This window comes from Lysinibacillus sp. NPDC096382 (assembly GCF_044762845.1).
GTDB lineage: Bacteria > Bacillota > Bacilli > Bacillales_A > Planococcaceae > Lysinibacillus.
Genome location: NZ_JBIWFC010000002.1, coordinates 362,420 through 477,762 on the forward strand (window position 1 = coordinate 362,420; position 115,343 = coordinate 477,762).

General features: G+C 35.2%; 116 protein-coding genes, 5 pseudogenes and 2 riboswitches (1 of these 123 cut by a window edge). Of the genes and pseudogenes, 34 read left to right on the top strand and 87 right to left on the bottom strand.

The window, feature by feature from the left end; translation table 11 throughout:
* Positions 1 to 90 precede the first annotated feature (90 nt).
* Positions 91 to 357, bottom strand: a complete 267-nt coding sequence (locus ACIQZA_RS05550; protein ID WP_400933325.1) for a hypothetical protein — start codon at positions 355 to 357, stop codon at positions 91 to 93.
* Between the two features lie 863 nt (positions 358 to 1,220).
* On the opposite strand from ACIQZA_RS05550, the gene ACIQZA_RS05555 reads away from it, so the two are divergent.
* Together ACIQZA_RS05555 and ACIQZA_RS05560 are read left to right on the top strand one after the other, a co-directional pair.
* Positions 1,221 to 1,871 carry a 5-bromo-4-chloroindolyl phosphate hydrolysis family protein gene (locus ACIQZA_RS05555; RefSeq protein ID WP_400933327.1) on the top strand — a complete coding sequence of 217 codons (651 nt, stop codon included), beginning with the start codon at positions 1,221 to 1,223 and terminating at the stop codon, positions 1,869 to 1,871.
* Positions 1,868 to 2,935, top strand: coding sequence for a toxic anion resistance protein (locus ACIQZA_RS05560; RefSeq protein WP_400933329.1), 1,068 nt, complete (start codon positions 1,868 to 1,870; stop codon positions 2,933 to 2,935). Before ACIQZA_RS05555 ends, ACIQZA_RS05560 begins: the two co-directional genes overlap by 4 nt.
* A gap of 57 nt (positions 2,936 to 2,992) precedes the next feature.
* Here the strand turns inward: ACIQZA_RS05560 and ACIQZA_RS05565 are convergent, their stop codons facing one another.
* The 9 genes from ACIQZA_RS05565 to ACIQZA_RS05605 all read right to left on the bottom strand — a co-directional run bounded on the left by ACIQZA_RS05565 (position 2,993) and on the right by ACIQZA_RS05605 (position 15,281).
* Positions 2,993 to 3,190 (bottom strand): DUF6501 family protein, encoded by a 198-nt coding sequence (locus ACIQZA_RS05565; protein WP_402880368.1) that lies wholly within the window; start codon positions 3,188 to 3,190, stop codon positions 2,993 to 2,995.
* Positions 3,191 to 3,498: 308 nt separating this feature from the next.
* Complete coding sequence (locus tag ACIQZA_RS05570) at positions 3,499 to 4,230, bottom strand: amino acid ABC transporter ATP-binding protein (RefSeq protein WP_400933332.1); 732 nt, start codon at positions 4,228 to 4,230, stop codon at positions 3,499 to 3,501.
* Positions 4,231 to 4,242: 12 nt separating this feature from the next.
* On the bottom strand, positions 4,243 to 4,968 hold the full coding sequence (locus ACIQZA_RS05575) for an amino acid ABC transporter permease (protein ID WP_402880367.1): 726 nt from the start codon (positions 4,966 to 4,968) through the stop codon (positions 4,243 to 4,245).
* A 178-nt stretch (positions 4,969 to 5,146) separates the two neighbouring features.
* Positions 5,147 to 6,013, bottom strand: a complete 867-nt coding sequence (locus ACIQZA_RS05580) for a transporter substrate-binding domain-containing protein (RefSeq protein WP_402880365.1) — start codon at positions 6,011 to 6,013, stop codon at positions 5,147 to 5,149.
* Positions 6,014 to 6,129: 116 nt separating this feature from the next.
* A riboswitch (Lysine riboswitch) is annotated at positions 6,130 to 6,316 on the bottom strand.
* A gap of 316 nt (positions 6,317 to 6,632) precedes the next feature.
* A complete protein-coding gene (gene odhB / locus ACIQZA_RS05585) occupies positions 6,633 to 7,868 on the bottom strand; it encodes a 2-oxoglutarate dehydrogenase complex dihydrolipoyllysine-residue succinyltransferase (protein ID WP_402880364.1) in 1,236 nt (411 codons plus the stop codon).
* A gap of 93 nt (positions 7,869 to 7,961) precedes the next feature.
* Positions 7,962 to 10,790: a 2-oxoglutarate dehydrogenase E1 component gene (locus ACIQZA_RS05590; RefSeq protein ID WP_400933340.1), complete on the bottom strand. Its 2,829-nt coding sequence runs from the start codon at positions 10,788 to 10,790 to the stop codon at positions 7,962 to 7,964.
* Positions 10,791 to 11,020: 230 nt separating this feature from the next.
* On the bottom strand, positions 11,021 to 12,406 hold the full coding sequence (locus ACIQZA_RS05595) for a sensor histidine kinase (protein WP_142508037.1): 1,386 nt from the start codon (positions 12,404 to 12,406) through the stop codon (positions 11,021 to 11,023).
* A complete protein-coding gene (locus tag ACIQZA_RS05600) occupies positions 12,403 to 13,077 on the bottom strand; it encodes a response regulator transcription factor (RefSeq protein ID WP_402880361.1) in 675 nt (224 codons plus the stop codon). Before ACIQZA_RS05600 ends, ACIQZA_RS05595 begins: the two co-directional genes overlap by 4 nt.
* 176 nt (positions 13,078 to 13,253) lie before the next feature.
* A complete protein-coding gene (locus tag ACIQZA_RS05605; RefSeq protein ID WP_402880359.1) occupies positions 13,254 to 15,281 on the bottom strand; it encodes a diguanylate cyclase domain-containing protein in 2,028 nt (675 codons plus the stop codon).
* 553 nt (positions 15,282 to 15,834) lie between these two features.
* Here ACIQZA_RS05605 and ACIQZA_RS05610 point away from each other — a divergent pair.
* The gene (locus ACIQZA_RS05610; protein ID WP_142508034.1) at positions 15,835 to 16,383 is read left to right on the top strand and encodes a GNAT family N-acetyltransferase; all 549 of its coding nucleotides are present in this window, start codon (positions 15,835 to 15,837) and stop codon (positions 16,381 to 16,383) included.
* A gap of 136 nt (positions 16,384 to 16,519) precedes the next feature.
* Here the strand turns inward: ACIQZA_RS05610 and ACIQZA_RS05615 are convergent, their stop codons facing one another.
* Positions 16,520 to 17,596 (bottom strand): undecaprenyldiphospho-muramoylpentapeptide beta-N-acetylglucosaminyltransferase, encoded by a 1,077-nt coding sequence (locus ACIQZA_RS05615; RefSeq protein WP_400933349.1) that lies wholly within the window; start codon positions 17,594 to 17,596, stop codon positions 16,520 to 16,522.
* 522 nt (positions 17,597 to 18,118) lie between these two features.
* Here ACIQZA_RS05615 and ACIQZA_RS05620 point away from each other — a divergent pair.
* Positions 18,119 to 18,754, top strand: coding sequence for a cyclase family protein (locus tag ACIQZA_RS05620; RefSeq protein WP_402880357.1), 636 nt, complete (start codon positions 18,119 to 18,121; stop codon positions 18,752 to 18,754).
* A gap of 269 nt (positions 18,755 to 19,023) precedes the next feature.
* On the opposite strand, the gene ACIQZA_RS05625 is transcribed toward ACIQZA_RS05620, so the two are convergent.
* The 12 genes from ACIQZA_RS05625 to fabZ all read right to left on the bottom strand — a co-directional run bounded on the left by ACIQZA_RS05625 (position 19,024) and on the right by fabZ (position 31,520).
* The gene (locus ACIQZA_RS05625; RefSeq protein WP_402880355.1) at positions 19,024 to 19,596 is read right to left on the bottom strand and encodes an NPCBM/NEW2 domain-containing protein; all 573 of its coding nucleotides are present in this window, start codon (positions 19,594 to 19,596) and stop codon (positions 19,024 to 19,026) included.
* Between the two features lie 841 nt (positions 19,597 to 20,437).
* Positions 20,438 to 21,133: a CAP domain-containing protein gene (locus ACIQZA_RS05630; RefSeq protein WP_402880353.1), complete on the bottom strand. Its 696-nt coding sequence runs from the start codon at positions 21,131 to 21,133 to the stop codon at positions 20,438 to 20,440.
* Between the two features lie 371 nt (positions 21,134 to 21,504).
* Complete coding sequence (locus tag ACIQZA_RS05635; protein ID WP_402880352.1) at positions 21,505 to 22,407, bottom strand: CobW family GTP-binding protein; 903 nt, start codon at positions 22,405 to 22,407, stop codon at positions 21,505 to 21,507.
* A gap of 74 nt (positions 22,408 to 22,481) precedes the next feature.
* Entirely contained in the window at positions 22,482 to 23,987 is a 1,506-nt protein-coding gene (locus ACIQZA_RS05640) for a lmo1851 family serine protease (RefSeq protein ID WP_402880351.1), read from the bottom strand.
* A gap of 354 nt (positions 23,988 to 24,341) precedes the next feature.
* The gene (locus tag ACIQZA_RS05645; protein WP_402880350.1) at positions 24,342 to 25,076 is read right to left on the bottom strand and encodes a peptidoglycan recognition protein family protein; all 735 of its coding nucleotides are present in this window, start codon (positions 25,074 to 25,076) and stop codon (positions 24,342 to 24,344) included.
* Positions 25,077 to 25,286: 210 nt separating this feature from the next.
* Positions 25,287 to 26,051 (bottom strand): GNAT family N-acetyltransferase, encoded by a 765-nt coding sequence (locus ACIQZA_RS05650; RefSeq protein WP_402880348.1) that lies wholly within the window; start codon positions 26,049 to 26,051, stop codon positions 25,287 to 25,289.
* 427 nt (positions 26,052 to 26,478) lie between these two features.
* The gene (locus tag ACIQZA_RS05655; protein WP_402880347.1) at positions 26,479 to 27,219 is read right to left on the bottom strand and encodes a polysaccharide deacetylase family protein; all 741 of its coding nucleotides are present in this window, start codon (positions 27,217 to 27,219) and stop codon (positions 26,479 to 26,481) included.
* A 172-nt stretch (positions 27,220 to 27,391) separates the two neighbouring features.
* Complete coding sequence (locus ACIQZA_RS05660) at positions 27,392 to 27,580, bottom strand: hypothetical protein (protein ID WP_402880345.1); 189 nt, start codon at positions 27,578 to 27,580, stop codon at positions 27,392 to 27,394.
* 311 nt (positions 27,581 to 27,891) lie between these two features.
* A complete protein-coding gene (locus ACIQZA_RS05665; RefSeq protein ID WP_255505047.1) occupies positions 27,892 to 28,365 on the bottom strand; it encodes a hydroxymyristoyl-ACP dehydratase in 474 nt (157 codons plus the stop codon).
* Positions 28,366 to 28,556: 191 nt separating this feature from the next.
* Entirely contained in the window at positions 28,557 to 29,480 is a 924-nt protein-coding gene (locus ACIQZA_RS05670; RefSeq protein ID WP_400933373.1) for a D-alanyl-D-alanine carboxypeptidase family protein, read from the bottom strand.
* 334 nt (positions 29,481 to 29,814) lie between these two features.
* Positions 29,815 to 30,570, bottom strand: a complete 756-nt coding sequence (locus tag ACIQZA_RS05675) for a glycosyltransferase (protein ID WP_400933375.1) — start codon at positions 30,568 to 30,570, stop codon at positions 29,815 to 29,817.
* 524 nt (positions 30,571 to 31,094) lie between these two features.
* Complete coding sequence (gene fabZ / locus ACIQZA_RS05680; RefSeq protein ID WP_402880343.1) at positions 31,095 to 31,520, bottom strand: 3-hydroxyacyl-ACP dehydratase FabZ; 426 nt, start codon at positions 31,518 to 31,520, stop codon at positions 31,095 to 31,097.
* A gap of 420 nt (positions 31,521 to 31,940) precedes the next feature.
* Between fabZ and ACIQZA_RS05685 the strand changes: the two genes are divergently transcribed.
* Positions 31,941 to 32,561 carry a LysE family translocator gene (locus tag ACIQZA_RS05685; protein ID WP_400933378.1) on the top strand — a complete coding sequence of 207 codons (621 nt, stop codon included), beginning with the start codon at positions 31,941 to 31,943 and terminating at the stop codon, positions 32,559 to 32,561.
* A 44-nt stretch (positions 32,562 to 32,605) separates the two neighbouring features.
* Here ACIQZA_RS05685 and ACIQZA_RS05690 read toward each other — a convergent pair whose 3' ends face one another.
* From ACIQZA_RS05690 to ACIQZA_RS05700, 3 genes are all read right to left on the bottom strand, one after another.
* Positions 32,606 to 33,148, bottom strand: a complete 543-nt coding sequence (locus tag ACIQZA_RS05690) for a GNAT family N-acetyltransferase (protein WP_400933380.1) — start codon at positions 33,146 to 33,148, stop codon at positions 32,606 to 32,608.
* A 411-nt stretch (positions 33,149 to 33,559) separates the two neighbouring features.
* Positions 33,560 to 33,799 carry a GrpB family protein gene (locus ACIQZA_RS05695; RefSeq protein WP_402880342.1) on the bottom strand — a complete coding sequence of 80 codons (240 nt, stop codon included), beginning with the start codon at positions 33,797 to 33,799 and terminating at the stop codon, positions 33,560 to 33,562.
* Positions 33,800 to 34,155: 356 nt separating this feature from the next.
* The gene (locus ACIQZA_RS05700; RefSeq protein ID WP_400933384.1) at positions 34,156 to 34,329 is read right to left on the bottom strand and encodes a hypothetical protein; all 174 of its coding nucleotides are present in this window, start codon (positions 34,327 to 34,329) and stop codon (positions 34,156 to 34,158) included.
* Between the two features lie 175 nt (positions 34,330 to 34,504).
* On the opposite strand from ACIQZA_RS05700, the gene ACIQZA_RS05705 reads away from it, so the two are divergent.
* The gene (locus ACIQZA_RS05705) at positions 34,505 to 34,966 is read left to right on the top strand and encodes a GNAT family N-acetyltransferase (RefSeq protein WP_400933386.1); all 462 of its coding nucleotides are present in this window, start codon (positions 34,505 to 34,507) and stop codon (positions 34,964 to 34,966) included.
* A gap of 283 nt (positions 34,967 to 35,249) precedes the next feature.
* Here ACIQZA_RS05705 and ACIQZA_RS05710 read toward each other — a convergent pair whose 3' ends face one another.
* From ACIQZA_RS05710 to ACIQZA_RS05720, 3 genes are all read right to left on the bottom strand, one after another.
* The gene (locus ACIQZA_RS05710) at positions 35,250 to 35,597 is read right to left on the bottom strand and encodes a YkgJ family cysteine cluster protein (protein WP_402880340.1); all 348 of its coding nucleotides are present in this window, start codon (positions 35,595 to 35,597) and stop codon (positions 35,250 to 35,252) included.
* A gap of 596 nt (positions 35,598 to 36,193) precedes the next feature.
* Positions 36,194 to 36,388 carry a hypothetical protein gene (locus ACIQZA_RS05715; RefSeq protein WP_402880338.1) on the bottom strand — a complete coding sequence of 65 codons (195 nt, stop codon included), beginning with the start codon at positions 36,386 to 36,388 and terminating at the stop codon, positions 36,194 to 36,196.
* Between the two features lie 89 nt (positions 36,389 to 36,477).
* Positions 36,478 to 36,888, bottom strand: coding sequence for a hypothetical protein (locus ACIQZA_RS05720; RefSeq protein WP_402880337.1), 411 nt, complete (start codon positions 36,886 to 36,888; stop codon positions 36,478 to 36,480).
* Between the two features lie 605 nt (positions 36,889 to 37,493).
* Here ACIQZA_RS05720 and ACIQZA_RS05725 point away from each other — a divergent pair.
* The gene (locus ACIQZA_RS05725; protein WP_402880336.1) at positions 37,494 to 37,673 is read left to right on the top strand and encodes a hypothetical protein; all 180 of its coding nucleotides are present in this window, start codon (positions 37,494 to 37,496) and stop codon (positions 37,671 to 37,673) included.
* A gap of 124 nt (positions 37,674 to 37,797) precedes the next feature.
* Here the strand turns inward: ACIQZA_RS05725 and ACIQZA_RS05730 are convergent, their stop codons facing one another.
* From ACIQZA_RS05730 to ACIQZA_RS05740, 3 genes are all read right to left on the bottom strand, one after another.
* Positions 37,798 to 38,271 carry an NUDIX hydrolase gene (locus ACIQZA_RS05730; RefSeq protein ID WP_402880334.1) on the bottom strand — a complete coding sequence of 158 codons (474 nt, stop codon included), beginning with the start codon at positions 38,269 to 38,271 and terminating at the stop codon, positions 37,798 to 37,800.
* A 191-nt stretch (positions 38,272 to 38,462) separates the two neighbouring features.
* The gene (locus ACIQZA_RS05735; RefSeq protein WP_402880332.1) at positions 38,463 to 41,561 is read right to left on the bottom strand and encodes a hybrid sensor histidine kinase/response regulator; all 3,099 of its coding nucleotides are present in this window, start codon (positions 41,559 to 41,561) and stop codon (positions 38,463 to 38,465) included.
* Positions 41,562 to 41,877: 316 nt separating this feature from the next.
* Complete coding sequence (locus ACIQZA_RS05740; RefSeq protein ID WP_400933398.1) at positions 41,878 to 42,288, bottom strand: NUDIX domain-containing protein; 411 nt, start codon at positions 42,286 to 42,288, stop codon at positions 41,878 to 41,880.
* Between the two features lie 167 nt (positions 42,289 to 42,455).
* On the opposite strand from ACIQZA_RS05740, the gene ACIQZA_RS05745 reads away from it, so the two are divergent.
* Positions 42,456 to 42,560, top strand: coding sequence for a YjcZ family sporulation protein (locus ACIQZA_RS05745; RefSeq protein ID WP_142508007.1), 105 nt, complete (start codon positions 42,456 to 42,458; stop codon positions 42,558 to 42,560).
* 367 nt (positions 42,561 to 42,927) lie between these two features.
* Here ACIQZA_RS05745 and ACIQZA_RS05750 read toward each other — a convergent pair whose 3' ends face one another.
* The 7 genes and pseudogenes from ACIQZA_RS05750 to ACIQZA_RS05780 form a co-directional block, all read right to left on the bottom strand.
* The gene (locus ACIQZA_RS05750; protein WP_402880330.1) at positions 42,928 to 43,488 is read right to left on the bottom strand and encodes a GNAT family N-acetyltransferase; all 561 of its coding nucleotides are present in this window, start codon (positions 43,486 to 43,488) and stop codon (positions 42,928 to 42,930) included.
* A gap of 1,082 nt (positions 43,489 to 44,570) precedes the next feature.
* Positions 44,571 to 45,122 carry a hypothetical protein gene (locus tag ACIQZA_RS05755; protein WP_402880326.1) on the bottom strand — a complete coding sequence of 184 codons (552 nt, stop codon included), beginning with the start codon at positions 45,120 to 45,122 and terminating at the stop codon, positions 44,571 to 44,573.
* Positions 45,123 to 45,156: 34 nt separating this feature from the next.
* Positions 45,157 to 45,633, bottom strand: a complete 477-nt coding sequence (locus ACIQZA_RS05760) for a GNAT family N-acetyltransferase (protein WP_255505042.1) — start codon at positions 45,631 to 45,633, stop codon at positions 45,157 to 45,159.
* 340 nt (positions 45,634 to 45,973) lie between these two features.
* Positions 45,974 to 46,585, bottom strand: coding sequence for a class I SAM-dependent methyltransferase (locus ACIQZA_RS05765; protein WP_400933403.1), 612 nt, complete (start codon positions 46,583 to 46,585; stop codon positions 45,974 to 45,976).
* Positions 46,586 to 46,717: 132 nt separating this feature from the next.
* A pseudogene (locus ACIQZA_RS05770) lies at positions 46,718 to 47,241 on the bottom strand (3-oxoacyl-[acyl-carrier-protein] synthase III C-terminal domain-containing protein); the annotation flags it as partial.
* Positions 47,242 to 47,335: 94 nt separating this feature from the next.
* The gene (gdh, locus tag ACIQZA_RS05775; protein ID WP_132357967.1) at positions 47,336 to 48,121 is read right to left on the bottom strand and encodes a glucose 1-dehydrogenase; all 786 of its coding nucleotides are present in this window, start codon (positions 48,119 to 48,121) and stop codon (positions 47,336 to 47,338) included.
* A 15-nt stretch (positions 48,122 to 48,136) separates the two neighbouring features.
* Positions 48,137 to 48,994: a RhaT/GlcU family sugar-proton symporter gene (locus ACIQZA_RS05780; protein WP_400933407.1), complete on the bottom strand. Its 858-nt coding sequence runs from the start codon at positions 48,992 to 48,994 to the stop codon at positions 48,137 to 48,139.
* Positions 48,995 to 49,481: 487 nt separating this feature from the next.
* Here ACIQZA_RS05780 and ACIQZA_RS05785 point away from each other — a divergent pair, with 487 nt between their 5' ends.
* The gene (locus tag ACIQZA_RS05785; RefSeq protein ID WP_323657558.1) at positions 49,482 to 49,628 is read left to right on the top strand and encodes a YjcZ family sporulation protein; all 147 of its coding nucleotides are present in this window, start codon (positions 49,482 to 49,484) and stop codon (positions 49,626 to 49,628) included.
* Positions 49,629 to 50,024: 396 nt separating this feature from the next.
* On the opposite strand, the gene ACIQZA_RS05790 is transcribed toward ACIQZA_RS05785, so the two are convergent.
* Positions 50,025 to 50,246, bottom strand: coding sequence for a hypothetical protein (locus tag ACIQZA_RS05790; protein WP_400933409.1), 222 nt, complete (start codon positions 50,244 to 50,246; stop codon positions 50,025 to 50,027).
* A gap of 475 nt (positions 50,247 to 50,721) precedes the next feature.
* Between ACIQZA_RS05790 and ACIQZA_RS05795 the strand changes: the two genes are divergently transcribed.
* From ACIQZA_RS05795 to ACIQZA_RS05805, 3 genes and pseudogenes are all read left to right on the top strand, one after another.
* A complete protein-coding gene (locus ACIQZA_RS05795) occupies positions 50,722 to 50,913 on the top strand; it encodes a hypothetical protein (RefSeq protein WP_323657560.1) in 192 nt (63 codons plus the stop codon).
* 44 nt (positions 50,914 to 50,957) lie between these two features.
* Positions 50,958 to 51,069: pseudogene (locus ACIQZA_RS05800) on the top strand (IS1595 family transposase); the annotation flags it as partial.
* A gap of 160 nt (positions 51,070 to 51,229) precedes the next feature.
* On the top strand, positions 51,230 to 51,940 hold the full coding sequence (locus ACIQZA_RS05805; RefSeq protein ID WP_400933413.1) for an alpha/beta hydrolase: 711 nt from the start codon (positions 51,230 to 51,232) through the stop codon (positions 51,938 to 51,940).
* Positions 51,941 to 52,349: 409 nt separating this feature from the next.
* On the opposite strand, the gene ACIQZA_RS05810 is transcribed toward ACIQZA_RS05805, so the two are convergent.
* The 4 genes from ACIQZA_RS05810 to ACIQZA_RS05825 form a co-directional block, all read right to left on the bottom strand.
* On the bottom strand, positions 52,350 to 53,237 hold the full coding sequence (locus ACIQZA_RS05810; protein ID WP_400933415.1) for a DMT family transporter: 888 nt from the start codon (positions 53,235 to 53,237) through the stop codon (positions 52,350 to 52,352).
* A gap of 331 nt (positions 53,238 to 53,568) precedes the next feature.
* A complete protein-coding gene (gene tet / locus ACIQZA_RS05815; RefSeq protein ID WP_400933417.1) occupies positions 53,569 to 54,921 on the bottom strand; it encodes a Tet(L)/Tet(K)/Tet(45) family tetracycline efflux MFS transporter in 1,353 nt (450 codons plus the stop codon).
* 32 nt (positions 54,922 to 54,953) lie between these two features.
* Positions 54,954 to 55,016 (bottom strand): tetracycline resistance efflux system leader peptide, encoded by a 63-nt coding sequence (locus ACIQZA_RS05820; RefSeq protein WP_366151260.1) that lies wholly within the window; start codon positions 55,014 to 55,016, stop codon positions 54,954 to 54,956.
* Positions 55,017 to 55,247: 231 nt separating this feature from the next.
* Positions 55,248 to 55,496 (bottom strand): hypothetical protein, encoded by a 249-nt coding sequence (locus ACIQZA_RS05825; protein ID WP_402880322.1) that lies wholly within the window; start codon positions 55,494 to 55,496, stop codon positions 55,248 to 55,250.
* 564 nt (positions 55,497 to 56,060) lie between these two features.
* On the opposite strand from ACIQZA_RS05825, the gene ACIQZA_RS05830 reads away from it, so the two are divergent.
* On the top strand, positions 56,061 to 56,510 hold the full coding sequence (locus ACIQZA_RS05830; RefSeq protein WP_400933421.1) for an NUDIX hydrolase: 450 nt from the start codon (positions 56,061 to 56,063) through the stop codon (positions 56,508 to 56,510).
* Positions 56,511 to 56,777: 267 nt separating this feature from the next.
* Here ACIQZA_RS05830 and ACIQZA_RS05835 read toward each other — a convergent pair whose 3' ends face one another.
* The 4 genes from ACIQZA_RS05835 to ACIQZA_RS05850 form a co-directional block, all read right to left on the bottom strand.
* On the bottom strand, positions 56,778 to 56,951 hold the full coding sequence (locus ACIQZA_RS05835) for a M3 family metallopeptidase (protein WP_400933423.1): 174 nt from the start codon (positions 56,949 to 56,951) through the stop codon (positions 56,778 to 56,780).
* Between the two features lie 161 nt (positions 56,952 to 57,112).
* Positions 57,113 to 57,256 (bottom strand): hypothetical protein, encoded by a 144-nt coding sequence (locus ACIQZA_RS05840; protein ID WP_185903418.1) that lies wholly within the window; start codon positions 57,254 to 57,256, stop codon positions 57,113 to 57,115.
* A gap of 630 nt (positions 57,257 to 57,886) precedes the next feature.
* Positions 57,887 to 58,594: a purine-nucleoside phosphorylase gene (gene deoD / locus ACIQZA_RS05845; protein ID WP_142507991.1), complete on the bottom strand. Its 708-nt coding sequence runs from the start codon at positions 58,592 to 58,594 to the stop codon at positions 57,887 to 57,889.
* A gap of 113 nt (positions 58,595 to 58,707) precedes the next feature.
* Positions 58,708 to 58,926 carry a YozE family protein gene (locus ACIQZA_RS05850; RefSeq protein WP_142507990.1) on the bottom strand — a complete coding sequence of 73 codons (219 nt, stop codon included), beginning with the start codon at positions 58,924 to 58,926 and terminating at the stop codon, positions 58,708 to 58,710.
* A 260-nt stretch (positions 58,927 to 59,186) separates the two neighbouring features.
* Here ACIQZA_RS05850 and ACIQZA_RS05855 point away from each other — a divergent pair, with 260 nt between their 5' ends.
* Complete coding sequence (locus ACIQZA_RS05855; RefSeq protein ID WP_402880320.1) at positions 59,187 to 61,025, top strand: methyl-accepting chemotaxis protein; 1,839 nt, start codon at positions 59,187 to 59,189, stop codon at positions 61,023 to 61,025.
* Positions 61,026 to 61,157: 132 nt separating this feature from the next.
* Positions 61,158 to 61,904 (top strand): annotated as a pseudogene (locus tag ACIQZA_RS05860) (formylglycine-generating enzyme family protein).
* A gap of 99 nt (positions 61,905 to 62,003) precedes the next feature.
* Here the strand turns inward: ACIQZA_RS05860 and msrB are convergent.
* The 5 genes from msrB to ACIQZA_RS05885 form a co-directional block, all read right to left on the bottom strand.
* Positions 62,004 to 62,432, bottom strand: a complete 429-nt coding sequence (gene msrB / locus ACIQZA_RS05865) for a peptide-methionine (R)-S-oxide reductase MsrB (RefSeq protein ID WP_402880318.1) — start codon at positions 62,430 to 62,432, stop codon at positions 62,004 to 62,006.
* A complete protein-coding gene (gene msrA, locus ACIQZA_RS05870; RefSeq protein ID WP_402880317.1) occupies positions 62,425 to 62,958 on the bottom strand; it encodes a peptide-methionine (S)-S-oxide reductase MsrA in 534 nt (177 codons plus the stop codon). Before msrA ends, msrB begins: the two co-directional genes overlap by 8 nt.
* A 12-nt stretch (positions 62,959 to 62,970) precedes the next feature.
* Complete coding sequence (locus ACIQZA_RS05875) at positions 62,971 to 63,546, bottom strand: YpmS family protein (RefSeq protein ID WP_400933434.1); 576 nt, start codon at positions 63,544 to 63,546, stop codon at positions 62,971 to 62,973.
* Positions 63,547 to 63,550: 4 nt separating this feature from the next.
* Positions 63,551 to 64,483 carry a GDSL-type esterase/lipase family protein gene (locus tag ACIQZA_RS05880; RefSeq protein ID WP_255505038.1) on the bottom strand — a complete coding sequence of 311 codons (933 nt, stop codon included), beginning with the start codon at positions 64,481 to 64,483 and terminating at the stop codon, positions 63,551 to 63,553.
* Positions 64,484 to 64,664: 181 nt separating this feature from the next.
* On the bottom strand, positions 64,665 to 65,507 hold the full coding sequence (locus ACIQZA_RS05885) for a DegV family protein (protein WP_402880315.1): 843 nt from the start codon (positions 65,505 to 65,507) through the stop codon (positions 64,665 to 64,667).
* Positions 65,508 to 65,781: 274 nt separating this feature from the next.
* Here ACIQZA_RS05885 and trhA point away from each other — a divergent pair, with 274 nt between their 5' ends.
* Positions 65,782 to 66,417, top strand: a complete 636-nt coding sequence (gene trhA, locus ACIQZA_RS05890; RefSeq protein ID WP_400933439.1) for a PAQR family membrane homeostasis protein TrhA — start codon at positions 65,782 to 65,784, stop codon at positions 66,415 to 66,417.
* A 47-nt stretch (positions 66,418 to 66,464) separates the two neighbouring features.
* On the opposite strand, the gene ACIQZA_RS05895 is transcribed toward trhA, so the two are convergent.
* The 3 genes from ACIQZA_RS05895 to ACIQZA_RS05905 form a co-directional block, all read right to left on the bottom strand.
* On the bottom strand, positions 66,465 to 66,953 hold the full coding sequence (locus tag ACIQZA_RS05895; protein ID WP_402880313.1) for an HIT family protein: 489 nt from the start codon (positions 66,951 to 66,953) through the stop codon (positions 66,465 to 66,467).
* Between the two features lie 52 nt (positions 66,954 to 67,005).
* Complete coding sequence (locus tag ACIQZA_RS05900; protein WP_402880311.1) at positions 67,006 to 67,839, bottom strand: alpha/beta fold hydrolase; 834 nt, start codon at positions 67,837 to 67,839, stop codon at positions 67,006 to 67,008.
* 319 nt (positions 67,840 to 68,158) lie between these two features.
* Positions 68,159 to 68,638 (bottom strand): dihydrofolate reductase, encoded by a 480-nt coding sequence (locus tag ACIQZA_RS05905; protein ID WP_400933445.1) that lies wholly within the window; start codon positions 68,636 to 68,638, stop codon positions 68,159 to 68,161.
* A 172-nt stretch (positions 68,639 to 68,810) separates the two neighbouring features.
* On the opposite strand from ACIQZA_RS05905, the gene ACIQZA_RS05910 reads away from it, so the two are divergent.
* The 3 genes from ACIQZA_RS05910 to ACIQZA_RS05920 all read left to right on the top strand — a co-directional run bounded on the left by ACIQZA_RS05910 (position 68,811) and on the right by ACIQZA_RS05920 (position 71,803).
* Positions 68,811 to 69,728, top strand: a complete 918-nt coding sequence (locus ACIQZA_RS05910; RefSeq protein WP_402880309.1) for an alpha/beta hydrolase — start codon at positions 68,811 to 68,813, stop codon at positions 69,726 to 69,728.
* 62 nt (positions 69,729 to 69,790) lie between these two features.
* Positions 69,791 to 70,987, top strand: coding sequence for a class I SAM-dependent rRNA methyltransferase (locus ACIQZA_RS05915; protein WP_400933449.1), 1,197 nt, complete (start codon positions 69,791 to 69,793; stop codon positions 70,985 to 70,987).
* A 273-nt stretch (positions 70,988 to 71,260) separates the two neighbouring features.
* Entirely contained in the window at positions 71,261 to 71,803 is a 543-nt protein-coding gene (locus tag ACIQZA_RS05920) for a GNAT family N-acetyltransferase (RefSeq protein WP_402880306.1), read from the top strand.
* A 214-nt stretch (positions 71,804 to 72,017) separates the two neighbouring features.
* Here ACIQZA_RS05920 and ACIQZA_RS05925 read toward each other — a convergent pair whose 3' ends face one another.
* Complete coding sequence (locus ACIQZA_RS05925; RefSeq protein ID WP_402880305.1) at positions 72,018 to 74,006, bottom strand: S9 family peptidase; 1,989 nt, start codon at positions 74,004 to 74,006, stop codon at positions 72,018 to 72,020.
* A 298-nt stretch (positions 74,007 to 74,304) separates the two neighbouring features.
* Here ACIQZA_RS05925 and ACIQZA_RS05930 point away from each other — a divergent pair, with 298 nt between their 5' ends.
* Together ACIQZA_RS05930 and ACIQZA_RS05935 are read left to right on the top strand one after the other, a co-directional pair.
* Positions 74,305 to 74,727, top strand: a complete 423-nt coding sequence (locus ACIQZA_RS05930) for a hypothetical protein (protein WP_402880304.1) — start codon at positions 74,305 to 74,307, stop codon at positions 74,725 to 74,727.
* Between the two features lie 466 nt (positions 74,728 to 75,193).
* The gene (locus tag ACIQZA_RS05935; RefSeq protein ID WP_402880303.1) at positions 75,194 to 77,134 is read left to right on the top strand and encodes a GTP-binding protein; all 1,941 of its coding nucleotides are present in this window, start codon (positions 75,194 to 75,196) and stop codon (positions 77,132 to 77,134) included.
* A 188-nt stretch (positions 77,135 to 77,322) separates the two neighbouring features.
* Here ACIQZA_RS05935 and ACIQZA_RS05940 read toward each other — a convergent pair whose 3' ends face one another.
* The 10 genes and pseudogenes from ACIQZA_RS05940 to ACIQZA_RS05985 form a co-directional block, all read right to left on the bottom strand.
* Positions 77,323 to 78,087: a hypothetical protein gene (locus tag ACIQZA_RS05940; protein WP_402880301.1), complete on the bottom strand. Its 765-nt coding sequence runs from the start codon at positions 78,085 to 78,087 to the stop codon at positions 77,323 to 77,325.
* 246 nt (positions 78,088 to 78,333) lie between these two features.
* A riboswitch (cobalamin riboswitch) is annotated at positions 78,334 to 78,517 on the bottom strand.
* Between the two features lie 87 nt (positions 78,518 to 78,604).
* Positions 78,605 to 80,073, bottom strand: a pseudogene (locus ACIQZA_RS05945) (amidase family protein).
* 228 nt (positions 80,074 to 80,301) lie between these two features.
* Positions 80,302 to 81,552, bottom strand: coding sequence for a methyl-accepting chemotaxis protein (locus ACIQZA_RS05950; RefSeq protein ID WP_400933495.1), 1,251 nt, complete (start codon positions 81,550 to 81,552; stop codon positions 80,302 to 80,304).
* A 237-nt stretch (positions 81,553 to 81,789) separates the two neighbouring features.
* Positions 81,790 to 83,208, bottom strand: a complete 1,419-nt coding sequence (gene aspA, locus ACIQZA_RS05955; RefSeq protein ID WP_402880299.1) for an aspartate ammonia-lyase — start codon at positions 83,206 to 83,208, stop codon at positions 81,790 to 81,792.
* Positions 83,209 to 83,588: 380 nt separating this feature from the next.
* Entirely contained in the window at positions 83,589 to 84,218 is a 630-nt protein-coding gene (locus ACIQZA_RS05960; RefSeq protein WP_400933499.1) for an NAD(P)-dependent oxidoreductase, read from the bottom strand.
* A gap of 76 nt (positions 84,219 to 84,294) precedes the next feature.
* Entirely contained in the window at positions 84,295 to 84,705 is a 411-nt protein-coding gene (locus tag ACIQZA_RS05965; RefSeq protein ID WP_142507971.1) for an Rrf2 family transcriptional regulator, read from the bottom strand.
* A gap of 113 nt (positions 84,706 to 84,818) precedes the next feature.
* Complete coding sequence (locus ACIQZA_RS05970; RefSeq protein WP_402880296.1) at positions 84,819 to 85,025, bottom strand: thymidylate synthase; 207 nt, start codon at positions 85,023 to 85,025, stop codon at positions 84,819 to 84,821.
* A 45-nt stretch (positions 85,026 to 85,070) separates the two neighbouring features.
* Positions 85,071 to 85,271 carry a hypothetical protein gene (locus tag ACIQZA_RS05975; protein ID WP_142507969.1) on the bottom strand — a complete coding sequence of 67 codons (201 nt, stop codon included), beginning with the start codon at positions 85,269 to 85,271 and terminating at the stop codon, positions 85,071 to 85,073.
* Positions 85,272 to 85,898: 627 nt separating this feature from the next.
* Positions 85,899 to 86,876 (bottom strand): thymidylate synthase, encoded by a 978-nt coding sequence (locus ACIQZA_RS05980; RefSeq protein WP_323657365.1) that lies wholly within the window; start codon positions 86,874 to 86,876, stop codon positions 85,899 to 85,901.
* A 73-nt stretch (positions 86,877 to 86,949) separates the two neighbouring features.
* Complete coding sequence (locus ACIQZA_RS05985; RefSeq protein ID WP_400933505.1) at positions 86,950 to 87,870, bottom strand: hypothetical protein; 921 nt, start codon at positions 87,868 to 87,870, stop codon at positions 86,950 to 86,952.
* A 208-nt stretch (positions 87,871 to 88,078) separates the two neighbouring features.
* Here ACIQZA_RS05985 and ACIQZA_RS05990 point away from each other — a divergent pair, with 208 nt between their 5' ends.
* The 3 genes from ACIQZA_RS05990 to ACIQZA_RS06000 all read left to right on the top strand — a co-directional run bounded on the left by ACIQZA_RS05990 (position 88,079) and on the right by ACIQZA_RS06000 (position 91,309).
* Positions 88,079 to 90,271, top strand: coding sequence for a sensor histidine kinase (locus ACIQZA_RS05990; RefSeq protein WP_402880294.1), 2,193 nt, complete (start codon positions 88,079 to 88,081; stop codon positions 90,269 to 90,271).
* On the top strand, positions 90,264 to 90,890 hold the full coding sequence (locus ACIQZA_RS05995; protein WP_142507965.1) for a response regulator transcription factor: 627 nt from the start codon (positions 90,264 to 90,266) through the stop codon (positions 90,888 to 90,890). Before ACIQZA_RS05990 ends, ACIQZA_RS05995 begins: the two co-directional genes overlap by 8 nt.
* 218 nt (positions 90,891 to 91,108) lie before the next feature.
* Positions 91,109 to 91,309 carry a cold-shock protein gene (locus ACIQZA_RS06000; RefSeq protein ID WP_053592785.1) on the top strand — a complete coding sequence of 67 codons (201 nt, stop codon included), beginning with the start codon at positions 91,109 to 91,111 and terminating at the stop codon, positions 91,307 to 91,309.
* A 480-nt stretch (positions 91,310 to 91,789) separates the two neighbouring features.
* Here ACIQZA_RS06000 and ccsB read toward each other — a convergent pair whose 3' ends face one another.
* A complete protein-coding gene (ccsB, locus tag ACIQZA_RS06005; RefSeq protein WP_400933511.1) occupies positions 91,790 to 92,959 on the bottom strand; it encodes a c-type cytochrome biogenesis protein CcsB in 1,170 nt (389 codons plus the stop codon).
* A gap of 331 nt (positions 92,960 to 93,290) precedes the next feature.
* Between ccsB and ACIQZA_RS06010 the strand changes: the two genes are divergently transcribed.
* Entirely contained in the window at positions 93,291 to 94,028 is a 738-nt protein-coding gene (locus ACIQZA_RS06010) for a class I SAM-dependent methyltransferase (RefSeq protein ID WP_402880292.1), read from the top strand.
* Positions 94,029 to 94,082: 54 nt separating this feature from the next.
* On the opposite strand, the gene ACIQZA_RS06015 is transcribed toward ACIQZA_RS06010, so the two are convergent.
* Positions 94,083 to 94,502, bottom strand: coding sequence for a GNAT family N-acetyltransferase (locus ACIQZA_RS06015; RefSeq protein WP_400933515.1), 420 nt, complete (start codon positions 94,500 to 94,502; stop codon positions 94,083 to 94,085).
* A 78-nt stretch (positions 94,503 to 94,580) separates the two neighbouring features.
* Positions 94,581 to 95,075, bottom strand: a complete 495-nt coding sequence (locus tag ACIQZA_RS06020) for a GNAT family N-acetyltransferase (RefSeq protein ID WP_402880290.1) — start codon at positions 95,073 to 95,075, stop codon at positions 94,581 to 94,583.
* Positions 95,076 to 95,254: 179 nt separating this feature from the next.
* Here ACIQZA_RS06020 and ACIQZA_RS06025 point away from each other — a divergent pair, with 179 nt between their 5' ends.
* Complete coding sequence (locus ACIQZA_RS06025) at positions 95,255 to 95,560, top strand: hypothetical protein (RefSeq protein ID WP_400933519.1); 306 nt, start codon at positions 95,255 to 95,257, stop codon at positions 95,558 to 95,560.
* A gap of 500 nt (positions 95,561 to 96,060) precedes the next feature.
* Positions 96,061 to 96,615: a GNAT family N-acetyltransferase gene (locus ACIQZA_RS06030; protein ID WP_274067843.1), complete on the top strand. Its 555-nt coding sequence runs from the start codon at positions 96,061 to 96,063 to the stop codon at positions 96,613 to 96,615.
* A gap of 253 nt (positions 96,616 to 96,868) precedes the next feature.
* Here the strand turns inward: ACIQZA_RS06030 and ACIQZA_RS06035 are convergent, their stop codons facing one another.
* Together ACIQZA_RS06035 and ACIQZA_RS06040 are read right to left on the bottom strand one after the other, a co-directional pair.
* Positions 96,869 to 97,270 carry a histidine phosphatase family protein gene (locus ACIQZA_RS06035; RefSeq protein WP_402880287.1) on the bottom strand — a complete coding sequence of 134 codons (402 nt, stop codon included), beginning with the start codon at positions 97,268 to 97,270 and terminating at the stop codon, positions 96,869 to 96,871.
* Positions 97,271 to 97,281: 11 nt separating this feature from the next.
* Positions 97,282 to 97,911: a hypothetical protein gene (locus ACIQZA_RS06040; protein WP_400933522.1), complete on the bottom strand. Its 630-nt coding sequence runs from the start codon at positions 97,909 to 97,911 to the stop codon at positions 97,282 to 97,284.
* Positions 97,912 to 98,465: 554 nt separating this feature from the next.
* Between ACIQZA_RS06040 and ACIQZA_RS06045 the strand changes: the two genes are divergently transcribed.
* Positions 98,466 to 98,606, top strand: a complete 141-nt coding sequence (locus ACIQZA_RS06045) for an aspartyl-phosphate phosphatase Spo0E family protein (RefSeq protein ID WP_198516187.1) — start codon at positions 98,466 to 98,468, stop codon at positions 98,604 to 98,606.
* 132 nt (positions 98,607 to 98,738) lie between these two features.
* Entirely contained in the window at positions 98,739 to 99,203 is a 465-nt protein-coding gene (locus ACIQZA_RS06050; protein WP_400933524.1) for a hypothetical protein, read from the top strand.
* Positions 99,204 to 99,384: 181 nt separating this feature from the next.
* Here the strand turns inward: ACIQZA_RS06050 and ACIQZA_RS06055 are convergent, their stop codons facing one another.
* The 6 genes from ACIQZA_RS06055 to ACIQZA_RS06080 form a co-directional block, all read right to left on the bottom strand.
* Complete coding sequence (locus tag ACIQZA_RS06055; RefSeq protein WP_400933526.1) at positions 99,385 to 99,513, bottom strand: hypothetical protein; 129 nt, start codon at positions 99,511 to 99,513, stop codon at positions 99,385 to 99,387.
* A gap of 3 nt (positions 99,514 to 99,516) precedes the next feature.
* Positions 99,517 to 99,627 carry a His/Gly/Thr/Pro-type tRNA ligase C-terminal domain-containing protein gene (locus ACIQZA_RS06060; protein WP_402880285.1) on the bottom strand — a complete coding sequence of 37 codons (111 nt, stop codon included), beginning with the start codon at positions 99,625 to 99,627 and terminating at the stop codon, positions 99,517 to 99,519.
* Between the two features lie 253 nt (positions 99,628 to 99,880).
* Positions 99,881 to 100,240 (bottom strand): hypothetical protein, encoded by a 360-nt coding sequence (locus ACIQZA_RS06065; RefSeq protein WP_400933530.1) that lies wholly within the window; start codon positions 100,238 to 100,240, stop codon positions 99,881 to 99,883.
* Positions 100,241 to 100,361: 121 nt separating this feature from the next.
* Positions 100,362 to 101,147: a lipid II flippase Amj family protein gene (locus tag ACIQZA_RS06070; protein ID WP_400934044.1), complete on the bottom strand. Its 786-nt coding sequence runs from the start codon at positions 101,145 to 101,147 to the stop codon at positions 100,362 to 100,364.
* Between the two features lie 62 nt (positions 101,148 to 101,209).
* Positions 101,210 to 101,830, bottom strand: coding sequence for a hypothetical protein (locus tag ACIQZA_RS06075; RefSeq protein ID WP_402880284.1), 621 nt, complete (start codon positions 101,828 to 101,830; stop codon positions 101,210 to 101,212).
* A gap of 123 nt (positions 101,831 to 101,953) precedes the next feature.
* Complete coding sequence (locus ACIQZA_RS06080; protein WP_402880283.1) at positions 101,954 to 102,463, bottom strand: hypothetical protein; 510 nt, start codon at positions 102,461 to 102,463, stop codon at positions 101,954 to 101,956.
* Positions 102,464 to 102,790: 327 nt separating this feature from the next.
* Here ACIQZA_RS06080 and ACIQZA_RS06085 point away from each other — a divergent pair, with 327 nt between their 5' ends.
* The 3 genes from ACIQZA_RS06085 (at position 102,791) to ACIQZA_RS06095 (ending at position 105,141) form a co-directional block, all read left to right on the top strand.
* Complete coding sequence (locus tag ACIQZA_RS06085; RefSeq protein WP_400933536.1) at positions 102,791 to 103,138, top strand: hypothetical protein; 348 nt, start codon at positions 102,791 to 102,793, stop codon at positions 103,136 to 103,138.
* Positions 103,139 to 103,466: 328 nt separating this feature from the next.
* Entirely contained in the window at positions 103,467 to 103,955 is a 489-nt protein-coding gene (locus ACIQZA_RS06090; protein ID WP_400933538.1) for a MarR family transcriptional regulator, read from the top strand.
* The gene (locus ACIQZA_RS06095) at positions 103,945 to 105,141 is read left to right on the top strand and encodes an MFS transporter (protein ID WP_402880282.1); all 1,197 of its coding nucleotides are present in this window, start codon (positions 103,945 to 103,947) and stop codon (positions 105,139 to 105,141) included. Before ACIQZA_RS06090 ends, ACIQZA_RS06095 begins: the two co-directional genes overlap by 11 nt.
* A gap of 361 nt (positions 105,142 to 105,502) precedes the next feature.
* Here the strand turns inward: ACIQZA_RS06095 and ACIQZA_RS06100 are convergent, their stop codons facing one another.
* From ACIQZA_RS06100 to ACIQZA_RS06130, 7 genes and pseudogenes are all read right to left on the bottom strand, one after another.
* The gene (locus ACIQZA_RS06100; protein WP_142507949.1) at positions 105,503 to 105,967 is read right to left on the bottom strand and encodes a hypothetical protein; all 465 of its coding nucleotides are present in this window, start codon (positions 105,965 to 105,967) and stop codon (positions 105,503 to 105,505) included.
* Between the two features lie 130 nt (positions 105,968 to 106,097).
* The gene (locus tag ACIQZA_RS06105; RefSeq protein ID WP_402880280.1) at positions 106,098 to 106,580 is read right to left on the bottom strand and encodes a GNAT family N-acetyltransferase; all 483 of its coding nucleotides are present in this window, start codon (positions 106,578 to 106,580) and stop codon (positions 106,098 to 106,100) included.
* Positions 106,581 to 106,591: 11 nt separating this feature from the next.
* Entirely contained in the window at positions 106,592 to 106,939 is a 348-nt protein-coding gene (locus tag ACIQZA_RS06110) for a DUF3147 family protein (protein WP_142507947.1), read from the bottom strand.
* Entirely contained in the window at positions 106,939 to 107,337 is a 399-nt protein-coding gene (locus tag ACIQZA_RS06115) for a MarR family winged helix-turn-helix transcriptional regulator (protein WP_402880278.1), read from the bottom strand. Before ACIQZA_RS06115 ends, ACIQZA_RS06110 begins: the two co-directional genes overlap by 1 nt.
* A gap of 480 nt (positions 107,338 to 107,817) precedes the next feature.
* Positions 107,818 to 108,775: pseudogene (locus tag ACIQZA_RS06120) on the bottom strand (HD domain-containing protein).
* Positions 108,772 to 109,407, bottom strand: coding sequence for a class I SAM-dependent methyltransferase (locus tag ACIQZA_RS06125; RefSeq protein ID WP_400933548.1), 636 nt, complete (start codon positions 109,405 to 109,407; stop codon positions 108,772 to 108,774). The pseudogene ACIQZA_RS06120 and the gene ACIQZA_RS06125 overlap by 4 nt, the downstream one beginning before the upstream one ends.
* Before the next feature lie 65 nt (positions 109,408 to 109,472).
* Positions 109,473 to 111,266: a S9 family peptidase gene (locus ACIQZA_RS06130; protein WP_402880277.1), complete on the bottom strand. Its 1,794-nt coding sequence runs from the start codon at positions 111,264 to 111,266 to the stop codon at positions 109,473 to 109,475.
* 430 nt (positions 111,267 to 111,696) lie between these two features.
* On the opposite strand from ACIQZA_RS06130, the gene ACIQZA_RS06135 reads away from it, so the two are divergent.
* A complete protein-coding gene (locus tag ACIQZA_RS06135) occupies positions 111,697 to 112,347 on the top strand; it encodes a FusB/FusC family EF-G-binding protein (protein ID WP_402880275.1) in 651 nt (216 codons plus the stop codon).
* Positions 112,348 to 112,395: 48 nt separating this feature from the next.
* Here the strand turns inward: ACIQZA_RS06135 and ACIQZA_RS06140 are convergent, their stop codons facing one another.
* Together ACIQZA_RS06140 and ACIQZA_RS06145 are read right to left on the bottom strand one after the other, a co-directional pair.
* The gene (locus ACIQZA_RS06140; protein ID WP_402880273.1) at positions 112,396 to 113,667 is read right to left on the bottom strand and encodes an oligosaccharide repeat unit polymerase; all 1,272 of its coding nucleotides are present in this window, start codon (positions 113,665 to 113,667) and stop codon (positions 112,396 to 112,398) included.
* A 295-nt stretch (positions 113,668 to 113,962) separates the two neighbouring features.
* Positions 113,963 to 114,463 (bottom strand): hypothetical protein, encoded by a 501-nt coding sequence (locus ACIQZA_RS06145; protein ID WP_142511107.1) that lies wholly within the window; start codon positions 114,461 to 114,463, stop codon positions 113,963 to 113,965.
* Between the two features lie 694 nt (positions 114,464 to 115,157).
* Between ACIQZA_RS06145 and ACIQZA_RS06150 the strand changes: the two genes are divergently transcribed.
* Positions 115,158 to 115,343 carry the 5' end (the start) of a hypothetical protein gene (locus tag ACIQZA_RS06150; protein WP_402880271.1) on the top strand. Its footprint extends 192 nt past the window's final position, so the window shows 186 of its 378 coding nt (coding positions 1-186); its start codon is at positions 115,158 to 115,160; the stop codon falls past the right edge of the window.

Here is a 115,343-nt window from a genome sequence, read left to right on the forward strand (position 1 = left end):
CATAGAATATATGGAACCGAATGTCATCACAAGAAATATAAAGCACAATAAAAAGCCACAATAAATTAGATGTGACTTGATATCAATATTTTATTTTGTCGTTAATGTCTCAATGGTTTTACTGTTATTACAGATAAGACATTTAGCTTTAAATTTTATACTCGTTGAAAGTAATTGCAACTTACTTATGTCGCTACTCAATTTTTCTATTTCAACTAAACCTTCACTTTGCAAAAACCTAATTTCCAACTCAAGTTTTTTTAATGACTTTTGAATTAATTCTATATCTTCTTTGTATTTCTCTAACATGATTTTAGTATCAATGAGTTCAATCTTATTGTTTGTGTTTTTTTGCATATGGTAGACTCTCCCTTTTTACCTATGAAGTCATCTTTATGGCGCAATCTTTGTTACATGAGAAATTGAAAAACACCTAAGTACATGAAAAAATTTTAACAATTGGATTTAATTAACACTATTATAAAGTTGTTTAACATATTTAACAATGTTATTTTTCATTCAATTGAAAATCAATTATGGCTCAGCAAAATTGTTGCTGTCGCTTCGCTTTCGCACAGAAAACTTTTGTTGCTTTCGCTACAGAAAAACCATGCGTCCGGGTTCGGCTTTGTGCTTGTATAAGAAGCTCCTTTCCGATTTCCGTGAAGGTACTAGCCCAAAGGTAGGTGGGATGTTTCGACAGAACAATTAATGCATTTCCAGTCTAATGAATGACTTAAAATCGGCGTGTATCACTACTCGATATGTAAGCGTATTTTGAGAATAAAATCTCGAATACGCTTATTAATTTTATAAAATAATTTTAACGCCATGACGAGAATCAACAACAGACGAAAAAACAATACTAATGTTTAACCATTAAGAGAGAAAAAATTGACTAACAACATGTGAAGTAATTCGCGAATTACTATAATTTTGAATACAATATATATAATGAAATCGATTACTCCAAATAGGCCCTTTATTACCTACCCGAGTAATAGATGAAACAACAATGTCGGACATTTTGTTTGACTTCTTTTTCGTTTGTCCCCTTTTCTTCCTAATAAAGCAAAGGATTTTCTTGTTCTTAAGTAATATCATTGAGAAACTTTACAAATAGCAGTAAAATTTATGTAAGGATTATTATTTCATTGAAACTTTATGTCGATTATTTCGTATAAGAATATAGACATATTTAAATGCTAGGAGGAAGAAACATGCTCAGTGTCGGACAGTTTTTCTCTAGACATACCGCTAGCTTCTTAATTTCTCTCACAACTGTTTCTATCACAGCAATTGCGGCAAGTCCAGGATACTTCCTTGGTGGTATATTGTTTGCTGGAACATACGCGTCGAGTACTGCGTTATTGAAATATAGACAGAAAAAGAAATTCATGCAAATAGCAGGTATAACAAAAGAAGAATACAAACATATTGAATCACAACTTACAGCAGCCAATAAAAATATTCAAACATTAAGTCAAAACTACTTACGTGTACGTTCAGTTTCTGCATTTAAGCAATTACTTGAAATGACACGTATTTCAAAAAATATCGTGAAAGTAGTTAAAACAGATCCACGAAAATTTTATAATGTTGAAGAATTTTTTTATGCACATCTCCCTTCCGCTGTCGAATTAACGGATAAATATACGATGTTATCGAGACAGCCTGTGAAGGATAAGGAAATCCAAATTACATTATCGAAAACAAGAGAAACACTTACAGATTTAAATGATACGATTCAAATTGATTTAAAGGATGCGCTTTCCAACGATATTGACCATCTTCAAATGGAAATAGAATTTGCGAATCGTTCAAATATAAGACGAAAAGAACAATTGGAGTGGCGAGGCGATGATAAATGACAGCAAATGATCACGCATTTCAACTAAATACAATACAAGGTCTTTCCCCACTTGTGCAATCTTATTTAGAAACAACTCCAAATAATGAGGCGATGGCGACGTATGATACGCTATCGCCTCTTGCACAAAGTCGTGCACTTCTATACGCTAGTCAGCTTGACCTGACAAACTTCGAGTCAGTCCTGTCTTTAGGGCAAGATTCACAGCGATCGCTTTCCCAATTTGCTGATCGAATGCTTGCACAAGTCAAACAAAAAGATGTCACAAAAATTGGCCAAATGTTAGACTCATTAATGCAAACGTTAGACCGTGTGGACCCTAACGCATTAGAACCAAAAAAGCAGTCCTTTTTTAAAAAAATGTTTGGTAAAATTGAGCCTACTGTTAAGCAAACATTAACGGAGTTTGAACGTATAAGTATCCAGGTAGAACGAATTGGTGTTCAACTTGAACGTGCACAGCTTCAAATGATAAGAGATGTGGAAATGCTAGAAGGACTTTATGCACATAATAGAGGATTCTTCGAGGAGTTAGCGACCGCTATTGCAGCAGGACAAATGAAGAAGCAGCAAGCCATTGAAGTTGAGCTTCCTGAAAAAGTGACTAGTGTACAAGCAACGAAACAGCCACTAGCTATCCAACAACTTAATGATTTTGCCGCTCAAATTGAACGTCTAGATCAACGTATTTATGACTTACAAGTATCGCAGCAAGTTGCCTTACAAACTGCACCACAAATACGCATGATTCAGCAGTCTAATCAAACATTAGCGGAAAAAATTGAATTTTCCATCGTTACGCTCATTCCATTGTGGAAAAACCAGTTGGCCATGATGTTATCTATGCATATGGATCATCACTACGCTCAGCTAGAGGAAAGATTATCTCGTACAAATGATCGATTTACGAGCCCTTCCTTTGAACAGCAAGTATCGAAATTCAAAGAAACACAACATGAGCTGAAGACAGCTATTAAAGATGTCTTTGCCCTTCATACAGCTACAGAACAGGAAAAACAGCAATTACAGGATGTAGCTGAATTAAAAACCTTTAAGAAGGAATGATTCCCTTTTTCCAACAAAGAAGGGTGGCTCAGAAAAATCTGAACCACCCTTTGAATTTTATTCGAAATATTCTTTATAGTAGCCACCGATATTATCAGTGTTATCGATAATAAAAATGAATTCTTCTGTTTCATTTTTCACATCATATTGTTTCCCTACTGTTAATACGTTTGAAACTAAATATTTTGATGCATTAGTATGCTTACAAGTAACTGTGCGTACTGTCGGAGCATCTTTCCATTTTAAATGTAACATAATCTCTCTACCTCTCTTTACTAGCACGAAGCTAATGTCTACTGCTTATTTTATAATATTTTTGAACTTTTGTGGAGAAAAAAACCATAGAAGATCATATTTTCTTCAAAACTATCGTTATTTAACCATATCCATAATAAAAATTTTTACTTCGAGGTGTTACTATGAGCTTTGGTGGTGTACCGCAATGGTTTTTTATCCTAGCCGTTGCCTTTGCAATTTGCTTTATTTTATACGCAGAATGGAATTCTAGAAAATAAGTGAGCCCATTCATTTGGACTCACTTTTTTTGTTATTGTAACCAATCGTTATTTTAATGTTCGTTTTAAAAACTCTTTTGTCCGTTCATGTTGAGGGTTTACTAATACCTGTGATGGTGGTCCTTCCTCTACAATTACACCTTTATCCATAAATACGACGCGATCCGCTACTTCTTTGGCAAATTCCATTTCATGTGTAACAATTAACATCGTATTCCCAGCATCCGCTAGTTGACGCATTACCTTCAACACTTCACCGACCATCTCTGGATCCAGTGCTGATGTCGGTTCATCAAACAACATTACATCTGGGCTCATTGACAATGCTCGTGCAATCGCTACACGCTGTTTTTGACCGCCAGATAGTTGTCTTGGCTTCGCATTAACATATTGATCCATACCAACAATTTGCAAATATTTTAAAGCAACTTCCTCTGCTTCTACCTTTGAACGCTTTAATACTTTCATTTGACCAACTGTACAATTTTGTAGCACATTATGGTTGTTGAATAAGTTAAATTGCTGGAATACCATACCTAAATGTGTACGGTATTCTTGGATATTATGCTTTTCGTCTAAAATGTTTTCACCTTTGTAAATAATTTGACCACCACTTGGAGTTTCCAGTAAATTAATGCAGCGTAGTAGTGTTGATTTACCAGAACCGGAAGAACCGATTAAGCAGACAACCTCACCCTTTTCTACTTGGAAATTAACATCCTTTAACACTTGGTTACGTCCAAATGATTTACTTAAATGCTCTATTTTAATAACTGTCATCTGTTCGTCCCCCTATATTGCTTCTTTCTGTTCTTTTCGGTATGCATCTGGTCCATCTAGTCGTTTTTCAATATACAGTAATATTCTTGATGCTGTGAATGTCATAATGAAATAAAGGACGCAAGCTACAAAGAAGGATTCAAAATAGCGGAAGTTATTACCTGCAATCGATTTTGTTTGGAAGTATAATTCCGTAACCCCAATAACGTTTAATACGGCTGTATCTTTAATATTCATAATTAATTGATTACCTGTTGCAGGCAATATATTTCGTGCAACTTGTGGTAATACAACATGTAGCATAATTTGAAAATGGTTCATACCAATGGCCGATGCGGCCTCGTACTGCCCTTTATCAATGGATACAATACCACCACGTACAATTTCAGCCATATAAGCACCTGTGTTTAATGAAACAACTAAAATACCTGCCGTAATAAAGTGCATATCAATGCCGAATGCCATATCTAACCCGTAAAATACAACCATCGCTTGTACAATCATTGGTGTACCACGGAAAAATTCGACATAGCATGTTAGTATAAAATTAATGAGCTTTAAGCTATAGAACTTTACACCTTTTTTACGATCCTTTATGGTATGCATAATTCCGATGAAAAATCCGATAAGTGCACCAATAATTGTACTACTAATAGAAATAAGTAATGTATAATACGTACCTCGTAAAAACATTTGCCAGTTGTTCTCAACAATAGAAATAATCCATTCAAAACTCATGATGTTCCTCCTAACTACGTCGTGTTGCTTGTTCGTTACAGTATCGTGTCTTTTCTGGAGCCTTTGTTTCTTTTATTTTATGAAACATTTAGCAAAGACATTATTATTATTTTGAGAGATTCTTATTGTATAAATTGTAATATATGGCACGGACTAATAGATAGCCCGTGCCATCATGTTATTGGGCTGCTGGTTGTTGGTGAATGGCTTCTTCCATAATTTTTTGGCGATCAGCTTCAGAAATACCTTTTAAGACTTCATTTATTTTTTCAAGATCTGCATCGCCTTTACGTAAACCAACTGCAATGGATGTATTTGAAATATCTGTATCGAAGCCCTTTTCAAACTTCACATACGTGAACTTATCATTTGCAGCAGCAGCAGAAATACCTTCTGGACGTTCTGCTACATAGCCGTCAATTTTTCCAGCTTCTAATGCAACACGCATCGCCGGGAAATTATCCATTGCAGTTTGTTTTTTTACATCTTTGATTTGATCGATGACATTGTAGTTCGATGTATTTAATTGTGATGTAATTTTAGCACCAGAAAAATCTTGGATAGAAGTTGCTTTTTCATATTTACTGCCTTTTTTTATGACCATAACAAAATCAGATGTATAGTAGTTTTCAGTGAAATCAACTGTTTGCTTACGCTCTTTAGTAGGTGACATACCAGCAATGATTGCATCAATTTTATTGGATTGTAACGCTGGTACTAAGCCATCCCATTCCAATTTAACGATAACTAATTCTTTTCCTAAGCCCTCAGCGATTTTTTTCGCCATTTGCACATCATAACCACCGGCATATTCTGCATTATCCGCAATTTTCACTGCACCATTTGCATCATCCTGCTGTGTCCAGTTAAACGGAGCATAACCTGCTTCCATCCCAACACGAAATTGGCCACCGCCTTCTTCCGTATTCGTCTTGTTGCCGTCATTACTAGATGACGTCGTAGCCTTTTTGTCACCAGCACCACAAGCTGCTAGCAAAATTACAGTCATGACAGTCAACATTAATACTAACAATTGTCTTTTCATGTAACATTCCCCTTTTCTGTAAAAAAATAAGACAACTGTACCAAAAAAGACCTAAGTACTGAACTTAGGTCTTACTTTTTTTAACAGTTGCCCAAATCCTCACTATAATTCCATCATTTCGAGATAGCACAACCTAGTAAACCTGGAAAATAATTTACTAGGACAGTCCTGCACTTATTCACTGCAGACCCAGTATAAAAGTACGAGCTCCTTTTATACTTCGGCGATAGTTCCTTCTCCATTGCGTCTTCGCTTGCTTGAACTCAACAATGAACTAATAAATACCGCGCCTCTACCTCACAATAATTAAAAGTGAGGTTTGTATATTTAATTGATATTAAGATACTACTATAAAGTTAATAAGTTCGTCAAGATAATTTTATTACTTTTCTGACTAATTACAATATTAGGGTTTTTCATTCCTTTAAATGCCTTTTACTCCTTTGAAAAGGGTGAAAATCATTAAGACTGCCGCTTTGCCGAAAGAGTCTCCGTCGCTATCAATGCTATCCGTCACCTTGGTTCTTCTATCCGTCGATTCAGCTCTGCTATCCATCGCTTCCTCAAAAAAGAAAAAAACCCTGCAAACATTGTTCGCAGGGCTTTATAAACTCAGGAATTAAGAATTTAATAATAAATCTTCTGGGTTTTCAAGTAGTTCTTTAACAGTTTTAAGGAAGCCTACAGAATCTTTACCATCGATAATACGGTGGTCATAAGAAAGTGCTAAGTACATCATTGGGCGAATTTCTACTTCACCATTCACTTCAACTGGACGTTTTTTGATAGTATGCATACCAAGGATACCAGCTTGTGTACCATTCATGATAGGTGTAGACATTAATGAACCGAATACGCCTCCATTTGTAATTGTGAATGAGCCACCTTGAAGATCTGCTAAACCTAATTTCTTGTCGCGTGCTTTTTTCGCTAGGTCTGCAATTGAATCTTCAATTTCAGCAAAGTTTTTGCGGTCAGCGTCACGTACAACTGGTACTACTAAACCTTCTTCTGTTGATACAGCTACACCGATATCAAAGAAGTTGTTTAAGTGAATTTCATCACCAAAGATTTGTGCGTTAACATATGGGTATTTTTTAAGTGCTGCAACTACAGCTTTTGTGAAGAATGACATGAAACCAAGTTTAGAGCCAGTTGACTCGAAGAATTGGTCTTTTTTACGAGAACGTAAAGCCATAACGTTTGTCATATCTACTTCGTTGAATGTAGTTAACATTGCTGTAGATTGTTTTACTTCAAGTAAGCGTTTTGCAATTGTTTGGCGACGACGGCTCATTTTTTCAATTGTTACACGTGACTCATCTACAGCTGCAACTGCTTTAGGTGCTGCTGGAGCTGCTTGTGGTGCTGCTACTGGAGCTGTACCATGAGCTGCTACGTCTTGTACACGTACACGGCCTTGTGGATCTACTGGAGATACAGCAGCAAGGTCAATACCTTTTTCGCGAGCTAGTTTACGAGCTGCAGGAGATGCGATTACACGCTCACCAGTAGTTTCTTCTACAACTGGAGCTGCTGCAACAGGAGCAGGTGCCGCTTGTGGCGCTGTTGGAGCTGGAGCTGCTGCAACTAGTGCCGCTGGAGCAGGTGCTGCACCTTCGCCAGCTTCTACTACTGCGATGACTTGACCAACAAGTACCGTATCGCCTTCTTCAGCTAAAATTTGAGTTAAAACTCCCGCTTCTTCAGAAATGATTTCAGCGTTTACTTTGTCTGTTTCAAGTTCAACGATGAATTCACCTTTTTCAACGCGATCGCCCACTTTTTTTACCCATTGTGCGATACTACCTTCTGTAATCGATTCTGCTAATTCAGGGACTTTAATTTCAGCCACTTTCATTTCCTCCTTTAATTAACGTGCATTATGCACATAAAAGGGCTACTGCCTTAGCAAGTAGCCCGGCTCTCAAAAATTAATATGTTATTATTATTTAACCTTTACAGGCTCAGCAACTGCTTCTTCTACAAGTGCGGCTTGAGCTGCTTTATGAGAATCTGCATCACCTTCAGAAGTCGAGCTCATTGCAGGACGGCCTACATAACGTAGCTTTTTACCTTCTGAAAGGTCGTGTAATGTTTCTAACGCATAATTCCAAGAACCTTGGTTTTTAGGTTCTTCTTGTACCCAAACGATTTCTTTTACATTAGGATACTTAGCAATAATACCAGCAACTTGCTCTTTTGGGAATGGGTAAAGTTGTTCTACACGAGTAATGTGTAGGTGATCGAAGCCTTCACCGTCTTTAATACGGTCTGCAATGTCGATCATGACTTTACCTGAACCTAAAACAATGCGCTCTACAGCTTCTGGTTTTGAACCAAGGCCTGGTTGCTCAATTACTTCTTGGAATGAACCATTTGCTAATTGATCAGCATTCGCTGCAGCTAATGGGTGACGAAGTAAGTACTTAGGTGATACAACCACAAGTGGACGAACGCCTTCTGTACCTAATAATGCTGCTTGACGACGTAATAAGTGGTAGTAGTTACCTGCGTTTGAGCAGTTTGCTACGAACCAGTTATTTTCAGCTGACATTTGTAAGAAACGTTCCATACGGCTTGAAGAGTGTTCTGGACCTTGACCTTCATAACCATGTGGTAAAAGAATGACTAAACCAGATTTTTGACCCCATTTAGCACGTGCACCTGAAATAAAGTTATCGAACATAACTTGTGCCATGTTAGCGAAGTCACCAAATTGTGCTTCCCAAACTGATAGTACATGGTCATTTTCTATATTGTAACCATATTCAAAGCCCACTACCCCTGCTTCTGTCAGTGGAGAGTTGTGTACTGTAAATGATGCATTTGCACCTGAAATATGGTGAAGTGGCGTGAATAATTTACCATTGTTTTTGTCATGTAACACTAAGTGACGTTGAGAGAACGTACCACGTTGTGCATCTTGACCTGTAAAACGTACTGGTGTGCCATCTTGAATAATTGTTGCATAAGCTAGAGTTTCTGCATGACCCCAGTCAATTTTTGCAGAAGCAAATGCATCACGGCGTTTTTCTAAAATTTTACCAAGTTTTTTCTGTGGTTCAAAGTTATCTTCAAACACTAAAAGCTCTTCGTTAATTTTTCCTAGACGTTCCGCACCAACTGCTGTATCAATTTGTGGGAATTCTACTTTTAATTCTTCAGGCATTTCTATATGCTTGTGTTCATCTTTATCTGCCATTTCTTTCACATGATCATAAGCTGCTTGCATTTCTGCATAGATAGCTTGATCTAATGCTGCAACTTCATCAGCAGAAACTACACCCTCAGCTGCTAATTGAGCACCGTATATAGCACGAACTGGCTCATGATTAGAAACTAATTTATATGTTTCAGGGTTTGTTACAGTTGGATCATCAGTTTCATTGTGACCATGACGACGGTAACCGATTAGGTCAACGATGATATCTTTACCGAATTTTTGACGGTAGCTAGCTGCGAAACGACCTACTAGTGCTACAGACTCAGGGCTATCTGCATTCACATGCACAACTGGTACTTCGTAACCTTTTGCAGGGTCAGAAGAGTAAACAGATGAGCGAGAATCTTGTAGTTCAGTTGTAAATCCAATCATGTTGTTAGCAATGATGTGGACTGTACCACCAGTAGTGAACCCTTCAGTTTTTGCGAAGTTTAATACTTCTGTTACGATACCTTGACCTGGAAACGCAGCGTCACCGTGCACAAGAATACCTAATCCTTTTGTGCGGTTATGAACAGCTTGCCCTGGTTTAGAAGTGTCATCTTGTGCTGCACGAGCAGTACCTAAAACAACCGGATTTCCTACTTCTAAGTGAGATGGGTTGTAAGCAAGCTTAACATTAAGACCAGATTCACGCATATATGAAGCACCCATGTGGTACTTAACATCGCCAGTCCAACCTTTAGTAATTTCAAGGCGACCATTTTCTGGCATAAATAACTCATTTGATACGTGTGCAAAGTCAGAGAACATCATATCGTATGGTTTATTTAAAATGTGTGTTAATACATTTAAACGACCACGGTGAGCCATACCAATACGTACTTTTTCTACGTTATTTGCTTCAGCTGTTTTTAAAATTTCATCAAATAGAATAATTTGAGTATCTAAACCTTCACCAGAGAAACGCTTTTGACCTACAAACGTTTTATGAATAAACTTCTCGAAGTTTTCAACACGAGTTAAACGATCTAATAAAGCTTTTTTCTCATTAGAAGCTAATGCTTGTTTGAATGAACCTGTTTCAATTTGTGCTTGAATCCAATCACGTTCTTCTGTTGCTACTACGTGATTATATTCAAATGCTACTTTATCTGTATAAACAGATTTTAAGTAATCGATTGCATCTTTACCATTTTTCACGTTTGCTGGCACATCTTTGAAGAAGATAGCTGCAGGAATTTCAGCTAAATCTGCAGCGCTAAGGTTGAACGCGCTTTCTTCAATTTGAGCTGTTTGTAGTTCGCGGTTTTTCAAAGGGTAAATATCTGCCGCTAAATGACCGTTTGTACGGATCGCATCTGCTAATTTCACAGCTGCTAACACTTTCTTGTAATCGCCAGCAGGAGCTGCTGCTGTATTACTAGCTACAGCCACTTCACCTTCTACTACTACTACTGGTGCACCAAATTGTTGGAATAATAATACTAACTCCGGTTCTACTTCTTCAGGAGACTGTAAGAATAAGTCGTATTGCTCCATCACATATCCTAGGTTAGGACCAGAGAAAGCTGACCATGGAGAACTTACAGTTGTAACGTTGTTCGACATGAAAAATGACCTCCAAATTTTGCCTTTCGGCAGTTCCATTAATTAAATTACAATTAATTATATAATATTTTTCCGTTCTTTTAAAGGATGTTTGACATCTTATCCATTATTTAAAGAACGTTTTTTCCATCTCAATCTTACTACTCTTCACAAAAAATACAACTCTTTTTAGCAAATTAAGCAATTTTTCTCCCAAAGGATGAAATAATTAAATAAAGCATGTATTTTTCTCAATATTTCAGCGGGAATTTCAGCAAGAAAACGGTTCCAACATTTTTAATACTCTTGACTTCCACAGAACAATTGTATTTTTCAAGTAACATTTTTGTAATACTAAGCCCTAAGCCTGTACCGCCTATTTGACGATTTCTTGCCTCATCAACTCGATAAAAGCGATCGAAAATGTATGGAATGTTTTCTTCCGCTATACCAATGCCATTATCTTCTATCTTAACTGACACTTCCTGTTCTATGACAGATAGTGAAATTTGAATCTCAGGAATTTTTTCACAATAACGAATTGCATTTTCTATTATATTACGAACGATTTGGCTAAGTGCATTTTCTGTTATAAATAATCGTCCTATTTCTTCATCTTTCGACAGCAATATTCGAGCATCCGGATGAAGGAGTCTTGTGTCCTCTATAACCGCTTCTATAACAGCTACTGCATCAGCCTCACTTTGGATGTCCTTTTCTTCACGTCGTGCAAGTTCTAGTAATTCTTCGATCATTTTACGCATCCGTGCAATTTCAGTTAATGAAGTTTCAATAGATTCCTCTAAAATTTCTGGATCATCTTTCCCCCATCTTTTCAAAAGGGACAGATGTCCTTCAATTGCTTGGATAGGCGTCCGTAACTCATGAGAAGCATCTGCAACAAATTGTTGCTGCTTTGTAAATGATATTTGCAATTCATTCATCATCGCATTGTACATTTTCAATAAATCACCAATCTCATCATGAGACGTGTAAGTTAATTGAATTGGTTCATTAAATCCTTTATCCATAACGGTTTTCATGGATGAACGTAACTCTCGTAATGGTTTCATTAAATAATTGGCAAGATAATAGCCAATAGATGCTGATAACAATAATGCTCCTATGCCTGCTATTAGCATTGTCGTCAATAAATAATGCATCAAAGACTGGAACTTTGATAATGGATGAATCACCTGAATATATCCTTGAAAGAAACCAAGTTGAATTGGTTCATTAATGACTAAGACATCTTTTTTATCAATCGTCATATCAACAATTTCCCCCATTGAGGTTAGAGGTGCAGCCTGAGAGGTATTATTAATACGAAGAATCTGAACGCCATCTGAATTAAACATTCTAATCGTTTGATCACGATCAGCAATAGAATCTATAAGACCTTTATTTTGCTTAATTTCCTGAATAGTAAGATTCGGTCCCTGTGACTCTAAAAAATATACTAAATCATCGCTTGTTCGTTTGATTTTACTTGCTTCGTCATTTGATAACCATGTATGAAGTGAAATATATACGACAATACAAATAATTGTATAGCTAAAAAAAATAACAGCACTAGATGTTAGCATCCATTTTCTTTGTAATGACTGATTGACTAAATAACCTTTCCATTTTTTCATTCACGCATCACGTACCCAACCCCACGAACGGTTTCGATATAGGCATTCATATCACCCGGTAGTTTATTTCGCAAATGCCGAATATATACATCTACGACATTAGTCTCTATATCCGTATCATACCCCCAAACAGAGGTTAAAATTAGCTCTCGTGTACAAACTTTATTTTTATGCTCTAGCAATAATTTCAATAAATCATATTCTGTTTTCGTTAAATCAAGCTTTTTCTCTTGAACAAATACTTCATAGGCCGCTACATCCATTTCGATATCACGAAAATGTAATGAACCCCCAATTTTTTCATCAGGTGTCACCCGACGTATTATTGTACGAATTCTAGCTAATAGTTCTTCAATAGCGAATGGTTTTACTATGTAGTCATCTGCGCCAGCATCTAAGCCAGCTACACGATCCATTACAGCATCTCGGGCCGTTAACAATATAATAGGAACCTTTGACTGCGTGCGTATTCGACGACAAATTTCAATTCCATTTATTCCCGGAAGCATGACATCTAATAATAGTACATCAAAATTATCAGATGAAGCTAGCTCTAGTCCTTCACGTCCATCAAATGCGACGAATACATCGTAACCTTCATGCTTTAATTCTAGCTCCACGAAACGAGCAATATGCTTCTCATCTTCCACTAAGAGTAACTTTTTAGGCATTTCTTCACCTTCTATTCTAAAATAACTATGAGGGGTTTCCTCTTTAATACTGTTATAGCATAACATCAAACAAAAAGTCTGTACCACAAGTAACTACTTGTTTGTACAGACTTTTTTTAACTTCTTTCTGCAGCGAAAACGAAGCATCAGCAGCAATTATGCCGAGACATAAATGCTTAGGCGTCAGCAATATAGAGATTATTTTTTCCAATTTCCTTTGCTTTATATAAAGCTTGATCTGCTAATTCTAGCAATTCATTTAGTGTGTGACCGTGATCCGGATAATAAGCGATACCAATGGAAGCAGTTGGAGCAAAGTAATGACTTTCAATTGTCCAACCCTTTTTCAGTTCATTCCGAATGCGATTAATAATATCCATTATTTGTGTATGTCTCGTCTCATCATTCCGAGTTAAACCTGTTAGGACGACAACAAATTCATCGCCACCCATTCGTATAACTAAATCATGGTTACGTACAGCCGTAATTAAAACTTGGCCAAACATTCGGATAAAGTCATCCCCCGTGTCATGGCCGTACCGATCATTAACTCGCTTAAAGTCATCCCCATCGATATAAAGCATAGCTAAACACTCATTCCGTTCTTGCGCTTCTACCAATAGTTTCGGAGACTCCTTTTGTAAAAAACGACGATTTGGTAGTTGTGTTAACGTATCGTGATAAGCTAAATATAATAAATCATTCTCTCGTTCCTTACGATGCGTTATTTCACGGGATACCATCATAATTTGTGAAACTTTTTCGCGTTCAGGATCATGAACAACTGTTACGTTTCCTTCAGTCCAAACAGGCGTGCCGTCCTTCGCCCTCAACAGTAGCTCAAACTGCGTTTCCGTTTGGCCTGAATAATTATTTAAAAATGTTTGCCAAGACTTCTTACTTTGTTCATCAACAATGTTACTATAAAACTGACCTTGTAATTCTACATTTTCGTAGCCTAAGAAAATCTCATAGGAAGGCGAGGCATAAATAATGATGCCATCTTCGTTTGTAATGACGATCAAATCATTTGTATTTTCTGTAATAAGACGGAATGTGCGTTCAATATTTTTCAATTCCGTTAACATTCTTTTCTTGTCCGTAATATCATAGTTAATGGATAAATATTGTTCTGTCTCCCCGAATTCATTCTTTAATGGAACTATAGATGCTTCTACCCAAAAATCAGCATGGAATTTTGTACGGTAGCATAGCTCGCCTCGCCAAATATCCCCCGCTTTTAGCGTTGTTTTAATTAATTGTAATAAGTCTTCTGCATTGTAACGAGGCTCTATTAATTTATAAGGCTGACCTATTAGCTCTTCTGCCGTGAAGCCAGTCGCATTTAAAAACAAATCATTAATTTCTAGAATATTAGCATTACTATCCAAAACAGCAATGGAAGCTGCTGAATTTAGAGCAGCTTTAAAAACCTCTAAACCATGAGATTTTGAGCGTAACTCTGCTTTTTGTTCAGTGAATTGTGTGCAATCCTGCATGAGAAGAAAAATAGCAAATGAATTATCCCATTGCATAACCGGAGATAGTGAAACTAAATACATGCGCTCTTTTTTATCCAGTGTATGAAGCTTGATGAATTTTTCGCCAATATTTTCGCCCATAGCTGCTCTTTGTAAATAGCTCTGGATTTTCCCTACTTCATCTTTAGGAACAATTGGTAGATCGACGAATAATTGCTGTTTAACCGTTTCTGTATCTAATTCAAAGTCTTCCGTGAAGCTGGAGTTCACCTCATAGATAGACCCTTCAGCTGATAAGATGACCGTAGAAAAAGAAGCATGGTCAAACATTGAACGAAGAAATAAAAACTTATCTTCGATACTACGATCATAGAGAATTTCTTTTGTTATGGCTAAAACATAGTCTTCATTATTATGTTTAATCGGTCGAACAGATGTCTCATATTTACGAACTTCTGATTTATAAAAGGCATAATCCACATAATCAACTTGACTATGCTTTGCAATCGCTTGATTGTAGTTTTCTTGAATTATAGAAAAATTTTTCCGACTTGAGGTAAGGGTAGAAAGCATTTTCCCAATCGTCTCATGTGATAACAAAGCTCGAGCTGCTTTATTTAAGCGAATATATTGATAATCGTCTCCCACTTTTTTCATTAAAAAGACAAAATCTTTGCCAATAAACAATTCATTAAATAAATCTTCGCTTAAAAGATATTCCATGCTGTCACCCCTATAAGTCGTTAATATTAATATAAAATTTTTAAATAGCTTTTGTATATACAAAAAAATCAATACTACTATTATAACATAATTTAAAAGAATCACCTTTCTCGAATCGAAATAAATTTATCCTTTTAAGGTTATTTTTTGATATTTTACCTCTTTCGATGAAATAACGTAATTCTAAAGAAACACTTTTCAAGTATTTCTACTCTTAAAAATGATATTTTAGACTTAATGATCCCCGAAATTATATAAAACAATTTTTAACTATTTATGCAATTATTTATTTTTTCAGAATTTACCGACTAATAAACTTATTTTTTGTTTCAGCAAGGAAAATGATTGCATAAAGCAGTATGATTGTTATATTATATTAAAAAAACTAGCCTTTTTTCGGTATGGTCGAAAAATCAGTAAGACAGCGGGAGATTATGGATATCATAGTTTTAACGTCTAGTTCTTTGGGTTTTAATTCCAGTACGAATTTTAGTTTTCTTCTTTATGTTTTAAAGGAATTGTTTTAACTACCCTAGTAAAGGAGGCGTTTCGTATGCTTAAACATCGAGACCTACATGAATGTACTGAGCTCTATGAGCTGTTATCACACCCTTCTGTTCTCCCTTTTGTCCGTCAAAAAGCTACATCAGCTGATGAATATTGGTTTATGACAAAACAACTGATTGAAGAAGAAGCGAAGGGACTCGCTATTTCAAGGACAATTACTGATGATTGGGGTCAACCAATCGGCACCATTAGCATTCATGATGTCGAGGATGGTGCAGGCTTTTTAGGAACGTGGATTGGACTCCCTTATCAAGGGCAAGGTTATAACCAAAAGGCGAAAATGCTTTTTTTGAATGAACTTTTTTTTGACTATAACTTCCATACGGTATTTCTCCGTATTCGTGTTGAAAATATAAAATCACAGCGTGCAGCCTTAAAGCTACCCTATATTATGAGTGCGAATGAAAGTCACCCAACATTATTAACACAGGTTAATAGCGGTGAGGCGCAATTTAATTTATATAAAATTCCAAAAGACTTGTTCTATCTTACAACAGCCAATCAATTGGCAGAAGGCGAAGAACAAGCGATGTAATCTACTATGGATTTTCATAAAAAAAGCTATGTGTTCAGTCTTGATGACATGCACATAGCTTTTTTCTGTTTTTGCTAATATTAATTGCTGTATTGTGCTTAAGTACAAACTTTGCAATAGGCACTGACTACCAAATCTACTTTTTATAGTGTAAAATCAATTTCGCCATTTCTTCTGGCGTCTTCGGTCTTTGAGTTTTCTCCATTATTGCAACCATTTCTGCTTTACGCTCTGTTAACACATGAACCGATTTTTTAAAGGATTCCTTTGTTAACTCTTCCTCTTGCAATACTTCCGCGTAACCCTGTCTTTTAAATAAGTTGGCATTTAATATTTGGTCACCACGACTTTTTTGTGCAGATAATGGTACTAATAACATCGGTTTATGAAGTGCTAAAAATTCAAAAATCGAATTGGAGCCAGCACGTGAGACGATAAAGTTTGCCGCATGTAATAAATCCGGTAATTCTGTTGTCACATATTCAAACTGCTTGTAACCAGGCGTAGATTCTAATGATTTGTCGTAATTTCCTTTACCACATAAATGAATGATCTGAAACTGTTTTACAAGCTCCGGTATATTTTGACGGAGCGCGTCGTTCAAGACAACTGAGCCTAGACTCCCACCCATCACAAGAAGAACAGGTTTTAATGTTGTAAAGCCACATAATGATAACCCTTTTGCTCGATCTCCCATAAATAACTCTTGGCGAATAATGGAGCCTGTGCAAGTTGCCTTTTCTTTCGGTAAGTGCTGCAAGGTTTCTTCAAAAATCGTAAAAATGTGTGATGCAAATGGTAGCGCAATTTTATTGGCCAAGCCAGGTGTAACATCTGATTCATGAATGACTACAGGAACACCAGCAAGTTTTGCAGCCATGACAACGGGTACAGAAACAAAGCCACCCTTTGAAAAAATCACTTGGGGTTTCACTTTTTTGATAATACGAAAAGCCTGCATAATTCCAGCAAGCACTTTAAAAGGATCTGTAAAATTTTTCATCGAGAAATAACGACGCAATTTCCCACTTGAAATACCGTAAAACGGAACACTTGGAAACGCCTCGCCTATTAATTCTTTTTCAATGCCCTCGTCTGAGCCAATATAGTGGACATCATAACCTAGCTCTTGTAAAGACGGGAGTATCGCTTGATTGAGCGATACATGACCAGCTGTCCCTCCACCGGTTAAAATGATTGTTTGTTGTTTCACATTAATTCTCCTATTCCATCAATTAGGCATTAGCATAATTGCGTCCGGAATCGACTTTGTACTTAGGCCTGCAGATGTTGTTTGCGCAAAAGCGTGCTAACGCAGCGACAGCAACGGATTTTGTCTGTGCGAAGCGCAGCGACAGCAACAACAAGTTGCAGGTCAGTTAGCCGTTATCGCATGGATGCGATGTTTTTTAGGCTAACATCCTTTTTAACTACTTTCCGATCCCATGACATCCGCTTGTAGCCATACTACTTTTTGTATACAGTCTTTTATTTTACTATATGCGGACGAAAAGATATAGATGAAGCTTTTAATTTCTTTATGTAAACGTCTTTAGTGCCGAAAACGCAGCGACAGATATATTTCTTCCTTGTACCTCTTTGGATATAGGTATATAAAAACCGCTAAGCTGGAGATAACGAATCTGTGTTATCCGCTTAGCGGTTATTTAAACCTAACAAAGTGGCTTTTTTAAATGGTACAATTAATAAATCTTAATTACAGCGAGGTATAATAATGAAGATTATTGATTTAACTCACACATTAACTGAAAAAATAACAGTCTACCCAGGCACTGATCAACCATCAATAAAAATAATATGTAATCATGAATCTGACGGATTTAAAGAAACAGCTTTAACTTTGACTTCACATACTGGCACGCATATGGATGCGCCAAATCATATTTTTAAAGACGGTATTACATTAGATTTAATCTCAGTGGAACAATTTGTAGGTAAAGGTTTGGTCATCGATTGTAGTGATCTTACAGAAGGTCAAAAAATAACTTTAGACAGAATAAATAAAGTGAAGAAAAGAGCTGATCAAGCTGATTTTCTTTTATTTTATACTGGGTGGGATCAATACTGGGGAACAGATAAGTATTTTGGTGACTACCCTCACATGACAGAAGAGGTTGCTGAATACTTAATTCAAAGTAATAAAAAAGGTGTAGGACTCGATGTCATAAGCATCGACTCAATGACAAGTTTAACAAATCATAAGAAAGTGCTATTTAATTCTAATTTTGTCATCGTTGAAAATTTAACTAAGCTCGGTGAAATCGGCAATGAACTGTTCACGTTTTATGCCCTACCAATGAAATACGAAAATGCTGATGGTGCTCCTGTCAGAGCAATTGCAATATTATAAGAACATGCAATAACCAGGTGCTCAATCGAGCACCTGGTTATTAGTTTATTGCTTCGGGGACTTTTTCGAAATTAAATCCTTTAAAAGAGACAATTCATAATGATCCTGTACTTGTTTTTTCGAGATACTACTCTTTACAGTGCAATCTTGGCTCGACCCATATAATATCTCGGTCTACATGGGTAATAACCTGTTTAGCAATTTGACGAAATGCTGTTTTTTCTTCAAGTTTGAAACCAAACTCTACATTCGCAAGTGACTTGTATTTTTTATTTAAACAATTTCGCATCTGCCCAGTCGGCATGATCATTGTCAATATTATCATTTGCATTAAACGCAACTAACTCAAGTGTATTTTTTCCAGCAATATCTACTTCTACATGTTCAGCTGGTTCGTTTGATTTTTTTACCGGACTTATATACAAAATTTTACCATCGACAATTATCACAAAATTCACAGAACCATGACCTGGCGCTACTTGATCATCTATTCCTACATCAACTGTAAATTTAGTATACTGTCCATTCAAATTATACTTAATTGAACTATTTGAATGCGAGCCAATCCCTTTTTCATATTTCACACCTTTAATAGATAACTGTGTTTTATAAAACGATTGGTTTTTATTATAAGAAAAATAATCAGGTGTCATTTGCTCTATATCTCCTGTAACTGATACTGGCGTTAACTCATCACTTAAATACACAGAGACAGGTGCAGCTAACGTAGTTGTATTTCCGCTTACAAAAAATGTACAAATAGTAAGCATTAAAACCACAGCAAAACTTAATACATTAAATCGAAAACCTTTTGGATTAATAACGTGCTTTGTGTTTTTCATATCATATCCCCTTTCGATTTTGAAGTACAATCATATCTTTACATAAAGAACCAAAATTTTCAATACTTTTTTATAATTGTAAATATTGTTAAAAATTAGAATATAAAAATAAAAACGTAATCACTTTATTACATTGATCCACTGTCGCTAGAACGTTTGTTTTTAATCATCTCAGAATAAATGTTCGCGTTTTAGCAAAAAGAAAATAATAAGAAATTAAAAAAACGCAAGTACTCACATTTAATGAGCCCTGACTTTTGATTACACGGATAGTTATTTTCAAAAAAAGAAGAGTTCGTTGAAACTGATGATGTAATACTGTATTCCCTTCTTGAGGAACCCCTGTATTATTTATCCCCCATGTATTAAAGATAATTGGATCAGGTGGCAGCATTACAAGCACCTCATAAACAGGGTCAACTGATTGCCAAGCATTTTGCGAAGTTGCATGAATATAATGATGTGTTGCGGATGTCTAATCATAAGTATATCTTTGTTATATATTTTTAAGCCAAACATTATTAAAAACGTTGATAAAAAATGGTCAAGTAAATCGCTATGTATGAGGTGGAATATTAATTTCTGCTCCAGATTAACGTCTGGTTAATCCCACACTTTAATCACTGTAAATAAGAGGCATATGCCAATAGGTTCATTTGCCGAAGAGCCACTTTATTGATTATGCACATTCATTACACCACGGAAATTTTTTTACAACACAAAAGTAAAAAAATCTCTCTACCTACAAAACCTAAATTTCCGCTTATATTATGTTGTATAAAAAAGATGTCCACTAAGTCTTTTACGACTTAGTGGACCCTATTATTCAATAAAGCTATTATTATTTTTGGATAAATTGTTGTGTCCAGTAGTTACCTGACTTCACATAGCCAACACCAATATGCGTAAATTTCTCATTTAAAATATTCGCGCGGTGTCCTGGTGAATCCATCCAAGCTTGTACTACTTCTTGAGGTGTACGTTGACCTTGTGCAATATTTTCACCTGCACTCTTATACGTAATACCTAAAGCTTTCATACGATCAAATGGTGAACCGAATGTTGGGCTTGTATGTGAAAAATAGTTTTTAGATTGCATATCTTGTGATTTTTCACGAGCAGCTGCCATCAGTTGATCATCCGTTTTAAATGGTGCTAAACCAGCTTTTGTACGTTCAGCATTCGTTAATTTTACTACTTCTTGTTCAAAAGCATTCACATCTGAAGTAGTTGTTGATGGTTTAGATTGAGCTGGTGCAGTAGCTGTATTATCTTTTTGAGCTGTTTGTGTATTGTTATTTGTTGTTTGATTATTTTCTGGTACTTGTACTTCTTTTGTTGGTGCTTGTGTTTGTGTTTGTGGTTGTTTAACTACCCACTTATGATTTGACCACTGATTTGACCATTTATAAGAATAAACAACTTTATTACAGTCTGTAGTTGTGTTCCCCTCTGTAGTATTTTCTGCAGCGGAAGCCATTTGAATTGGAGCTGCTAATAAAAATGTTGCACAAATTGCAGTTAGTGTTTTTTTCATTTTTGCAATTCCTCCTTCTCTGCAAACAATCGTAAAGTACGAATTTAATAAATTTCTTACCAGCATTTGCTAACAACACCACCGGAGACATAAATTCGCATCAAACAGAGGGTTTTTGACAATAATTTTTAGCAAGTTCCACCAGCCTATGAAATACTTACGTTTCAAATAGGGTTGACACTTCTAAAAAACTATCAAATATTTTCAATATTCAAGTAGATACATATCCGAATTATAGTCTTAAACTATAGAAACATACTTCCTTTATTTTACTAATCCACAAAAATAATCTGCCATGATTACTACTTTAATAAGACAACTATTAGTAGTAATCAGCAGATTTTATATGTCTATATAGTGAAGCCTACTATTTAATTAATACCTATAACATTTAAGCTACTTACATCTTCACCAATAATAACGAGTTTTGCAGGCATTTTTACGTATTCTGGAAGCCATTGGACCATGCCATACGCATATTGAAACAGTAAAGGATTTTTTACACCTTCTATTGGCACATAGCCTTTCATTCGATACACGGTTTCAGGCAATGTGCGCACCCAATCTTCAAATTGCCCCTGTGTAAAGTCAACGTCATTAAATTCAACTAATCGTGAACCGAGATGCATTGATGCTATTGGGGCTTTCACAATGTCTTGTTTATCCACCTGAGCTGTTGCCTTTAAATCTTCTAATAAACGTAACGGCACTCGACCATTTGTAGTTTGCAAAATAAAGGCATGAGGATTAAAGCCTTGTAGCTCATAAACAACCTGTGCCTGCTCGGCCTCTGTTAATAAATCCGTTTTATTGGCCAGCAATAAATGTGCGTGACGGATTTGCTCCATAAATAAGGAGCGCACTTGCGGGGTTAATGTTTCTCGATTTAGCCACAGCTTCGAGTCAGCAACCGTAACAATTCCTTTGACATTTAACTGTTCCGCAAATAACGGTGAATAAACAGCGTCTAAAGCTTCTACAGGATGTGCAGCACCTGTTGTTTCTATAATTAAGACATCAAAGTCACTATCTAATAGAAGGGATTGAATTTGTGCCTCTGTTTTTTCAGCGCCAGAGCAGCAAATACAACCCTCTAGCATTTCCTTAAGCGGAATATCCTTTTCCACAGCCTGTGAGTCAAATGGGAGCTTTCCAAGCTCATTCATAATGACAGCAGGCTTTAAATTTTTTTCCTTTAGTTGTCGAATAACATCTGTTAGCATGGATGTTTTTCCGCTACCTAAAAAGCCACTAAATAAGTATACGTCCTTCACAATTATTACCTCCTATAAAAAAAACTGTCGCAAAAGGCCACTTGAGACGCCTGCTGCGACAGCTAGTTTGTAGTTTACTCAGTTTTTGCTGGTGTACCAGTAAGCAGTTCTTTTGCTTTTAACAATTGAGGATCATCTGCTTTTATTTTAGCACGTAATGCATCCATTAAAGCATACGTTGTATCGCCAGTTAAAACGCCAGTTTCTTCAAGACCACTTGCAGCTTGCAGTTTTTTCACTGCACGCTCTGTGTATTGATCAAAAATACCGCTTACTTTACCAGGCTCATATCCTAAAACTTCTAGCATCTCTTGTGCTGCTTTTACAGAGTTAGACTGCACATCCTTTTTCATTTCCATAGATGGATCTAAGTATGGTAATGATGCATAAGATGGGTATGACACTTTAACATCTGGAGCAATTCCTTTTTCGTGAATCCAGTTACCATTTGGTGTTAGCCATTTACCTGTTGTGAATTTTAGGTTAGAGCCATCTTTTAATGGTGTGACATTTTGCACTGTACCTTTACCAAACGATGTTTCTCCAACAATTTTAGCACCGACAGATTCTTTTAATGCCCCAGCTAATATTTCAGAAGCAGAAGCACTGCCGCTATCCACAAGGACTGTTACTGGGATATTATATTTTTTACCAGCAATAGCATTTGTAATTTTCGGCTCTTTATCTTTTTGTTGTACTTGGACAATCGGTTTACCTTCTGGAACAAATAAATTCGAAATTTCTATTGCAGCATCTAGGTAACCACCTGGATTTTGGCGTACATCTAAGACGATACCTTTCAAGCCTTTACCTTCGTAATCTGCAAGAATCTTCTCAAATTCTTTTGCTGTATTTTCACTAAATGACGTAATTTGAATATGGGCAATATCCCCTTCAAGCATTTCACCGTAAACCGTTTCAACCGGAATTTCATCACGGACAATTGTCATATTAAGAGGCTCAGCGTTTCCTTCCCTTTTCACGGTTAATTTTACTGGTGTTCCTTTTTCACCACGAATACGAGCTACCGCTTCAGATGCACTTAGCCCATGAATGCTTTTTCCATCTACAGTTAAGATAATATCTTTCGGTAATAGCCCCGCTTTTTCAGCAGGTGAATTTTTAATAGGTGACACAACTGTAATAGAACCGTTACGCTCTTGAATTTCCGCACCAATTCCTTGGAAACTAGAAGACAAACCAGACTTAAATTGATCTGCTTCGTCCTTCACCATAAAATCAGAATACGGATCACCTAAAGCGTCAAACATGCCATTAATAGCGCCATCGACCACTTTCGCATCGTCGATATCTTTGTAATAGTTGTTTTTAAGTAAATCATAGGCTTCGTACAATTTTGAAAATTCCGTACGCCCATTCGGTACTTTCACTTCCACTGCTTTCTTATCTCCAAATGTTAACGCAAATATCGTTAAGCCTGCAGTAATAAGGATTGTAAAGAACATCAGCATAATAAATTTAAACGGTTTCATTTGTATAAATTGTCCTGCTGGTTTCACTTCAGTAGGGGGTGTTTGTTCTGACTGCTGTTCTATACTATCTTTTTTCTGTTCATCCATCTTGATTGTCACCACTCTCATATACACTAACTTGTTGTCACACTATTACCATCTTAACAGGTTATAGAGAAGACGAAAAGAAAAAGACTGTCAAAATTTCACGACAAATCTTGTCCTACAACAATCTTCATAAAATCCAGCATTTCTTAATCACTATATTGTTAAGCACATTATTCTATGTAGATGTTATTGCTTTAGATTTTGTAAAAATAAAGGTGCCCTTAAAGCACTTCTAAAGGCACCTCTGTTATCTGCTAAGTTGAAGGTATATAATGGTACTGCTTTTCTATTTTACCCGTTTCCTCGAAGCAGTCAACTAAAATCCTCATAGAATATTAGAAATTACATATCCTCTTATGCATCTTTAATATACGTAACTTGCGCCAATTTAGCATTTTTTATTTTCATATCTGCATTTTTCACTGCATTGATTCCTGTAAAAGTTCCTGTTCTAATACGATAATTTGCAGCGTCCTGCTCAATGTAAACAAGCCAGCCGAATGTTTTTTTCATCACCTGTGCCGCGCTTTCTGCTGCTTTAAGAGTACTATACGTTCCCGTGAAAATTCGATATTTTTGCGTTTCTACTGGAGGTATTTGAGTATCTCCAGCTTTTTTTACCATGTCGATAAATTGTGACCAAGGTATTTTTCCAGCACGAATATTACGGGGGCAATTTTTCCCACTAAAATAATTGTGTTGAACAATATTTTGAATTGTTATATTTTCATCTTTTATAATTTTTGCGATTAGATTCACCGCATTGTCCACAGCTTTTAAATAATCTCCATCACTATTTACGCAAATTTCCACTTGAATTCCTTGGCTATTACCAACATACGTTCCCGTTCCCCAGCACTCCCAAAAATGTTCAAATGATTGTACAGCTTCTTTGTCATCTACTTGCCAATGCCAGCTAGCTTCCCTACTGTTACCATTTATCTGTAGACGAGCATGGGCGTCAGCATCAGCGCCAACGCTCGTATTGTCGGTTTCATGAACGACAATATACTTTTTTGCATTATTTTTACCATTTGTTATATTCATTGCTTGTGAAGTTGATACTAGTTTTTGGCGTATTGTTACCATAGGTTTCCCCCCCTTCTTTTTGTCATAATGTAAAAAGCGGGATGATTGAACTTTAATCATACTATCTTACCTTTTGTAGTTCGAAGATAGATAATAAGTTCACTCTATATTATGAACCTTTTGTAACTTCTACTATGTTTTTATAAGCATTAATAACCAATATTCGCACTCGAAATTTACTGATTATTTTGGGTGTGCGCTGAGCAGTTTTTAACTCAGTTCTTTTAATTTTTTTATAACAGAATGTACTGTTAGTCTATGAAAAGTAAGAAGCTGACCCTTATAAATGACAGAAAAAATACCGTACGGGGTTGGTGATAATTCCATCAACTTTTCTCTATCCTTAAGATCAACAAGCTTAACTTGTATATTCAATTTATTTGCACCAGCTATAATATTTTCTGTTGCAATTTCAACATATGGACATTGGAATGACCGTAAAATCGTTAAGTCGTTAAATTTTTTTAATCTGTCCTCCCAATCATTCGGAAAATAAGGTTGTTGGACTTCATTGCTCAATGGGTAGATCAGTAATTCAAAATCATATGGCGCCGTATCTATAAGTTGAAAATTGTTTTTCAAAAAAATCTCTTTACTTGGTGCCCATGACGTTTTTGAATTCGTAATAACAACAACTCCTTTTTTTGCTAGCTTTTTTGCATCTTCTATACATTTATTGATTAATCGAGTTCCATAACCTTTTCCAACTGTACTTACCCATAAACAATGAATCACTAAATAACCATCCGCATAAACCACTCTTGAGGAATTTTCTGCTTCTGTATATTCAATAAACCCAACTTGTTTTTTATTGTCCATCACTTGCACATATTTCAAGCCTTCCTCAAATCTATTGTTCAGCCATTTGTTCTTATTTATATATCCGCTTGATTTCTTCTTACTTCTAAGACAAAAACTCCCAGTTCCCTCTAAAAACTCATTATTACATTCAACTAATTCAACGTTACACAACAATACCAATCCCCCTATTCATTAGGGTAATTATACCTTTTTTGAATTATAAACATAACGTATGGTTGGTTTCCGTTCTGGCTGGGCGCTTTGTTGTTGCTGACGCTTCGCTTTCGCACAGAAAAGCATTTGTTGCTGCCGTTTCGCTTTCGCACAAAGCAAAGCTTCCTTGGGATCGATGAGCCGCTTCACCCGCATCGCTCGGTCCAGGGCCTCATCTGTGACGTTGATCCCCAAGGAGTCGTCCAGCCCACCCCAATCAACAAATCTTCATCGTATTTGTGCTATCTGTATATGGATAAGTCATTCCTAGAAAATGAAAAATCAGGCTATTTATATCTTTAGCCTGATTTCCCCACGGAAAAAAATTTATTATTATTTGAAATCCTTTACAGCCCATAAAAACAATGTAAAAGTACACATTTGAAACCTATTGGTTTTTGTCTTTTTTATTCTTCACTTCGAGTAATTCAGAAACTGTGACAAATTTATATCCTTGCCTTTCCAGTTCAGGAATTATTTTATCCATCGCTTGCACTGTTTGATGACGATTTCCGCCTCCATCATGAAAAAGAACGATATTTCCTTCTTTGACACCGTTTAGCACAGTGTTAACAATTCTATTAGTACCTGGACTTTTCCAATCTAAAGTATCTAAATGCCATGACCACATAACAACTTTATATCCTTCTTTAGCAATCGCTTGAATCATTGCATCTGAATACTGTCCTTCTACAGGGCGGAATAAAGTAGGCTTAAATCCTGTGATGTTCTGAATAACGTCATTCGTTTGATTTATTTCCTTTAGTAAATTCGGAACATTCGTCCTTAGAGGATGCGTAAATGTATGGTTGGCTAATTCATGACCTTCCTTATACATTCTTGATATTACCTCTGGATTTTTTTGCGCATTTTGACCAACAATAAAAAAAGTAGCTTTCGCATGATATTTGGCTAATACATCTAAAATCTGAGATGTGTACTTCCGATGTGGACCATCATCGAAAGTAAGGGCAACAATTTTTTCATCCGTATTGACCTCCCAGACAATTTGTCCTGCTTCTTCATAATACTTCCTTCCTTTATTTTCATATTTCTCTGCGCCGACTTTTGCATAAAAAAAGGAGACAGTTAAAAGGCAAATAGGGAATAAAAACAGGAGTTTTTTCAAATCTTCACCTCCTCAAATAAAATATTTAGTACCTTATTATTTGAGGAATGTTAAAAAAAATGCTCTTTTTTGATTTTTTGTTGCAGTGTATACTTCAGTGATAGCAGCTAGAGGTTGTCCTTACAGTGATTTTGGAATTAAAACGTCACTGACTAAATAGCTATTCATGTTACTAACTATTCAAAAACTGCTCATTCATTTTAAATATCTGTTTCAAATGATGTTCCATATGTTCAAGATAATCTTGAATAAGCCACTGTAGAGTTATTAGTTGATTATTTTCAAAGCCACATTGTAAAGCAAGCTTTTCATTAGGGATATTTTTAATAACATATATAATTTTTTTATTTAGCTCACCCATAGGTTCATTACTTCATCAAAAGGTAACTCTTGATACCCTTGAATTTTCACCCAATGAACTTGGTCATACGGTGTTAATAGAAAGGGTTGCTTTTCGTATTGTATATTAATGAACCTATCCAGATTATTAATGGCGGAGTCGCATAAATGGCCTAATATCTCTTTTTTTGACCACTTTTGAGGCGCTGGTCGTTGTGAAATCTCTAGTTCAGACATATGACGAAATTCGCCAGGAATGTTATCGATCCAAAAAAGTAATTGATCTATAATTCTATGCACATTTTTCACACCCCTATTGATATTTGAAATTAGCTATTTATAAAAACTTAAATAATAGTCAATTAATTTAATGACTTCATATATTTTTTTATATTCTTTTTCTATTTTATAGGAAATAAACAATATAGCTAAATTAAAACTCAAAACTGCTAGAGCGACGATTTGGACAAGTGATATCCCAGTCATCAATTTAATATTGATTGCTGAGGCAATTATTGTAATCAATGATAAGATGACACCACATAATGTAATATAAATTGGCTTTGATCTAATGATTTCATTTGCTTGCAATTTTAAAACATCTAGTAAAAATCGAATTTCTTGCAATTTATATTGTTGATCAAAAATCACGAAATATGACATATAAACATCGTTTGTTATATTTTCATTCAGTATATTTTTATGAATTTTTCTCACTAATCGATCACAAAAATCTTTATCTAATGCTTTTTCAGGTACGAATAGTTCCTCTTTATTTTCAAAAACATTTGTGCCGGGATGCTTCAAACCCCTCATCCTCTCATACTGGTTTACTTGATTTAATGACCTTATTAAGAAAACTCTTTTATAACCAAAACAAAGTCACCCAAATTTTTCAGATATTTAAATTATATGAAGGGATGGAAAGGTAGTATGTTAGTTTGGCTAAAAATTTTATTGGAAGTTTAGTGACTGCGGGAAAACATACATAAAGTTCCTTAGTAAAGTTGTCGATAGACAGCTAATGCATCCGTAATATTGAACTGCTCTGTTCGTGAATCACCTTGAGCACCTACTGTTACTAGAATATACTCCTCGCCTTTAATTGTCGCTAAACTTGCTAAACATAATCCTGCTTGCTCTGTGTAGCCAGTTTTGCCGCCAATTATTCCACCCCTTGTATTTTCAATAGCCTTCAAATTTTTAAACATTCGACTCGTCACCGTCATTCCCTCTGGATGAAGATTCGTTGACTTTATTGAGTATCTTTCCGCCGTATAAATATCCCGAAAGGTGTTATTAGTTAAAGCATATTGTAAAAGTATCGAAATATCTTTCACACTCGTATAATGATCAGGATGATGGAGTCCTGTTGCATTCATAAAATGTGTGCTTTTCATCCCTAGTTGGTTAGCTTTTTCGTTCATTAACTTTACAAATTTACTCTCTGATCCAGTAATGTAATCTGCTAAGCCAATAGAAGCATCCGCACCTGAAGGTAGCATTGAACCATAAAGTAAATCTTCTGCTGTTACCTCCTCATTAGGAAGAAAGCCTGCCATAGAAGCATTTTCTTCATATAAATTCTTAAATATACTTTTAGGAAGTATAATCTTTTCCTGTAAATTCGGGATATTTTCAATTGCCACTAAAACCGTCATGATTTTCGTCAAAGAAGCTGGAAAAATGATTTCGTCACTATCTTTGTCCAGTAAAATCTTATTTGTGTCTAAGTTCACTAATATAGCATTTGAGCTTTGTAAATTTACATCAAGATTTATTTCACTTTTCTTTGGCATTTCCAGCTGAGGATTATCTATTTCTAGCTTAGATTGTTGAAATGGATATTCTTTTACAAACATGGACACCAAAAAAATAATTATCAGTAAAATTAAGCTATAAAATCCTTTTCTTTGAAACATAAAAACAACTCCTTCTATCTATACCTCTATTGAAACATAAAAGAAGGAGCTATTTTTTTAATAATCTATTAAAGAATTCTTAAGGTTTCTTAAGAAAGTGTTGGAAGCATAACAGTGAACACTGTTTTTCATCATTACTTGAAGCTGATATTGTTCCTCCATGAACATGGACTATTTCATTGGCAATTGCAAGACCAAGACCAGCCCCACACTGTCATGCAAAGTCTTATTATTTAAGGAAATCTAAAGAATCACACATAAAAAACCACTCGTTTGATAACGAAGTGGTTTAAAGAATTATTATGTTGAAATATATGCCATTAAGGTAGGTTCATTATCTTGTTTGATCATCATAATAGGCTTCATTAGCAGCCTTTTCATTTGTGCCCTTTATATAAGCTAAAATCACATCTGGTCGTTTCAGTAACATCCAGTCTCCATAATGGTCAAATCGTCTGCACGAAGTAATCATTCCACTTTTAATCGTTCCGTACTTTTTACCGTGCTTCTTGCCCCACTGTTTTAAACGCTTAGCAAAATCAGCGTCTTCGGCCATTAGCATACTCTCATTAAAACCATTTATTGCCTGAAAGTCTTTTTTATAGCACCAAAAAATCCCTACAGAAATAAAACCATACTTAATCAGTAAAGGAACAATTAGTAGCATGGTAGATACTACTATACCTAAGGACATTCTTTCAAAACTTCCGTTCACGCCTCCTCCAATGAATTGGTTGGATGCTAAGTGCTTTTCAACCTCAGTTAGCATGTGCTCTGTCATTCGAGTATCAGCATCAATTGTAACGAGAATATCGCCTTTTGCTAACGCAGCTCCAGCATTTCTAATTTTAGATAAATTTTTATCGTTATTTTCCAATGTCACGCAATTGTAGGATTGTGCAATTTCTTTCGTTTTATCGGTACAACGATTTAACACAACAATAACTTCTACTTGATCTATATACGGTTGTGCAGCCTTTGCAATCGACTCTAGACACCCCCCAATATAATTTTCTTCGTTATGAGCAGGTATTATAATAGAAAATTTCACATCAGGAACATCTTTTATAAATGGTGTACTTTCCGACATATAAAATCTCCCCTTAATAAGTAGTTCTCGTTATTTTAATTTAAGTAAACGCTTCCCTCAATTTTTTATTTTTAGGTTTTTATGTCTATTCTGTAACAACATTTACACTGTAGTAAAATGTATTAAGTTCCATTTTTGAAATCACATTCAATTTTTTGGTCAAAAAAATTGAGTTGATTTTGTGATTATCAACTCTTTCGTCTCATTTTATTTAAGATTTTCATTCATTAGAACTTCTTTTATTTGATCTGCTTGAGATGAAAATCGCCGTTGAGAAAATAAACATTCCAGTACATAGCCACATCGTTATCCCATTCCATTGCCCGTTGAATATTGTAATATTTGTGAGGATGATAAATTGCATGACACAAGTTGCTATATATAGTGCTAAGGGATAGTTCATGAAACCGCCTCCATTTCGAAGTCTACATTTATTATATTATTCAACACATACAGAAAAAATCCTTTAAACAATGAACAAGAGTACTGCAAAAATCGTTGCAGTACTCTTGAATCGGATGGGCTTAACTTCCAAATGCGAAAATAAGCTCTGTCTCACAAGCTATTTCTCCGTCAACTGTTGCAATTCCTCGCCCTTTACCAATGGCACCCTTTAAGCGTGTAATTTCCACTTCAAGACGCAATTGATCACCAGGTTTAACTTGTTTTTTAAAGCGACAATTATCAATACCTGCCAGTAATCCAAGTCGGCCTTGATTCCCTTCTTTAGTGAGCATAATAATGGCACTTACTTGAGCTAATGCTTCGACAATTAATACACCTGGCATCACTGGATAATTCGGGAAATGTCCATAAAAAAATTCTTCATTGATCGTTACATTTTTAATGGCTACCGCTCTCTTCCCCTCTTCTAATTCCAATACTCTATCCACTAACAGAAACGGATAACGATGCCTAATAACTTCTTGTATTTGTTGAATATCTAGCATAAAAAACCTCCAAAAATATCGTCACCTAATTCTATCATTAATTATTAGTAGTTGGTACTATTTTAAGTTTAAAATACGAATTAAAAGCCACAATCCCATGGATGTGGCTAATATATTTTGTCTTAATAATCTTGCTTATGAAGTGGCCAAATCGATGTAGCTACTTTTTTATATAAGAAGTTTCTCAAATAATAATTTGGGGCTGCTCCTAGTGTATCAACATAAATACTATCTCCCAACATTATACAAATATAATCAAATCATTTTCTGATTTTTTTAAATAATTGTTTTCACTTCTTTTCAGCATTTCATTATCGACAGGCATATAGAAGATAGCATATAATATTTTTTGCATTCAATAAGTTAATTTTATTATTCTCTTAATTGAATGTTTAGTTTATTAGAATAGGATGGATAAATATGTTATCTTTTATTGCAATAGTTTTTCTTTTATTTTTAATTCCTGGTCCGGCTGTTATCATTACCATTACGCAAACGTTGAAAGGTGGTAAAAAGAACGGTATTTTCACTGCACTAGGCATTGGATTAGGTGATTTAGTTCATACGTTAGCAGCTGTATTAGGGTTATCAGCAATTTTAATGAACTCTGCCACTGCATTTGAGATAGTGAAATATATTGGTGTTGCTTACCTAGTTTATTTAGGTATTCAAATGCTCTTAACAAAACCACAAAAAATAGAAAAACCAACTGTTGAACAAAGTCCGGCAAGTTCTTCGTTCCGACAAGGTTTTTTAGCGGAGATTTTAAATCCAAAAACTGCATTATTTTTCTTAGCGTTTTTACCACAGTTTGTTCAGCATAATGGTCAATCGATCACTGTACAATTATTGATTTTAGGCATTACTTTTGTTGTGATGAGTGCTTTATATACTATTTTGTTAGCTATTATTACAAGCTTTATTGGTGAAAAAATCTTTACGAAGACATCAAACAATGGTTCGCGTTGGATTGAAAAGGCAGTTGGTTTCGTTTATATAGGTCTAGGCGTTAAATTAGCACTTCAAACTCAAAGTAGATAATATATAGTTTCTTAGGGAGGACACGATAAATACGTGCTCTCCTTTTATATTTCAAGAACAAGTCCCATTTCAACTCTTACTTCTTTTTTTTCAATATCATTATTGGAGTAACTTAATAGATCACAGCCAATTAGTTGAAATCCATGCTTTTTGTAAAATTGAATTGCAGGATAATTAGAAGTTTGCGTTTCTAAAACGATCGCCCTTACCCCTATTTCTGTTGCTCGCTTTTTCACCAAAGCCATGAATTTACTTCCAATTCCTTTATGTTGATGAGATTGATCAATATGAATATCATTAATTCTTAACACATTATGCCACTTCTCTTGGCTGATGCTAACAATTCCTACATCTTCTTCATTTAATTCAGCAATATAGCATTCAATATCTTCTATATGATCTTCAAAAATTTCTCCTTCCAAATACTTGTGAAACGGGGTTTCGAAATGTTTTAACGTAAAATCAATTGCCCAGCCATTTTCTCGTTCTTTATAGACAACATCATAATAGTTGTTGGAGACGTATTGATAGATAATTTTTTTACCGTTAGGATAGTGTTCTTTATATATCCTTTTTATTTGAAACAACTTTAATCACCCTTTTCATAGTTCATTAGATAATCTTACTGAAAATTGGTATTACTATAAACAATTAGAAGATTTACAACTTGAATAGCTGATTATATTCATTATAACCCCATTCGGATTTTTGGATCACTTGAATACATGAGTCCTGTTCAGTATAAACTTGTACACCATAAAAAATTGTTTAGTTTTGTGTAGACAATCCACTTGTTATAAAATACTCTTATTACTCTTTAATTAAAGAAGGTGTACACCAAAACGGCATAAAATTTCGTCAACTTCATCCATTAAGCGTTGTAGATTCTCTCTTCCTACCTACTTAGACTCTGTAATTAAATATTCCACAGCTAATACAGAACTCTCAAAAAGAGCCCAATATAGAAAAGCTGTCTTAATTAACAGCCATTAATCTTTTTATGATTTATTTTGAATATCTTCATACCATTTTAGTGCTTTTAGTTCTATGTCTTTAACAAAATAATCTTTACCCTTTATGTACGATTCTTGTCGTGCTAATTTTTCTTTTAATTCTCCATAATTCTTCATATCATCTGGGTGCGATTTTAAATAATCTCGAAAAGCCAGGTGCCTTTTTATTTCATAACTCCCAATCTGATAGGATGTGAACGTGATGAGAGCGATTGTCCTCACCATTTCGAAAGTATCTACGTTTAACTATCCCATTTTTATTAGGATCATATCCGATTTCTTGCATAAATATACAAAATTGTTAATATCTTTCGCAACAGGCATTATATCTATTTTTGGTTTAACTTTTAACCATGGAACGAAAACAGCCTAAAAATCAATTATGCCTCGGCATAATTACGTTCGGAATCGGCTTTGTGCTTAGGGATGAGATGTTATTTGCGCGAAAGCGTAGTACTAACGTAGCGGCAGCAGCAACAAGTTAAAATATTTACTTTTTGCCCCATTTGTGCGGTTTTATGTACAAGCTTATAGACCCTTAGCAAACCAAAAGTCTATAAGCTTGATGTGGCCTATTCTATTTATTGTTTAGGTGTATTTGCGGTTAGTGGATTACTGTTTGCTACCAATTGTACCGGTGTCGTGCCTTGTTGAGCAGACTGTGTCATTTGTTGTTCATTATTCATTAGCCCAAAGCGTTTCAGTACACCAAAAATCGCCGCGCCGCCTATAATGCCCCATGCTAAAAATCTCACTGACGAAAACCTCCTTTCTCCATTCTGAATTTTTTAAAACAGCTTTAGTATTGGAAATCCTATGCGGTTTATACTGTGTTAACTGAACGAGTTTTTTGTTCAATTTACAGATTATTTGTAAAAATAACAGAATATAGTAAAATAAAATAGAATAAATTTCAATCGGAGGTAGTATATGAATATTAAAATTGCTTCAATAGAAGAAATCCCACAAATAGAAATATTATATGAAGAACTGTTTTTAGAAATGTCAAAGCTACAACCTCAATACATAGCTCCTGCTAAACAGGATGTAGAGTTTCTTAAAAACATAATTTCGGGAGAACAATCAGATATTTTTGTTGCTGGATTGGATAACAACATTGCCGGATTTTTACTAATTCAAGAATTAGCAACACCTCCATACTCTTGTATCGTACAGCATAATTATGCATATATTATGGATGTAATTGTTGGAAGCCAATACCAAAGTAAAGGCATCGGTTCCCTATTGCTACGAGAAGCAAAAAAATGGGCAGATGAGCGTAAATTAGCTTACTTGGAGTTAAGCGTTTTACCAGAAAATATTGGCGCTATTAACTTGTATGACAAACATGGATTTATTGAAACGAGCCGTACTATGCGATTAGAGCTTTAAAGTTATTTATGATATTAGAGCCTGCGTTGAGCAAAGCAGGCTCTTTTATATTAAGTCGAATGTAAACTATCGCCTGTTTTATGTTTACTTATATCCTCTAAACTCCAATCAATTATGCCTCGGCATATCCCGTGACATCCGCCGGAGGCTTTAACTACTTTCAGCTATTATTTTCTGTAGCGAAAGCAAAGCGACAGGTACATACGTTTGCATTCGCTGAAAAGTTACCTAAACCAACATTCATCTCACCACCTATAAAGGAGGGAAACTTCTACTGAAGAAGTTAAATAAAATCTTTCCAAGTAAAATCAATACTTAAAATACCAATTGGAAGTTCGGTAGCAATATAGTTTTTTTCAATGGCCAATTTTGGTTTACGGAAACATACAAGATTATTATAATAACCAAAAGCTCTGCAAATAGACGGACGGACCGAATGAATTCCACATCGGTCATTTATTTCGTCATAAAATATACAGGTTCCATAAAAACGTTGTTGTTTTTTTAAATCTAGGCTCATTTTTTTAGGCATCGCTTTGATTTTCTTTTTTATTTTCTTTAACTCTTGTTCTGTAATTGGAACAGGCCCACAACATATCCCTCTACAGCCTTTACAAGGTAATTCTTCCATAAAACAATCATCTCCTAGAAAAAGCAAGTGTTTTAATTCGTTTTTTTATTTGGATTCTCTAGTTCAGTAACTCAATGAAGTCAAAAAAATAGGACTCCCCTGGCCAGGAGAATCCTATTTTACACTTTAAATCAATAATTGTAAATTATAGAATAAATGAATTATTTTGTCAATTAATTAATCTACACAATTTCTAGTATCTAGCATCAAATTCAATAGTATTTATTTAAAAAACCAATGATAACATTATTTATATGATGGTTTGTATGCTCATAGAGGTGTAAACACTGGCAAAGTGACCTACATCATCTTTTAACGGCCAATCCTTATTATTAAAATCCTTCTTTCTCATAACAGAAATGGAATTATTACTATCTTTAGTGTGATCAAGACCCAAAGCATGTCCTACTTCACGAAATGTTGTTTCTCTCCTTTGAGTTTGATTTAATCCCTTCCATGATTTATAAATTGTTATGTTTGAATTAAAAGAAGAACCATCACGATGAGTAGTATATGCTTCACCATTACTATTTACGTAATCAACATTAACATTTCTACTAATATCTACCTCTTTAGTAAATTTAACTTTATTAGTGCTATGTCCAAGCAGTAAATCCTCTTAAAACATCATCTTTATCACCCATATTAATCGATTCTGGGCTAATGTAATAATACAAATCTAAATTATCCTTCTTTTTAAAATCTAATAACTTATATGTATCAGCCGAAATAGGTACAGATACAACACAAAGTAATAGTACAATTAAAACGACTTTCATTTTCCCCTTCATTTAACCATCTCTTCTTTGATTTACACTTTATGGAAGTCACATAATTTAATTTAACCTTAATTAAAATACGAATAAAGGTATACAATTTATTATTTAACTTCTATGGTAAAAATGTAAGAAGAACTTCCTTTGTCCCATCTACTAGAAACAATATATATATATTTACCTTTTTCATTTGGTGCAGAAAAAACATTACCTTCTACTTTTATTTTTTTACTTTCACCCAAATGTTCCATTTCTACTTCTATTTCATCAATAGGTTGTTTCTTAAAATTGATTTTTATTTCACTTTGAGGGGATACAGGAAATGGAACAATTTTATTATTATCAATAATTGTTGATGGAGAAATTTTATCAACACATTCTGAACCTGTAAATTTACTCCAACAATAAGTACCTTGTAATACTGTTATCTTTTTGCCTTCTGACAATACAATTGGCTTAGGTGGACCAGCATTAAGTAACATGATAATCAACAGAAATACGACAACACCTTTCATTTAAACCCTCCTATCAAGTGTCAGAAAAAAATTTAAAAGAGTCTCAAAAAAATCCTTATCAACTTATATTTCCATACAGGTAATTTTTCGTGGTTAAAATAAGTGTTCTACATGGAAAAGTAGCATTTGAAACTAGTACACTTCTTTACCTGTCATTTGGTGAGTTCCCTTGATGGGGAAGGAAGTCTCCTGATTTAACGCTCTCTCCCGAAAAATGCCAGCCATATTTTCCTGTTTGGCCAGCCCTATTTTTTCTTCTTTACTACGCGTAAATCCTAATAATTGCCGTTCACCGATGAAGCTTAAATTTTCAGATGTGAAATACTCGCTTTCTTGCCACTCATTTTCTTTTGTTAGAACTTCTCCAACAAGTTCAAACTATTTTCATGTTGCATTATGTCGTTGGATTCTTTATGGGAGCAACCACTAATACCAATCCACAAATTGTAACGAAACCTATAATTCTTTTCACTAATTTCCCCTTTTAATTGTGTAACGATTATTTATCATTTTTTGTTACAAAATTTATCCTTGTCATTTCCGTTATATTCTAAGTGTAATTGCACAATCTAAACTGTAACTAAACAATAACGGAGGTTATAGCAATGAAAAAATTCCTATATATCGGAGCAATGGTAGCATTCCTATTAACCGCTTGTTCTTCTCATGATGAAGCTCCAGCTAGTGAACAAGCGGAAGCAAAAGAAAAAACCGTCAATGCTGAGACAAAAGAAAATCTTGAGAAAAGTTTTTTATATGATTCGGAAGATCCGTTTACAAAGTGATTGAAGAGGACAGATAACTAATTAAGGTTATCTGTTCTTTATGTGTACTTCCATCACTGAAATCTCTTCGTTTAGTTTGGAGATAAATCAGTCTTATCATGTGGAATTTGATCAATCATATGCGTTATGCGTTTTTATGCTCATGTTTTATGGCTGTTGTTAACTTTAATACTTCATTAACTGCCCAGCTTTGGTGTTCGTGGAATAAGCAATCAATAGCTTGCATTGGTTCAATCCATTTTAGAGAGTGGTCAACTTCAGATGGTTTACTTATTTGCCTACCCTTATCGCATAAATAAAAATAACCTTCGCTAAGGTAATATTTATTTTCATTTGTAGAATAAAAATATCTCTGGGCACACCCTATAAAATGACCTATTTCAATATCCATTCCCATCTCTTCAAGGGCTTCTCTTTTTAAACATTCCTCGTGAGACTCATTTTTTTCCATTCCACCACCCGGGAGGAAAAATTCGCGATCATTTGTTTGAATAATCGCTATTTTTTCTTTCTGACTATTGAACATTAAACAATAAACAGCGGGTCTCCATATGTAGTCTTTGCCTTCTTTTTTCTCACCGAATGTGATAATACCCATAATTAATCCTCCTCTGTTTCTGATTCGCTATTTGTTTTATCAAGATAGTTAAAGAAAAAAATCCTGCAAAAACAGGATTTCAAACAACTTTTACTTTATTTTAAATGATCAATCTTATGATAAATCTACAACAAACCCTTTAAATTAAACTGCTTTCCCATTTTTTAATGGAGGTACTGCTCCATATTAATTTACTTTAATTTTTCTTTCTTTTTAAGAACAACAAACGATATCGCTGTCCCTTGGTTTAGTTTACTTTTAATTTGAAGTCCCTTACCATAATGTTGTTTTAAACGAAGATCTGTATTAAGCAATCCAATGCCAGTTGAAGTCTCCGATTTTCTCTCTAGTAATCGTTCCATTGTAGCCTCATCCATTCCAATACCATTATCTGACACAGTGATCTCAATGTACCTGTCGTAATCTACAATGCGAATATGAATATTCCCGCCATTTTCACGAGGCAAAATACCATGTTTTAAAGCATTTTCAATTAATGGTTGGATGGTTAATGATGGGATCATGACGTCTGTAGAAACTTCCAAATCCCACGTTGCATTGATACGCTCCCCAAAACGTTCTTTATGAATATATAAATAGGATCGAACAAGATTTAACTCATCCTCAATTGGAACAAGCTCATCAATATTCTGGAACTTAAATGATTCCCTTAAGAAATCACACAGTGCTTCAAGTAGCTTACTAGTACGTTCAATATCAATTTCACTTAATGTAACAATGGCATTTAGTGTATTGAAAAGAAAATGCGGCTGTATTTGTGCCTGAAGCCAAGCTGCCTCCATTCGAAGCCGTTCTTGTGCAGATTGTTTAACATCGGTTAGTGCTTTTACTCTTGATCTTAGCTCTAAAGCGTCCACAGGCTTCATGACATAATCATTAGCACCAGATAAAAATCCATTTTTAATGTCTTGAGACTGACTTCTTGCCGTAAGAAGTAACACTGGAAGTTCTGTTATTGAAAATTGCTGACGAATTGCACGTACTAATTCGTACCCTGACATATTTGGCATCATCACGTCTGAAATGACCAAATCCCACTCTTGAGACATTAATATTTCAAGCGCTTTACTACCACTTGTAACCGTTACTAGGTCGTATTTTTCTATTGAAAGTATTGTTTCGATAACTCTTAAGTTCACTGGATCATCATCGACGACCAAAACGCTAGGTCGATTTGCTTCAATGATTGAATGGTTTTCAGTTCGATCATCGAATGGATTTGTAGAAGTCGCTACTGTTGATTCTTCCTTCGCATTTGATAGTAGAGCCTCATGTTCTGTAGCATTTTCCTCATCAGGTAAGTCTGATATTGGTAAAGTGAAAGTAAATTCAGACCCTTCCCCTACAACTGAATGTACCTGTAATGTTCCCCCATGTAGTTCAACTAATCGTTTACTAATACTAAGCCCTAGCCCAAATCCGCCTTCAATCATTGTCTTACTAAGGGTACCCTGCTCATATGGTTTAAATATACGTTGAATGGTGTCCTCATCAATACCAATACCAGTATCCGAAATAACAATTTCTGCCATACCATTTTGCACTTGACCTAATATTGTCACTTCACCTTCGTTCGTGTATTTCACCGCATTATGAAGAAGATTGAAAACAATTTGAATAACTCTATTTTCATCAGCAACTACTTTTGGAAAATTTTCAGGAATTTGATGAATTAACTGAATCTGCTTTCCTTCCCTCATAACATAGAGCATATCTAATACACCCGATACAATTGGCTGAATCGAAAATGTTTTAAGGTTTAGTTTGGGGTTATTTTCTTTTAAACTCATAACATCTAGTAAATCATTTAGCATCAGTGACATACGCCTTCCGACAGATAGCACTGTTTCTAAATCCTTGACACTTTTGTCACTGAGCACACGATCTTCTCTTTCCAAAACAGCTTTTGACATGTTAAGGATCCCATGAAGTGGATTGCGTAATTCATGAGACGTATTGGCAAGGAATTCATCCTTTAATTTATCTGTCTTTTGGAGCTTAATAGCAAGTTCTTTCGTTTCCGAATGGACTTTAGCATATCCTTTAAACCATAAAATTGCCAAACAAGCCACTGTTATAACAATATCAAATGGATACATAATTATTTTTATTCCAAAAATAAGAAGTAGGCCATCCCATATAAGATTATTACCAAATGCTAAAATGGCAAAAAGTAAAAAAATATTACTTTTAATCTCTTTAATTGATTCTCGCATTACTGTTAGAATCGTTATAACGATCGGGATTCCTAAAATCATAATGAAAATGCCTTGATTGATTACTACATAGCGAGTAGGTAGTACAATGGTCAATAATGATGCTATAGCACAGAAAATACTAAACAAGCGAATATATTTTCTCACATGCCGAGGTAACCAATGTTTTATGCATTGAAGCAGTGAAAAGCCTATGCCAATCATAGAAAGATGAACTAATTTAAAGGCCCAATCGTAACTAATCGGAAACCAATAAGATAATAATTTGTCATCGCTTCCTAATAGGAAATAAACCATACTATTAATCGATAACAGAGAAAAGTAAAGCAATCTTCTTTCTTCCATGATTCCTACAAAAAATAAAATAATGGAATAGATAGCATGTAGTAAAAAAACTACTGCTACTAGTTGTTGCATATTGATCGACAATTGAGTTTCCCGAGCTAATATATCTTCTTTCCCTAATTTAATGGAGCGAACAATCCCACCGTCACGAGGGTCCTTAAAGTTTGAAGCTTGAACAATAATTTCGATTTCTTTGTGACCGTTTGCTTCAAAGGATGTAGTATATGGAACATTTCTGGCAACCGTCTTTTCTGCAACCTCTCCTATTTCACCTGATTTTGCCAACCGCCGACCATTTACATATAAAACTGAAGAACTTCGCACACTCGGAACGCGAATACTATAAGTAATAGTGTCTTCTGGATTGACGAGTAATTTTAAGCGATAAGTACCGTAACCATAAGGGCTCCTCTCTCCCTCTTGTAAAGAAGAGCCCCACCCCTTAGGAACCTGTATGTATTTAGCATGATTCTTCGTAGATTCGATATGCTTTTCTTCACTTACCAACCAATTATAAGGATAAAATTCCCACTCCCCATCAAGTGTAAGAGCATGACTATCATTAAAATTCCAATTTCTTAAATCCATTTGCCCTTTTACAGCATGTGGTTGATCTGTATTATTAAATAAGTTCAGCCATAAAATTCGTGAGCCTGTTAGAAAGATAATAAACAAGCAAATGATGAGAACAATTTTTCTCTTTTTCATTAGGAATAATTGTCAAAAGGTAGTTTATGTTTTTCTGTTATGACACAAGCTCCTTAGGCAAAACCACACCTCCTACGATATATTATCGTATCTGAGTTACCATTACTTTTAAATCTATTTCTTAAACTAAAATCTATATTTTATAAGGTATTAGTTTTGACCTTTTATACAACAGAAAGAAGGCTTTTTGATATCGGGTGTTTAGGCACCCACCGAAGGTAGTTAAATGATTTTAGGCTGGCACAGCATGCTAAAATGTAACAGCTCTCACTGTCATGCGGAGTGCCATCCAAATCAAAAATATTTCCTTCTAAAATTACGATAGCTTTAACTGTTTAAGTGCATAATCAGTTGTTATTGTAATGTTTTCAGGTATTTCGTCTATTGCGAACCAATGTACTTTTTCTAAAGCATGCGGTTCTCTATTTCGTACTTCACCATTCGTAATACGAGCAGCGAAAGTAGGTGCTACATAATGCATATCTTCCGTTTGAATAATATGATTGGTCACACATACTAATCCTGTTATTTCGATGTCCACTCCAAGCTCTTCCTTAATTTCTCGTATAATCGCATTTTCTATTGTTTCCATATAGTCAACCTTGCCACCAGGTAAACTCCAACAGCCGGCTTCAGGTGCTTTTTTTCGTAAAACAAGTAAAATTTTATTTTCGTCATTTTGGATAACTGCTCCCACGCCAACCTTTGGTAATTTTCCATTTTCCATTAATCTTTTCCTCCCCTATGAAAACTAACCTCTATCGAAAGTTTGTCACTTTTTTAACAAAGGTCTTTTTATCTTAATTGCAAATTTATTTCTTTAAGTTAGATGATTACCTTCTCTCCTTTTTACTGCTTTACGTATTATAGATTGTAGAAAGGAGGTAAGTTATTATGGGCTATTCAGGTAATGGTTACGGCACAGGGTCCGCTTTTGCCCTAATTGTAGTATTATTTATTCTTTTAATTATCGTTGGCGCAACTTTCATTAGTTACTAAAAAACGACACTACCAAAATCTCAATTGCTCATACTTTTCCTAGAGAAATAATAATTTATCCCTAACCTTCTAAGAATACTCAGGGTCACTGTCCTCCGGTGACTCTTTTTCTTTCTAAATAAAACATCTAACGACAAAAGCAATAACATAATTAATAGATATTATTACCACCTATTGCTTTTAAGTATTCACCTGCTGAATCTACACCATTTTCAACACCGTTTATTCATTTAAAAAAAACCTTTTCCTCCTTTATTTAAATAATTAAGCATTCCTATTATATCAACTTAAGGAATATTAAGGGAGTTAAATTTTCGCGAGAATCTCGTTTATTTCATCGTTTTAATGACAAAAACCAAGACAGTCATTAATCTATCTTGGTCCTGGCCATTTTATGATTTTTAACCTTTATTAGTGAAAAGATATTAGTATCATACGGAACACCGTTTTGGTGCATATAATTTTTTAATATCCCTTCTTTTTCAAAGCCTAATTTGGTTAATAGTTTATTGGAAGCTTCATTTTCAGTAAATACAATAGCTCCAATACGCATTAAATCCATTTCTTGAAAGCCGAATGATAGTACTCTATTTACAGCTTCCTTTGCATACCCTTTTCCCCAGCTTTCAGGAAAAAGCGCATAACTGATATCAGCTCTTTTATGCTCAGTAGACCATTCTTGAAAACCAATAGTACCAATAATTCCTTCTTGGTCTTTTAATGCAATTCCCCATTTTATACTACGTTTTTCATCATAATTCTTTGAAAAATTGTTAATGATTTGTTTAACCTGCTCTATACTTGTTAATGGATTTTGCCCATAATGGCGTAATACATCGGCATTAGAAAAGCAATTTAAAACATCTTGGGCGTCATGTTCAGTAAGTTCTCTTAACACTAATCGTTCCGTATCTAAAATAGGAAACATCTTCTTCACTCCACTTCCAAATAAGGTATTATTTAATTCTATCTAATAAAACGAGAGTTGCAAAACTATTTTTTAATAATTTATATTACTATGTTTATTCAATAAACTTTGTAAAAATAATAACTTGGCCGTGGGCGATTCCTACACTAATGGCAATGAAAATGCAAAATAACACTTAATTGATTGATAATGAAATGGTCTCTCCATCTAATGAACTTCTTAAAATGTTATCCTCAACTCGTAGCGCTGAACTAATTTATCCTTCTTCAGGATTAATTCCACCATACATAAGGTGATTGGCCCTGCGTTTATTCCTCTGTACAACATAGTATAAAGAAAAAAAGGAAGTATCATTTGTTTGTTGCTGTACTATTAATCGCACAGCATTGTCCTTTGATAGCACCGTATTCTCTATTTCACCAATGATACAAATGCGCCGCTGTAGCTTATCAGCCCTTAATTGTGGCGCTTGCTTATATGGGCCTAGACGAAGTGAGTAATCCCACATTCCAGCGTATAGGTATTACTTTCAAAATGATTGAAAAGACAAACTGGAGAAATGGATGCCGGTATATGTGAACCACATTTTGAAATAACAGTAGAAAGTCGTCATTAATCCCTTCTTCCCAGTGCCCATAGCTGTTTATTAACATTAAAAAAGTAAATGTATTATAAAGGCTGTTCCGTATTGATACAGCATTTTATAAAATATATTACTTTTCTTTTCTTCAAATAATCCTGCTATAAATTTTTATAAGGAGGGGATTGTTTTGAGTTGTCCATCTTATGGAGTAAATACACCCGGTACAAATTTTGCCTTTGCTATTGTTTTATTCGTTCTATTGATTATTGCCGGTCTTGGCTTATTTTATTTATTAAGAACTTTAGTATGGACCAGTGCGTAGTCTTGCCTATTATCACAAATACTCAAAAAATAAAGTGTGTTGGATTTTTACAAAATCTTCATAAAATCAAATCAAAGAATGGGCAACCGAACTATAGAAACTACGTTTGGTTCCATTCTAGGGCTTACGTGTACACGGAAGTCCTTTTTTCATGTTTTCAAAAACACGGATGTACAACTATCCTTGTCTTTCTAATAAACTTTTAAAAAATATTGATTTTAATATATTTGGATTAATACTCTTAATTTCTTCAATAAACATTTTAGTTTTATTGTTAATTTCATTCGTAAACTGTTCTTTTATAATCGGAATATCGTGAAAGGAACCATACATAGCGCCCCTTAAAAATTTATCCTCTATACATATTAGGCTATTCAGTGAAGATCCTATTTCACAATCCCGTTTTGTTACTTTTATTAGATCATTTTTTATTTTAAGCTCCAACCAAGACGAATTATTTTCTATATATTTTAAAGCGATATAATTGTGATGATCTAGTAATGTAACAACATCATTTAATAGTTTAAAGTGAGTAAGAATAAGTTCAGAATAAATTCTTTTGGCTGATAAAGGGATATTATCCGGTGGGTATGGAATAAAATTGTGTCCATCTACGTTTAGGGTAAAAAGACCATAAATTTGATTGTATTCTTTGTCGAAAGTCAAAATATCTAATTCCCTTAATTCGTCTACATCATCCTCAAAAATCTCATATTTAATTTCGAACAATTTTAGTCACCAGCTTATACAAGGTATTTTTTCGTCAAATGTTTAATTTCATTTTTCTACTCACGCTATTCATTTCAAAATGTTTATAAAAATCAATAGCTTTCGTATTGAATTCCCAAACATTTAACTCAATTGAATTAACCTCTCTTTCTTTAGCCCAGGTTATACAAGCAGTAAATAATATTTTTCCAATTCCTTTTCGCTGTAGTTCAGCTTTTACACCAAAATCGTGTATGTACGCATATTTCCGTGGAACAAGCGACTCGAAAGATGGAGAAGTTTCAACACTTATGACTGCGAAACCTACTACAATTTCATCTTCCTTTGCAATTAGAATATCACTTACTTCGTTGCCAATTAGTTCTTTATAATAAGTTTCAGGCATTACTGACTCCACACTTTTAAAAATCGTTGGTTCCTCCATCACATGCTCTTCATGCCCTTCTTTTACTATCTCATTCACAGGTAAATAATCTTCATCTGTTGCAATAAAAACCTTGATTGTCATCATTTAAGCCCCCTCATTTTAATATACTATTAAGAGATTATGGTATTAAACAATATGGAATTTTTAAGGATCATCACCAAAACGTGTGGTTGATTTCCGTTCCGACTGGGCACTTTGTAGCTGACGCTTCGCTTTCGCACAGAAAAAAACATTTGTAGCTGACGCTTCGCTTTCGCTACAGAAAACATCCGCTGCGCTGCAGGGTCTCGGGCCAACACGCTGTTGGTCACGAAGGCGTTATCACAGGATGTGATGCTTTTAGCCTTCGTTCCTCTATCGCTGATCCCCAAGGAGTCGCCCAGTCTGTTAAACTTGTTGCATGGTATAAGGCTGTTTCGTACACTTAGTTTATCTTTCCAATTATTATTTTCCTATACATCCCATTTAGCATTATAGATGTATCTTCTTTTACTACTATATTTTCAGGTGATATTTCTTCAAAGCTCCGGCCAATATCAGTTCCTAATATGCTTATAATGGGTCTTAGCAACATTTTGGGTATGGACAGTTTTTTGTTTTTAGGGACAAATTTATCGAAAACTATTATTTCCCCTTCTTGCTTTAATACCCTTGTCATCTCTTGAAAACATTTAGTTGCATCAGGTACTACCGAAAGGATTAAACTAGCTATGACATAGTCAAACGATTCATTTTCAAATTCAATATTTTGAGCATCCATTTCTAAGAATGTTATTGTAGAATTTTCGAACTTCTTTTTTGCTTTTCCGAGCATATCAGGTGAATAATCAATAGCCGTTATATTTAGGTTAGCGTGATTTATCAGCTCTAAATCTGCTCCTGTTCCTACACCGACAAACAGGATCTTTTGTTGATTATTGAATGGTATGGATTGAAATATTTGTTTTCGAGCATTTAAAAATCCCCCTGAATTAAAAAACTTATCGTAAATTGGAGAACCAATCTTATATATAAATTTATTCCAAGAATTATTCAAACGTCTTCACTCCCACTACATAAATTATCCCCACTTAATCCTATAATACATCCTATCATTTTCCTTTTGTAAAAAATCACCTATTTAATAAACCTTTGACGATGAGTTTTAAAAAAAACCGTTTATTCATTATCATAAATAATGAGTATTGTTAATCTCAAAAAATTTGTAAACTCCTAAATTTTCTGGACACCACTTAATGATAAGGCCAGCACCAAACCCATCGATTAATAAAGTATCCCCATTATGTAATTTTCCTTCGTTTATACTTACCTGTAAAGCTAATGGGATAGAAACAGCTGAAGTATTTCCTATATACTCAACACTAGTTAATGTTTTCTCTAAACTAATACCTGATCTTTCACAGATGGATTCTATCATTCTTAAATTAGCACTATGAGGAACAAACCAATCTATTTTTTTGCTTGCTGTAGTAATTCCACTATTCCCATAGGAAGTGTACGTGAAGCCCATTTATATACCTCTCTCCCATTTTGAATGATCTTTCGAGAAGTACTCAAAGGAGAACCATTCATAGTAGTAGATAAATTTGTTAAGTACAAATGCTTACCTCCAGCACCATTTGTACCTATATGATTGGCGATAAAGCTTGGCATTTCTTCATCTTTTTCTATTAAAACTGCTGCAGCGCCCTCGATCTGTATAATCCGTAACTTTTTAGACGCTTTTTGGCAAATAAAAAAGGCAGCAAGAGGCAGAAGCCCTTGAAACCTTTTTTAGTACGATTTCTTATCCACGACCAGCTTGGAATTCCGGATATAAAGTCATTCCACCATCCGCAAAAAGGGTAATGCCGGTTACATAACTAGCTTGAGATGAAGCAAGCCATACTGCGACAGCGGCAATTTCTTCTGGCTTTCCGATATATCCCATCGGAATCATACTTTCCACATCTGCACGTTTTGCTGGATCTGCAAATTTTTCTGCATTTATAGGCGTATTGATCGCTCCAGGTCCGATGTTATTGACACGAATTCCTTTTGGAGCATATTCTAACGCTAAAGTTTCAGTCATTAATTTTATGCCTCCTTTACTAGCGGCATAATGCACAAATAAAGGCCAAGGAATTTTCTCATGAACACTGGACATATTGATAACAGTACCTTTAATATCGTTCTCTACGAAGTATTTAATCGCTTCTCGACTTCCTAAAAAGGCACCCGTTAAATTTGTATTGATGACTTTATTCCAATCACTTAACGGCATTTCATGAGAAGCTACTGGATTTTCTATACCCGCATTATTAATCATTACATCGATGGTCCCAAACTCTTTTATAGCTGTTTGAACGAGATTGATGACATCCGCTTCAACTGTAACATCACCTTGTACAGCAATGGCCTCCCCACCGGCTTTTTTAACCTCTTCAACTACAGCATTTATATCCGCTTCATTTGATCGATAATTAATAACTACTTTCGCTTTTTCTGCAGCGAAGCGAATGCCCATTGCTTTACCTAGTCCCGTTGCAGCACCTGTAATGACAACAACTTTTCCTTCTAAATCTGGATACATACAAGGCCCTCCCTTTTATCTTTTTGCAATGCCTAACATAATTCCAGCAGCGACTATAAAAGCGATACCGATGAAAATTGCGATAAGTTGCCGCTTTGTTTTTTTCTCACCTAATATAAAAATTCCGCCTAGAGTAGCAATAACTATCCCCATTTGGGAAAGAGAAAAACTTGTTGCGACCCCTACACGTGGCTGAGATATAAATAAAAACATATTTCCGGCAGCCCATATTAAACCCGGAATAATATTACGAAACGCATATTTGTTAAATGGTTTATGCTTAAATGTTAATAAAACTCCACCTATTACCATCCCGATTGCTTGCGGCAATAATGCAGACCATCCACTTACATTAAATAAGCGTATAATCACCACGTAAACTAAATATCCAAAAGTGGAAACAAGTAAAATTAAAATTCCTTTTTTCAAATTGCTTCCATGTTCTTCTCTTTTCTCTTCTGGATTTGGAAGAGATGTAAGAACGATACCAACAAGAATACTGATAAGGGCAAGAATTCCTAATATAACCGACATTGTTGTCGACCATTCATGGAACACAATGACACCAAATAAAGTTGTTGATACTAATTGTAGCCCTGTTGAAATAGGCATTGTTTTGGAAACACCCATTAAATCGATACTTTTCAATTGGTTTACTTGCCCTAATGCCCAAAAGAGACCAGATACAATCCCGACTCCAAACACTATAGGAGATAACTCAGGCTTTACAAAAAAGTAAACACCTATAGAGAAAATAAGTGCACCAAACGTTGTACCAAGTACTTGACTATAAGGTCCACCACCAAGCTTGACGTTAAATAATACTATACTTCCCCAAAAGAGAGCTGGTAATAATGCTAAAATAATGTCCATTTCTTTAAACTTTTCACCTCTTTAAATACTTTATTTAATTCTGATTGCTGTCACTCGATATACTTTTTTATGATGCACTAAAGGAAATTTTTTATACTTTTAGTTAAGAATCACTTTTTAAGTTTGTTAGGCAAAACTTTCACTTTCGTAACGCAAAATAACCAAGACAGCACTTAAGCTATCTTGGTTCAATAGTTAAATCATGATTGCAGGTGATCTTTTTACATTTTTTTATTTCTTATACTAAGGCATTCAACTCTGCAAAAGTAGTTATCTCATCATAATAATATAGTAAGCTAATTTTTTAGCTTCACCGCCTTGAATTGTTACTAAGGGTCACTTCCATACGGTGGCCCTTTTTTATTTTACAAAGTTTATTAAATATTTTTCCAAAATATCTAATTCTAAGGTGCATTTTTGTAGGATAAATACCTTTCCCACTTTCTAAAACGATACATATTATAGGAGTAGAAAGGAGGAATGCATCATGGGATGCTTCGGAAACTATGGCAATTACAACAATTGTTGCTACGGAGGTTATAGCTATGGAGGTGGCAATAACGGTTCAACATTTGTTCTAATTGTTGTTCTGTTCATTCTGTTAATTATTGTCGGCGCTACTTTCATATATTAACCTTTATAAGAAAAATTCTTTGGAGCTATTTAAAAATAATAAACTGGGTGAAACTTTTTTCCTTATACCAGTTCATTCAAGGTCACTTCCACAGAGTGACCTTTTTTAGTAATGAAAACATCAAATGAAATCTTATCAATAGCTAGTACCAACAATTAATCATTCTTTACATCTTATGGCACTAGCTTCATACTATTCATAAATAATACCAACACTTCGCTTTGATACTTATTTATAAAGAATCAAAATTAAATCCTAACTTCAAGATAAGGATCACTTTCCTCCGATGACCCTTTTTATATTGTAAGTCACTTTTTAAAAGGTAGAGCACGTTATTTGTTCTTAGCTAAAATAATACCTACACTTTATACAGAGAGTGCCATTTCTTTTTTAAAATTAGTAATAGCGTGGGTTCGTATGCTGGTGATGGTGGTGGTGGTGCGGATGTCGATGATGTGTTGGATATGTTGTATGTGTTGGGTAGTAATGCATTGGGTAGTAATGGTGGGTTGGATAGTGGTGAGTCGGATAAAAATGGGCTGGAGAAGTAACCGGATAATATGGATGTCTCCCACCTTGTTGTCCTCCATAGCCATCATGTCCGTAATCGTATCGCATAATTTTTCCTCCTTTCGATTTCGATATAGGTTATGCTATAAAAGCATTAACAGTCTACGCAAATGCCTATGCTAGCCAAATTGCTCCCCTTCACACCTCAAACAAAAGTCAATTACCATTCCAACTAATCATTCAACTACGTATAAATCGAGCTGTCTGAAAATGGTCATCTGGAGTTAATAAAATAAAAAAGTTAAAGCTCACTTTAGTCAACACATGAATAGAACTCTAATTTTTAGGGTCAAACAATAATAACAATCCGAAACCCCAAGCAATTCATACCCATTTTCATAGTGAACTCCTCTAGCATAAATTAATGTTTTAGTTCCAACCCTCTAAATCATTTCGGCAACAACAGAATCCATTTATAGATATATTTACCACACTTTCTAAATTACCCCCCTAAACTATGTTATAATTTCAATGTACATAGCAGTAAAAATTAATATTATCCATTAATAAGGAGCGATTATACATGGTAGATAAAAAATGTAAAAAATGCGGGAGTACTCAATTTACAGAAGCCACAGACTATATGCCTATTAAGCCAAGTAAAGGTTCATTTAGAGGCGCAAACAAGATTTATACATTTTGCTTAGATTGTGGTGAGGTTGATTCAATTCGTATAGAAAATACAACTATTTTTAAAAAAATAGTAGGAAATTAACGGTACTGAGGACGCAAAAATACTTGATTGTATGTGTAGCCTCTGTTAAGGAAGTTATTGAGGCTGATGAAGTATTTCCTTGCAGAAAGTTTCAAAGGTACAAAATCTTCTAAAAAGCCAAGAAAATCTCGTAAAAGAGGCAAACAGATTAAAAAGACTGTACACCAAATTAAAAAAGTGGCTGATTAACTTAATAGTATTGCAATTAAATAAATCAGCAATTATTTGTATTGGTTTAAGTGGTTAAGTTAAGGTATATACATTTGTAATATTCGGAATGACCATTTATTTATATTCCTTGGGGGATAAATTGTATATGATAAAAAATAATTTTAAAATAGAAAACATTCCAGCAATTTTGTGGGGTGACAAATCAGATAAGTTATTTGTGGTGGTGCATGGTAACATGTCAAATAAGGCAGATGACTCGATTATTGTATTTGCAGAAGAAGCAACAGCAGTAGGTTATCAAGTGCTTAGTTTTGATTTACCTCAACATGGTGACCGTAAGAATGATACTTATCTTTGCAAAGTTCAAAACTGTGTTCAAGACCTTAATACAATTATGACCTATGCAAAATCGTTATCAAATAATATAAGCATTTTTGCTTGTAGCATGGGAGCATATTTTAGCTTATTAGAATATAGCCATGAGCCGTTGAAGCAGTGTTTGTTTCTCTCTCCTGTGGTAAATATGGAACGTATCATAAATAATATGATGACATGGTTTAATGTAAGTGAGACTAGACTAAAAATAGAGAAAGAAATTTCTACACCTATTGGACAAACTCTCTATTGGGATTACTATTGTTATGTGAAAGAACATCCTATTGTTGCTTGGAATATTCCAACTTCAATTCTCTATGGATCAGAAGATAACTTATGTGAGTTTGACGTTGTATCTGAATTTAATAAACGTTTTAACTGTAATTTGCAAGTAATGGAGAATGGAGAACACTATTTCCATTCCGGGGAACAGTTGCAGTATTTCAGACAATGGCTGAAAAAACATATTTACGTTAAATGATAAAAAATGATTGATGTATAAATTTCTGTAAAAGAGAATTAAGGGCAGTCAAAATGGCTTCCCTTAATTCTCTTTAATGTCAACATTGTTTTAAAAATTGCCTACTATTAAAACGACTGTCTGTAATTCAGTTTATGATAGTGAGAGCATATAACAAAATGAACTCGAATTTAACATAAGGAAAATAGTTCATTAATTATTAAAATTCCGCATATTTCCGATTTTAAATAAAAAAATGTCTGCGTGTGTTTATTTTCTAATGTCGCATTATAGGCATATAAGCCACTGGAAAAGAACTGGACGTGCAATTAGCATTTTAAATAACAAATACAAAAAACTACCCATTTCCGAGCGGTCTACTGTAACCATATTTCATTTAATCAATTTATTGTGTTTCCAATGTCTTGATTCACGTTTCTTTAATTTTACGGGGAATTCTAAATCCTAAAGCTATAGCTGCACCAATACAGCTTGATAGACATCCGATTATCAAATATATAGAAAGCGGTGATTCACCAATTACAACAGAGGCTATACCTCCAATTACCGGAAATAAAGCTACCATGTAACCGCTTTTGGCAGCACCTATTCTTTCAACAAGCTTTAAATAAAATAGCCATGCCAGGAAAGATGCTATCAATGTTAAGTACAATAAAGCTGATATGTATGTTATTGATGTAGGAATTATGATCTTTTGCCCCTGTAACAATACAATTATTGACATTAAAATACTTCCTACAGTAAAACCAATAGCATTCGAATAAATAGGGTCAATCTTTATTCTGGCGTTTCTTGCAGAACTTGCATCACCAATAGCTGTAAGTACTGTACCTAAAAGAGCAATCAAAATGCCTTTTAGATCAGCAAAGCTAGAAAAACTACTTAAAGAAGGATAAATGAGAACACAAACACCAAATACCCCCAGAACGCCTCCAAATAACACACGAGGATGTAGTTGCTCTTTTAAGAAAATACGAAGAGCTAGCGGCGTCAAAATCACTTTTAATGAAAAGATTAATGTTACAATTGCTGCTGAGCTTAATATTGTTGCGTAATATAGGCATAAATAACTTAAAGCAAAGTTACATACACCAAACACAATGATAAAGGGTATATCTTTCTTTGTAGGTACCCCTTTTGGCTTAAGAAATAATACAAGGGCGATAAATAAAAATGCAGTAATAACTAGCCGATAAGTCAATGATAATTCTAAACTTACTGGCGTCCCTTGAATTTTCACTGCAATAAAATTAAGCCCCCATACGATTAAACAAAATACATACATTAGATTAGTCACTATATTCAATATACCTTCAATCGTTCTTTAATTAACGATATTTGTAAAGAGAATATATCCTAGGAAAGAATTCTCTACTCTTGTAATTATCGCCTAATATATAGTATCATCGCATATCAAGTTTGTAAAAAGGTTTTTCCATAAACTGCATCTATTTTGTTTGATTTCTCAAAGCAAAAGTGTGTTGAATCACCTACTATGATGAATACACACAAAAGACCAGGCACTCACCTTTTAATGAGCACCTGGCCATATATATAGCGTTTAGGAGATTTTCTAAAAACCAATTATCATCTTTTTAAATTCTTAGTTTTTTATATTTTTTTGGACATTATATTGCAGTGCGTTTATTAAATACGTAAATAGTTAGCATCCAACTAAATGTGACTATAACCACAAATAAGAGTAACATATTACTATATAAATAGCTTGAGGGGTGATAAATTATCGGTAAAATTCTTTGGTCAAATAAACGTATCGATAATAAGCCTCCTACGACTGCAATACCTATTCCCTCAGATAAAAAGCTTGTAAAATTAAGGAAGCTCATCCCTGCACCAGCTTCCTCTTGTTTCAAACTAGCGGAAACAATCGTGGATATCACTGTTTTTGTAAAAGAAAGGCCACCAAAAACAAATATCAAAATGATTGACATTAACCAAGGGGTCTTTTCTAGAAATAATGCAGCTATTAAAAAACTGATAGAAATAAACCCAACACCAATGGTTAATACAAATGTATGATTCTTCTTATCCAGAAGTAATCCTCCAATATAGCCGAAAAGAACAACACTTATCGTCCCAGGAAAAATTATTACACTGCCTATCATCGCAGTACTTAAATGGTAAACATCTTTCATCATATAAGGAACCATAGATATAAATCCAGCTACAGTACCTAATATAAGCCCACCACAGAGAATTCCAATCATAAACGAAGAATTCTTCCTCAATGAAGGTTCAATAAAAGGATCTGATACTTTCGTAATATGTTTAAGAAAACCTAGGAAAAAAAGAATACTACTTATAAGAAAAGTTAATCTATAGGATGTTGTAAATAACATAAAAAATACAATACCTATAGACATTAAGATAATTCCTACTATATCGAGAGAGCCTTTTCTTATTTTTTCTTTTTCTAATAATCTCATAAGAAAAGGAACAGTTAAAATAGTTGCTGAAGGAATAAGTAATAAATAAGACCAGTGAATATAATGGGCAATCATCCCACCAATAACTGGTCCTACCCCTTCTCCTAATGCTACGATAGAACCGATAAGGCCAAATGCTTTGCCACGACTTTCTATTGGTATATATCGTGTAACTACAACCATAATGAGTGATGGAAAAGCAGCAGCACCAATTCCTTGAATAAAACGAGCAAAAATGAGTAATGAAAAAAAAGAATGTCCAATGAATCCAATCAAAGATCCCACACAGTTCATTACAATTCCAAATATAATTAATTTTTTAATCCCCATCAAATCAGATAGTTTACCGTATACAGCCGTTCCTATAGAAAAAGTTAACATAAAGGATGTATTTACCCAATTTGTACTTGCTGGGGCTTTGTTAAACTCATTTGCAATATCAGGTAATGAAACATTCAATACCATTTCATTTAATACGCTAAAAAAAGAAAGAACACACAGCCATAAAAGCAATTGATTATGACGATTATTCACCTTTACCCTCCATTAGTGAGGGTTTACGTAGTTTATAGGGTTAATGATACGCTTCCCTCTATAAATTGTACCCAGTTATATTTATTGCACTTCATAAAAATTCCTCCCATTTTTTTCATTATTGTATCATATTACCATAACGATCTGATGTTATGGAAACAACTATTTTTTCAAAGTTTCAAAAATACCCAGACGGTGATTAAGTTTCCTTGGTCATACTTTCATTTTACCAACCACTACCAACTTATTGACATTCCTACCGTTAATGTTTAGTTGCAAATATAATCTTCAAGTTGCCACCAATGGCGTATATGAAATATGGATTTCTATGCCTCACCCATAAATACAAGAAGTACAACTGATAATGCAACACCAATAAAATAAATCCCTAATACACAAATAGGTGAATACTTCCAAAAACCTTTTTCCCTTTTCATAAAGCTCTGAATACTAAAAATTGTTCCTATAATAAACAAAATAACCCCAACTAAAAATACCCATGCCACATCAAGTTGAACGTAATAAAAACAAGCTACAACAATAAGTCCTGCTACAGAAAATATTGTTGATAACACCCCTTTTTATTGAGCATAATTTATCCCCTCTTTAATTTTCTATATTACATTAATAGACACTATAAGCATTTCGGTAAAATATCTATCCCCAGGATTATCCTGATCCGTTAGTCTAATAATACCTCAAAATGAATTCACTTGGATATGAATTTCCATTTACCATTCCAACCAATTATCAGACGATGGTTGAAGTGAAAAAACCATAGTAATTTTTCTAAAGCTTCAACGATCAATGTTCTTCTACTAGTGTTCCTTCGCCGGCAACAATGAAGTGCTTCACACAAGTTTTATCTTCATAAACGAAAGCACCTCGTTAGCCAACCTTAAATTTCATTTATCACAGTGAATGAAAGATAATTACGTTCGTCAGATAAATCCCCTACACCACTTTCAACGCAAACAAGGTCGCTAAAAGCTTCTAAGAGCTTGCTACTCATTGCATGCTATTTACTCATAACACATTTACCATTTGTCTACCAACAAAGACTTTGCTATGTTATGATTCTTTACAGATTGAAATTTTCATTTAAAAGAACATAAATATGGGTAAACATAGGAGGAATTATGAATTATATAAAATCTTTACGGCAATATGTTGGAACAAGCCCTATTATTGCACCAGGTTCAGCAATCATTGTTTTTAACAGAAAGAATGAAATACTATTGCAATTACGCTCAGATACAGAAGATTGGGGGCTGCCAGGCGGTGGTATGGAAATAGGAGATAGTTTTGAAGAAACTGCTCAAAAGGAGTTGTATGAGGAAACAGGATTAATTGCCGAAGAATTGAAATTGGTTGGATTAGCTTCAGGGAAAGAGTTATATTATAAATTTCCACATGGGGATGAAATTTATAACGCGACGGCAATTTTTAAAGCAACTGCTGTAAAAGGCACAATTAAGCAAAATGAGGAGAGTAAAGATTTGAAATACTTCCCTTTAGAAAAACTTCCAGATTTAAATTATACAACATTGAAATTACTAGAAAAGGTTGGTTATATTTCAACTGATTAGATATGGTGAGCTATTATCAACATTTCTTTATCCAAAACAAAAAGCTAACCATCAATCAGTGCTTGTGCATAAAATTACCACAAGCCCTTTTGTTATGCTTCCCTTAATCACTATTAAGCCCTTCTTCATAAATTAAAAAGCCCTTTAGCTCTGATAAAGCACCCTTTAGCCATCCATGTAGCGCAAAAAACAGCGCTACACCACAGAAGATGAAAATATACTCAGAACGGGTATTGTATACTACGCTGGGAGAGGAAGGTCGATAAACTATGGTGCCTTGAGCCCTTCAGCCATTTGAAATGCATGACCAAATTCATGTGCCAGTATCTTTACATCCATTGTTGATCCATTTAAGTTTGCAAATATATATGGAATCTTTTCATTACATAAATAATTAGTATAAGCACCTGTTGTTTTATTTTCTTTTATGGTTAAATCCATAGGGTCATCTGTAGTAAAAAAGAGGATAGATAGAGCGAATTTAATTAAGCTCTCCTATCCTTATAATGTGTGACATTAAATATGAATTCACTATTTAAAATAGTTTTAGCTTATAACTTGACTTTTAATAAAATTTTAATCTTCCTCTGTTTTCATTCATATTATTTGTCTGTTTGTTTCTTTTTCAAATACTCCGCACGTATTTTTTCAAGTTGCTGCTTTTTATCAAATTTGGCGGGTTTGTTTTTTTCATGATACTTTGTCACAGCTACCTTACCTTTGGTATCCAATTGATATTTCCCCACTTTGTTCACCTACTTTTCTTGTCTTTAAAGAGAATCTATTCAATACTATAATATACCTCATAAAGTAAACCTTATTACTTTTTTAGTGTACCGCAAACCTTGTAAATATCAGTAAAAACATTAAAAACTTTGTGAAATAATTCAAATGTCCTGAATGCCTTATGAACGAGTTACAAGCTTACTTTGAGATAAAGCAAAAGAAGCTATCCAAACTTGGAGATAGGTTCAATCATACTTTATACAAGGACGGAAAGCCCATTTATAATGTTCTCAAAGGATAACTGTTTTCCAAATCATCCTGACCATTTGAGTAAGCAATGGCAAGATATTGTACGTCAGTATTCGATACCTCCAATTACGTTTCATAGTTTGCGACATACATTTGCTTTATATATATTGTCTAAACCGGTAATATGAATGTCATTTGGACAACTAGGTCACGCAAATATTCGTGAAACGCTTAATACGTCCTCTTATGCTGGCAAGACTTTTCAACTCATTATCATCAAAAAACCTCAACAGGCTATCTTTATCGAGTCACCCGTTGAGGATTAAAAATCTTATTAATTTTTAGTGTAGTCCCTTTTAGTCCCTTTGAAAGTTATTCCAACCTTCAAATCCTAGATCAGACTATTCTTGAATAGCCGCTTCAAGTGCAACAACGATCATATCATTGAATGTAGTTTGACGTTCTTCTGCCGTTGTTACTTCACCAGTTAGAATGTGGTCACTTACTGTTAAGATTGAAAGTGCTTTACGGCCGTGTTTTGCAGCTAATGTATAAAGTGCTGCTGATTCCATTTCTACAGCAAGTACGCCATATTGAGCTAATTTTTCATTTTGGTGCTCATCAGAATAGAACATATCTGCTGTGAAGATATTACCTACTTGTAAGTTTAAACCAGCTTCTTTACCTGCATTGTATGCTTTTAATAATAAATCAAAGTCAGAGATCGGTGCGAAGTCGATAGCGCTGCCCCAAATGATTTGGTTCATACGTGTATCAGATGTTGCTGCTTGCGCTAAAATAACGTCACGAACTTTTACATCTTTTTGAATTGCACCACAAGTACCTACGCGGATTAATTTTTGTACATCATATTCTTGCATCAATTCTGTAGCGTAAATCGAAATTGAAGGCACACCCATACCAGTACCTTGTACAGAAATACGTTTACCTTTATACGTACCTGTATAACCAAACATATTACGAACTTCGTTATAGCAAGTAACATCTTCTAAAAACGTTTCAGCAATATACTTTGCACGTAATGGATCTCCTGGAAGTAAAATTGTGTCAGCGATTTCGCCTTTTTTTGCATTAATATGAATACTCATACTGCAATCCCTCTTTTCTGTCAGTTATCACTATAAATAATACTGTGTTTCTCCTATTTTCGCAATGCTAGACGTCTAGCAACTTGAAATAATTTATTTTGTCTAAATTTATATCACGCATGATCTACGTATAATGCCCACAACTCATCAAATACTCCTGTTGTTAAGTTGTCTGTGGCGTAAGATTCAATATAAGAAGAAAGCTCATCAAATTCCTCACTCTGCTTCGGAAAATTATGCTCATGGAACATTTCCTCTGCAAATCGTACCTTCGGATCTGACCAATCCCCACCTCTAAATGTCAGTACATACAAATAAAAGCTCTTTTTCATACTAGAAATCCCCTCTTTACTCTTCTGCTTTCCGCTAGTTTATCAAAAAATACCTTCTTCGTCACAAAAATATCTATTAAGCATTTTCTCCTATTCATCCTAACAGTACTATTCTCTCGTCAATATCTGGACTTTCGTCACAGAAAAATAGTATGTATTTTTTGTCTGAAAAATGAAAATTTTTAGATAAACGGGATAGAAATACCTAGTAAAATACGGTAAAATTTAAACCAACTATTCAAAATAGGAAGGTGATGGCGATGAATAACTCTCATAAATACAGGATCTCCATACAGAAACGCCTGTCTCTCTTTAAAACTAGGTTTTCAAAAAAGAAAGTAAAAAATTTGGAAGAAGATAGGCGTAATCTCCCTCCTACTAAAGAAAAACGACAACGTTTTTACCATTTAATACGAGGCAAAGTCCTTATCATTTTTTCTCTCCTTATTGTTATAAATGGCACAATGGGTTTATTATCGTATATTAATATTCAGAATCTGCAAAGACAAATGAAAGACTTTACTGAGAAAAACGTTCAGGAACAATTAACTGTCAACCAACTTGCTTATGAAATTGCGAGGCTCACCAATTTAGAACAAGCCTATTTAATTACCGGGGACGGGAACTTTGCTACATCTTATAAAATGAAAATTGATACTATCGATAAAAAAATGAAAGCCTTAGAAGAGCAGTTTACAGAAAGAGAGTTAGAGTTAGGTCATATACAGGCGATCAATCAGTATTATAAAAATTACCTTGAATATTCTTTAAAAGTCATGACAATGCGTGATGAACTTGGTCTCGAACAAGCTCGAAAGCTCATGATGGGCGGTACTGGAGAAACGATGAAGAATTATATTGACAAAAATATCGGGTCCATTAATGCGGTTATGGATGATGCTAATAAAGCAAAATTAGATGAGCTTAACAAGCAAGTTACACTATCTATTACTTCTTTCTTCTTCATTTCCATACTTGGATTTATTGCAATTATTATTTTTGGTTATATGTTATTTAAATCATTAAGAAACAATACACAGGCCATTAACCATTCCATTCTCGATATTGCACAGGCTGGTGGCGACTTGACACGACGTGTTAAAGTTCGTAATCATGACGAGTTCTCCATTATTGCCGCTTCAACTAATACACTTATTGAATCGATATCTTTCTTGATTAAACGTGTCAGTAATCTGGCGGACCATGTTTCAAGCAGTAGCTTAGAGCTAATGTCTTTAGCCGATGAAAATGCCCGTACCATACAGAATATTGCGGATGCTACAGCTGATATTGCAAGTGATAGCGAGAATACGATTTTTAGTATGACTAGCGCACAACAAAAAATGAGTGATCTTGAGCATGCTGTACACCATTTAAATGAGCAAGCAAATGCTGTTCAGCGTGCATCCTTAGCTATGCAGCAAGCAGCTGATGAAGGCAGTCGCTCCGTTCAACAATCTTCATTAGTCATGCAAGCTATAGAAGAAACGATGGCCTCCACGACTTCTATAGTCGAAGCACTCGGTCGAAAATCCGCCGACATAACATCTATTATCGGCACGATTACTGCTATTTCAGAGCAAACAAATTTACTCGCCTTAAATGCAGCGATTGAGGCAGCACGCGCTGGTGAGCACGGACGGGGCTTTGCGGTAGTCGCTGATGAAGTTCGAAAGCTAGCCGTACAATCTCAAAATGCCGCAAAAGAAGTAACATCCATTGTAACGTCCATTCAAGACGAAGTAACATCCATCATCTCTCAAAACCACGAGGGTGTATCATCCGTTATTCGTGGCGTTGAAGTAACAAATGAAACAAACCAATCTTTAGACAATATTTTAACGCATACTCAAGAAACGACGACAATTATCGCGACCATGGTAGAGAAAATTACATTAACTCTTGACTATAGCAATGCTGTAGCGAATGATTTTGTCCATGTGAATGCCTATGCAGAACAATCAGCTGCCAACACAGTCACTTCAGCCGCTGCAGCCACTCAAGGATCTGCATCCATGCAGGAAATTAACGCCTCTGCCACAGAGCTTGCTCAACAGGCAGATAGTCTGCGTAATCTTGTAAGTGAATTTAAAGTTTAAAGTATCTCAGAATCTCTATTATTGTAGTTTTAAAAAATCGATGTTCATTATTCATGAAGAGATACATGATTAAGCACCAAATATTAATGGAGATCGTAGTCTAAAACAATAGGTTAAGATTTGGAGAGGACAATGTTACCTAATTTGAATCATTACTTAAATGAATTAATGGTGTATATTCCTGAAGGAGAAATTCGCCTACGAGATTTTCGAAACGAGCAAAAATGGATTAGTTCGAACTATAAATTTGGAATGCCAGGTAAAAGGAAAAATTTAAAGGAAGTTAGTTGGAATGTTGAGATACAGCCATTTTATCTTGCTAAATATACTGTGACTGAAGAACTTTATGCAACTATTATGGGAAAGAAATTTTTAACACCAATAAATGATCGAAAACCAATTGTTAATGTTTCATGGATAGATGCAGTGAACTTTTGCAATGTATTGTCTGATGCTATTGGCTATGACAAGTTTTATGATTGTGATCAGCAAAGTAAATTAGTTGTCTGCAAGCATAGTTCTAATGGTTTTCGATTACCGACAGATGCTGAATGGCAGTATGCATGTAAAGCAAAATCAAAAGGATATCGGTATGGAGAAATTGACGAAATTGCATGGTATCAAGATAATTCCAACGAACGTGTACACAAAGTTGGAGAAAAAATGCCTAATGAATGGGGCTTGTACGACATGATAGGAAATGTTTAGGAATGGTGCTGGGACATATACGATGAAGAGATATTTGGCAATTATCGTATAATCCGAGGAGGTAGTTGGGCTGAGGAAGAACGTGGTTGTGGAGCTACCTGTCGTCGTAAGAGTATGCCTGATTTCTTGATTGATGATATCGGATTTAGAATTGCAAGATCAATCAGTTAATATTTCTAGACAATGATGACGTTCTATCCGTCGCTTTTGATACAATTTAAATAACCATAAAAAAACTCCTAGCACGATCTATTCTGCTAGGAGTTTTTGTTATTTAAATAATGAAAGATATTCTGCATAGCCTTCTTTTTCTAAATCTTCTTTTCGTACAAAGCGGAGGGCTGCGGAGTTAATGCAATAGCGTAAGCCTCCAAGCTCACTTGGTCCATCCGGAAAAACATGGCCTAAATGAGAATCAGCGTCTGTGCTTCGAACTTCTACGCGACGCATCCCATGAGACGTATCGAAATGCTCCGTTACTTCTTCCTTTTCAATAGGCTTTGCAAACGCTGGCCAGCCACAACCTGAATCGAATTTATCGAGCGAGCTAAATAATGGCTTCCCCGAAACGATATCTACATAAATACCCTCTTCAAAGTGCTTATCAAATTCATTACGGAACGGTGGCTCTGTTCCATTTTCCTGTGTCACGTAATATTGCATGTCCGTTAACCCTTTTAAACGTTGTTCTTTATTCATTTTTCTGCCCCCAGTGTGTCTCCTGAAACGCTTTGCGACCAGACCCTACTGCATAGCGCTCGTAGTGCATTGGATTTTTCTTATAATAATATTGATGATAGTCTTCAGCTGGATAAAACGGACTTGCCGGTAAAACTTTCACGGCAATCGCCTTATCGAATTTACCAGATGCCTGTAAATCTGCCTTAGCACGTTCAGCCAAATCAAGCTGCTCATCATTGTGGTAAAAAATCGCGGTCGTGTAGGACTCTCCACGATCATAAAATTGTCCTCCAGCGTCAGTTGGATCAATTAATGTCCAAAATGTCGATAGTAATTGCTCGTAAGAATATAGCTCATCGTCAAACGTAATTTGAACCGCTTCAACATGTCCTGTCGTTTCAGAGCATACTTGTTCATATGTTGGATTGACAACATGTCCACCCGTATAGCCGGAAATTACTGATTCAATGCCAGGTGTTTCGTCAAAAGGCTTGACCATACACCAAAAACAACCACCTGCAAATGTTGCCAATTGCTTTGCCATTTATCTCACTCCTTATTCACCAGGAACAATAATTTCCAGTAAAATCTTATCCTTTGGTAAGTCTAATTCCTTTGCTTTAATACGAGATCCTGAAGCAATGTTAATGCGCGATAAGTCAATATAAATTTCTGCCTTACTAGGATCGATTGAAATCCAAGAAGGGAAATCCACCGTGTCTCGCATAATTTTCATCGCTGTCTCAAGTGGAATATTTAACAGCCCAACATTCATTCCTGTCTGTTTTAAAATAATATTCCCTTTCCTATCCACAATCGGATCGAAGTTCATTGAAATGGGGATTTCTGTGTAGAACACCTTAAGTGTACTTTTTAATTGAATATCATCACCAATCGTAAAGTCCAACGGTAATGGTGACCCAGCATCTTTTAAATACTTCTTCGATATAGATTCTAATTCCTTCGTTGTTGTTTGGACAACGAGTACATTTCCTTTTACTTCACTTTCATCTTTTGAACTCTCTGCTAAATTTACTCCGTCTATTGGTCTAGTTACTAAAAAAACGACGAGGAGGATTGCAAAAAGCACTGTGCCTGCTAAGGCAAAAAATGCGAATTTCCATTTATTCATTTCGTCACTCCTCGAAGCCTATTTCCTTGTTAATCTTTTGTTCCATGTTACATTTCTCCATTGCTTTTAAAATTCGCTCATTCATTTTGTCATAGCCTTTTGCATTTGGGTGAAAGAAATCGGTATGATAAACGAGCTCTTTATTTGAATCAAACAAGTCCTCCACTGAGATATAGCACGCATTCGTATCTTTCTTGGCTATGTCTTCAATGACTTTATTCCACTCCGTAATAATCGTATCAAATTCATTCGCTTCATTTGTCACGATTGAGAATGGATTATAAAAACCGATAAGTAATAAAGGCACTTCTGGGTTTTTAGCTCGTATGCCTTCAACAATTTTACTATAGCGTTTCTTATATGCCTTCAATTCTTTATCAAAAGCATCTCGTTTCAAATTAAACAGATCGTGTTTGACAATCTTCATGACATCATTTCCACCCACAGTAATTGAAATGAGCTGTGCTTTTTGCAACTCTTCATCATAATGCCCTTTTTCCACTAATTTTAATAGCTGATCACTACGTCTTCCTCTTTTTCCTCGATTATCGACTTCAACATCTGAAATTGAGGGCCAAGCAACCAATGAATCTGCTAGTCTTCCAACAAAACCGTCTTTACTATACTCATCACCAACACCGGCCGTCAAAGAATCGCCGAGCGCTAGGTACTGTAGTTGCTTTGCGCTTTTATCATCAATTTTCCGTAAATCCTCTGGTGATGGCTCAAAAAAATGTTCGAAAATTTGCGTCAATACATTCTTTGAGGTTTTTTCCTCATTTTCTGTTTGTTGCTCATCCTGTTTCATATCTTGTTCCGTCCCTGCGTGCTCCCCGTCTGGTTCTGCTTGCGGATTCGGTTCATCTATTGATATTGCACAACCACTTAGTACTAAAACGGTCAAACATGACAAAACTATCATTCGCCAAATGCTCATTTGACCACCTTCCATCATTTGCTTACTTCTATTATAGAATAGTTCATGCTGCAATGAAAAGTGACTATACCTAGGTATTGAGTAAAAATGTATGTTTACAATGGTTTTTCATATAAAATAGGCATGGCACTTTTCAACAATAAAAAGCCACTACAATTATTTATGTAGTAGCTCTCTTATATTATTCTGCAAAATAAATAAAACCGATTGCACCTGGGCCAGTATGTGTTGAAATGATTGGTGAAGTAAAGGCAATTTCTACTTCATTAAAACCTGTTCCCTCGATTAATTCTTTTAAAGGTCCACCCATCGTTGCTAGACCCTCAGCGTGACAAATCCCTACTGACTTGACTGTTTTTCCAGCAGTATCAGCTTGGAATTGCTTAAATAAGTAGTTCACAACTTGTTTATGACTACGTACTTTTGATACGGGATTGTATGCGCCACCTTCTAAGTTTGCAATGACTTTTATGTTCAGCAAGGAACCGATAAAGCCAGTACCTTTCCCAATTCGTCCGCCTTTAATTAAATTTTCAAGTGTGTCGACAATAACATATAAATACGTATTTTCGCGCACTTTCTCTAAACGCTCAACAATTTCCTCGACAGTAGCACCTGCATCACGCAATTTAATGGCCTCACGTATTTGAATAGCTAAACCGATGGCAATAAAACGTGAATCGATTACAGTTACATTAGAGTCTGACATTTGAGCTGCCTGACGAGCTGATTCCACTGTTCCGCTCATACTACCTGTCATATGAATGGAAATAATTTGATCTCCATCTTTACCTAGCTCATCGTATAATTCTTTAAATTTTCCCGGTGCAGGCTGAGAGCTTTTCGGTAAATTTTTAGCATTCTTCATTAAGCTTAAAAAAGGTTGTGGCTCTAAATCAATACCATCTATATAAGTTTTATCATCAATTTGAATCGTTAAAGGCACAATATGTATACCGTGCTGCGCTACTTCTTCTTTTGTTAAATCACAAGTTGAGTCCGTTACTATATGAATTCGTCCCACTTCGACACATCCTTTTACTTCATTAAAATTTATTATATAGACTAATGAATCATTATGTAAACATGACATTTGTCATTAGGTTTCATTCATTTCAGTCCATTTTGAAACCGCTACCTTGGATACTATAGCGCTTTGTTGAATCCTTGTCTAACAAAGACCCTCTAGCATAGAGGCATTTATATGACACTTTTTATGTCGAAAACATGACAAATGTAAATACCAGGATGAAAATTATTGAGGTATAGTAAATGTATACACGAAAGGAGTGTTCGATATGATTGATTCTTTTGACTATAAAACATGGAAGGAAGAATTGTGGAATGCCATTACACATGGCATTGGATTTATCGCAAGTATTCCAGCACTAGTTGTTCTTATTTTAGCAGCTGTACAAACCGGTAGTGCACTCCAAATTACAACGTTTACTATTTTTGGTGTCTCTGTGATCGTTTTATTTTTAATGTCCACACTGCTACATAGTATGCCAGAAAAATACAAACACTTTTTTGCCATTCTTGACCATTCTTCTATTTATATTTTAATTGCAGGAACATATACACCTTTCCTTTTAATTTCAATTGGTGGCACGCTAGGTATTACTTTATTATGTATTATTTGGTCACTTGCCATATTAGGCGTTATTTTTAAATGCTTTTTTATTAATCGATTTGAAAAGCTTTCTTTAATTTTTTACATCGCTATGGGCTGGCTCATTATTTTTGCGATAAAGCCTATCTATCTTTTCTTAGGTTTTAATGGTTTTGCTTTACTGTTAGCAGGTGGGCTTTTCTATACGATTGGTGCTTTTTTTTACGCCTGGCGTTCACTTCCATACAACCATACGATATGGCATCTATTTGTGTTAGCTGGCTGTGGCTCGATGTATGCTTGTGTTTATTTTTACTTATAAATAGTGACAATAAAAATCGCTCTCTTATACAAAGGAGCGATTTTTTGTTATTGCGTCCGTAATTGCCTCGTTAAAGCCTTTATTGCACGCAGCACTTCCTGTTTATTTTCTTCATTATTCATTTTATTCTTCGCATGAAGTAAAACAGGTCTAACCGATTCTACGGAACGTCCAAATTCATACATCCATTCATAGCGAGGCACCAGCCATGTATGAAAATGATGTGTCGTATCTTCATTGTAAAAATAATAAACAAATTCTATCCCTAGAACATCCCTTTGAGCCTTTCTAATTTTTGATACAAGGTTTATATAATCCATTTTTTCCTCATCGTCTAGCTCATCAAAACATGTAATATGACGCTTAGAAGCCAAAATGATTAATCCCTTTATCGGGTAGGCAACATCTTGATGAGCATGAAAATAGTCAGTTTCAATGACTACACCACCATCCGGTTCAATAAGTCCGCTCGTTACTGCACAGCTCAAGCATTCAACTTCTACCGTGTCTCCATTTGATAATGTTATTTTTCTCACAGATACTCCCCTTTTGTTTACATCTAATATCAGAATTAATTAACCGCCCCAATTATAAGGTCAATTGTAGAAACTCTTTAAAAGCTTCTTCTTCCTCAATAAACGGATTATGATTAGACTGTTCAAAAATCGTTAATTGTGCATTTGGCGTTAAATCGGCAATTTCAATTCCGAATTCAACCGGACATTGTGCATCATATCTACCTGCAAATATGTAGGTAGGAATATGTATTGATTTCAATCGTTCTCGAATGTCAAAGCTTTTTACTTGTACTTTTCTAAAATAATCAAGGTTCTTTCCGATTGTCCGTCCACTATTTGGTCGGGTCGTTGCTAATTTTAACTTTTCCTCGGAATGATAAGACATTAAAGCCCATTCATAGCTTAACTTCTGACGCTCTTCTCGAACTGTATCAGGATTATTTAGTAAATCCATTATTTCAACTATGCGATTGAAATGTTTATTTTCAGCGCAATAAATACTATTTGGGTGATTTCCATACTCTTTACTTGCTGCTGTTGAACCAGCTACTATTTTTGTTAAAGATGCTGTTGAATCCACTGCATATTGAAGTGCCAGCATTCCACCCGTTGAATGACCCGCAAAAGCCCATTTTTCAAGTTTTAACGCTTCTCGAATCGCTTCTAAATCTTTCACGATATCTTGGAAGCTTAATTGTTCATCATCTTCTATATGTGCTGAATTTCCAGCACCTCTTACATTGATTAAGTACACTTTGTAATGTTCAGTGAACGGATCGGCAAATAAATTTCCTCGTTCATCAAAGCCCATATAAAAATGTGTAATAGCTAATGGTTCCCCTTCTCCACGTACAAAGTATTCAAATCGCCCTCTGCTTGTTTCAATAATGTATTGTTCCCACATTGACATGACACCTCTCAAAGATAGAATTATAATGTCTTAAATATCCTTTTACCTGCGATCTGATACATAAGCGAAGCAGCTCATCGTTTGTTACGATGGGTCTTTCTGTCGTTTCGATGACTCTTTCCGTCACTTCGACGGTTCTTTCCGTTACTACGACAGGTTTATCGAATTTAAAGCGCCAGTCGGAACGTAAATCAACCCCACGTTATGCGGATGAGCCTAATATTATTTTGTTCTACAAATATTTCCAAAAACCTTTATTTAGTCACGAAAAAAGCACGGTCATCATAACCGTGCTTCGTAGTACCTATTTTCTTTAGTTCTTACGCTCAAAAATTTGATATTGGAATGTGTAACCTTCTGGTGCTGTTTCTGGCTCCACTGAGGAAACTTGTACAAAATCCTGCTCATAATTCGGGAAGTATGTATCCCCATTAAACGAATGATTGATTTTTGTAATGTACAAGCGATCTGTGATATCCATGGATAAGCGGAAAATTTGCTCGCCACCAATAATCATAATTTCTGGGACATCCCCAGCAAGGGCGAGGGCACTCTCTAAGCTTGTCACTACTTCAATCCCATCCGCATGGTAACTATCGTCGCGAGTAATCACAATATTACGTCGACCAGGAAGCGGTCTACCGATGGATTCGAATGTTTTACGCCCCATAATCATTGGCTTCCCCATCGTTTTCTCCTTAAAATATTTTAAATCCCCAGGCAAATGCCACGGCATGCCATTTTCATAGCCAATCACATAATTATTATCATGTGCCACAATTAAAGAAATCATATTGTCCCTCCAAATACTATCGTTCATTATATTATAAACATAATTTTACTTTACAATCAGATTATTTCTGCTTAGAAATTAAATTATTTTCTTTTACGATTCTAAATCCTAGTAATTTTATAAGAATAGTTTATAATACAATTAACAAACGTAATTAAAAGGATTGATGAAGATGACAAAATTAAGAGATGAAGCGATCCGTTATATTAAAGCAAGTGATTCTTCTATTCAGTACTATGATCTAACTCCACAAGAAGCGAGAGCCGTTCGAATAGTGCCAAAATGGACGTCACCAAATAGCCCACAGCTTGAGGCAATTGACAATAGAAAAATAACAGTTCGAGATGGAGCACAAATTAATGTTCGTATTTATAGACCTGTTTTAAATAAAAAACTTCCTGTCATTGTTTATTATCATGGAGGCGGTTGGGTATTTGGAAATTTAGACTCTACGGATGCAGGCTGTCAGCTATTAGCAGAAAAAGCGCAAGCAATCGTTGTATCGGTTGATTATCGCCTAGCACCAGAATATCCATTCCCTACCCCGCTCTACGATGCTTATGACAGTTTCGTATGGGTTTACGAAAACATCGGAAATTTCGGTGGAGATAGAGCAAATCTTACAGTCGCTGGTGATAGCGCAGGCGGAAACTTAGCAACAGTTGTCGCCTACTTAGCTGCGACATTAAATGGACCTACGATTAAAGCACAGGCACTTATTTATCCTGTAGTCAATGTTGATTTTACAACGACTTCTTACAATGCTTACGGCGAACACTTCGGCTTAGACAAACAAGGCATGCAGTGGTTTGCAGGTCATTACACAGATAAAGAAAACTATATGAATCCACTTATTTCTCCATTTCAAATTGCCGACTTAAGTGTTTTACCGAAAACGATCATTATAGCTGCAGAGGCAGACGTCCTCTACGATGAAGGTCTTGCTTACGCACAAAAGCTTACGGATGCTGGAGTGACTGTTGAGCATGTAAATATGACTGGTTTAATCCATAGTTACTTTAGTAAAATGAATTTTTTCGAAGAAGCGACTAATGAAACAGCTGAAAAAATTGCTAATTTCGTGAAATAAGTTTGTCTATCAGCATAAAATAGTGCGATAATAGAGCAAAATGTTTTTTAAAGGATGACAACATGACACAAACTATTGCTTTACAAATTAACAATCCCTTTTCAGATCAATTAAAAAAAGGCTATCCTCTCATCTCAAAAGATGCAGTTGATGCACGCCATCTTCCTAAAGAAGAAGGTGCACTTCTAAGACTTACGGATAATCATAACCGTTTTATCGGCACAGGATACTATGGCTTACAAAACAAAGGTATTGGTTGGCTGCTAACAAACGATGCGAACGAAAAAATAGACAAAGCCTTTTTTATGAAAAAATTTAAAAAGGCCATTCAAAATCGAGAAGCATTTTTCAACGATTCTCAAACAACAGCCTTTCGAATCTTTAATGGCGAAGGTGATGGCATAGGCGGTATGACAATCGACTTATTCGATTCTTACTATATGATAAGCTGGTATAGCGCAGGCATTTACTCATTTAAAGAAATGGTATATGAAGCACTAGCAGAGACAGTAGATTACAAAGCCATTTATGAGAAAAAACGTTTCGATACTAAAGGACAGTATATGGAACAAGACGATTTCGTAATGGGAACACCTGGCGAATTTCCGATTATCGTATCGGAAAATAGTATGAAATACGCTGTCAATTTAAATGATGGAGCAATGACAGGTATTTTCCTTGATCAACGAGAAGTGAGACTTGCCATTCGTGATCGTTATTCGGACGGTAAAAATATGCTAAATACGTTCTCCTATACGGGAGCATTTTCTGTCGCAGCGGCACTTGGAGGAGCAATAAAAACAACTAGTGTAGATGTTGCAAAGCGTAGTTTAGCTAAAACAATTGAGCAATTTAGCGTCAATAACATCGACTACGAATCACAGGATATTAAAGTAATGGATGTCTTCAACTATTTTAAATATGCTCAGCGCCATAATTTAAAATTTGACCTTGTCGTTTTAGATCCACCTAGCTTTGCACGTACGAAGGAAAGAACGTTCTCAACTGCGAAAGACTATCCTAAATTACTTGTAGATACAATCGCCATTACGGAGAAAAACGGTATCATTGTTGCTTCAACGAACAATGCAAGCTTTGGGATGAAAAAGTTCAAGAGCTTTATTGATCAAGCATTTAAAGAAACTAAAACAGCCTATAAAATTGTTGAAGAATATAGCTTACCAAAGGATTTCCGTGCCCCACGTGAATATCCAGAATTCAATTACTTAAAGGTTGTATTTATTAAAAAACTTAACTAAATGAACCTAGACAGAATCACTTTCTGGTGATTCTGTTTTTTATTTGGGAGAGAATATAATGACCACCCTTGTCAGAATTTTCCGTCTACAACACAATAGAATCATCTAATCCCTAAAATTTAGGATGATATTTTAAGTTATATGCCATGTAAATGAGTTGATTGGCGCATAGCGGCTCACCACGCCTCAGGAAAGCACCCAGTCGGATCAGAAATTACCCTTACGCTATAGTGAGTGTCATTTTACAAAATAATGATAAATGGAGATGATAGAATGGGATATGTTCATGAAAAGTTAATGATTTCTACAGAAAGACTTGTTCTTAGATTATTTCAATCAGCCGATGCAGAAACGGTTACAAAGCTTTGCAATAACTATAATATTTATAAAAGTACCATGTACCTACCTTATCCATATAGTTTAAATGATGCATTAACATGGATGGAACGTCATTATGATAATTTTACGCAGGATATTTCGTACGAGTTTGCAGTTACAGATAAGGAAACTGGCGAATTATATGGAGCCATTGCCTTATCGAACAATAAACGCTTTAATCAAGGTGAAATAGCCTATTGGATTGGCGAGGAGTATTGGGGAAAAGGCTATGCTTCGGAAGCAGCGCAGTCGATTGTTCAATTTGCTTTTGAAGAAAAGAAACTGCATAAAGTGTTTGCCCGATATTTTTCTACTAACCTTGCTTCAGGAAAAGTTATGGACAAAATTGGCATGAAACAAGAAGGAATTTTAAAGGATCATATCATCAAAGACGGTAAATATGAAGATTTAGTACATTATGGAATAATTCATGAATAGTCTAGTTTCTCAAAGTGTTTTCGACCTTGTAGTTCTTCTTAATTGTTAAGTGACAAGAAAGTTGTGTAACTCTTATTCGACTACTATAGCAAAATTATATAACTTTATTATCACTTTACACTTGATTACTACAAAGCATTCTCCCTCTCAATGTAACTATAAAATAAAAGTGGCCTAAGAAGTATTTTCACTTCTTAAGCCACCAATATCTCATTTATAGATATTTCACAAACCAATCCTTAATATATTCTAATCTATTGATTCTTAACGCTGGTTTTCCGCTTCTAGAAAGTTCGTGATTGGATTCTGGGAAGCGCACAAATTTAGTTTCCTTTTTACGGTGTTTCAAGGCGATAAATAATTGCTCTGCCTGTTCAATCGGACAGCGATAGTCTTTTTCACTGTGTAAAATTAACAGTGGCGTCTCCACATTGTCAACATATTTAAGTGGCGAATGATTCCAAAGCTTCTCTATATCGTCTAGTCCCGCTTGGATTTGCCAGTCATTGAAGTAATAGCCGATATCACTTACGCCGTAAAAGCTAATCCAGTTAGAAATACAACGTTGCGTAACAGCAGCTTTAAAACGATTTGTATGTCCGACAATCCAGTTTGTCATGAAGCCCCCATAGCTCCCACCTGTAACTCCTAGACGGTCTTTATCAATGAAATCATAATGCTCCAATGCAAAATCCACAGCAGCCATGAGATCATTATAATCATTACCGCCATAATCACCACGAACCGCATCAACAAATTTTTGACCATATCCATGGCTTCCACGAGGATTCGTATAAAGGACCGCATAACCTTGTGCAGCAAGGATTTGGAATTCGTTAAAATATGAGTTGGCATACATAGCGTGAGGTCCACCATGGATTTCAAGAATAAGTGGATATTTCTCCCCTTCTGTAAAGCCAATAGGCTTCATTATCCAGCCGCTTACTTTCCAGCCATCTGCCCCTTCATATTCAACTGCTTCAGGAACAGACAATTCTTTCGTCTTTAAAAATTCTTCATTAACTTTCGTAAGCTGTTCTTGTTCACCAGTATTTAAATTTACGTAAAATAGATCGCCAGGATTTGTAGTACTACTAATTGCGACTACCGCTTTATCATTTTTTTGATCAAGCGAAAAACCATATACGTATTGATCATCATGAATCGCTGGATATAATTCTCCAGAAAGATTACCAAAATAAATCGCTGTATTTCCGTGATCAGTCACTTGGAAGTAAAAGCTTTTATTATCCTCCAGCCATTGTACACGCGGAGCAACGACACCTTGAAGGAAATCACCGACGACAAAATCACCGACCGGCGCATCAAATTCACTCGTTACACATGTCGTATTGTTATTTTCCAAATCATAAATCCATAACTTTGCTTGTGTTGCATTTTCAAATTCTCGTTCACTTCCAACATAAGTTACGTAGCGGCTATTCGGGGACCATGAAGTTTGGTAAAACACCCCCGTTCCTTCCGTAAGCTTGCGACCATGTTTTGTTTCTAAGTCCAATAAGTAAATATCAACCACGAATGAAAAATCTAAATCCTCTGCTAAGTCAGCAATGTAAGAAAGATATTTCCCGTTTGGAGACCATGCACAAAGTTGTAAATTATGTTTTCCTTCCGTAACTAACTCTAATTCTCCAGATTCAAGATTGACGATGGCAATTTGAGAAAATTGCTCCATATCAATAAACCCAGCTGCATCTGATTTATATTTCATTTTTTCTATTTCAAGTGGTTTAAGTTCTATATCATCTTTCTTATCATTTTCAGCCTTATCATAAATGCTTTCATTTTCACCTAGTTTTACTGAAAATGCAATATTCTTACCACACGGAGACCAAACAGGTGATGTCGCACCGTTTTTACAATGAGTAACTTGTTTCGCTTCTCCACCTGCTTTAGAAAGCACAAAAATTTGTGGCTTACCCTTTCTCGTTGATACAAATGCAATTTTACTGCCATCTGGTGACCATACAGGCGAACTCGTTTTATCTTCACCAAATGTCCATTGTTGAGGCTTTTTTTCATTCAAGTCTATGTAAAATAAATTAGATACGTAGTCTTTTTTCTTCTCATTAATATGCGTTTCTATATACACTACTTCTGTTCCGTCAGGTGATACTTGTGGATCTGCCACTGATTTTAATTGATATAAATCTTCTGGTTGAATCCCTTGTTTCAAAGTCATATTTTAAAAATCCCCTTTGTGTTGAAGTTTCATTACATAGTACAATATTTCGACACTCTAAGTATTATTCCTCCTTTTAAGAAGAAATTATTTTTTATCAGAGAGAGGATTTAACAGTAGCAAGAATAACAATGAGTGACCGCGATGTATCAAAAGGTTGCGAAACTTTAGAACCTTTGATAAGTAGTAAGTCAAATTCATCCAGTGAGAACTTTTATTAACCTCAACTTTTAGGGTGATTGTATATTACATGTGCTAAAATAAAAATGGAAAAATTATTCAATCAGGAGGTGTTTTTATGGCTATAAAAGCAATAGAGTTATTTTTTGTGATTGGATCTATTTATTTCTTTTTTGTGATTTCATTCTTTTTTAGAAAAAGAGGTAAAAAAATTTTGTATAGCTTTATAGTTATTATCCTTTTAAGCTATGCAGTATTCCTAGCTGTTCGTCCACATATACAGAACGCAACATATGATAAATATACTCAAATGGTTGAAGAACATTTAGAAAAGAAATACCCAAATGCATCTTGGGAAACTAGTTTTGATAAAGAAGAATTATTAACAACGGCATTTGGATACCAAATAAAAGTTAAATTTGCTGACGAACCAACAGTACTTTATGTATATAAAGTTGAAAACGGTAAAGTCATTCAAGCATATTTTTCATATTTAGAAAATTCCCCTCAAAATGACGGCAAGTATGCGGAACGAGATTAAAGATTTTTTATCTATCACTTGATATTTGAAATCAAACAATTCAACAATACTTTTAGATAAATGACAGAACTCCTACCTTTAATGATAATGCAAAAGCTTATCTCCGCTTCTTGCGCCACTGAGAGCCAAGTACGTCCCCAAGAAAGCACCCAGTCGTAACGGAAATCACTCCCATAATGGTCTAGATTAGGTCTCCTATCAGTAATTTTTTTCTGCGGTAAAATTTATAAGAGGGATGATTAGGGCGAGAATGTTCTTAATCGAGACTAATAATTTTCTTTAAAATACCTTCAATATGCGCACTTTTACCCTTTTTTACGAACAAAGTCTCGGCTTGTGCTTTTCTCTCATTGGTAAGCCCCTCTTTTTGATAGGCATAGACACAGTCGTATATATTTACTCGTAATCTTGTAGGGTAATTCTGTTACAATATTGATAAAAGAATGAATAGAAACGAGGATTTTTTATGCATGTAACAATCGGGGTACTCGCTCACGTGGACGCAGGAAAAACAACATTTTCTGAGCAGTTACTATTTCATACAAACAGTATTCAAGCCCGTGGACGAGTGGATCACCAGGACACATTTCTAGATAATCATGAGTTGGAGCGTCAGCGAGGCATTACGATTTTTGCGGAGCAAGGTCGCATGACGATTGAGAATGATACATATACGTTAATCGATACACCCGGACACGTAGATTTCTCACCAGAGATGGAACGTGCCATTCGGGTTATGGATTTTGCCATCATTATTGTAAGTGCGGTTGAAGGACTACAAGGTCATACGGAAACAGTGTGGCAACTTTTACGCCAATACCACGTCCCAACTTTCTTCTTTATTAACAAAATTGATCGTGAAGGGGCAGATGTTCAAGCCGTTATGGTACAGCTTCAAAAGGACTGTTCTGAGGATGTATTATTCGTAGATGAACCGCTCCGTTCAGACTATGTTTCAAATCGCATGATGGAGTGGCTTGCTGAACGTGACGAAAAGCTTCTCGACGATTTTCTAAATGAAACATTGGATTGCTCTAGCTGCCTTACTCGTTTACATACGATGATTAAACAGGAAAAAGCCTTTTTATGTTTTACTGGCTCTGCTTTAAAAGATATTGGGATAAAGGAATTTTTAGCACAGCTCCCCCTACTTACAAAAACACATTTTAATAACAAAGCTCCGTTCCAAGGTGAAGTATTTAAAATTCGTCATGATGGGCATCAACGCTTAACTTTTATCAAGGCATTGCAAGGAACGTTACATGTGCGTGATGAATTTTCCTTTGAAGATGCAACAGAAAAAGTAACTGAGATTCGACTTTACAACGGCAGCCGTTATGTAACAGTTCAAGAGGTCGAGGCTGGGGAGATTTTCGCAGTAAAAGGGATTAGCGAAGCAAACATCGGCGATATCATTGGTTTTTCAGGTAACCCGCAGCCCTATGAGTTAGTACCGACTTTACAGGCAAAAGTACAATATGAAGGCGATCAGCATATAAAGGAAGTTTTAAAAATTTTCCGCACACTTGAAGCAGAAGAACCATCATTACGTGTGCTATGGCATGAAAAATTTCAAGAAATTCATGTACATATTATGGGTGTCATCCAACTCGAGGTTCTTATCGATGTGCTGAACAAACGCTTCTCGCTAGACATTTTATTTAGCGAACCACAGATTTTATATATGGAAACGATTGCAACAACGGTGACAGGCTATGGTCATTTTGAACCTTTAAAGCATTATGCAGAAGTACATTTATTGATGGAGCCAAATACACGCGGTACTGGTCATACATTTGTCAATGCTTGTCATGCAGATGATTTATCGGTTGGGCATCAACGACTCATTGAAAAACATCTATTCGAGCGCGATCATCATGGGTTGTTAACTGGCTTCCCTGTGACAGATATTCGCTTCACTCTCTTGACAGGACGCGCACATATTAAACATACAGATGGTGGCGATTTCCGAGAAGCAACATTCCGAGCATTACGGCAAGGGCTGGAGCAAGCAGAAAATGTATTACTAGAGCCGTATTACCGTTTTAAACTTAAAGCTCCAAGTGATTTTATTGGCCGGATGATGACCGATATTCAACAAGCTGCTGGTACATTTGACGCGCCAATCTTAACTGAACATGATGCGATTTTAACTGGCCGCGCTCCTGTCGCAACATTTATGAGCTACAGTACAATCTTTGCCGCCTACACTAATGGTAAGGGCGTACTTTCTCTCCAATTTGATGGTTATGATGTGTGTCACAATACAGAAGATATCATTGCACAAATTGGCTACGATAAAAACGCCGATCCCGAATATACATCTTCTAGTATTTTTTGTGCAAAAGGCAAAGGTTACTCCGTTCCATGGCATGAGGCAGAGGCGGCGATGCATTGTATTGACTGAAATCATAAAAACAGGACATGATTATCTATCAATGTCCTGTTTTTTATGTTTCGTTGAGATTCTCTGGCTCCTCGCGAGGATTTGTCCTACTTCCGTGAGTATTCTGGCTCCGCTCGAGTAGTTACTCTGCCTCCGCGAATATTCCACCCCCATTCGCTGATATTCCCTTCACCCAGCACGAAATTAATTTACAAAGCTTGCACTGTTTTCTGTGCCTGTTTGAAAATGCGATATGAAGGGTCCACAACAACGTAGCTATGGGGATTAGAGAAATCAATTAAAACCTTGCCAGGTCGACTTTTCAAAAGTTGTAAATTATCAATTAATTCCAGTAATAGTTCATGACCGTTACCACGTGGGTGCCAGTTTAAATGATATTCATTTAGTTCCTTCACAGCTTCTAAAAATTGATGATACTCGCGCTCTACAAAATTAATCAGTTGTTTGTTTTTAGGAGCTACCTGTGATAAATCTTCTAAATATGTTCCATAAAAGCGCATCACTATTGAGCATAATAAATCATTGACTCGAGCAGCACTTAATATTGGCTTAGGAGCTTGGGCTAGTCGCTCTAAATTTGGCTTAGCACGAGTCGAATCAATGCGTGTAATTAAATGATGATGCTCACCGTTCACCTCATAGATAATTGGATTTGTCGGCATATACATCATAAAACTATTTGTTTTTGTTTTAAGTTGATCTGTAGTATCCGCCTTTGCAAAAAGGTGCCCATTAAAATTTTCATTTTGAATCCAAATAATATCTTTGTTATATAAAATTTGCTCAAACAATCGTTCATTACTAATTAGTTTGCTAGCTATTAATTGGTCGACAAGTGATTCTACAGCCATTCTTGTTGTAGCTTTCTTAGTAGCTTCAATGCGTGGCAGCTTACAAATTTTCATATCTACATATTGCGATTCCTGTGCTGTACATACATGAATATTCGTCATACGTGCATCCTCTTTTCGTACATATTTTCAAAACGGAAGTCATCAGTAAAAAAAGGATTTCCTATTAAAGCGAGGAAATCCTTCATTCTATCTTTTTCGTTCATCATATAACGTCAAACAATGCCCAAATATGAAAGAATTAGCACGATAGCTAATACCTCCTCTTATTTTGGGCGTTTGACGTACAGTGACGAACAGAGCATTCTGTTTTGTCAACATGCCACCTCCTATTCCTCGTAGGGTTATGGTGTGTACTCATAATAGGCAGGTATCCTGACTCATGATCATCGCTACCTTTCCCCTTCCCGTCGTTAAACAGTGGTATATGAAAAGTCGCTCACATTTACAGTTGCGGGACAGTGTCGGATTTGCACCGACTTCCCTTTTAAGTAAATTGCACGCAATTTACACCTATTATTCCACGCTATTCAGTTGTTAAGAAACTGGAAAATACCGAGTTCCCTACCTTTAATTGTAAAGTACTGTATTTTTAAAGTCAATTGAGTCTGGTTGGATCTTAATACAACTTCGGAGCTTTTCGTAGTTTAGTTGCTTGCTCAAATGAAAATGCGAGTTTTATTAGTACATCCTCACTAAATGCAGTTCCTGCAAATGTTACCCCAAACGGTCTCCATTTTTCATATACCCTGCTGGGACGGCAATAGACGGATATCCAGCTTTCGCACTAATTGTTGAACCTATATATGATGGAAAGATAATCGCATCTAATTCATATTTTTTTAATGTATAATCGATTCCTTGCTCTTGAGAAAAATACAAATCCTCTAGTTTTGCATTTAAATAGTCAGAATCTCTTAACGTATTCGATAATTTCTCTCTCGATTCCAATTTATCCTGACCATATTTTAACGACTTTCCTTTTGATCGTTTATTAAATTGAATTAACTCAGAAATAGAATGGACAGGCATTTGGGAAGGTAGATTTACAAGAAAATTATTTAAACTATGCTTTAATTCGTATTGCGGTACTCCCCATTTCCAGTCTCTATGAAAAGAAGGGATTTCGACGCCTTCAATAATAACGGCTCCTTGCTCTCTCAAAACCTGAATGGCATTATTAAAAAGTGTTCCGTCATATTCCACTGAGTCATAATAATCTTTTGAGGCATTATTATAAACACCAATTCTAGCACCAATTAATCCAGTTGCATCTAAAAAATTGGTGTAATCTTTATATAACTTTTGTTCACTTTTATATGTAGCGACGTCGTCTTGATCTACTCCTGTTAATACGCCCAATAAAATAGCTGCATCTGTTACAGTTCTAGCCATTGATCCTGCTGTATCTTGAGAGTATGTAAACGGAATAATGCCCTGTCGACTAATGAGCCCAACAGTCGGTTTTATGCCAACTACTGAATTTTGTATAGCTGGACTTAAAATCGAAGCGTCTGTCTCAGTTCCAATTGATAAAACAGAAAAATTCGCTGCAACTGCTACCGCTGATCCTGAGCTAGATCCTCCCACATAAAGTTCTGGATCACCATAAGGATTAAGTGTTTGTCCACCTCGAGAACTATAGCCTGCCCACATCGTACTCGACATACCGTTTGCTAATTCAGTCATATTTGTTTTTCCTAAAATAACAGCCCCTGCTTCACGAAGCTTTTTTACTAGAAATGCATCCTGCTTTGCTAAATAATTTTCTAATGCTATTACACCTGCACTAGTGTGCATAAAGTCTTTCGTTTCGATATTATCTTTTAAAACCACCGGAATTCCGTGTAGTGGCCCTCTAGCCCCTTTTGTTAATCTTTCCTCATCTAATGCTTCAGCAATAAATATCGCTTCAGGATTAATTTCAAGCATAGAATTAATTTTCTGTCCACCTTGATCATACTTAGCAATTCTATGTAAATAATACATAGTTAATTCTTTTGATGTTATATCACCTTGTTCCATTGCTGTCTGAATATCATTTACTGACAATTCTTCTTTAAGAAAGCTATTAAAATTTATCCCCATTCATATTCCCTACCCTTCTTTCAATATTATACCAAAAAGGTAAACTTATACCTACATTATTTATGATTAGCATAGTACTTTTAACGATAACAACCGATTTTTTCGGCTTATTTAATATTTAATTTTCGGCTCTACGCTAATCAATGCACTTGATAAAAAAAGGCTATTTCGCAGAAAATTTATTCCTGCAAAATAGCCTTTTTTTTATGGGTAATATAGTTCTTTCAATTATTGTCCACTAAATCTCTGTGTAAGCTTTTGTAAATTTTCAGCTTGTACACATAAGTCTTGCGACACCACCATGTTGACCGCTTGCATGGAGGCACTTTGCTCATCAACAGACTGCAGAATGACCCCTGTATAATTAGACAAACTATCCATTCCGTTTGCAATTGTCGATACTAAATTTGTAACCTCATTCGCGCTACTTGAAAGCTCTTCTGCTGTTGCGGAAATATCCTCTAGTTGGTTCGTCATTTTGCTAACATGCTGAGAAATCGTACCGAATGACTTTGTAGCCTCATCAATGACATAGACGCCCTGTTGAACATTTTTCAAGTCCTTTTCAACAGAGGTAGCTACTTGTTTTGTATCGCTTTCTATTCCAACTACAAGCTCGACAATTTGAATAGCCGAATGCTTAGATTGCTCTGCCAATTTTCGAACTTCCTCTGCGACTACTGCAAAGCCTTTACCATGCTCGCCAGCACGCGCTGCTTCAATTGCTGCATTTAATGCTAGCAAATTTGTTTGATCAGTAATAGCCGTAATCATGTCTGTCATAGACTTGATATCAGTCATTTTGCTTGATAATTGCTGCATTAATTCACTTGTTTTTTCAGTAGAAGTTGAAATAAACTCCATTTGATTTTTAGCTACGTGTAAAATTTCCGCACCATTTCCTGCGATGTCATTTGCTTCTTTTGCATGATCAAATACATCTTGCGTTGCCACAGTAATACGTTCAATGCCATCTGCAGTTTCTTGCATAGCAATCGCACTTTCATTTGCAGATTGTGCTGCTTTCTTAAGACCCTCAGTCGTATTCTCCATTTGTGAATCAACTTCATTAACTGCATCTGTAATTTCATTTGTACTTGCTGATAGCTCTTCTATGCTCGCTGATAAATCTGTAGAACTACTTGCAATTTTTTGTGTCATTGTATGTAATTGTTCTTTCATCTTTAAAAACGCTTTAGCTAAGTCTGATACCTCATCATTGGAATTAATTTCAATCGGAGCAGTACTTAAATTTCCATCAGCAATTGCTTGAGCGGATTCAGCTAATTGATTAATAGGCTTAATAATTTTAAATTTCACATAGAAAATACACGATAATGTCATAGTTATTCCTATTACTGTTAATAAAGTGGATAGCCATTTTAATGAAGTTAAATTTGCTAGGTCTATAATTAAAATAACACCCATAAGAACATTTAAAGTAGAAAAGCAAATTATACTTCTTTTCCGTAAAGTCATACTAAATTCCTCCAACTATAATATTATTCCAACGTAGTTATTATAGTTTAATTCTACTGAAATTCATAGAAAAAAGACCAACTTTTGTAAGATAATGATATAGAAAAGAGAAAGTTCTTTCGCAGCATCTAAAAACAGTAGTTACTCAACGTATGATCTAAAAGTATGACTCCTTCAAATATTAGTTTTTTAAAACATAAAAGCACTTTGCTTTAGACAAAGTGCTTTCATAATAAATTATTTTAATTTCATCATACTTGATCCGGCAATACCAGGATGTGTCATCTCATAAGGATCCAGAATTAAATCTAATTGTTCTTTCGTTAGTACGCCTTCTTCAATGCAAAGTTCACGAATTGAACGACCAGATAAAATTGCTTCACGCGCAATTCGTGCAGCTACCTCATAGCCAATATGCGGGTTTACTGCTGTTAACACACCAACGCTTTTTTCCACATATTCTTTCATACGGTCTTCGTTTGCTTCAATATCCTTCAAGCAATTTTGTGTAAATGCTCGGAACACATTATTCATAATGCTAATAGATTGAATTAAGTTAAAGACAAGCACAGGCTCCATAACGTTTAATTCTAATTGCCCTGCTTCAGATGCTAAAGAAATAGTATGGTCATTACCAATTACTTGGAATGCCACTTGGTTAAGAACCTCTGGCATAACAGGATTTACTTTCCCTGGCATAATAGAAGATCCAGGTTGACGAGCTGGTAAAATGATTTCCCCTAGCCCCGCACGTGGACCAGATGCCATTAAACGAAGGTCATTCGCGATTTTCGATATATTAATCATACAGATTTTTAATGCGCCTGATACTTCTGTATAAGCATCTGTATTTTGTGTTGCATCCACAAGGTGTGTAGCGCCTTTAAGCGGCAATCCTGAAATTTCAGCAAGATGTACATCAACTGATTGAATATAGTCAGGGAATGCATTTAATCCTGTACCAACAGCTGTTGCTCCCATATTTACATCATATAAATTTGGGCGAGTTTGACGAATACGCACAATATCACGAGTGATAACACGGCAATATGCTTCAAATTCTTGTCCTAATCGAATCGGTACAGCGTCTTGTAAATGCGTACGACCCATTTTAATAACATGCGCGAATTGCTCCGCTTTTTGGTGGAACACTGCTTGCATGTTTTCCATTGTAAGAAGTAGTTCATCTATCAAATTCAACACAGCAATATGAATAGCTGTTGGGAAAGCATCGTTTGTTGATTGTGACATATTAACATGGCTGTTTGGGCTAATTGATTTATAGTCCCCTTTTTCATTGCCCAAAATCTCTAAGGCACGGTTAGCAATAACCTCGTTGGCATTCATATTAATAGAAGTGCCAGCTCCACCTTGGATTGGGTCAACGATAAATTCAGCATCCCATTCGCCATCAATAACTTCTTGTGCAGCCTCGACAATTGCATCTCCGATTTCTATTGAAAGTAGGTGTACTTCCATATTACTCAAAGCAGCTGCTTTTTTTACAATACCCATTGCTTTAATAAGAGCAGGGTGAATTGTATATCCTGTAATCGGGAAGTTTTCAGTAGCACGAAGCGTTTGAATCCCGTAATAAGCATTGCTTGGTAATGCACGTTCACCTAAAAAGTCTTTTTCTATACGTTGTGTGGACATAATTGTCGTCTCCTTTTATGTAATACTCACACTTGATAGTAGCTAATTAATGCAGTAATGTAAACAGTCATTTGTCTGGAAAATGAAAATTTCACAAACTAAGCGCTACTATTAACATTAATGACCAGTAAATACAGCTTATAAAAGAAGATTTGATGAAGAGATTAAGCAATTGAACAGTACGTTGTAGACATCATTCGAACAGACTAAGTAAAGATCTCAAGCGAGTTGAACCAAACTAGTCAACTCGCTTGAAAATTGCGCCCAAACACGCTTAATTAAAATACATGTTTCATTTATAGCTGTTAATAAAGTTTTAAGAAATACTCCATCTGCTATACATTTCTCATTAAATAAAAAGTTATTACTTCAGTTAATCCTTATTGATTAGAAGAAACTGTAAAACGGCTGTTAACATGCTTCGGATTTTCAATTTCATCTAATACCGCAACGGCATAATCTGCATAACTAACATAACTTTCACCAGCAGCATTTACTAATAAATGATCTTCTCCAGTTGTATAGCTACCTGTACGTGGACCTTCTGGATCAAAGAAAGCAGATGGGCTTAAAAATGTCCAAGTAATAGTTGATTGTTGTAAGTCACGTAGATTTTCACCTTGGTTTTTAGCTGTCGCATAAAACATTTCTGGAAAATCTGGTGTATCCATTACTCGAACAGTTTTTTCTGGGTCTACAAAAAGACTACCCGCACCACCGACAACAAATAATTTTGTATGAATACCAGTGAAAATATCAATTAAATGACGGCCAGTTTTCACATGTAATTCCTCCTGACCAAAAGGAGCTCCAAATGCATTTACGACTACGTCAAAGCCTTTCACATCTTCTTGAGCTAATTCAAATACATCCTTTTCAATTACTGGCATATTTGCTGTTATTTTCGAAGCTGAACGAACAATCGCAGTGACATCATGACCACGTTGTAGTGCCTCCTCTACAATTTTTTGTCCTGCTTTCCCTGTTGCACCAATTACTGCTATTTTCATACTTATAATTCCTCCTATTTTTCATTTGTAACTATTTAAGTTACAGGTTAGATACAAAAGACCGACTTCGTTGATTTTAACGAAGTTGATCTAGCACATCCTGTAAAGTTTGTGCTTGTAGTTGTTCTTCCATTGCATGCCAAACAGATGTATAAACACCCTCCAATGTCCGTTGGATTTTTCGACCAACCGCACATGCTGGATTTGGCTCATCATGAATCGCAAAAAGCTGCTCTGGTCCATCAATCGCATGGTAAATGGCTAATAGCGTTAAATCTTTTGGCTCCACTAATAGATCATAGCCTGCAATTCCTGGTTGTGACGAAAGCAAGCCTGCTTTTTTAAGCACCCCGATCATTCGTCGCACGACAACTGGATTTGTATTTACACTACCTGCGATGAAATCAGACGTCAGCTGGCTATTATCAGATGTTGTTGCAATGAGCGAAAGTATATGGATCGCTACCGAATATCGACTGTTCACCATATGTATCACCACCTGTTGTAACTATTATAGTTACAGGATTAAATAAAAACAAGCAAATTGCTCTATTTGCACCTGTATTTATTTTTTACCGTTATCAGAGTATTATACGATAATTATAATTGCTTTACGTAAATAACTAATTCTTGTCGTATTTCTCCATCTTCCTCATAAAAGTCTAAGTTATGAAAATCATACTTAAAATGGCCAACTGGAAACGTCACACTTTCTCCTTGTGCCGCAGCCAATATGCCTGCCACATCATGTGACACCATTTGCAAAAGCTCTGTACCTAAAACCGAATCTACAAAGATCACGTTCATAATAAAACACCTCCTCAGCTATTATAGCTTAGAAGGCGCTTACATTTATAGTCTTTCTTTATAACGTTTCAGGCGAATTTCCTCAACGACTTGCATCATTTTATGTATTTGCTCCTGTGTTAATTTTGTAGAGATGTGTGGTAGCTCATGTTGATGAATAAATTCCTCTTGTTGTTGAGGAGTATTGGTCAGCAATTTCGTCCTTAAACGCTGCTCACACCCTTTTCCGTCTATTTGAAAAATCAACGATCTCCTCACATCATTCACCTCTAAATTTTTATTAGGACTTCCAGATTAAAACTTATATCGGTAAAATTTTCATGAATTTAAATATCCTTCATATAAAGTGCTTAGGGATTTAGCTTTAAAATAAATTAAGTATCTCTCTTTTGGCGGTAGTATCCTGCGATTTGTTGGTTCTATCTGTCGATTGGGTGGTTCTTTCCGTCATTCTGATCTCTATCCGTCGCTTGGCCTCTGCTTTCAACGCTTGAACGGTTCTTTCCACGACTTCGGCCCTTCTATCCACGATTCTGTTGGTTCTATCCACGACTTCAACTCTTCTATCTATCACATTGCACTTTCTATTCGACGCTCTAATCTCTTTCCGTCGCTCGGCCAGTTCTTTCCGTCACTCTAATCTCTATCCATCACTTCGCCTCCGCTATCCGTCACTCTGATCTCTTCCCGTCACTTTGCCTCTGCTTTCCGTCACTCGGCTGGTTTTTCCCGTCACTTTGCCTCTACTTCCCCTTCGCTCTGGCTACTATTCCTCACTCCGCCAGTTCTTCCGTTGCCCCATCTATTCTACTCGAACGCTTCGTCGTTAGTTTGTTTTAAAAAAACAGCAACCAAAACGGCTGCTGCTTCAGTTTAAACGGCAATTGGAGCTTTAATTGTCGGGTGTGGATCATAGCCCTCAATAGAAAGATCTTCGAGTTCTATGTCAAAGATTGACGTTTTATTTGGATTAATTTTTAAGGTTGGTAGGTCCTTAGGCTCGCGCGAAAGCTGTTCTTTTACTTGCTCCACGTGATTTAAATATATATGAGCATCCCCAATGCTATGAATAAATTCGCCAACTTCTAAACCACATTCATGTGCAATTAAATGTGTCAGTAATGCATATGAGGCAATATTAAATGGACAGCCTAATAATGTATCAAGGCTTCTTTGCATTAGCTGACAGCTTAATTTTCCATTTGCGACATAAAATTGGAACATCACGTGACAAGGAGGTAATGCAGCTTTACTACCTTTTGCTCCTGCATTGATAACATCTTCTGGATTCCATGCATTGACAATAATGCGTCGTGAATCTGGATTGTGTTTGATTTGATCGATTACATCTTGTAATTGATCGATTCTTTCCCCCGTTGATGTTGTCCAATTACGCCATTGCTTGCCATAAACATTACCTAGCTCTCCGTATTTACGTGCAAATTCATCGTCTGTTAAAATACGCTCACAAAATGAAGCTAACTCTTTTTTGTAGTCAGCATTGAAAGACTCGTCCACTAAGCAACGACGACCAAAGTCTGTCATATCAGGACCTGAATATTCATCGGACTCAACCCATTTTTTAAAAGCCCATTCATCCCAAATATGATTATTATTTTGCAGTAAATAACGAATATTTGTGTCCCCTTTAATGAACCAAAGTAGTTCACTTGCTACAAGTTTAAATGGTACACGTTTAGTCGTTAAAAGAGGAAAGCCCTCGCTTAAATCAAATCGCATTTGATAGCCAAATACACTATATGTACCAGTACCTGTTCGATCTTCCCTTTTAACGCCACTCTCTAATATATGTTGTAGTAAATTTAAGTACGCGATTTCTGGATGCGCCATGTTAATCAACAGCTCCTTCATGTATGCTGTTGACCATTATAACATCTAGGACGTCCAAAAATAAAAACAATATTTACATATCTGAGCCAAAGAAATTGTTTTCTAGCTCTTTTGAGATTTCACTCTCAATTGTGAAAAAAAACGTTGGTAACAAAATAATATTAAATAAAATCGGAACGATAATCAGTAAAAGATCCATCCCTGGGGTAAAATAGACACTAAAAGCAGTCAGTAACCCGGATATGACTAGAAATACAATTTGCACACCGATAATCAATAATGGAATGATTTGGTACATATAGTTAAGCTTTCGGAACTGATGCATGTTTTCTGGATCTTCTATAATTTTCTTTTTTAAACGTCTTGATAAAAATATACAGGCGAAAAGCTGTGCAATAATAAAGCTAAAATAAATAACACTATGTAGAACCATTTGCCCTTTCATAACCGTGCCATTAAAATGTCCGACCCGCTGCTGTAGTAGGTTGTTGACCGCTCCCTCATAAACATATTCCTGCTTACTAAAATTAGTGGGCGGTTCCACAAAGCCGAGCGTTGCCCAATCCTTTGAGTTGGCTTCCCAGTCGATTAATTTGCTTACCAAAATGCGTAATTGAATAGCATCATTTTCACCAAACATCCCTACTAAAAAAGTATATGGTATCGCTACCTTCATTTGCCCATTTTGTTTTTCATTAATTAAATCTTTAATGGAAAAAGTATACGTAACATCTGTCTGGTGAGCTTCATAACGAGCATCCCCGATCTTCCAATGACTTTCTAAGGAAGATTCAATATTATTCTTCATCTCAGCATACGGCGTATCTTTATGTAAATGCTTAGGAATCTTATAGACAAAACGATTGTCACCCCCAATAATGCAAACATCAACTTTCACCGCATCATTCTCAAAGTCCTTAGCGATTATTGTCATCGGGTACGACATTATGCCGACTAGAAAAAAAAGGATTAGTGGCAATCCTTTCTTTTTCATGCAACGCTCCTCCTTTTCGTCACATATGCTAGATTTACACTATCATAGGCTACACCGAAAAAACTATTTCGTTTTTCCGAAAAAGCAATAGTGGTTTTCCGAAACACCTTATTTCGGTATTCCAAAATTACCAAAAATTATGGATAATAAATAGGTAATTAAGATGGAAATGGGGTAATATTATCATGCAAATAATTGAGAGAAAACGATGAGTAAATGGATATATAGTATTTTCATAACCTACCTACTCCTAGGTATTTATGTGCTCGTAGTGGCAATGCGAATCCCTTTACTTGGTATTTCAGTGGACACAACTAGCCAAAAACCAGTCATAACTGAGTTCTATTACTCAACATGGGCACAGCAAAATAACATTGAAAAAGGCGATATGTTACTGACAATTGATGGCATTCCTGCAGAAAATGTTCGTTCAATCCAACTCGATTCTATCGTTAGAAGTGCTAAGGAACTAACGTTTATGAAGACTAATGGTGATTTTCATTCGGTTAAAGTTAAGCATAAAGATAATCCGGAAGAATTTTATTTGCAAATTATTTTTCCGCTGTTTTATTTTGTCCTATCTTTAGGTGTTGCCATCTATTTATGGCAAAGAAATAAAGATAATCAACTAACTAGTCTACTAACATTATTTTTATTAACTTGTTCTTTGACCTATATAAGTTGCGGGGCATCGAGTAGAGGAAATTTAATTGGAGAAGCAGTAATAAGTATTGGTATCGTATTATGCATATTACTTTTTATTCACTTTTTACAATTTTACTTCCGATACCTACATCTAGAATGGCTGTACCTCAATACCAAATGGCTTTATTTATTACTACTATTTATACCTTGCTGTAATTTCATAATGAGAATTAATTCTGATTTTCGGGTAATAACAGCATTAATTTATTTAGCGATATTTGCTGTTCTTGTTCTTTATGCCATCTATATTTTACTAACGAGTTATTTACGAACTAAACTGGCAAAAATCCGTCTGATCACCATTGCATTTATCACGCCTTTTTTGCCATTTTTATTATTTTTCGTTATACCCGAAATTTTAGGTCAAAACCCTATTTTACATGCTGAGGTAGCTGCATTATTTTTATTGTTTATTCCTTTTTCTTTTATTTTCATTCAAGTGAACGAACGATTATTCGATATTGAATATCAATTATCTCGTTTGCGCTATTATTCAACACTTGCTTTTTTTAGTGCATTAATCTTAACTACAGGCATTACCATATTGGGTATAGATACATTATCGATTATTCAAATTACGAGCGTCTTTATCCTTATATTCCTCGTTATCATTGCTAGCTTTTATATAAAAGAGCAGCTTGATTTTAAGTATCGAAAGATTATTTTTTCATCTACCGGTAATTATGTACATAATTTATATGCTGCCGTTAATCGTATGGGTAAGGCAAAAGATCAGCAAGAATTACTGGAGCAATTCAAATATGAGATAACAGAAAAGCTTGGTACTACAGCTTTTACGATTACAACACTAACGGAAGATGTGCCCATCTCTCGCGGTGAAGTCAACATAGTGAATAACATGACGCACCTGTTATTACATGATTCAGGTGAAGAGAAAATCATGTTAATCATTCGACATGCATTACAAAAAGAAGAGCTTCTTTGGTTAGAGTTACTTGCGCTCTATGTTTCAATGTTTATTGATAATTTAAAGCTCATTGAAGATTTAATAAGTGAAATAAGGCTTATGAAGGATAGCAATGATACCCAGCTTCCTTGGCTCGATAAATTATTATGGAATATCATTGAAAAGGAAAAAAGTATTTTAGCGCAAGAATTACATGACACTATATTACAGGAACAACTTCATTTAGGAAGAGAGTTAGATGTAATTGCTAGTTCGCCTATTATCAAAAAAGACAAGGTATTAGATATTCGAGAGCAATTGCTAAATGCATCGAAGGATTTACGTGAGTATTGTGAGAATCTAAGCCCTCCATTACTGGATACATTTGGGCTTCAAATCGCCTTAAAAAAACTGATTCAAAAGGTAAAAATACGTGCCGATTTTTTATTAAACGCCCAAATAGAACGCGTCCAATTTCAGGATGCAACCTTACATTTAGTCGTCTATCGACTTGTGCAGGAGCTTTTAAATAATGCGATTAAGCATGCCGAGGCAACGGAAGTATCACTAAAACTACAAGTGATCAATTGCGGCTTTGTCCTACAATACGAAGATAATGGTATTGGCTGTGATATTGAAGATTTAATGCAATCTTCCGCTTCAATGGGCATGAACGGGATTCGAGAACGAGTTCGTGCTTTTAATGGCGACATCACGATAACCTCCAGTCATAATGAAGGAATGCAAATTTTTATTCAAATACAAGAGGACGTGGAATCATATGATTGATATTCTTATTGTAGATGACCATCCTGTCGTTTTAGATGGTACAAAAACATTATTACAGGATTTAACAAATGTCCAAATAGACACAGAGCAGGATAGTGCCGCTGTTCTGTCTAGAATGGACGCTCAAGCTTTTCGATTATTTTTAATCGATATAAATATGAAGCCAGTCAACGGTATCCAGCTTTCGGAAATGATTAAGAAAAAGCAACCAGAAGCACTCATTATACTCTACACAGGCTATGAGCTTTCCGATTATTACGAATTACTTATTGAAAAAAAGGTCGATGGATTATTATCAAAGCTTGCCACGAAACAGCAAGTTATTCAAACCATTGAAGCCGCACTAAGAGGCGAGATCCTGCTAGCAGCTGATTTTTTAGATTTTGTACAGCAGCGCATCAATTTACCAAATACGCAGCAAGAGATTTTACTAAGCGACAAGGAGCAAGAAATATTACAGCTTGTCGCACAAGGTTGTACAAATAAAGCAATTGCTTCAGCCATTGGGGTCACGCAGCGCACCGTTGAAAACTATTTATCCAAACTTTTTGTCAAACTAAACGTAGAATCACGCGCTGAGGCAGTCATTGTCGCTAAAGAAAAGGCATGGATCAACTAATTATGTTGAAAATAGATTTAATGTAAATTTTTTCTTACAAAAAGCGGAATATACTGGATAAATATCTGGTACTGTTATATAATAAAAACAATAATTACATTACTTCATCTTAACCGTTAAAATCACGTATTCAAAAGTAATACGAGCTTTTGAATACGTGATTTTTTTCAAGCGATCGAAGCAATATGATTGTTTAATTTTTTTGGGAGGTTGTTCACATGACACAAGGTACAGTAAAATGGTTTAACGCGGAAAAAGGTTTTGGCTTTATCGAAGTAGAAGGTGGAAATGATGTATTCGTACACTTCTCTGCCATTCAATCAGATGGCTTTAAAACTTTAGAAGAAGGCCAAAAAGTAGAATTTGGCGTAGAAGAAGGTAACCGCGGACCACAAGCAACTAATGTTGTAAAGCTTTAATTTCAGCTTTAGAATAAACAGTGCAAAATTCAAGAGACATCCAAATTATGGATGTCTCTTTTTTACGGTTATTTTATTTGTACAGCTTCAGATTTTGAAATAGTCAACGTTCCAATATAAAACGGATAAAACAAGAGCATTGCAGAAAGAATTAGTCCTTGTACGGGTGCAGGCATATCTCCCTGATAAGTAATCGGATATACACTAACAAAGATAAAAGTGAATAGCGCTGTATAGGGTAGCCACAAAATTGTTGTCCAATAGACCAATCGACAATGCGCTATCCACTTAAATGAAGCTAATATAGCACAATAGTTGCTACAACAAAACCAACTCCATGTACAAGTAATGTGATCATTTCGAAATATTGACCTTCCCACCCTGTGAGACTCACAATGCTTAATAATTTACTTGCATTTCATGAGAAATACAGAACATTAGCCCATTCAACATGTTCACTACATTCCATTTACAACATCCTTACGCGTAAGAATGTAAACCTGCAATGACTAAATTTACAAATACTTGATTAAACACGATAATGCCAAAGCCAATAATCGCTAACCAAGCTGTCCTTTCCCCTTCCCACCCTTTGGAAAGACGGAAATGAAGGAACGCTGCATAAAATAAAAATGTAATAAGTGCCCACACTTCTTTAGGGTCCCAGCCCCAATACCTACTCCAGGCAATTTGTGCCCAAATCATGGCAAACAAAAGTCCACCTAAAGCAAACAACGGAAAACCTATCACAACAGCTCGATATGTAATTTCATCCATTAATGTTGGTTGTACACGATTTGTTAATGGCTTTAATAAAACAATTAACGGTTTTCTCGTAATGAGGAAAATCACTGCATATAAAATTGTACCGACGATAAATGCCCATACGATTGAATTTAATTTCTTCGCATCTATCTTATTTGTAATCTGTAAAAGGCCGACCTGATCCCCACTAGTTGTTACTGCATCTTTATTGACAATTAACGGTGTCATCGTATAAACGGCTGTTTCCACCTTATCTAGCTTATTTTCAAATTGAACCTCGACTTTATCTACCGCTATGTCAAAATATGTGGCAACAACTATAAAGCCAATCACAACAACTAAATAATACAGAACAATTTCTAAGAATAGTGTACTTAGCGAGAATTTAGAAACATCTAATGTTCTTAATAAATAAATAATACCGGTTGCGAACGAAATCGATAAAATAGCACTTGAAAATGCAACTGTCATAACATGTATCGTTAACCAATTGCTTTGCAGTGATGGAACAAGTGGTGAAACCGTTTTTGTAAAGACGCTTCCATAACCGAGAATAATTAATGACACAGGGATGGTAAACAAACCTACAACAATTTGCTTATATAAAAAATGAATGATTAAATAGCTACCAGTTAGCATGATACCAAAGAACGTCATAAACTCATACATATTACTTACAGGTGCATGATCAACAGCAATCCACCTTAATATGAAATACACTAGTTGTAAAGCAAAAGCAATATATGTAAGTAGAAGCCCGACTTTCCCAAACATCTTTCCTTTTGATTTCACGGCAAGTCCAATCGGTATAATAGCGATCAGTAGTAAAATAAATGCCACGAACAATGAATTACTACTTAAACTTAATAATGATTCTTTACTCAATGCAACATCCTCCAATGTATTTTTTGGGAAACCGCATAATTACTCCCAATAAAAAAACGTGATTCATTAAAATAAGTGCCATCATTCCCCTTTAAATAACATTACTTTTCGGAATTGTTACAATTTTGTGGCGTAAAACATCAGAAAAGACGTCCTCATATCAAAAAACCATCTATACAATCCGATAGATGGGGAATTACAAAAGTTGGCACCATTCTACCTACATCTTACTAAAAATTGAAATAATAGTCTATTTCTTTTTAGGTTAATATGTGACAATAAATATGCGCAAATGTTACATAACGTTATGTGAGACAAATGGAGGTATACCATGAAACAAAATATATATGACCATCCGGAATTTTTCCATCAATATAAAAAGCTCCGTCAAGCACCCTATAACTACAATAACTTGCTTGAACAACCAGCGTTAAAATCCTTACTTCCTAATTTAACTAATTTACAAATACTTGATATTGGCTGTGGAATGGGACAATTTGCATACTATTGTATAGAAAATAACGCACAGCATGTAACAGCTATTGATGTTTCAGAAAATATGCTGGCAATCGCTCAATGTGAACATGCTCATCCGCATATAGACTATTATTTGCGAGCGATAGAAGATTATCAGGCAGCTCCTGACAGCTTTGATTGTATAACAAGCTCTCTTTCCTTACATTATATAAAGGATTTTAGTGCAGTCATTGGTAAAATCGCTAAAATGCTTCGTCCTGGTAGCAATTTTATTTTTTCTGTAGAGCATCCGATTGTTACTGCTCGTAAAACAACGGAGGATAATTGGCTTTATGATGACAGCGGCAATAGGAGCCATTACGCAATTGATAATTACCATGATGAAGGTTTGCGTGAGCGGACATGGCTTGTGGATGGTGTTGTTAAATATCACCGTAGCATTTCTACAATCATCAATACATTGATCGAACATAACTTGACGATAGAAAAAATGCTAGAGCCGATTCCTAATTTAGAGGCTGTTGAAAAACTGCCTTCCTTAGAAAATGAGCATCGTAAACCTTCCTTTTTATTAATAAGAGCAAGAAAATAACTTTTCAAGTCTCGTAGCCGTAACTCTACTGCGAGACTTGCCTTTGTCTATGCTTTACTTAAATTTCACAAAAATAATTTCTGGGTCACCATCATCTAAATTTTCAATATACCCACTTTTTATAAATCCCGCCATTTCAAATACCTTATGCATACTAGTATTTGATTGGTTAGTAGAAGAAAAGATTTTTGGAGTGGCTGCCATTTCTACATAAAAATTTAATAATGTTGTGGCAATGCCCTTTCTTCTCTCAGTTGGTTTGATAATAACTAATGAGATGAAGCTATTGTCAAAAAAATCATTTGTAAAAATGAGAAAACCCGCAATACCTTTTTCAGTTTGTTGAATGATACATCGTTTTTCGTTAATAGCTGTACGCAAATAGTCCCTTCGCGAAAAATCTCCAATTACTTCTTGATCAATTGCACATATTTCATCGAAATGCTCTATACGTGCTTCCAGCAAGTTTTTCATTCTGCCACCTCATTTCTTTTTTAGACGAGAAATTTTTTAATATTAAGTAGATTCCTTCCTCTTACAAGTACAGCATTTCTATTCAAGCGTTTCTCTAATATTTTTACTTAAGTAATAACTCATCACTTTAATCTCAGCCCTAAACCCTTTTGCCAGCCTTCCTTCATCGACAAATCCGCACTTTTTATAAAGTGACTGTGCAGCAGTATTCGGCAAATTAACCCCTAACACAAGCTCATTGATATAAGGAAAATGCGTCAAAACAAAGTCCGGCAAAAGTTGTAATGCTGCTTTCGCATAGCCTTTCCCTTGTTCATAATAGTCTGTCGAAAAGGCACGGATTAAAACCGCCTGTTCGTTAGAGGAATATGGCTTGACACCCTCATGTTCATGCAATACAAAGAATGTTACGAGCCTGTCTTCATCTAATACAAGAACGGCATGACGATTTTTATCCTGCTTCACTAGTTCAATGCTCTCTTTCGGAGACATCGTATAGCGAAGCTGCTCCTCTGTAATCGTATATCGTTCAATTAAATGATCATCTTTTTCTTCATAAAATTTTAATCTCATCAAAGCTCTCCTTTTCATCTTTAATCCTAGTAATCTATCTCATTAATCTTCCCTTATGGATCAAAAATACGCCCTTAGTACTGTTTTAAATTGTTCTTGGCAGAGTTTACTTCAAATAAATCACAAATATAATGTATTCTAACATGATTTACAATTTTATTGTGGAGTATATGTAAATTTTGGAATTATTAGAGAGAGCTTCAAAGCGGAAAGAAACTGCCATGCTCATTCTCGAAGAATTAGAACTACTAGAAAAATGGAATACAATTGGTCAAGCTTATGTTGTCGGCGCTACAGTGTATGATTTACTAGTGGATCAAGATATCGATATCGAAACATTTTTTGTTTGTCCGAATGCAGCGGAAGCCATGTCGATATTAGCGGACTTAACTGGCAATCCGAAGGTTTTAGAATTAAAGTATTGTAATTATTTAGAAACACCATCTCATGGTTACTATTTTAAAATACAAAACATGCCCCATTAGAAATTTGGAATATTGATATAAACACGAAAAGGTTCTCTATCAAGGGATTTAATATCGTTAATGAACGACTTCTTAACAATAGAGAGTCGAAAGTATATTTTAAATATTAAAGAAGAACTACTAAAGAAATCCATAGTACTTCCTTCGATTTATGTATATGAGGCAGTGTTAGATGTCACAGATGAGACCCTGTAGCGAAGCAAATGTTTTCTGTGTGAAAGTGTAGTGCTAACGTAGCGTCAGCAACAATTTTTTTCTGTGCGAAAGCGCAGCGTCAGCTACAAAGCGCCCAGTTGGAGCGGAAATCAACTCCACATTATGGAGATAAGCATTTAAAAACAATTGTTTCTACTAATTACCAAAAATGCTACTATAATGATATCTAAACTAAAGGAGTTGGGCATATGAGCGCAGAGATTGCAGTAGATGTTTTGTTTATACATCAAATAACCCAAGGGATGTAACCTCTAACTGCAGCCCTTGAACAAGGGAGAAAACAAATGGAAAATTATTTTAATGAATTTCTTACAGGACAATCTATTACTTTACAGCAAATGACTTCTTCCGACTTGGAGGCATTTGTAAAAATCGAAAGTGAAAAAAATACGTTGTTACTTGCCAATGACGATATTCCCTTTCCAAACACCTTTGAGGATCATGCTTCATTCTTTCAAAGTATTAGTGGAAAAAAAGAGGAGTTTATTTTCGGTATATTCGAAAAGTCGTCAAATGAGCTTATCGGCTCCTGTGGCGTCTATGGAATCAACTGGAAAAATAGTACTTGCTTTGTAGGTATCTCAATTGGCGAACAATGGCACGGCAAAGGGCTTGGAACCGATGCCATGAAAACGCTTATTCATTTTATTTTTAATTATATTTCCATTAATAAAATTAAGCTTCAAGTTTTCAGCTTTAATAAAGGCGCTATTCGTTCCTATGAAAAATGTGGCTTTACAAAAGAAGGTTCTCTACGCAATGAGATTTTCCGCTTCGGTCAATTTCATGATGTAGTTTTATTTGGTCTATTACGAGAAGATTGGAATCAAATAGGATAAGCAATTTTCCCCAGTTGTTGGAAATACTTCGCTTTCTCGATAAATCATATAAAGTTTTCGGTAAACTAAGGATATTTCTCGATAAAATGAACCAAGGGGCTGTCAGAAGACAGCCCCTTCTTCTATTCTTCCCAAATTCTTTGAACATCACTTAACACGAAATGCTGAAATGATAGTTGATACACATCAGGCATTGAAAGTTTTTTCTAAAATACGTGATCATAATGCACATCCAAATATTGCATCATTAAGACTATAATATTGCATGTGTACCAACTATATTGTCATTTGGATGTGTAAGTATAATTTTTTGCAAAGTGGTCATAGCTCGTTCCTTTACAATTTCATTGGATTCTCCACCTTCAAATGCGAAATTCGGATGACTCCATACTTGATGAATGGCAGCGTCAAAAGATAATATTCTTTCTTTAAAGGAATCAATCGTTTTTATCTGTAATTTATGTTTTTGTGCGATGCCCTCCACCGTCTGAATGGCTCTTTTATATGGACTTGAATATATCGTATGAATATTTTTATTTTCAAATAATCTAGTAACACGATCCCTATCCTCAAACCCTTTACTAGAAAGCGGGCGATTGACCTCATCAGCGTTATAGTGAGAACGCGCGTGTCTAACAAAATATAGTACAGTCATTATAGTTCCTTCTATTTTTCTTCAGATTTTGCCTTCTTTTCTTTTATATAATTGTATAGGTCAACCTTCCACATACCATCCTCTCTTAATAAGGCATATGTCTTGCCGTAGTGCGAGCTTCCAAAAATTATCTCTAATTGAACAATTGCTATACTTTCAGTGCTAGAATCTTTATTCAAAGAAATACTATCGTAGTATCTGTACATTAAATAATTTTGAATATCTTCATCTAAAAAATAATCTATATACTCTGCTATAAAGGTATCTTTATCTGGTAGCTCATTGTTATTGTAGGTAATTGCATAGAGTTTATCGAAATTATGCTCAAATATTAAATTCATCATAATTAACACGATTTCCTCTGGTGTAAAAGTCTTTAGACTATTAATATTTCCTTTCTTCAAGAAGTCTTCATATAAAGCTCTTTTTTCCTCCGGCAATTTCTCTAAATATGTAAAATCATAATGCTTATCGATAGTTGGAAGCGTTTGTTTTGATTCTTCCACGTGTTGAACAGAATGGTTAGTAACCACTGTTGATTCTGAAGATTCTCCTGCTTTTGTTTTCTCTTCTGAACATGCTAATAACATTAAATTAGTAACGATCATAATGCTAAATAATGGCAATCTTAACTTCAACACTATAAACCTCCCCCTATCATAGCAATTATGCAAACTCTATTCACCCATCATTCCATTTATTTCGAAAATTCTCAACATTATTAACCAACATGAAATCTCCTCAATAACAAACAACAAAGAAGTTTATTTGATAAATTGTGACAAGATACGAAATGCATTAAAATTTCAATAGATATCGACATAGTTTTTAATAGTAAAAAAGGAGCAAATCTATTAAATTTCAACCTTTGCCTATTCTTGAATACGGCCAAAAAAAACGCTAATATTCTAATATAATAGGTAATAAAATATATAATTAATACAATAAAAGGCAATTAGTGTAGACTAAAATACCTGTTGTTGGAATTTCTTATTTTTCAACTATATAATTATGAATATATTTTTCTATGACTAAATTACGAATTTCTCAACCTATACACAATGTGACATATTTTTCGTTTTAGGTGAGATACAATGAAAAAGTTGAATCGAGGTCAATGTATTTCAAGAATATGAAGAAAAAATTATAGGGGGAAAAGATTTTGGTTAAGATATCGTTTAAACAATTCTTGAAGATGGAGATTGAAAACAAAAGGAAAGATATGTATAAAAAGGCGATGGATTTAGGTTTTACCCACCCTAGCGTGGTAGATTGTAGTCAAGAATTAGATGTCCTACTAAATAAATATTCAAAAGCGATCAATAAAGCTAGCTAAAACTATTTCCGATGATCTGTATAGTAGGTTCCGGTTTAAAAAACACACCAATTCCATTGCTGTTGTAAAGATACGTATAAATAACATAAAAATGGGATATCTTCTTTATGACAGGAAAAAGGAGGCCGAAAAATGCAGATGTTTTTTTTATCATTGGTCGTTTCAAGCTTTTTACTACAGCAGCCTCAAGATTCAGTAGAAAATTCAGCACCGATTCTTTGCAAACCTTCTGGAACTACATCTTATAAATATCCTAATAATCAATATCAGACATTTCGTACTAAGAATGATTTTTACCATCATTTAAACAGGACAATCTATGAGGAATATAACGATGCTACCTTAAACATTCGTCAAAAAATAGCCTTTAAGGACGTACCGAAGGCTGAAGAAACATTTCATCTAAAAACAAATTTTATACGTAAAAAAATAGACCTCTCTCAACATACTTTTATTCATCCCAATCGACAAGTATATTTTTTAGCATCCTTTAAGCAAAATAATCAGGAGACTTATCATAAATACCTGGTCATTGACGCTGAGACACAAACTATCCTTTTAGGAGAAAGTAATTATCAAAAGAACAGCGCCAATTAAATCTATTTCGTTTGTTGTTTAATTTATTGTATGCTTGAAAATTGATTAATAGTAGCAAAATCTAAGAAAAAATCTACATTTTTAAGTAAATTTTACAAAAATAAATATCACAACATTTATTTCATTTTTTTAGCTCGCCTTTAGAGGGTTATGACTTCCCTCTAAAGGTGAGCTAAATTGTTTAATACCCTTTATAAGATAATGCTTTTTGCTGTATTTCTCGCTTTATTTTCTCTATAAACTGTTGCAATGGCTTTTCAATTAATGCTTGCTGACCATATTTACGAACAGTGACATGTTGACGATCCATTTCTTAATCACCAAGCACTAAAATATAAGATATTTTTTTCATTTGAGCTTCACGAATTTTTTTTCCGAGCTTTTCTTGTCGATCGTCAATACTTACACGGATTTTTTTGTTCATTTTGTAAATCATTCTTGCTGTGTATCTGTAACCCTAATTACTTTTACTTGTTGAAGTGCAAGCCACGTTGCCAAAATGCTCAATTAATATTCTTTTTATGCATTAATTATGATTCTACACCCAACTATGTACTTGCTGCATATTCTACTTTTAGTAGGAACGTTGCAACGATGAGCACTGTCTGTGTTCAAGCGAAGGTATGTATCAAATAGCTCATCTTCATTTCCCTCCCCTCATTCTCTATACTAAGTTTTCATCCACTTCGTACTTCTAAAGTCTCATTGTGAGACTGCCACTTAATGTGAATGGTTGGGGCAGCATCCTTTTTAAATATTTTCGCACTTTCTTTTTTCTTTAAAATTAACTGTTTATCCTTATTTACCTGGTAGTCAATATAATTTTGTGATTCTTTAGACCCTTCTATCGTTATTTCTAAACCACCTAAATCTCCCTCTTCCCCAAGATAGAAAAGTTGTAAGCCCTCGGCAGTATTACTATGATATACGGCCTTCCAGTGCTCACTTTTCGCTATGTAATGGATCTCTTGTTGTTGATTCGTACTACAAGCAACTAACACAAACATTATTAAAATTAGGAAGCATAATTTTTTCATTAAATATCGATTTTCCTTTCTTTGAAAGTTATCCTATTAATATCAACTTCGATCTATCCTTCTTAATTTTTAGAAAAAGCTGTTATTCGGCTTGAATAATTATCATCAATGTATATCCCCCTTACATGAATTGTGTAAACCAAGCAATATATTTTGCTCCTGGTAGAAATAATAGCTGTGCCAAAAATGTGCCTAGCAGTCTTGATGCCATCATCATTACAGATGCTCGTTTAAGACTTAAGTAGCTGCCTCTTTGATTGATAACATCATCTGCTAGAATGGAAATTTTTGGGTCAATAAATATGATTAGTAACATCGTCGCTACACCATTAATAAGTCCTGATGACATGACAGCAGTATTCGATCTTTCAGGAACTAATAAAGCGGCGTAAAGTGCAGATAGGACGCCAATTGTATAGATGGCCGTAATTACGACATTAATAATAAATAATTTAAGGGGAATATCACGCCAACTAATACCTTTTAAGTATGAAAAGCTTGGCATATGAATATGTTTTATTCCCCGTTTGATATAGTCAATGCTAAAACCCTTTTTGAATAATGCTGGAATGGAGCCTCTTTCCTCAGACAAATGTATAATAGCCCTTGAAAATATCGCTACAAATGTTGGCAATAGTAGAATACCTACCAATGTACCTAATGAAGCGGCGCCAATAAGCATACGGAATTGCTGTTCCACAAATGCCAATGTGTTTTCCTTTGGTGCTGTGTCAGTCAGACTTCCGGTAAAAGGTTGCTGCATCATGTTTGCTAGCCTTGAAAACATGACCATGACATTGAACAATGATAATGCAGAGGCTAATAATTTTACACGTGCACCCGATAATCGTACTGCATACGCAAGTGTTTCTATCGAGTGAATGATGAGAATAAACAAACCAATCATTATTAATTTATCTGTCAAAATATCCAAAACCTATTACCTTCTTTTCGGTTGATGATTGGTCGTCACTCTTGTATTATTTTTAGTAATCGTTTGATCCAATCTCGTACATATACTTCCCATTCTTCACGAGGAGTTGTCGCTGATAGAGAAAGCGATTGCAATTTTTCTGGCATCATATGCATTTTACTTCTTAACAGCTCATTATCTTCTGACTCCTCGTCCATAAAAAGTAAATATCTCCCTTCTACAGGCTCTCTGTAAACCTTCGAGCACTCTCTAGTTCGATATACCTTTGTGGAATATAGTTTACCATCAATTTTAACTTCATAATGTCCTCTACTCCTATGTTGAATTCGGACATGCGTACCATCTATGCGTTGGATAGTCGCTTCAAACGCTAAAAGCTGCTCATCGTCCATCTGAATTCCAAAAATCCAATGATTCCTATGGGAACTTTTCACATCGGCATCATATGTATCGTACCTTATATTAAATTTGTTTGAGTCGTCGCAACTTTCCTCTGTTAAATATGTTGCAATCAGTTCATCTAAGGCTTGTTCATCTAACTGATTGCCATAGGTTAAGATAGCGATGTGCTTTTGAACCCCAGCAGCATATTTGTATAATTCCTCTTCATTATCTATCTCCCAAGGTTTTTCCTTATAGTAGAGTACCGAATACAACAAAGACACTCCTTCCTTTTAATATTCTACGAAATTAACTTGAATAAGTTTCATTATTACCCTACCAAACAGAAAAGCTATTCATCAGGTACTTTATTTCCTAACGAATAGCTTTTTTATTATTTAATGATTAATTGCAAAGTCATTATTCCAGCTAGTTGAATCAGATAGCTGATAGGTCACCATATTGGCCGTTACTACAAGAATCACACCTGCGCTGGATTTATCTGAAGAAATAGGGTCCTCTAATATTAATACAACATACCCCTCACCTCGTCCCAGAGGATCTATCGCATTTGTAGCGTTGATTTCGAAGGTTGTATACGTTTTCTCATTTGTAGCAAGGAGTAATCTTTCGTCCTTATAGACTCCATATTCCTTCAAATTATAGCAAACAGGCATCCATCCTTTTGACCAATCAATACTGCCCATTATTTCTTTTTTACGATGTGTAAGTTTGCCTATTGAAAATGTAAAATATATCTTTATAATAGCTTGATCTAATTCATTTTTTCCTTCACATACAGCTGTTACTTCCAGTTTAATATCCCCGTTTGAATGCTTCCTAATAACCACTAAAGTAACAGTGAAAATACAAATAACAAGTACTATGCCGATGACGACAAACCCCATTTAGTCCCTCCTAACATTTCAATGAATGTTACTATTAGATTACCACGTTTTAGTATTAATGGTATTTTTTCATCAAACAATCTTATGAAATGACACGGGCATAAATGATAAGACATAAAACGAGTATATAGCTCATTAGCCATTCAAAGCTTTATCCCTCTTTAACGGTCCAGTGGACTTCCCCATCAAAGTTTTATGGAACCCGATCCTTTTCTTATATACGCTTTTTCTTTGAATTCCCAACTTCTTAACTCCACTATTTCCCGCTTACTTTTGGAAGTATTCTCAACTATACTAAAGGGAATTCGTTTTTAAGGAGATTTATTTATGAAAACATCTATACCTTGTCCAGACTGTCAAGAAGCAATATCGCTTGAAGACTTTGAGGATTTTTCATCACCATTTACCATGGAATGTCCACATTGCCACGTCAAATTAAAAGAGACAAAAGTAACCCCATTTCTATTAATTGGTACGATTGCAATCATTCCTTTATTTATTTTCTTAACAGAAACATTAAGATCTTTCCTATCAGGCGTAATCCCTGTTATCGAAAAAATACCTTCCTTTATCGTATTCCTTGGACTGTTATATCCGTTATATGGTTTTTATGAGCGATTTAATGGACTTGTTATGTTTAATAAGGGCAAATTACAAATAAAAAAAAGAAAGTGATAAGTGTTGAATTATCATAAAATTTGATTAAAAATCACTCTAAACTCTTGATTTCACTGTATATAAAAAAGCCAACGTTTTTCAGATCCTTCTTATCCCCTAAAGCACCCCTTTAGCCATCCATGAAGCGCGAAAATAATCTCTTCACCACAGAAAATGAAAGATTAAGTTCTTTCATGGGAGTTTTATAAAAGAAGAACAGCGACACTTATTAAACAATCCCGTCTGATTGTTTATCAGTTAATTTACACTTGACACCTCTTTTTGTTAACTGGTAAACTATTTTTATTAACCGGTTAACAAAAGACAAAAAGTTAGGTGATACATTATGAATCATATAGACAAAAAGATGGAAGCGTTGAATGCTTTGCAACAATTTATCAAAGAAAGAGAAGCCGTCCAAAAGAGGAAAAGCTTCAGTAAAAAAAATGAGGAAAACTCCATTGTTATGGATTGGACTCTCACTCAATTACATATTGTTTCAGCCATCAAGGCACAGGGATCTGCGAATAATACATCCCTTTCGGAAACGTTAAACGTCTCCAAGCCAGCCATTACAAAGGCAATCAAAAAAATGCTAGAGAAGAACGTTATTATCGAGACCAGACAGGAGACCAATCAAAAAGAAGTTCACTATCTCCTTACTGATTTAGGGAAACAACTTGCCTCTATCCACGATCAATTGCATGAGAAGGCGAGAAATCGATACCTGCGCCTATTAGATAGTTTCAATACCGACGAATTAGAAACCATTATAACTTTTTTAGAAATGATTACTGACAAACTTAAAGGTGATGACGTTCCATTTGGAGACTAAATATACAAAATGTAACGCAAAAAAATCGTTTGTCTTATACGCCTTGAGTATTAGCACGTTTTTTGCTTCTTTAAGCCAGAACATCTATACACCGATTATTCCCCTTATTCGGGATTCGTTTGAAGTATCCATCAGCTGGGTGAATTTTACGGTCAGTAGCTTTATCTTTATTATTGCAGTGATACAGATTGTTTTGGGAACTGTGGTTGAACATCAAAATAAAAAAAGATTATTGCTCATTAGTCTTCTTTTGATGGGCGTATCAGCAGTCTTTTGTGCTTACACCAACAGTTTTACGTTGTTTACGCTGTTCAGAATGATTCAGGCAATCGGGGCCGGGATAATCCCTTTAGTTGCAATCAGTATGATTGCACAGTTATTTGAAGGTGAAGCAAGAGGAAGTGCCATGGGAACGTATCAAATCCTGCTTACCCTTGCACCAGCCGTTTCACCTGTGGTTGGAGGTTTTATTGGGGAGGTTTTTGGTTATGAGGGAATTTTCCTTTTTCTTTTGATCATGGCGGTTTCCTTGCTGTTGTTCATTGTTTATTTGCTGCCAAGTGAAAAACAGAATGAAACTGACGAAATACCGTCCAAAGGATTTATCCATGCATATAAGGCAGTCTTTTCCCATTACATTGGAACAAGTATTATGATCATTAGCTTTTTAGTGTTTTTCATCTATTTTGCTATTCTTGTCTATCTGCCTGTCTTGCTCCATGATCATTATCATGTATATTTACAGTTCATTGGATTATTATATTTACCTTTGACAGTCAGCATGATTGTCGGGAGTATGTTATTTAAAAGGTTGCAGAAAAAAATATCTCTAAATACTTTGTTTATCTCACTGTTAATTGTTATGCCTTTGCAGGTCATACTATTTGGTGTACTTCACGCTCAATCACTTGTGGGGTTAAGCATTATCTTATTTGGTTATGGAATTATGGTTGGATTTTCCGCCCCCCTTCTCTCGACTCTTATTAGCAATGAGTACAGCGAGCACCGAGGAACAGCTTTAGGCGTTTTTAACTTCGTCCGTTATTCAGGTATGGCGCTTGGTGGAATGTCCCCCGCATTATATCATGTACTGCCTAGTTCTGCTTTATTTGTGCTGTTTGGTGTTTTACTGCTCTTGGTTTCCATACTACCTTATAAAAGATTTCAAAGCAGGAGTACTTCATAAATAAGCAAAAAGACAACGGATATAGATACTTTTAATATCTGTTGTCTTACTAGTTTTCACTTCACAATCTGGCCCGATTGTTGAACACAAGTTAAAAAACAACACTGTTGAAATAACCCGCACCTTTTGTTTAAGTACATTTCTTCACAATCTTTATATCGATTTTTATCAATCTTTATTAAAAACAATCAATCTTTATTAAAAACAACCAATCTTTTTTATATAGCTTCAATAAGGTTAAGACAAAACTGATCAAAACCTTAAAAAGCGCGAGAAATCAATTTTAGAAACGTTGATTTCTTGCGCTTTTCTAATTTTAACTAATTCAGGAAAGAAAACCTCTACTGATTATAGTTTCATTTTAGTTAGTAGCTTGTAACTCAGCTGTTAAAGTAAATGGCATTTTTAAATACTCATACTTAATCGTGATTTTTTTAATTTTAGGTGCCTCAACCTTCACCGCATAATGCTGTGGCTCCTTTCCGATGGCCTTGCGATCTATGTATTGACTTGGAAAAATGTTTACTTGTCTTAATTTATGATACGTAATATCCGGATTACCTACTAGCTTCGTTTCTGCTTCAAACGGTTCCGACTTACTCACGACGAGTTCAACATTTTCAGGCACTTTATTATTAATAAGTATTTGCCGAAGCTTTATGTCACGTAGTCCTTTATTCTCTATTTCTACGATTTTTGTAGTTGAAGCATCTGTAGAATTCGTATAACTATTCATGACAAGTGGTGGATTGCTTTTTAAATAAATAATAAAGGCCGCTCCCACTACTAGAACACTAAATAATAAAACAAATAATAATTTTTTCATTTCATTCCTCACTTTCTTACTCCCCATAAGTATAGCGAGAAATCGTAGGTGATGAAACCTCGAAAATAAACAGTGAGGATTTTTCTTTACCGATCAACTTCTTCACGTACACAAAAAACAACCTGACTCATTATAAGCCAGATTGCTTTACTAATCGTATTTCATCACGTATCGGAATCCCATCATTACCGAGTAAAGGAATTTCAGGTTTATATGCTCTTGCTTGCTCGACTGCGTTTTGTATGATTTCGACTAACTGATAGCCTCTTTTTTGGTAAAATTTTAACGCGTGTAAATTATCATTTGTCGTAATGAGGGTAATCATTGTACAACCATGTTCGAATGCATGCTGTTCAACAGCTTGTACAAGCAATGAACCAACCCCCTTTCCCTCCACAATACTATCAAGGGAAATTATTTCACATTCTTTATCACGAATGATATACGTCACGAGACCTAACAGCATGTTTTGTGCATCTACATAGGCGAAGCCATCTAATTTACTACAGTCATATACCCCACTGGAAATGACCATTTCTGTACTTCCCCAATGCTCTTTAAAAAACTGTAACACATCATTTTGATGTAATTGCTGAATTGGAATTACTGTCATCTACTATTCTCCTAAATTGAAAAATTAAATACACTAGCAATGGCTTTTTGAACACCTAGAAATACTGCCCACGAAACAATTCCTAGTCCAATGGCAAACACGATATGGATCGATGATTTCATCGCCATATAAATAACAAATAGCATAAACATTGTAGCTGGTAGTCCAACGATTACACCAACCGTAAAGCGCTGAATATGTTCACTCGACTCACTTTGCACAGTAAGCCAAATGATACTTAAAATACTGACAAGTGGTAGGGCGGCAATAATACCGCCATAGGAAGGAAATCTTCTAGCAATCTCTGTAACAATACCGATCACGGCTGCCGAGCAAAGAATTTTTACGAATGTGTACATTATTTAGACACCTCGCTTAATAGACGAAATGCTTGTAAAATTATTTGCTGTTGTTCTTCTGAAAGCTGCTTTAGTGCATATTGTAGTTTTTCATCATCTAACTCTGTGTTTTTCTTTAAGATGTGAAGCCCTTCAGATGTAAGATGTAGATATACTTTGCGTTGATCTTCGATAGATCGCTCCTTTTTCACCCAGCCATTACGCTCTAGCTTTTTTATATGTTCTGACGCTGTGTTTTGAGAAATATTCAGCAACTCAGCAATATCACGGACAGTTACTTCATCCTCCTTATGAATCATCTGTAAAATACGTACGCTTTGATGCGAAATAGACTCTTCATGCGTTGTATGTAGATGGTAATAAATTGATGTAAAATAATTATTTAATTCTTTAATCATTAAATTTACTCCTTTTAATATATCGTCTAAACAGATTATATCGCAACATACGATACATTTAAAGAGATATCCAAAATTTTACATTTTCAGTTTTTTTAATTTAATTACCGAATTTTGTAAACCGTTTTAGGTAGATGATCGGAATAGCTGTAAAAAGAAAAATCAGAAGTGCATCGTTAGTGAACGTTTTCATAGCAACATAAAGACAGCTAGACAAAACGATATTACGGGAGAACCGAGGGAAAAAATATTGTCTAAACTCGTGTTAAAGAGCTCTCCTTTGCGTAAGTTTTCAAAGAGTTCGCTCCTGAATAATCATAGGCTTTTTCTTTGTATAAGTACTGTAAGTGGTGTACCGACTACATAAAAAAGAATAAACATATATCAACCCTTTCAAAGCTGTTTACATAAAAGCGAAGGGGCTGTCTACTGACACCCCCTTCCTTGTTCTATCGAAAAAGTGCTAATTTATCGATATACTCATATAATTTTCACAAACACACCCTGTTGAAATTTTTCTTCAGCTGCAACATTCATTTTTCTAACATCTTCAGATACTTCGCTTGCCCTTATTAATCGATTCTCATCGTAAAGCAAAGGATTGATATGTCTAGTTTTATTCTTTTGCTGAATATCAAAATCTGTTTGATCCACCCTCACTTTGACATTAGGATGAAGCTGTAAAAGGCCCTGTACTTGCCTATCATTTGAGGATTTCAACAATACAATTAGTTCTTCATCTTCCTTAAGAAAATCAGCGAGTGTAATAATCTTTTTATCTAATGCTAACTTTAACGTTTGTGAAAATTTATGATAAGCATAAATATTTAACGGATTCATAAAGAAATCAAGTACTTCTTGATAATATGTTTTCACAAACCATTCTGCACTTTTGATACTTTTAAGACACATCTTTCCTTGATAAATGATACTATCATCTAAAAATTTTTGTATTTCTTCAAATGAGGCTTTCCCATATGTGTACATATCTCTTAAAGTATAATCTACTCGATCTGCACATAAATCAGGAGCTGGTTGTTCGAGTAAATGCCAAGTCGCAGCATTTAAAAGTAGATGTTCATAATCAAGGTTATTCTTTTTAAGAATATTAGGAATTTCTGATTTATGAATAACCTCTTTAAATATTTCTTCATGATAGTCTTCAGCTTCATTTTCAATGGCGAAATCAATAACATGCGAAAAAGCTGTATGCGAAACATCGTGCAATAAACCTGCAATCTGCTCCTCTAAAGATCCACCTAACTATTTAATTAACAGCATGACACCAACTGAATGCTCATAACGCGTTACATTCCATTGGCTATTTACAAGATAACTTGCCCCACCTTGATGAATCCCCTTTACTCAAAAGAAGTTCCGCTAACACATCATCTATTTCGAATTCACCATATAAATAATCATGTAAGCATCTTCCTATGCAAGATTCGAAAGTACAAAAACTCCACCACAATGCGAGATTGGATAAAATTCTAATTGGCATACTCCTTTTAATAAGGCGCTAATTTCCTCATGGACAAAATAAAATTCATCATCATCCCAATAATCAATACTGTCTTGACGACATTTTTCAAGCTGCTTTCTTGATTCAAACGCGATATCGCCGATAAAAATTTTGCCTGCAGTTGTTAGTTGCTGCAATAATGCTGTAATGTAGTGCACTTTCATTTCATCGGTAAAATGATGAAGCGCATAGGTGCTAATAATGGCGTCATATTTTTGACGAAGGAGCTCTAATGGCAGCCCTTCTGATAAATCCCACTCCATTAAGTTTGCATCAGGCATTTTTTCTTTGGCGATTTCGATCATTTTCGAGGAGAAATCGAGTCCATTGATAGTATGACCGTTATCATAAAGCTTTGCCGTTAATACCCCTGTCCCAAATCCAATGTCTAATACAGTTGATTTTGGAATGGACATGACCTCGTTAAAAATCATATTTAATACTGCTTTATATCCTGCAAATGGATATTGATTGCTTTCTTCACTTAGCTGAACCGTTTTATCATAACCATCAGCCCATAAATTAAATCCTTGTTGCTTAAGTAGCATAATAGTCCTCCTATGTTTTCCATCGATTACGAGTTTGATAGTGGAATAAATTAAAAAGTCCCCGTTTATAAATGGATATGTGTATTAAAGAATTCGAGTATTTTCTCATACACGTAAATTTCATTCGCCTTTTTCGTGAATCCATGACCCTCATCTTCTAGCACAATATATTCCACTTCTCGCCCCTTGTCTTTTAAAGCAGCAACGATTTGGTCAGATTCCTTTTGCACAACACGTGGATCGTTCGCCCCTTGAATGACTAACATAGGTTTCGTCATACCATCTAAATACGTAATTGGCGAATCGGCTGTTAATCTTTCCTTGTCTTTCTCTGGATCTCCTATCCATTGCTTCATATATGGTGCCCAAAAATCCGGAACAGACTCAATAAATGAAAACAGATTACTTGGGCCAAAAATATCGACAACTGCTTTAAAGTAATTTGCATGGCGACCATGTAATAGCAGTGCCATATAGCCACCATAGCTGCCACCTAAAAGCAGCATTTTATCACGATCAGCATAGCCCTTCTCAATAAGCCAATCAATCCCAGTAGTATTATCAAGACGTGGGCCATGACCCCAATCGCCCTCAACCTTTTTCATAAAGTCTAGACCGTAGTTCGATGAGCCTCTAAAATTTGGTGCAAAAATAGAGTATCCCTGGGTAACAAGAAATTGGAACATCGGTCGAAATGATTTGCGTTCAATTGATTGTGGACCACCATGTGGCCATAAAATAACATGGCCATTCGAATTTTCTTCCTTCGCCTTGAACAAGAGTGCCTCAATTTCCGAACCATCAAACGATGGATAACGAAGCACTTCAGGTTCTACCAAATCTTCTTCTCGAACACCCGGTACTCTATAGTGAGTTACCTCTAACCATGAACTTCCCATTTCCTTTGAAACAAAAATATTATTTGGCTTCGTAGCCGATTTTCCAAGCAAATATAAATGTCCGCTTGGCATAATAACCATTTTCTCAATAATATCAACAGGTGTTTCGAGTTTTTCATTTTTTCCATCTACAATTGTATAACGATAAAGGCGATCCTCTACACCATAGGAACCGACAATATATAGTGCTTGCTCTTCTTTTGAATAATAAATACTTGTAAAGTTTTCTTTTTCTAATTGAAGCAACTTTGTAAATTGTTTCGACTGAATATCGAACTTTGCTAAATAGCTAAAATCTTCATCATAATCTGTTAAAAAATAAATTTCCATTTCAGAAGTATACACAACATCGGAAACTGTATGCTGCTTATCCGTTAATGGCGTGAGCAATACTTCCTCACCATCAATTTGTACATATGCTAAGGAATGCGTATTTCCAAACTGTTTAATATAAACAAATGATTTTTCCTCTGGGCTAACTGTAGCGATAAAAGTAGGTGCATCACTACCCTCAATCAGTGACTTTTCTTCTTCACTCTCAATGTCATAAACTAAACTATTTAAATACGTTGAATTTCCAGCTGTAGTTGAATAATAAAGATGTCTACCATCCTCAGTCAAATGTGCGTAGAAATGACGTTCTCCCTCTTTATAGCGAATTGGTACAAGGCTTCCTCCCTCAGGTGAAATTGCATAAATTTGACTATTCTCATCACCATCTTTATCAAAGCCAACTAAAAGAAATTCACCTGTTTTCGAATATTTAATAAAATCCGAAGTTTGATTATGAAAAGTCATTTGATATGGAAATTTTTTCTCTAAATCCATTCCCCAAAGATTAAAATATCCATTAAAATTCGTACTTAATACCATCTGCTTTTCATTAGGACTAATCGCAAAATCACTTACCGTTAAATTTTGCAAAAAATGCTTTGTGTTCATCTTTTCAAACTGAATCATAGACGTTCCTCTTTTCTTAAAAATTTTCTCTGGTAACAGTACTTTTTAAAAAGGTTTCCATCCCTTTTCCAGTGATAACGTCTTAGACCGCATCCAAATCGACTTATCGGACGCCTAGGAAAGCAACTAGCCTGGATGGGAATCAATCCCACGACGTGATGGAAATCCCAATAAGTATAATTATACCATTTATTTTAATATTAATATCTGAATATTTTAACTTTATATTTTACCAAAAAAATGTTATAATAAAACTAGTTTTCTTTTCAAGGAGGAATCGAAATGGACGCATTCTTTTGTAATGCTTGCTCTAGACCAAACACATTACAGGTCAAAGAGGTCTAGAAAAGTTAACCCAAATAACATAATTGAATGATCTCTTTAGGCCATAAACCTTTATGAAAAGCCTACAATACAGGAGTGAATTCAAATGGAAAAACCAACAATCCAACCGTTTTTAACGGTCGCAAACTATCATTTACTTGAGCAGCAAATAAATAAAATCATACTAACACTTGCTACGACGAAAGATAAGGACGTCATCCTTGCCGTACAAGGTATCGTTGAAAGCGAGATCACAACAAAATTAGCGCTGTCCGCTGAGCAAGCTGAGTTGATTGAACAGCTTTTTGAAGTGACGAATCGTGCACAAGGTGATGAGTATATAGAGCAATTAAAACCATACGTCATCCCATTCAAAGCAGTCACTGCCAGTACACTGAAAAGCCTTTTTAAAAAGGAAAAAAAGCTAAAACTACCGAAGCTTGAAGAAATGGATTTTCAGGAGATTTGTTATTTAGCTTGGGATGATCCTGGAACACATCGAAAATACGTTTTGCTAGAACAAGATGACAAGCTAAAATCGATTAAAGGCACATTCTCTAATGATACAATTCGTGGAATATGTGCAATATGTAAGCGCCATTCCGATGTTGGCCTATTTACTACATCTGTAAAAGGGCAAACCGTTGGAACGTTCACGAATTATAGTAATTATATTTGCGCAGATAGCCAATCATGCAATCGGCATGTTACGGATATTGAAAAAACAAAAGCATTTTTCGAGCGCATCACTCAATAAAAAGAAGCCTTCTCCATTGCGGGAAGGCTTTTTAGATAATTTTTATCATTAATAACGAAGCTGATTTTGATCCACTTTTATAATCGACGATGCAATGATAACAAAACCGAGCATTAAAACAAAGATTAAATCAAGTAAACCTGTATGCATCGACACCGTAAATACCGTAATCGTAAAGGCATAGGCGACAGAATGGAAACTACGAATGCCTTCCTGCTTCACTTTATTATAAAGAAGTGAAATTAAAGCACCGTATAAAAAGAAACCAATTGCTACTAATAAATAGCCCCCATCTAAAAATAATTGACCGATAAAGGTTGGTGTAGTTGTACGATTTCCACGTGTAATAACCTTACCCTTCTCTATACTCACGGAATTGACAACCTCCGTGACCATCATGCGAGGTGAAATTTGCTTACCAGGTAATATCGTACTAAAGATACCTTTATGGACTTCACCGTTTAAATAACCGTTCTCCTGCGTATACTCAATAATTGTACTTAACACAATATGCCCTGTTACACTTTCTTCATTTAATGCACGCACCCATAACGGCGTTTGGTTTACCTTTTGTTCAGCCGTTAACAGCTGGTCTCTTGCCTCTTCCGTTAGCTCCACATCAGGCTGATCTCTTCTATTAAATTCTAATGACTGGTCCTCCGTTAACACACGAATAAAACTAAACATAGAAAAAGCTACACCAATAACTAATAGCGTTGTTAAAAACCACGCCAATTTCACTCGTTTTACTACATAGTGGATAATGATGATCCCTGTAAATAGGATAATAATTAATGGCGTTCGATAGGCAACTAACACAAATAAAAAAATGATAAATGCATAGATAGAACCGTAGATAAACCCTTTCTTCCACGTCATATGCTTTTCTAAAATCATTTTATAGGATAGTAGCAATAACACTCCAAACCATAATAATTGACTAAAGAAGTTCAGCTTTGGATTTAAATTTCGGCGATTTGATTCATCTGAAATACCAAGTCCGCTTCCAAAAACCATCAAAAGGTACGAGCATAAACCAAGTAACGTAAGAAACACGATAAAATGAATCACATATTTGCCTAAAAACGACAGACCAAATGAAGGAATTGTCCATTTCATCTTGTCTATAACGTAAACACCTATGTAATAACAAATAACTGCTAAAATGACTGCGGGCCAAATAGAAACATGTAAATTGAACATTTCAAATCTATGCCAATCAAACATGCTCGTGAAGAAATATAGCAGTAAAATAAACGGTAAAAAGAAATACGGCGAAAACGTATCGATTTTATTTAATTTTCTTAAAAATTGTTTCATATCCTTTCACACCCCAAGATGCTTTCTCTCCCATACTTTATATTAATTTCCAATTATGTAAAACAAGAATAGTATATCATATTAACAGATTATTTTATATATTCACTCACTATTTTTGTTAATAATTTGAAAGTAATCAAGAAACGTATCGAATTATGAAAGGCCTAATAAGTGTTTTCTGTCTTCGTGGTTCGGGATACTGCTGGGTACACAAAAAAATCAATAGCTCTTACTATCAAAATGAAACGAGTACAGTGCTTTTATGCTGCCTGTACTCATTTAATGGTTTTATAATTTAATTTCCGAGAAGCATAACTTTCATATCACCGAAATGGAATACCATGGAAGGATCTGCAACAGAAAGACCAGGATTTGTAGGACTAGAAAGGCCTGATCCACCAACCACTTCGATTTCAAGTCTTCCACGTAAAGGGCGCTCTCCTACTAAATAATCGCCTGTAGATTTAACATGAAGAATCCCATTTACAATCGAACTAATATCAAATTCCAATCGAGTACAACTCCTTGGAGGTATAACAGTTGACGGAAGACCTTCTAGAAAAGGTTTTTCATTCTCATTCGTTATAAAAGGAAGTGATATTCCTTTCATTGAAAGCTGTAAAGAAGGACAATATTCAATCACAACATCAGCCTCTAATGGTTTGCTTGTAGGGTTTTTTATAAGAATCACAAGTCGATTATTAGGCTGTCCAACTGCAGCATCCAATGGAACAAGAAATGGTCCTGTAGTAATCGTATACTTTCTATTTTGACATGGTGATGTTTGATTTGACAAAGTTTCACCTCCTAATAAAAAGAAATTACTTTCTGTGTATCTTATTAAAATACAAAAACAATTGTATAGACGGTTGTAGAAAGAATTCCACTTTATTTTTGATTAAATGTAGTGGTTGGGCGGCAAGCTTCTCAAATTTTCCTGTTAAAAACCATACAATTCATTTAAACCAAACTATTAAAAAGATGTAGTACACGCATCTTAATTAATAGATGAAATCTATAATCTTGAGGTACTTTCTGGGGTACATACTTTTTTCTGCTTTCCCCTATTATAATGCTAGCTGAATACAACAACTTAACATCACACTATAAACATTGATATACGAGTGTTTATAAACAAAAAAACACCCGCATTTTAAACGAGTGTTTCGTAATTTTTTAGGATAACCATTTTGGTGGTGTGTTTTTCTCCCAGAGTTCAAATGATTTAATATTGTGTGTTTTTATATAGATAGATTGCTATATTATCAACGATTCATAGTGCATCACACTTTTTCGGTTTTATATTATTGTATACTTTCGTATGCTCTTCTGGGGTACCGAACAATTTTTTGTACCTTCTTTATAAAGTGCGTTCAATTCTGTAGCATTTTTATATTTCATAAATACTCTTTATGCACCAAAACTCTACTTACAACACTTTCTGTTATTGGTACAATTTGGACATATACATATAAAGGAGACAATAATATATGAAGAAACTCGTTTTTAGTGCTGCCCTTATATTTGCTCTTAGTTTAGCAGGTTGTGGCTCTTCTAATGACAAAAATGCAACAGAACAAAATAAAAAAGATACTGCTTCTGTTGAAAAAGTATCTACTACTAATAATGAGACTAATCTGTATCAAGATTATATCGAAAGCGGCGGTCCAATCATG

What these genes read in the sequence shown, in the direction of transcription:
- ACIQZA_RS05830 (WP_400933421.1), top strand. Translation starts at nt 56,061, where the DNA reads ATGAATTATATAAAATCTTTACGGCAATATGTTGGAACAAGCCCTATT.
- ACIQZA_RS06065 (WP_400933530.1), bottom strand. Translation starts at nt 100,240, where the DNA reads ATGAAAAAATTATGCTTCCTAATTTTAATAATGTTTGTGTTAGTTGCT.
- ACIQZA_RS05875 (WP_400933434.1), bottom strand. Translation starts at nt 63,546, where the DNA reads ATGAATAAATGGAAATTCGCATTTTTTGCCTTAGCAGGCACAGTGCTT.
- ACIQZA_RS06135 (WP_402880275.1), top strand. Translation starts at nt 111,697, where the DNA reads ATGGAAAAACCAACAATCCAACCGTTTTTAACGGTCGCAAACTATCAT.
- ACIQZA_RS05675 (WP_400933375.1), bottom strand. Translation starts at nt 30,570, where the DNA reads ATGTCGGAAAGTACACCATTTATAAAAGATGTTCCTGATGTGAAATTT.
- ACIQZA_RS06130 (WP_402880277.1), bottom strand. Translation starts at nt 111,266, where the DNA reads ATGATTCAGTTTGAAAAGATGAACACAAAGCATTTTTTGCAAAATTTA.
- ACIQZA_RS05670 (WP_400933373.1), bottom strand. Translation starts at nt 29,480, where the DNA reads ATGTTTCAAAGAAAAGGATTTTATAGCTTAATTTTACTGATAATTATT.
- ACIQZA_RS05965 (WP_142507971.1), bottom strand. Translation starts at nt 84,705, where the DNA reads ATGGTGAACAGTCGATATTCGGTAGCGATCCATATACTTTCGCTCATT.
- ACIQZA_RS05720 (WP_402880337.1), bottom strand. Translation starts at nt 36,888, where the DNA reads ATGAAAGGTGTTGTCGTATTTCTGTTGATTATCATGTTACTTAATGCT.
- ACIQZA_RS06080 (WP_402880283.1), bottom strand. Translation starts at nt 102,463, where the DNA reads ATGGGGTTTGTCGTCATCGGCATAGTACTTGTTATTTGTATTTTCACT.
- ACIQZA_RS06110 (WP_142507947.1), bottom strand. Translation starts at nt 106,939, where the DNA reads ATGTACACATTCGTAAAAATTCTTTGCTCGGCAGCCGTGATCGGTATT.
- ACIQZA_RS06050 (WP_400933524.1), top strand. Translation starts at nt 98,739, where the DNA reads ATGCAGATGTTTTTTTTATCATTGGTCGTTTCAAGCTTTTTACTACAG.
- ACIQZA_RS05915 (WP_400933449.1), top strand. Translation starts at nt 69,791, where the DNA reads ATGACACAAACTATTGCTTTACAAATTAACAATCCCTTTTCAGATCAA.
- ACIQZA_RS05560 (WP_400933329.1), top strand. Translation starts at nt 1,868, where the DNA reads ATGACAGCAAATGATCACGCATTTCAACTAAATACAATACAAGGTCTT.
- fabZ (WP_402880343.1), bottom strand. Translation starts at nt 31,520, where the DNA reads ATGCTAGATATTCAACAAATACAAGAAGTTATTAGGCATCGTTATCCG.
- ACIQZA_RS06105 (WP_402880280.1), bottom strand. Translation starts at nt 106,580, where the DNA reads ATGACAGTAATTCCAATTCAGCAATTACATCAAAATGATGTGTTACAG.
- ACIQZA_RS05645 (WP_402880350.1), bottom strand. Translation starts at nt 25,076, where the DNA reads ATGGTAACAATACGCCAAAAACTAGTATCAACTTCACAAGCAATGAAT.
- ACIQZA_RS06100 (WP_142507949.1), bottom strand. Translation starts at nt 105,967, where the DNA reads ATGAAAAAATTATTATTTGTTTTATTATTTAGTGTTCTAGTAGTGGGA.
- ACIQZA_RS06010 (WP_402880292.1), top strand. Translation starts at nt 93,291, where the DNA reads ATGAAACAAAATATATATGACCATCCGGAATTTTTCCATCAATATAAA.
- ACIQZA_RS05735 (WP_402880332.1), bottom strand. Translation starts at nt 41,561, where the DNA reads ATGAAAAAGAGAAAAATTGTTCTCATCATTTGCTTGTTTATTATCTTT.
- ACIQZA_RS05740 (WP_400933398.1), bottom strand. Translation starts at nt 42,288, where the DNA reads ATGGAAAATGGAAAATTACCAAAGGTTGGCGTGGGAGCAGTTATCCAA.
- ACIQZA_RS05605 (WP_402880359.1), bottom strand. Translation starts at nt 15,281, where the DNA reads ATGGAATATCTTTTAAGCGAAGATTTATTTAATGAATTGTTTATTGGC.
- ACIQZA_RS06115 (WP_402880278.1), bottom strand. Translation starts at nt 107,337, where the DNA reads ATGATTAAAGAATTAAATAATTATTTTACATCAATTTATTACCATCTA.
- ACIQZA_RS05990 (WP_402880294.1), top strand. Translation starts at nt 88,079, where the DNA reads ATGAGTAAATGGATATATAGTATTTTCATAACCTACCTACTCCTAGGT.
- ACIQZA_RS06140 (WP_402880273.1), bottom strand. Translation starts at nt 113,667, where the DNA reads ATGAAACAATTTTTAAGAAAATTAAATAAAATCGATACGTTTTCGCCG.
- ACIQZA_RS05750 (WP_402880330.1), bottom strand. Translation starts at nt 43,488, where the DNA reads ATGTTTCCTATTTTAGATACGGAACGATTAGTGTTAAGAGAACTTACT.
- ACIQZA_RS05960 (WP_400933499.1), bottom strand. Translation starts at nt 84,218, where the DNA reads ATGAAAATAGCAGTAATTGGTGCAACAGGGAAAGCAGGACAAAAAATT.
- ACIQZA_RS06060 (WP_402880285.1), bottom strand. Translation starts at nt 99,627, where the DNA reads ATGAACAAAAAAATCCGTGTAAGTATTGACGATCGACAAGAAAAGCTC.
- ACIQZA_RS05625 (WP_402880355.1), bottom strand. Translation starts at nt 19,596, where the DNA reads ATGAAAAACACAAAGCACGTTATTAATCCAAAAGGTTTTCGATTTAAT.
- deoD (WP_142507991.1), bottom strand. Translation starts at nt 58,594, where the DNA reads ATGAGTATTCATATTAATGCAAAAAAAGGCGAAATCGCTGACACAATT.
- ACIQZA_RS05920 (WP_402880306.1), top strand. Translation starts at nt 71,261, where the DNA reads ATGGGATATGTTCATGAAAAGTTAATGATTTCTACAGAAAGACTTGTT.
- gdh (WP_132357967.1), bottom strand. Translation starts at nt 48,121, where the DNA reads ATGTATCCAGATTTAGAAGGAAAAGTTGTTGTCATTACAGGTGCTGCA.
- ACIQZA_RS05760 (WP_255505042.1), bottom strand. Translation starts at nt 45,633, where the DNA reads ATGATGACAATCAAGGTTTTTATTGCAACAGATGAAGATTATTTACCT.
- ACIQZA_RS05600 (WP_402880361.1), bottom strand. Translation starts at nt 13,077, where the DNA reads ATGCCTAAAAAGTTACTCTTAGTGGAAGATGAGAAGCATATTGCTCGT.
- ACIQZA_RS05595 (WP_142508037.1), bottom strand. Translation starts at nt 12,406, where the DNA reads ATGAAAAAATGGAAAGGTTATTTAGTCAATCAGTCATTACAAAGAAAA.
- ACIQZA_RS06030 (WP_274067843.1), top strand. Translation starts at nt 96,061, where the DNA reads ATGGAAAATTATTTTAATGAATTTCTTACAGGACAATCTATTACTTTA.
- ACIQZA_RS05630 (WP_402880353.1), bottom strand. Translation starts at nt 21,133, where the DNA reads ATGAAAAAAACACTAACTGCAATTTGTGCAACATTTTTATTAGCAGCT.
- ACIQZA_RS06070 (WP_400934044.1), bottom strand. Translation starts at nt 101,147, where the DNA reads ATGATTGGTTTGTTTATTCTCATCATTCACTCGATAGAAACACTTGCG.
- ACIQZA_RS06015 (WP_400933515.1), bottom strand. Translation starts at nt 94,502, where the DNA reads ATGAAAAACTTGCTGGAAGCACGTATAGAGCATTTCGATGAAATATGT.
- ACIQZA_RS05905 (WP_400933445.1), bottom strand. Translation starts at nt 68,638, where the DNA reads ATGATTTCTTTAATTGTGGCACATGATAATAATTATGTGATTGGCTAT.
- ACIQZA_RS05925 (WP_402880305.1), bottom strand. Translation starts at nt 74,006, where the DNA reads ATGACTTTGAAACAAGGGATTCAACCAGAAGATTTATATCAATTAAAA.
- ACIQZA_RS05640 (WP_402880351.1), bottom strand. Translation starts at nt 23,987, where the DNA reads ATGGATGAACAGAAAAAAGATAGTATAGAACAGCAGTCAGAACAAACA.
- ACIQZA_RS05855 (WP_402880320.1), top strand. Translation starts at nt 59,187, where the DNA reads ATGAATAACTCTCATAAATACAGGATCTCCATACAGAAACGCCTGTCT.
- ACIQZA_RS05685 (WP_400933378.1), top strand. Translation starts at nt 31,941, where the DNA reads ATGTTATCTTTTATTGCAATAGTTTTTCTTTTATTTTTAATTCCTGGT.
- ACIQZA_RS05795 (WP_323657560.1), top strand. Translation starts at nt 50,722, where the DNA reads ATGGTAGATAAAAAATGTAAAAAATGCGGGAGTACTCAATTTACAGAA.
- ACIQZA_RS05980 (WP_323657365.1), bottom strand. Translation starts at nt 86,876, where the DNA reads ATGGCGCATCCAGAAATCGCGTACTTAAATTTACTACAACATATATTA.
- ACIQZA_RS06085 (WP_400933536.1), top strand. Translation starts at nt 102,791, where the DNA reads ATGAAAACATCTATACCTTGTCCAGACTGTCAAGAAGCAATATCGCTT.
- ACIQZA_RS05745 (WP_142508007.1), top strand. Translation starts at nt 42,456, where the DNA reads ATGGGCTATTCAGGTAATGGTTACGGCACAGGGTCCGCTTTTGCCCTA.
- ACIQZA_RS06125 (WP_400933548.1), bottom strand. Translation starts at nt 109,407, where the DNA reads ATGCTACTTAAGCAACAAGGATTTAATTTATGGGCTGATGGTTATGAT.
- ACIQZA_RS05995 (WP_142507965.1), top strand. Translation starts at nt 90,264, where the DNA reads ATGATTGATATTCTTATTGTAGATGACCATCCTGTCGTTTTAGATGGT.
- ACIQZA_RS05550 (WP_400933325.1), bottom strand. Translation starts at nt 357, where the DNA reads ATGCAAAAAAACACAAACAATAAGATTGAACTCATTGATACTAAAATC.
- ACIQZA_RS06055 (WP_400933526.1), bottom strand. Translation starts at nt 99,513, where the DNA reads ATGGATCGTCAACATGTCACTGTTCGTAAATATGGTCAGCAAGCATTA.
- ACIQZA_RS05850 (WP_142507990.1), bottom strand. Translation starts at nt 58,926, where the DNA reads ATGAAAAAGAGCTTTTATTTGTATGTACTGACATTTAGAGGTGGGGAT.
- ACIQZA_RS05835 (WP_400933423.1), bottom strand. Translation starts at nt 56,951, where the DNA reads ATGGATTTAACCATAAAAGAAAATAAAACAACAGGTGCTTATACTAAT.
- ACIQZA_RS05805 (WP_400933413.1), top strand. Translation starts at nt 51,230, where the DNA reads ATGATAAAAAATAATTTTAAAATAGAAAACATTCCAGCAATTTTGTGG.
- ACIQZA_RS05555 (WP_400933327.1), top strand. Translation starts at nt 1,221, where the DNA reads ATGCTCAGTGTCGGACAGTTTTTCTCTAGACATACCGCTAGCTTCTTA.
- ACIQZA_RS05565 (WP_402880368.1), bottom strand. Translation starts at nt 3,190, where the DNA reads ATGTTACATTTAAAATGGAAAGATGCTCCGACAGTACGCACAGTTACT.
- ACIQZA_RS05705 (WP_400933386.1), top strand. Translation starts at nt 34,505, where the DNA reads ATGAATATTAAAATTGCTTCAATAGAAGAAATCCCACAAATAGAAATA.
- msrA (WP_402880317.1), bottom strand. Translation starts at nt 62,958, where the DNA reads ATGGCAAAGCAATTGGCAACATTTGCAGGTGGTTGTTTTTGGTGTATG.
- ACIQZA_RS05730 (WP_402880334.1), bottom strand. Translation starts at nt 38,271, where the DNA reads ATGGGTATTATCACATTCGGTGAGAAAAAAGAAGGCAAAGACTACATA.
- ACIQZA_RS05590 (WP_400933340.1), bottom strand. Translation starts at nt 10,790, where the DNA reads ATGTCGAACAACGTTACAACTGTAAGTTCTCCATGGTCAGCTTTCTCT.
- ACIQZA_RS05985 (WP_400933505.1), bottom strand. Translation starts at nt 87,870, where the DNA reads ATGAAAAAGAAAGGATTGCCACTAATCCTTTTTTTTCTAGTCGGCATA.
- ACIQZA_RS05900 (WP_402880311.1), bottom strand. Translation starts at nt 67,839, where the DNA reads ATGTGGGAACAATACATTATTGAAACAAGCAGAGGGCGATTTGAATAC.
- ACIQZA_RS05780 (WP_400933407.1), bottom strand. Translation starts at nt 48,994, where the DNA reads ATGGACATTATTTTAGCATTATTACCAGCTCTCTTTTGGGGAAGTATA.
- ACIQZA_RS05715 (WP_402880338.1), bottom strand. Translation starts at nt 36,388, where the DNA reads ATGAAGGGGAAAATGAAAGTCGTTTTAATTGTACTATTACTTTGTGTT.
- ACIQZA_RS05970 (WP_402880296.1), bottom strand. Translation starts at nt 85,025, where the DNA reads ATGAACGTGATCTTTGTAGATTCGGTTTTAGGTACAGAGCTTTTGCAA.
- ACIQZA_RS06090 (WP_400933538.1), top strand. Translation starts at nt 103,467, where the DNA reads ATGAATCATATAGACAAAAAGATGGAAGCGTTGAATGCTTTGCAACAA.
- ACIQZA_RS06020 (WP_402880290.1), bottom strand. Translation starts at nt 95,075, where the DNA reads ATGAGATTAAAATTTTATGAAGAAAAAGATGATCATTTAATTGAACGA.
- ACIQZA_RS05935 (WP_402880303.1), top strand. Translation starts at nt 75,194, where the DNA reads ATGCATGTAACAATCGGGGTACTCGCTCACGTGGACGCAGGAAAAACA.
- trhA (WP_400933439.1), top strand. Translation starts at nt 65,782, where the DNA reads ATGATTGATTCTTTTGACTATAAAACATGGAAGGAAGAATTGTGGAAT.
- ACIQZA_RS05725 (WP_402880336.1), top strand. Translation starts at nt 37,494, where the DNA reads ATGAAAAAATTCCTATATATCGGAGCAATGGTAGCATTCCTATTAACC.
- aspA (WP_402880299.1), bottom strand. Translation starts at nt 83,208, where the DNA reads ATGTCCACACAACGTATAGAAAAAGACTTTTTAGGTGAACGTGCATTA.
- ACIQZA_RS05940 (WP_402880301.1), bottom strand. Translation starts at nt 78,087, where the DNA reads ATGACGAATATTCATGTATGTACAGCACAGGAATCGCAATATGTAGAT.
- ACIQZA_RS05930 (WP_402880304.1), top strand. Translation starts at nt 74,305, where the DNA reads ATGGCTATAAAAGCAATAGAGTTATTTTTTGTGATTGGATCTATTTAT.
- ACIQZA_RS05620 (WP_402880357.1), top strand. Translation starts at nt 18,119, where the DNA reads ATGAAGATTATTGATTTAACTCACACATTAACTGAAAAAATAACAGTC.
- ACIQZA_RS05710 (WP_402880340.1), bottom strand. Translation starts at nt 35,597, where the DNA reads ATGGAAGAATTACCTTGTAAAGGCTGTAGAGGGATATGTTGTGGGCCT.
- ACIQZA_RS05790 (WP_400933409.1), bottom strand. Translation starts at nt 50,246, where the DNA reads ATGCGATACGATTACGGACATGATGGCTATGGAGGACAACAAGGTGGG.
- ACIQZA_RS05610 (WP_142508034.1), top strand. Translation starts at nt 15,835, where the DNA reads ATGCTTAAACATCGAGACCTACATGAATGTACTGAGCTCTATGAGCTG.
- ACIQZA_RS06035 (WP_402880287.1), bottom strand. Translation starts at nt 97,270, where the DNA reads ATGACTGTACTATATTTTGTTAGACACGCGCGTTCTCACTATAACGCT.
- ACIQZA_RS06000 (WP_053592785.1), top strand. Translation starts at nt 91,109, where the DNA reads ATGACACAAGGTACAGTAAAATGGTTTAACGCGGAAAAAGGTTTTGGC.
- ACIQZA_RS05950 (WP_400933495.1), bottom strand. Translation starts at nt 81,552, where the DNA reads ATGACTTTACGGAAAAGAAGTATAATTTGCTTTTCTACTTTAAATGTT.
- ACIQZA_RS05660 (WP_402880345.1), bottom strand. Translation starts at nt 27,580, where the DNA reads ATGGGTGAGCTAAATAAAAAAATTATATATGTTATTAAAAATATCCCT.
- ACIQZA_RS05695 (WP_402880342.1), bottom strand. Translation starts at nt 33,799, where the DNA reads ATGGTGAGGACAATCGCTCTCATCACGTTCACATCCTATCAGATTGGG.
- ACIQZA_RS06045 (WP_198516187.1), top strand. Translation starts at nt 98,466, where the DNA reads ATGGAGATTGAAAACAAAAGGAAAGATATGTATAAAAAGGCGATGGAT.
- ACIQZA_RS05570 (WP_400933332.1), bottom strand. Translation starts at nt 4,230, where the DNA reads ATGACAGTTATTAAAATAGAGCATTTAAGTAAATCATTTGGACGTAAC.
- msrB (WP_402880318.1), bottom strand. Translation starts at nt 62,432, where the DNA reads ATGAATAAAGAACAACGTTTAAAAGGGTTAACGGACATGCAATATTAC.
- ACIQZA_RS05910 (WP_402880309.1), top strand. Translation starts at nt 68,811, where the DNA reads ATGACAAAATTAAGAGATGAAGCGATCCGTTATATTAAAGCAAGTGAT.
- ACIQZA_RS05785 (WP_323657558.1), top strand. Translation starts at nt 49,482, where the DNA reads ATGGGATGCTTCGGAAACTATGGCAATTACAACAATTGTTGCTACGGA.
- ACIQZA_RS05580 (WP_402880365.1), bottom strand. Translation starts at nt 6,013, where the DNA reads ATGAAAAGACAATTGTTAGTATTAATGTTGACTGTCATGACTGTAATT.
- ACIQZA_RS05880 (WP_255505038.1), bottom strand. Translation starts at nt 64,483, where the DNA reads ATGAGCATTTGGCGAATGATAGTTTTGTCATGTTTGACCGTTTTAGTA.
- ACIQZA_RS05575 (WP_402880367.1), bottom strand. Translation starts at nt 4,968, where the DNA reads ATGAGTTTTGAATGGATTATTTCTATTGTTGAGAACAACTGGCAAATG.